108 protein-coding genes, 1 tRNA gene, 1 other RNA gene and 1 pseudogene (1 of these 111 running past the window's edge) are annotated in these 115343 nt (G+C 50.9%); 54 read left to right on the top strand and 57 right to left on the bottom strand.

The genetic code is table 11. The annotated features are described in order from the left end of the window. The coding region (locus ACJHWT_RS11960) for an integrase core domain-containing protein (RefSeq protein WP_162698398.1) at window positions 1-151 on the top strand (151 nt) is incomplete at its 5' end. A gap of 577 nt (window positions 152-728) precedes the next feature. Here the strand turns inward: ACJHWT_RS11960 and ACJHWT_RS11965 are convergent. The 8 genes from ACJHWT_RS11965 to ACJHWT_RS12000 form a co-directional block, all read right to left on the bottom strand. Further along, entirely contained in the window at window positions 729-2123 is a 1395-nt protein-coding gene (locus ACJHWT_RS11965) for a carbohydrate porin (RefSeq protein ID WP_001037798.1), read from the bottom strand. 194 nt (window positions 2124-2317) lie between these two features. Continuing rightward, window positions 2318-3748: a glycoside hydrolase family 32 protein gene (locus ACJHWT_RS11970; RefSeq protein WP_000813678.1), complete on the bottom strand. Its 1431-nt coding sequence runs from the start codon at window positions 3746-3748 to the stop codon at window positions 2318-2320. Further along, a complete protein-coding gene (locus tag ACJHWT_RS11975; protein WP_001083368.1) occupies window positions 3748-5025 on the bottom strand; it encodes an MFS transporter in 1278 nt (425 codons plus the stop codon). The genes ACJHWT_RS11970 and ACJHWT_RS11975 overlap by 1 nt, the downstream gene beginning before the upstream one ends. A 62-nt stretch (window positions 5026-5087) precedes the next feature. Continuing rightward, complete coding sequence (locus ACJHWT_RS11980) at window positions 5088-7214, bottom strand: alpha-galactosidase (protein WP_000253907.1); 2127 nt, start codon at window positions 7212-7214, stop codon at window positions 5088-5090. A 95-nt stretch (window positions 7215-7309) separates the two neighbouring features. Further along, window positions 7310-8320 carry a substrate-binding domain-containing protein gene (locus ACJHWT_RS11985; RefSeq protein WP_000053331.1) on the bottom strand — a complete coding sequence of 337 codons (1011 nt, stop codon included), beginning with the start codon at window positions 8318-8320 and terminating at the stop codon, window positions 7310-7312. Between the two features lie 149 nt (window positions 8321-8469). Next, window positions 8470-9654 carry a tyrosine-type recombinase/integrase gene (locus ACJHWT_RS11990; RefSeq protein WP_001218742.1) on the bottom strand — a complete coding sequence of 395 codons (1185 nt, stop codon included), beginning with the start codon at window positions 9652-9654 and terminating at the stop codon, window positions 8470-8472. Window positions 9655-9830: 176 nt separating this feature from the next. Beyond that, window positions 9831-9906 (bottom strand) — tRNA-Phe (locus tag ACJHWT_RS11995). Between the two features lie 105 nt (window positions 9907-10011). Continuing rightward, window positions 10012-10719 (bottom strand): DUF554 domain-containing protein, encoded by a 708-nt coding sequence (locus ACJHWT_RS12000; protein ID WP_000234526.1) that lies wholly within the window; start codon window positions 10717-10719, stop codon window positions 10012-10014. 152 nt (window positions 10720-10871) lie between these two features. On the opposite strand from ACJHWT_RS12000, the gene ACJHWT_RS12005 reads away from it, so the two are divergent. Both ACJHWT_RS12005 and speC read left to right on the top strand, forming a co-directional pair. Next, the gene (locus tag ACJHWT_RS12005) at window positions 10872-10949 is read left to right on the top strand and encodes a hypothetical protein (protein ID WP_369758763.1); all 78 of its coding nucleotides are present in this window, start codon (window positions 10872-10874) and stop codon (window positions 10947-10949) included. A gap of 161 nt (window positions 10950-11110) precedes the next feature. Next, entirely contained in the window at window positions 11111-13246 is a 2136-nt protein-coding gene (gene speC / locus ACJHWT_RS12010) for an ornithine decarboxylase (protein WP_001318032.1), read from the top strand. A gap of 45 nt (window positions 13247-13291) precedes the next feature. Here speC and nupG read toward each other — a convergent pair whose 3' ends face one another. The 4 genes from nupG to mutY form a co-directional block, all read right to left on the bottom strand. After that, window positions 13292-14548 (bottom strand): nucleoside permease NupG, encoded by a 1257-nt coding sequence (nupG, locus tag ACJHWT_RS12015; RefSeq protein WP_001298251.1) that lies wholly within the window; start codon window positions 14546-14548, stop codon window positions 13292-13294. A 201-nt stretch (window positions 14549-14749) separates the two neighbouring features. After that, window positions 14750-15829 (bottom strand): membrane-bound lytic murein transglycosylase MltC, encoded by a 1080-nt coding sequence (gene mltC / locus ACJHWT_RS12020; RefSeq protein WP_000760323.1) that lies wholly within the window; start codon window positions 15827-15829, stop codon window positions 14750-14752. A 64-nt stretch (window positions 15830-15893) separates the two neighbouring features. Next, the gene (locus tag ACJHWT_RS12025) at window positions 15894-16169 is read right to left on the bottom strand and encodes an oxidative damage protection protein (protein ID WP_000091700.1); all 276 of its coding nucleotides are present in this window, start codon (window positions 16167-16169) and stop codon (window positions 15894-15896) included. Between the two features lie 27 nt (window positions 16170-16196). Continuing rightward, window positions 16197-17249: an A/G-specific adenine glycosylase gene (gene mutY / locus ACJHWT_RS12030; protein WP_001318031.1), complete on the bottom strand. Its 1053-nt coding sequence runs from the start codon at window positions 17247-17249 to the stop codon at window positions 16197-16199. Between the two features lie 160 nt (window positions 17250-17409). On the opposite strand from mutY, the gene trmB reads away from it, so the two are divergent. The 5 genes from trmB (at window position 17410) to ACJHWT_RS12055 (ending at window position 21704) form a co-directional block, all read left to right on the top strand. Next, window positions 17410-18129, top strand: a complete 720-nt coding sequence (gene trmB, locus ACJHWT_RS12035; protein WP_000786911.1) for a tRNA (guanosine(46)-N7)-methyltransferase TrmB — start codon at window positions 17410-17412, stop codon at window positions 18127-18129. Then, complete coding sequence (locus tag ACJHWT_RS12040; protein ID WP_001107566.1) at window positions 18129-18455, top strand: YggL family protein; 327 nt, start codon at window positions 18129-18131, stop codon at window positions 18453-18455. The genes trmB and ACJHWT_RS12040 overlap by 1 nt, the downstream gene beginning before the upstream one ends. Before the next feature lie 183 nt (window positions 18456-18638). Continuing rightward, complete coding sequence (locus tag ACJHWT_RS12045; RefSeq protein WP_000984796.1) at window positions 18639-19358, top strand: DUF2884 domain-containing protein; 720 nt, start codon at window positions 18639-18641, stop codon at window positions 19356-19358. 175 nt (window positions 19359-19533) lie between these two features. After that, a complete protein-coding gene (ansB, locus tag ACJHWT_RS12050) occupies window positions 19534-20580 on the top strand; it encodes an L-asparaginase 2 (protein WP_000394103.1) in 1047 nt (348 codons plus the stop codon). A gap of 116 nt (window positions 20581-20696) precedes the next feature. After that, entirely contained in the window at window positions 20697-21704 is a 1008-nt protein-coding gene (locus tag ACJHWT_RS12055; protein ID WP_000745229.1) for a DUF1202 family protein, read from the top strand. A 55-nt stretch (window positions 21705-21759) separates the two neighbouring features. Here ACJHWT_RS12055 and ACJHWT_RS12060 read toward each other — a convergent pair whose 3' ends face one another. The 8 genes and pseudogenes from ACJHWT_RS12060 to yggS all read right to left on the bottom strand — a co-directional run bounded on the left by ACJHWT_RS12060 (window position 21760) and on the right by yggS (window position 28217). After that, window positions 21760-23061, bottom strand: coding sequence for a TRAP transporter large permease (locus ACJHWT_RS12060; protein ID WP_000378929.1), 1302 nt, complete (start codon window positions 23059-23061; stop codon window positions 21760-21762). Next, window positions 23061-23563: pseudogene (locus ACJHWT_RS12065) on the bottom strand (TRAP transporter small permease). The gene ACJHWT_RS12060 and the pseudogene ACJHWT_RS12065 overlap by 1 nt, the downstream one beginning before the upstream one ends. Before the next feature lie 44 nt (window positions 23564-23607). Beyond that, window positions 23608-24594 carry a TRAP transporter substrate-binding protein gene (locus tag ACJHWT_RS12070; protein WP_000784004.1) on the bottom strand — a complete coding sequence of 329 codons (987 nt, stop codon included), beginning with the start codon at window positions 24592-24594 and terminating at the stop codon, window positions 23608-23610. A gap of 317 nt (window positions 24595-24911) precedes the next feature. After that, a complete protein-coding gene (gene hemW, locus ACJHWT_RS12075; protein WP_000239950.1) occupies window positions 24912-26048 on the bottom strand; it encodes a radical SAM family heme chaperone HemW in 1137 nt (378 codons plus the stop codon). Continuing rightward, window positions 26041-26634 carry an XTP/dITP diphosphatase gene (locus ACJHWT_RS12080; protein ID WP_001174747.1) on the bottom strand — a complete coding sequence of 198 codons (594 nt, stop codon included), beginning with the start codon at window positions 26632-26634 and terminating at the stop codon, window positions 26041-26043. Before ACJHWT_RS12080 ends, hemW begins: the two co-directional genes overlap by 8 nt. A gap of 7 nt (window positions 26635-26641) precedes the next feature. Then, entirely contained in the window at window positions 26642-26932 is a 291-nt protein-coding gene (yggU, locus tag ACJHWT_RS12085; protein WP_001277194.1) for a DUF167 family protein YggU, read from the bottom strand. After that, a complete protein-coding gene (gene yggT, locus ACJHWT_RS12090) occupies window positions 26929-27495 on the bottom strand; it encodes an osmotic shock tolerance protein YggT (RefSeq protein WP_001094831.1) in 567 nt (188 codons plus the stop codon). Before yggT ends, yggU begins: the two co-directional genes overlap by 4 nt. Window positions 27496-27512: 17 nt before the next feature. Beyond that, the gene (gene yggS / locus ACJHWT_RS12095; RefSeq protein ID WP_000997795.1) at window positions 27513-28217 is read right to left on the bottom strand and encodes a pyridoxal phosphate homeostasis protein; all 705 of its coding nucleotides are present in this window, start codon (window positions 28215-28217) and stop codon (window positions 27513-27515) included. A gap of 17 nt (window positions 28218-28234) precedes the next feature. Here yggS and ACJHWT_RS12100 point away from each other — a divergent pair, with 17 nt between their 5' ends. Beyond that, window positions 28235-29215: a PilT/PilU family type 4a pilus ATPase gene (locus ACJHWT_RS12100; protein WP_001696140.1), complete on the top strand. Its 981-nt coding sequence runs from the start codon at window positions 28235-28237 to the stop codon at window positions 29213-29215. A 173-nt stretch (window positions 29216-29388) separates the two neighbouring features. Here ACJHWT_RS12100 and ruvX read toward each other — a convergent pair whose 3' ends face one another. The 8 genes from ruvX to metK all read right to left on the bottom strand — a co-directional run bounded on the left by ruvX (window position 29389) and on the right by metK (window position 36612). Beyond that, window positions 29389-29805, bottom strand: a complete 417-nt coding sequence (gene ruvX / locus ACJHWT_RS12105; protein WP_000017111.1) for a Holliday junction resolvase RuvX — start codon at window positions 29803-29805, stop codon at window positions 29389-29391. Then, the gene (locus tag ACJHWT_RS12110; RefSeq protein WP_001318029.1) at window positions 29805-30368 is read right to left on the bottom strand and encodes a YqgE/AlgH family protein; all 564 of its coding nucleotides are present in this window, start codon (window positions 30366-30368) and stop codon (window positions 29805-29807) included. The genes ruvX and ACJHWT_RS12110 overlap by 1 nt, the downstream gene beginning before the upstream one ends. Window positions 30369-30476: 108 nt before the next feature. Next, the gene (gshB, locus tag ACJHWT_RS12115; RefSeq protein WP_000593258.1) at window positions 30477-31427 is read right to left on the bottom strand and encodes a glutathione synthase; all 951 of its coding nucleotides are present in this window, start codon (window positions 31425-31427) and stop codon (window positions 30477-30479) included. Window positions 31428-31439: 12 nt separating this feature from the next. After that, window positions 31440-32171, bottom strand: a complete 732-nt coding sequence (gene rsmE / locus ACJHWT_RS12120; RefSeq protein WP_001300912.1) for a 16S rRNA (uracil(1498)-N(3))-methyltransferase — start codon at window positions 32169-32171, stop codon at window positions 31440-31442. A gap of 79 nt (window positions 32172-32250) precedes the next feature. Next, on the bottom strand, window positions 32251-32958 hold the full coding sequence (endA, locus tag ACJHWT_RS12125; RefSeq protein ID WP_001305312.1) for a deoxyribonuclease I: 708 nt from the start codon (window positions 32956-32958) through the stop codon (window positions 32251-32253). Between the two features lie 94 nt (window positions 32959-33052). Then, the gene (locus tag ACJHWT_RS12130) at window positions 33053-33550 is read right to left on the bottom strand and encodes a SprT family zinc-dependent metalloprotease (protein ID WP_001696137.1); all 498 of its coding nucleotides are present in this window, start codon (window positions 33548-33550) and stop codon (window positions 33053-33055) included. Window positions 33551-33626: 76 nt separating this feature from the next. Further along, window positions 33627-35021: a galactose/proton symporter gene (gene galP, locus ACJHWT_RS12135; RefSeq protein WP_001696135.1), complete on the bottom strand. Its 1395-nt coding sequence runs from the start codon at window positions 35019-35021 to the stop codon at window positions 33627-33629. A 436-nt stretch (window positions 35022-35457) separates the two neighbouring features. Then, on the bottom strand, window positions 35458-36612 hold the full coding sequence (gene metK, locus ACJHWT_RS12140; RefSeq protein WP_001062128.1) for a methionine adenosyltransferase: 1155 nt from the start codon (window positions 36610-36612) through the stop codon (window positions 35458-35460). A gap of 55 nt (window positions 36613-36667) precedes the next feature. On the opposite strand from metK, the gene yqgD reads away from it, so the two are divergent. The 6 genes from yqgD to speB all read left to right on the top strand — a co-directional run bounded on the left by yqgD (window position 36668) and on the right by speB (window position 41316). Next, complete coding sequence (yqgD, locus tag ACJHWT_RS12145; protein WP_001303651.1) at window positions 36668-36919, top strand: protein YqgD; 252 nt, start codon at window positions 36668-36670, stop codon at window positions 36917-36919. 110 nt (window positions 36920-37029) lie between these two features. Then, window positions 37030-37173 carry a protein YqgG gene (yqgG, locus tag ACJHWT_RS12150; RefSeq protein WP_001297404.1) on the top strand — a complete coding sequence of 48 codons (144 nt, stop codon included), beginning with the start codon at window positions 37030-37032 and terminating at the stop codon, window positions 37171-37173. Window positions 37174-37266: 93 nt separating this feature from the next. Then, window positions 37267-37398 (top strand): acid stress response protein YqgB, encoded by a 132-nt coding sequence (yqgB, locus tag ACJHWT_RS12155; RefSeq protein ID WP_001297406.1) that lies wholly within the window; start codon window positions 37267-37269, stop codon window positions 37396-37398. 8 nt (window positions 37399-37406) lie between these two features. Further along, on the top strand, window positions 37407-39383 hold the full coding sequence (gene speA, locus ACJHWT_RS12160; protein ID WP_001295380.1) for a biosynthetic arginine decarboxylase: 1977 nt from the start codon (window positions 37407-37409) through the stop codon (window positions 39381-39383). Window positions 39384-39528: 145 nt separating this feature from the next. Beyond that, entirely contained in the window at window positions 39529-40260 is a 732-nt protein-coding gene (locus ACJHWT_RS12165) for a hypothetical protein (protein ID WP_000715526.1), read from the top strand. 135 nt (window positions 40261-40395) lie between these two features. Next, window positions 40396-41316: an agmatinase gene (gene speB / locus ACJHWT_RS12170; protein WP_000105566.1), complete on the top strand. Its 921-nt coding sequence runs from the start codon at window positions 40396-40398 to the stop codon at window positions 41314-41316. Window positions 41317-41406: 90 nt separating this feature from the next. Here the strand turns inward: speB and loiP are convergent, their stop codons facing one another. Further along, window positions 41407-42165, bottom strand: coding sequence for a metalloprotease LoiP (gene loiP, locus ACJHWT_RS12175; protein WP_001318028.1), 759 nt, complete (start codon window positions 42163-42165; stop codon window positions 41407-41409). A gap of 277 nt (window positions 42166-42442) precedes the next feature. On the opposite strand from loiP, the gene tkt reads away from it, so the two are divergent. Continuing rightward, window positions 42443-44434, top strand: coding sequence for a transketolase (gene tkt / locus ACJHWT_RS12180; RefSeq protein ID WP_000098631.1), 1992 nt, complete (start codon window positions 42443-42445; stop codon window positions 44432-44434). A 45-nt stretch (window positions 44435-44479) separates the two neighbouring features. Here tkt and ACJHWT_RS12185 read toward each other — a convergent pair whose 3' ends face one another. After that, complete coding sequence (locus tag ACJHWT_RS12185; RefSeq protein ID WP_000646928.1) at window positions 44480-45388, bottom strand: prohibitin family protein; 909 nt, start codon at window positions 45386-45388, stop codon at window positions 44480-44482. 377 nt (window positions 45389-45765) lie between these two features. Here ACJHWT_RS12185 and cmtB point away from each other — a divergent pair, with 377 nt between their 5' ends. The 13 genes from cmtB to srsR all read left to right on the top strand — a co-directional run bounded on the left by cmtB (window position 45766) and on the right by srsR (window position 58652). Beyond that, window positions 45766-46209: a PTS mannitol transporter subunit IIA gene (gene cmtB / locus ACJHWT_RS12190; RefSeq protein WP_001236697.1), complete on the top strand. Its 444-nt coding sequence runs from the start codon at window positions 45766-45768 to the stop codon at window positions 46207-46209. Between the two features lie 27 nt (window positions 46210-46236). Continuing rightward, complete coding sequence (cmtA, locus tag ACJHWT_RS12195) at window positions 46237-47625, top strand: PTS mannitol transporter subunit IICB (protein ID WP_000428769.1); 1389 nt, start codon at window positions 46237-46239, stop codon at window positions 47623-47625. A gap of 14 nt (window positions 47626-47639) precedes the next feature. Further along, complete coding sequence (locus ACJHWT_RS12200) at window positions 47640-48917, top strand: zinc-binding dehydrogenase (protein ID WP_000853181.1); 1278 nt, start codon at window positions 47640-47642, stop codon at window positions 48915-48917. Then, complete coding sequence (gene glpX / locus ACJHWT_RS12205) at window positions 48914-49879, top strand: class II fructose-bisphosphatase (RefSeq protein WP_000987308.1); 966 nt, start codon at window positions 48914-48916, stop codon at window positions 49877-49879. The genes ACJHWT_RS12200 and glpX overlap by 4 nt, the downstream gene beginning before the upstream one ends. A gap of 21 nt (window positions 49880-49900) precedes the next feature. Then, a complete protein-coding gene (gene fumE, locus ACJHWT_RS12210) occupies window positions 49901-50410 on the top strand; it encodes a fumarase E (RefSeq protein WP_000224149.1) in 510 nt (169 codons plus the stop codon). After that, on the top strand, window positions 50407-51120 hold the full coding sequence (locus ACJHWT_RS12215) for a nucleoside/nucleotide kinase family protein (protein ID WP_000687701.1): 714 nt from the start codon (window positions 50407-50409) through the stop codon (window positions 51118-51120). Before fumE ends, ACJHWT_RS12215 begins: the two co-directional genes overlap by 4 nt. A gap of 284 nt (window positions 51121-51404) precedes the next feature. Further along, complete coding sequence (gene epd, locus ACJHWT_RS12220) at window positions 51405-52424, top strand: erythrose-4-phosphate dehydrogenase (RefSeq protein WP_000218480.1); 1020 nt, start codon at window positions 51405-51407, stop codon at window positions 52422-52424. Window positions 52425-52473: 49 nt separating this feature from the next. After that, window positions 52474-53637 carry a phosphoglycerate kinase gene (gene pgk / locus ACJHWT_RS12225; RefSeq protein WP_000111269.1) on the top strand — a complete coding sequence of 388 codons (1164 nt, stop codon included), beginning with the start codon at window positions 52474-52476 and terminating at the stop codon, window positions 53635-53637. A 213-nt stretch (window positions 53638-53850) separates the two neighbouring features. Further along, window positions 53851-54930: a class II fructose-bisphosphate aldolase gene (gene fbaA, locus ACJHWT_RS12230; RefSeq protein ID WP_000034372.1), complete on the top strand. Its 1080-nt coding sequence runs from the start codon at window positions 53851-53853 to the stop codon at window positions 54928-54930. A gap of 190 nt (window positions 54931-55120) precedes the next feature. Further along, a complete protein-coding gene (gene mscS / locus ACJHWT_RS12235; RefSeq protein ID WP_000389815.1) occupies window positions 55121-55981 on the top strand; it encodes a small-conductance mechanosensitive channel MscS in 861 nt (286 codons plus the stop codon). A 138-nt stretch (window positions 55982-56119) separates the two neighbouring features. Then, window positions 56120-56755: an arginine exporter ArgO gene (argO, locus tag ACJHWT_RS12240; RefSeq protein WP_000493348.1), complete on the top strand. Its 636-nt coding sequence runs from the start codon at window positions 56120-56122 to the stop codon at window positions 56753-56755. Between the two features lie 92 nt (window positions 56756-56847). Next, a complete protein-coding gene (locus ACJHWT_RS12245) occupies window positions 56848-57588 on the top strand; it encodes an oxidative stress defense protein (protein ID WP_000669834.1) in 741 nt (246 codons plus the stop codon). A 167-nt stretch (window positions 57589-57755) separates the two neighbouring features. Then, window positions 57756-58652, top strand: coding sequence for a LysR family transcriptional regulator SrsR (gene srsR / locus ACJHWT_RS12250; RefSeq protein WP_000350807.1), 897 nt, complete (start codon window positions 57756-57758; stop codon window positions 58650-58652). Here srsR and scpC read toward each other — a convergent pair. From scpC to argP, 5 genes are all read right to left on the bottom strand, one after another. After that, on the bottom strand, window positions 58649-60127 hold the full coding sequence (gene scpC, locus ACJHWT_RS12255; protein ID WP_000449926.1) for a propionyl-CoA:succinate CoA transferase: 1479 nt from the start codon (window positions 60125-60127) through the stop codon (window positions 58649-58651). The genes srsR and scpC overlap by 4 nt on opposite strands. 23 nt (window positions 60128-60150) lie before the next feature. Further along, window positions 60151-60936: a methylmalonyl-CoA decarboxylase gene (gene scpB / locus ACJHWT_RS12260; protein WP_000122080.1), complete on the bottom strand. Its 786-nt coding sequence runs from the start codon at window positions 60934-60936 to the stop codon at window positions 60151-60153. A 10-nt stretch (window positions 60937-60946) separates the two neighbouring features. Then, a complete protein-coding gene (gene meaB, locus ACJHWT_RS12265) occupies window positions 60947-61942 on the bottom strand; it encodes a methylmalonyl Co-A mutase-associated GTPase MeaB (protein WP_065203383.1) in 996 nt (331 codons plus the stop codon). Next, window positions 61935-64079, bottom strand: a complete 2145-nt coding sequence (scpA, locus tag ACJHWT_RS12270; RefSeq protein WP_000049098.1) for a methylmalonyl-CoA mutase — start codon at window positions 64077-64079, stop codon at window positions 61935-61937. The genes meaB and scpA overlap by 8 nt, the downstream gene beginning before the upstream one ends. Before the next feature lie 203 nt (window positions 64080-64282). Then, window positions 64283-65176 carry a DNA-binding transcriptional regulator ArgP gene (gene argP, locus ACJHWT_RS12275; RefSeq protein ID WP_000828351.1) on the bottom strand — a complete coding sequence of 298 codons (894 nt, stop codon included), beginning with the start codon at window positions 65174-65176 and terminating at the stop codon, window positions 64283-64285. A 140-nt stretch (window positions 65177-65316) separates the two neighbouring features. Here argP and ACJHWT_RS12280 point away from each other — a divergent pair, with 140 nt between their 5' ends. The 4 genes from ACJHWT_RS12280 (at window position 65317) to ibsC (ending at window position 67993) form a co-directional block, all read left to right on the top strand. Next, window positions 65317-65502, top strand: coding sequence for a hypothetical protein (locus ACJHWT_RS12280; protein WP_000545302.1), 186 nt, complete (start codon window positions 65317-65319; stop codon window positions 65500-65502). 55 nt (window positions 65503-65557) lie between these two features. After that, window positions 65558-66217: a ribose-5-phosphate isomerase RpiA gene (gene rpiA / locus ACJHWT_RS12285; RefSeq protein ID WP_000189743.1), complete on the top strand. Its 660-nt coding sequence runs from the start codon at window positions 65558-65560 to the stop codon at window positions 66215-66217. A gap of 255 nt (window positions 66218-66472) precedes the next feature. Continuing rightward, window positions 66473-67705: a phosphoglycerate dehydrogenase gene (gene serA / locus ACJHWT_RS12290; RefSeq protein ID WP_001151604.1), complete on the top strand. Its 1233-nt coding sequence runs from the start codon at window positions 66473-66475 to the stop codon at window positions 67703-67705. A 228-nt stretch (window positions 67706-67933) separates the two neighbouring features. Then, window positions 67934-67993, top strand: coding sequence for a type I toxin-antitoxin system toxin IbsC (gene ibsC / locus ACJHWT_RS12295; RefSeq protein ID WP_071525914.1), 60 nt, complete (start codon window positions 67934-67936; stop codon window positions 67991-67993). Between the two features lie 100 nt (window positions 67994-68093). Here the strand turns inward: ibsC and ACJHWT_RS12300 are convergent, their stop codons facing one another. The 3 genes from ACJHWT_RS12300 to zapA form a co-directional block, all read right to left on the bottom strand. Continuing rightward, window positions 68094-68696 carry a 5-formyltetrahydrofolate cyclo-ligase gene (locus tag ACJHWT_RS12300; RefSeq protein WP_001318026.1) on the bottom strand — a complete coding sequence of 201 codons (603 nt, stop codon included), beginning with the start codon at window positions 68694-68696 and terminating at the stop codon, window positions 68094-68096. Between the two features lie 20 nt (window positions 68697-68716). After that, a non-coding RNA gene (ssrS, locus tag ACJHWT_RS12305) (6S RNA) lies at window positions 68717-68900 on the bottom strand. Between the two features lie 41 nt (window positions 68901-68941). Further along, complete coding sequence (gene zapA, locus ACJHWT_RS12310) at window positions 68942-69271, bottom strand: cell division protein ZapA (protein ID WP_001276008.1); 330 nt, start codon at window positions 69269-69271, stop codon at window positions 68942-68944. Window positions 69272-69438: 167 nt separating this feature from the next. On the opposite strand from zapA, the gene ygfB reads away from it, so the two are divergent. The 4 genes from ygfB to ubiI are packed head-to-tail and all read left to right on the top strand — an operon-like array spanning window position 69439 to window position 73768. Then, a complete protein-coding gene (gene ygfB, locus ACJHWT_RS12315; RefSeq protein ID WP_001295378.1) occupies window positions 69439-70017 on the top strand; it encodes a UPF0149 family protein YgfB in 579 nt (192 codons plus the stop codon). Between the two features lie 25 nt (window positions 70018-70042). Continuing rightward, window positions 70043-71368: a Xaa-Pro aminopeptidase gene (pepP, locus tag ACJHWT_RS12320; protein WP_001290144.1), complete on the top strand. Its 1326-nt coding sequence runs from the start codon at window positions 70043-70045 to the stop codon at window positions 71366-71368. Further along, window positions 71365-72543 carry a 2-octaprenyl-6-methoxyphenyl hydroxylase gene (ubiH, locus tag ACJHWT_RS12325; protein WP_000111190.1) on the top strand — a complete coding sequence of 393 codons (1179 nt, stop codon included), beginning with the start codon at window positions 71365-71367 and terminating at the stop codon, window positions 72541-72543. The genes pepP and ubiH overlap by 4 nt, the downstream gene beginning before the upstream one ends. 22 nt (window positions 72544-72565) lie before the next feature. Then, the gene (gene ubiI / locus ACJHWT_RS12330) at window positions 72566-73768 is read left to right on the top strand and encodes an FAD-dependent 2-octaprenylphenol hydroxylase (protein WP_001192175.1); all 1203 of its coding nucleotides are present in this window, start codon (window positions 72566-72568) and stop codon (window positions 73766-73768) included. A 73-nt stretch (window positions 73769-73841) separates the two neighbouring features. On the opposite strand, the gene ACJHWT_RS12335 is transcribed toward ubiI, so the two are convergent. Beyond that, window positions 73842-73925 carry a hypothetical protein gene (locus ACJHWT_RS12335; protein WP_122986162.1) on the bottom strand — a complete coding sequence of 28 codons (84 nt, stop codon included), beginning with the start codon at window positions 73923-73925 and terminating at the stop codon, window positions 73842-73844. 290 nt (window positions 73926-74215) lie between these two features. Between ACJHWT_RS12335 and gcvT the strand changes: the two genes are divergently transcribed. The 3 genes from gcvT (at window position 74216) to gcvP (ending at window position 78715) form a co-directional block, all read left to right on the top strand. Then, window positions 74216-75310, top strand: a complete 1095-nt coding sequence (gcvT, locus tag ACJHWT_RS12340) for a glycine cleavage system aminomethyltransferase GcvT (protein ID WP_000068709.1) — start codon at window positions 74216-74218, stop codon at window positions 75308-75310. A 23-nt stretch (window positions 75311-75333) separates the two neighbouring features. After that, window positions 75334-75723, top strand: coding sequence for a glycine cleavage system protein GcvH (gcvH, locus tag ACJHWT_RS12345; protein WP_001295377.1), 390 nt, complete (start codon window positions 75334-75336; stop codon window positions 75721-75723). 118 nt (window positions 75724-75841) lie between these two features. Continuing rightward, on the top strand, window positions 75842-78715 hold the full coding sequence (gene gcvP, locus ACJHWT_RS12350; RefSeq protein ID WP_000195046.1) for an aminomethyl-transferring glycine dehydrogenase: 2874 nt from the start codon (window positions 75842-75844) through the stop codon (window positions 78713-78715). Window positions 78716-78878: 163 nt separating this feature from the next. Here gcvP and bglA read toward each other — a convergent pair whose 3' ends face one another. Further along, entirely contained in the window at window positions 78879-80312 is a 1434-nt protein-coding gene (bglA, locus tag ACJHWT_RS12355) for a 6-phospho-beta-glucosidase BglA (protein WP_001389468.1), read from the bottom strand. 44 nt (window positions 80313-80356) lie between these two features. On the opposite strand from bglA, the gene yqfB reads away from it, so the two are divergent. Further along, window positions 80357-80668 carry a N(4)-acetylcytidine aminohydrolase gene (gene yqfB, locus ACJHWT_RS12360; RefSeq protein WP_001182953.1) on the top strand — a complete coding sequence of 104 codons (312 nt, stop codon included), beginning with the start codon at window positions 80357-80359 and terminating at the stop codon, window positions 80666-80668. Between the two features lie 163 nt (window positions 80669-80831). After that, the gene (gene trhA, locus ACJHWT_RS12365; protein WP_000250269.1) at window positions 80832-81491 is read left to right on the top strand and encodes a PAQR family membrane homeostasis protein TrhA; all 660 of its coding nucleotides are present in this window, start codon (window positions 80832-80834) and stop codon (window positions 81489-81491) included. Between the two features lie 76 nt (window positions 81492-81567). Here the strand turns inward: trhA and ygfZ are convergent, their stop codons facing one another. Continuing rightward, window positions 81568-82548: a tRNA-modifying protein YgfZ gene (gene ygfZ / locus ACJHWT_RS12370; RefSeq protein WP_000886050.1), complete on the bottom strand. Its 981-nt coding sequence runs from the start codon at window positions 82546-82548 to the stop codon at window positions 81568-81570. Window positions 82549-82800: 252 nt separating this feature from the next. On the opposite strand from ygfZ, the gene sdhE reads away from it, so the two are divergent. Together sdhE and ACJHWT_RS12380 are read left to right on the top strand one after the other, a co-directional pair. Beyond that, on the top strand, window positions 82801-83067 hold the full coding sequence (gene sdhE, locus ACJHWT_RS12375; protein WP_000354046.1) for an FAD assembly factor SdhE: 267 nt from the start codon (window positions 82801-82803) through the stop codon (window positions 83065-83067). Next, complete coding sequence (locus ACJHWT_RS12380; protein ID WP_000244781.1) at window positions 83048-83455, top strand: protein YgfX; 408 nt, start codon at window positions 83048-83050, stop codon at window positions 83453-83455. The genes sdhE and ACJHWT_RS12380 overlap by 20 nt, the downstream gene beginning before the upstream one ends. A 39-nt stretch (window positions 83456-83494) precedes the next feature. On the opposite strand, the gene fldB is transcribed toward ACJHWT_RS12380, so the two are convergent. Next, the gene (fldB, locus tag ACJHWT_RS12385; protein ID WP_001055874.1) at window positions 83495-84016 is read right to left on the bottom strand and encodes a flavodoxin FldB; all 522 of its coding nucleotides are present in this window, start codon (window positions 84014-84016) and stop codon (window positions 83495-83497) included. Window positions 84017-84127: 111 nt separating this feature from the next. Here fldB and xerD point away from each other — a divergent pair, with 111 nt between their 5' ends. The 5 genes from xerD to lysS all read left to right on the top strand — a co-directional run bounded on the left by xerD (window position 84128) and on the right by lysS (window position 90214). Then, complete coding sequence (xerD, locus tag ACJHWT_RS12390) at window positions 84128-85024, top strand: site-specific tyrosine recombinase XerD (protein WP_000806638.1); 897 nt, start codon at window positions 84128-84130, stop codon at window positions 85022-85024. A 24-nt stretch (window positions 85025-85048) separates the two neighbouring features. Beyond that, entirely contained in the window at window positions 85049-85759 is a 711-nt protein-coding gene (gene dsbC, locus ACJHWT_RS12395) for a bifunctional protein-disulfide isomerase/oxidoreductase DsbC (protein WP_000715230.1), read from the top strand. 5 nt (window positions 85760-85764) lie between these two features. Continuing rightward, window positions 85765-87498 (top strand): single-stranded-DNA-specific exonuclease RecJ, encoded by a 1734-nt coding sequence (gene recJ, locus ACJHWT_RS12400; protein ID WP_000813191.1) that lies wholly within the window; start codon window positions 85765-85767, stop codon window positions 87496-87498. Window positions 87499-87588: 90 nt separating this feature from the next. Next, a protein-coding gene (gene prfB / locus ACJHWT_RS12405; RefSeq protein ID WP_001701073.1) for a peptide chain release factor 2 occupies window positions 87589-88687 on the top strand; the annotation gives its coding sequence in 2 pieces (ribosomal slippage) (window positions 87589-87663 and window positions 87665-88687; 1098 coding nt in all). Window positions 88688-88696: 9 nt separating this feature from the next. Then, window positions 88697-90214, top strand: a complete 1518-nt coding sequence (gene lysS / locus ACJHWT_RS12410) for a lysine--tRNA ligase (protein ID WP_000003071.1) — start codon at window positions 88697-88699, stop codon at window positions 90212-90214. A gap of 42 nt (window positions 90215-90256) precedes the next feature. Here the strand turns inward: lysS and idi are convergent, their stop codons facing one another. After that, window positions 90257-90805, bottom strand: coding sequence for an isopentenyl-diphosphate Delta-isomerase (gene idi / locus ACJHWT_RS12415; protein WP_001192808.1), 549 nt, complete (start codon window positions 90803-90805; stop codon window positions 90257-90259). Window positions 90806-90859: 54 nt separating this feature from the next. Between idi and ACJHWT_RS12420 the strand changes: the two genes are divergently transcribed. After that, a complete protein-coding gene (locus ACJHWT_RS12420; protein WP_223344823.1) occupies window positions 90860-90952 on the top strand; it encodes a hypothetical protein in 93 nt (30 codons plus the stop codon). On the opposite strand, the gene yqfG is transcribed toward ACJHWT_RS12420, so the two are convergent. Further along, window positions 90927-91052, bottom strand: coding sequence for a protein YqfG (yqfG, locus tag ACJHWT_RS12425; RefSeq protein WP_001050745.1), 126 nt, complete (start codon window positions 91050-91052; stop codon window positions 90927-90929). The two genes, ACJHWT_RS12420 and yqfG, sit on opposite strands and share 26 nt — an antisense overlap. A 1-nt stretch (window position 91053) precedes the next feature. Then, window positions 91054-92502: a urate/proton symporter UacT gene (uacT, locus tag ACJHWT_RS12430; RefSeq protein WP_001696122.1), complete on the bottom strand. Its 1449-nt coding sequence runs from the start codon at window positions 92500-92502 to the stop codon at window positions 91054-91056. A gap of 435 nt (window positions 92503-92937) precedes the next feature. Between uacT and ygfT the strand changes: the two genes are divergently transcribed. Continuing rightward, the gene (gene ygfT / locus ACJHWT_RS12435; protein WP_001696121.1) at window positions 92938-94857 is read left to right on the top strand and encodes a formate-dependent uric acid utilization protein YgfT; all 1920 of its coding nucleotides are present in this window, start codon (window positions 92938-92940) and stop codon (window positions 94855-94857) included. Next, window positions 94857-95345 (top strand): 4Fe-4S dicluster domain-containing protein, encoded by a 489-nt coding sequence (locus ACJHWT_RS12440; RefSeq protein ID WP_000838428.1) that lies wholly within the window; start codon window positions 94857-94859, stop codon window positions 95343-95345. Before ygfT ends, ACJHWT_RS12440 begins: the two co-directional genes overlap by 1 nt. Before the next feature lie 35 nt (window positions 95346-95380). Here ACJHWT_RS12440 and ghxQ read toward each other — a convergent pair whose 3' ends face one another. The 8 genes from ghxQ to mocA all read right to left on the bottom strand — a co-directional run bounded on the left by ghxQ (window position 95381) and on the right by mocA (window position 108709). Further along, complete coding sequence (gene ghxQ / locus ACJHWT_RS12445) at window positions 95381-96748, bottom strand: guanine/hypoxanthine transporter GhxQ (RefSeq protein ID WP_000012163.1); 1368 nt, start codon at window positions 96746-96748, stop codon at window positions 95381-95383. Window positions 96749-96783: 35 nt separating this feature from the next. Further along, on the bottom strand, window positions 96784-98100 hold the full coding sequence (guaD, locus tag ACJHWT_RS12450) for a guanine deaminase (protein ID WP_001295158.1): 1317 nt from the start codon (window positions 98098-98100) through the stop codon (window positions 96784-96786). A 17-nt stretch (window positions 98101-98117) separates the two neighbouring features. Then, on the bottom strand, window positions 98118-99518 hold the full coding sequence (xanQ, locus tag ACJHWT_RS12455; protein ID WP_001280192.1) for a xanthine/proton symporter XanQ: 1401 nt from the start codon (window positions 99516-99518) through the stop codon (window positions 98118-98120). A gap of 164 nt (window positions 99519-99682) precedes the next feature. Further along, complete coding sequence (locus ACJHWT_RS12460) at window positions 99683-102553, bottom strand: molybdopterin-dependent oxidoreductase Mo/Fe-S-binding subunit (protein ID WP_000583666.1); 2871 nt, start codon at window positions 102551-102553, stop codon at window positions 99683-99685. Then, complete coding sequence (gene ygfM, locus ACJHWT_RS12465) at window positions 102550-103329, bottom strand: molybdopterin-dependent oxidoreductase FAD-binding subunit (RefSeq protein WP_000572463.1); 780 nt, start codon at window positions 103327-103329, stop codon at window positions 102550-102552. Before ygfM ends, ACJHWT_RS12460 begins: the two co-directional genes overlap by 4 nt. A gap of 50 nt (window positions 103330-103379) precedes the next feature. Then, window positions 103380-104708, bottom strand: coding sequence for a putative aminohydrolase SsnA (gene ssnA / locus ACJHWT_RS12470; RefSeq protein WP_000906291.1), 1329 nt, complete (start codon window positions 104706-104708; stop codon window positions 103380-103382). Between the two features lie 2 nt (window positions 104709-104710). Further along, entirely contained in the window at window positions 104711-107809 is a 3099-nt protein-coding gene (gene ygfK / locus ACJHWT_RS12475; RefSeq protein WP_000502372.1) for a putative selenate reductase subunit YgfK, read from the bottom strand. 321 nt (window positions 107810-108130) lie between these two features. Continuing rightward, window positions 108131-108709 carry a molybdenum cofactor cytidylyltransferase gene (gene mocA, locus ACJHWT_RS12480; protein WP_001272860.1) on the bottom strand — a complete coding sequence of 193 codons (579 nt, stop codon included), beginning with the start codon at window positions 108707-108709 and terminating at the stop codon, window positions 108131-108133. A gap of 103 nt (window positions 108710-108812) precedes the next feature. Here mocA and yqeC point away from each other — a divergent pair, with 103 nt between their 5' ends. Together yqeC and yqeB are read left to right on the top strand one after the other, a co-directional pair. Next, window positions 108813-109583, top strand: coding sequence for a selenium cofactor biosynthesis protein YqeC (gene yqeC / locus ACJHWT_RS12485; protein WP_000835698.1), 771 nt, complete (start codon window positions 108813-108815; stop codon window positions 109581-109583). 47 nt (window positions 109584-109630) lie between these two features. Beyond that, entirely contained in the window at window positions 109631-111256 is a 1626-nt protein-coding gene (yqeB, locus tag ACJHWT_RS12490; protein ID WP_001020377.1) for a selenium-dependent molybdenum cofactor biosynthesis protein YqeB, read from the top strand. A 40-nt stretch (window positions 111257-111296) separates the two neighbouring features. On the opposite strand, the gene arcC is transcribed toward yqeB, so the two are convergent. The 4 genes in view from arcC to dpaL are tightly spaced (at most 57 nt apart) and all read right to left on the bottom strand, a layout consistent with a single transcriptional unit that may run on beyond the window. Further along, window positions 111297-112229, bottom strand: a complete 933-nt coding sequence (arcC, locus tag ACJHWT_RS12495) for a carbamate kinase (RefSeq protein ID WP_000037992.1) — start codon at window positions 112227-112229, stop codon at window positions 111297-111299. Window positions 112230-112276: 47 nt separating this feature from the next. Further along, window positions 112277-113662, bottom strand: coding sequence for a D-phenylhydantoinase (gene hyuA / locus ACJHWT_RS12500; protein ID WP_001264459.1), 1386 nt, complete (start codon window positions 113660-113662; stop codon window positions 112277-112279). A gap of 52 nt (window positions 113663-113714) precedes the next feature. Continuing rightward, the gene (locus tag ACJHWT_RS12505) at window positions 113715-114926 is read right to left on the bottom strand and encodes a YgeY family selenium metabolism-linked hydrolase (RefSeq protein WP_001107125.1); all 1212 of its coding nucleotides are present in this window, start codon (window positions 114924-114926) and stop codon (window positions 113715-113717) included. Between the two features lie 57 nt (window positions 114927-114983). After that, a protein-coding gene (dpaL, locus tag ACJHWT_RS12510; protein ID WP_000110489.1) for a diaminopropionate ammonia-lyase crosses the window boundary here: on the bottom strand, window positions 114984-115343 show its 3' portion. The gene runs 837 nt beyond the window's last position; 360 of the gene's 1197 nt are visible here — the last part of the coding sequence; the start codon falls outside the window, past its right edge; it ends in the stop codon at window positions 114984-114986.

A 115343-nucleotide genomic window follows, 5' to 3' on the forward strand; every position in this document is an offset into this window, starting at 1 on the left:
CGGGTTAACGGCAGCAAAGAACCTTGCAGAGGCGTTCGAGCATTATAACGAATGGCATCCGCATAGTGCACTGGGTTATCGCTCGCCACGGGAATATCTACGGCAGCGGGCCAGTAATGGGTTAAGTGATAACAGGTGTCTGGAAATATAGGGGCAAATCCACTGCATGACAAAGTCATCGGGCATTATCTGAACATAAAACACTATCAATAAGTTGGAGTCATTACCGACGAAGCGATAGCGATAATGACTGAAAGCGGAAAAATAAAAACAAATTGAATAATGTGTTTGGTAATGAATTTATCGGGGGGAATTGGGCATATCTACCGCTTACGTCGAGCCGCTCACACCCGGTCAATGACCTGACAATCTCCCGGCAAGTCCCGACGTCGGGACTTGCGCCCCTGACACCGAAAAATAGCAGGAACCCGCTCGCTACGGGTCCTCAGCTCAGTGCAAACCTGACTCAGCTCCTGCATTGCATCCCCGAAATTACCACACTCAGTACTTCATCACCTGCCACCAATACCCGTGTCAGTCCTTCGTGACCTGACGCAATTACCCGACTCAGAGCTTCAGAGTCAGCCGCCGGTACCTGCCCGGTGCTCGCCCCTGCGCAACCAAGATAAATCGACCATTGGCAGACTGCGATCATTCGTATGCATCGCTGATGACGCGCCCGAAAAACGCGTTAATGTAAGTGTGGAACAATACTTTGTTACTATGCATCAAAAAAAGTATTTGAAACGTAATCGGGCACCGTAACGATCATCGGTAATGTCACAATTACTATATCTACAGTTACTATCCAGAATTGAGTAATAAGCCCCGAGGTAAATATTAAAGTTCTCCATATCCATCACATTAGCAAACTGATAAGATGCATGAATGGTGTGAATGTTGTATATTCCTTCACCATCAATCCAGCAACCATTATTACACACGACACCACTAAATTCATCAATCTTATTATGTGCGTAGATATAACCCAGTTCGAAACGTTTCCACAGAGCATTAATACTGGCAGTGAAATCTTTCTCATTACTGGCATCCAAATAGGCGGTATTAAGAGTAACCACGATGCCATTTTCCGGATCTGTTTTCAGACCGTTCCATGTCATGCTAATACCATAACCGGAACGATTGGACTGATCGACAAAATTCCCCTTATTATCGGTATAGCCATAAGCATTTTTTACCACGTTCGCTTCCATCGCTGCGGAGACTGTGAATTCTTCCGTTGGCGACCAGGCAATTACCGGGCGCAGATAAGCGACATTTTTCTGCTGCTCCATATATCGTCCATGATAATTACCGTTATTATATAAAGATGTTCCGTCTTCAAGTAACGTGTTTAACTCAAAATACCAGTTATCGAGTTGTTTACTGATGAGGAAATTACCACCAGCGTCAGAACGACCGCGTCCCTCTTTCATCATATAGATATAACCACGGCCATCAGCATAAATATCATTAGCTGTATTACCGGAATACTCAATGAAAGTATCCTGATTTAGAGGGAACATATCGTAAGCTTCAAAACGACCGACTTTCACTTTCCACTCGTCATCTTTTCCAAAAAAGAATAATGCATCATCAATATTCACTGAACCGTGCATATCCGCCAGTGGTTGTGCTGAAAATCCAGCGAAATAACCATTATCAAGCTTACGGGTACCGTCAAAACCTAATAGAATACGGCCATTAAGGTCCCACCGTTCATTCACTGACTCACTGTTCGCCCCGGAACTTATCATTACTAACTGACCGGGTTTACTGGCAGCATCTATATTAAACTCCACATCACCATAAAACTTCAAATCATTGTAACCAGAGAGCAGAAAACCTGGAGAAGATGTTTTTTCTTTTGTTGACTCAACTACTGCATAGCTGTTAGCATCTTTTTTATTCTGCTCTGAACTAATTTGACGTATTTCAGAATGTTGTTCTATATCAAAACTCTTTAACATTCTTTCTGCTTTTTCCGCCCTTTTTTCTGCAGCTTCCAGGCGTTCTTCCAGCAATGCCATTCTTTGTTCAAGCGTTAGCCCCCCTGTTTTTGCTGCACACGCATTGTATTCCAGTAATAAAAAAAGAGATAAACCCAAAAGTAACTTATTCATTTTACCCCCTTAAATAAAAACAAATGTGGGTACTCTTATATTCTCTGTATCAACACAAAATACCATTCATATTCTTCACCAGACTGGTATATATAATCGCAACACATTACCAAAAGCACACAGCAAAGATAATTAATGTGTACTGGCAAAGTAATGACAGATAATGTCAGAAAAAATACTGATATCGATATGTCTCAGGTCAGCATCCATAAAGTGCCATCAGTTAATATCGCATCGCCATGAGCGGCATATAACGATAATTGTCTCGAGTCCGCTTGCGGATAAATACGACTTGATAAGGTTGCCTCACCATCGTTAACAAACACTTCAACAGATGAACGATCCAAGAAAATACGAAGAGTCAGATATTCTGTATCAGGAAGTTCAACACTGCGGTAACCATCCAACCCTTCCTCAGGGTAATAGCGCCACAGTACCAGTCGCCCGGCCTGATTATCCACATAAAGTCGCAGACCGTCTCCAAGGCGGACGCCATAGTGCTCCGCATGACTGTCAACCGTATGCCACGTCACCAATAATTCTGCGGCCTGTACATTTTCGGTCAGTAATTGCAAACCCTGTAACCTTACAGGGGATAATGGCTGGCATTTTTTGCGCAGAGATTCGACTTCACGCACAGGTCGCTGGCACAGCCGGCCATCGCGCTCAAAAACCTCTCTGGGCAGCGTCAGACATCCTGCCCAGGCTTCACTGCGGGTGGGCACGGGTGAATCCCACATATTCATCCATGCCATAATGATACGCCTGCCGTCCTCAGCCAGCATGGACTGTGGAGCATAAAAGTCATGACCATAATCCAGCTCTTCAAATCCCCCTTTCAGCGCAAAGACAGAACCAGGCTTCCAGCTCCCTGCCAACACACCGCTCTGAAAAAGGTTACGGAACCGATAACCGGAAGGGGGCATCCCCTGTGGTGAGAACATCAGCCAGTGAAAATTACCACACCTGAAGAAATCGGGGCATTCCCACATATAACTTTTTCCGGCTGCGGAATGAGCAAGAACATGCTCCAGATGCCAGTCCCGCAAAGATGTCCCGCGATACAACAGAACTTGCCCATTGTCAGAAGCGTCCCGGGCACCAATGACCATCCACCAGGAGCCGTCTTCGTGCCAGACTTTGGGATCACGGAAATGCATTATACCTTCCGGAGGTGTCAGCACACAGCCCTGCTTCTCAAAGTGAATACCATCATGACTTGTAGCCAGACACTGTACTTCACGGATAATGCTGTCATTACCACGATCATCGAGACAAATATGACCAGTATAAATAAGTGATAGCACGCCATCATCATCCACGGCACTCCCTGAAAAACAGCCATCACGATCATATTTATCTCCGGGTGCCAGCGCGATAGGTTCGTGTTGCCAGTGCAACATGTCGGTACTGGTGGCATGCCCCCAGTGCATTGGCCCCTGATATGCGCTTGCAGGATGATGCTGGAAGAACGCATGGTAACGCCCATTGAAGTAAATAAGGCCATTTGGATCATTCATCCAGCCGGCAGGTGGAGCCAGATGAAAAATCGGGTACCAGGCATTACCACGACGTGCGCAAAGTTTTTCAAGGGCAGACTGTGCCAAAGCAAGACGCTGTTTCATCAGTTAATCTCCGAATGCGCTGCAGGGGCTTTTTCTACAGAAGGGTGTACGCTCCCGCGGGAAGAACTCAGCGTGAAAACTGATATCACGGTAACAGTCAGAGCAATCATCCCGAGCACAAAATACGTATTCTGGAATCCCATACGATCATACAGGTGGCCGGCAAAGGTAGAGAGAAGTATTGCAGCAAGTTGTTTGGAAAACTGAAAACCTATTAAATAAACGGTCGCTGACAGTCGGGTGTCAAACACTGCCGTAATATATTTGAACGCCCCAACCAGCAAAAATGGAACTTCAAGAGCGTGAAGCATTTTCAGAATCACCACTTCTGTCGCGGTGGTGGCAAAAGCAGAACCGGTAATGCGGATGGTCATAATTCCCCCCGCAACAAGCAGGGTATTTTTGGCACCAATGCGATGAATTATCCATGGTGTACAGAACATGATAATGGCATTACAAATCTCCCCCGCAGTGGTAGCAAATCCGAATGCTTTTATTCCTGCCTGAGGAGTGTCAAAGAATGAACGAAAAAATGTGGCAAACTGCTGATCAAATACATCATAGACACAGGCCACACCAATCGTGTAGAGAACAAACATCCACATCTGACGCATGCGAAACAGGCTGAAGACCATTCTGGTCGAAATCAGGGAAGAATTGGCACCCAGTGTATTCATAACCATTGCCGTCTGGCTGGTACTGGGGCGCGCCAGAAACAACAGAAGAAGCAACAATAATGCGCTTCCTGACCCCATCCAGAAAACCAGAGAAGGATCGACATTAAAAAGCATTCCAGCCATAGCCGCACATAACGCCCAGCCCAGACACCCGAACATCCTCGCTTTACCGTATTCAAATCCACGACTGCGACTGACCCGCTCTATATAAGCTTCAATAGCTCCGGCACCTGCAGAAAACACAAAACCAATAAAGACACCGCCAGTCAGTGCGCCTGCCCAGATATTGAAGCGCAGCAGGGGCGCAAATACATATAAAAAAAAGGGGGCGAAAAATACAAGTAACAGGCTGATACTCCAGATCAGGTTTTTTTTCAGTCCCAGGCGATCTGATATGACCCCAAGCAATGGCTGGAAACTGATGGCAAACAGAGAAAGACATGAAAAGACTATACCTGTATCCGTTTTACTCAGTCCGACCACATCGGACAGCCATACAGGCAAAAACGGAAAACAGGTTGCCATGATGAAAAAGTAGAGAAAGAAGAACAGACCGAAAATCCAGAAATCGGGATTTTTATGCGTACTTGCAGAATTCATTATTCTTACCCTCACGGGATAATATTGAGAAACAGGACGGAGCTGAGGCTCCGTACCTCTCTTCACACAGCTCTTTCAAGTGCTATCAAAATCGCACTCTCCGGATCCAGTACGGGGAGCTGAATCCCTCCCTGTGCCAGCCATTCACCACTGGCCTCAAGGCTCTGATTCATCCAGACAGGTAATTTGCGCATGGTATGACCGCCTTCACCAACCACCTGGAGGTCCGGGTGATCAATAACCCGAAGCCGGTAACGCACTTCCGCCGCCAGACCGGGAAAACGAAGTATGCCTGGTAAGGTGTAATCCGGCATTGCAAGCTGGCTGATCATAAAAAGTGCCTGAGACTGATCAGGGCTGACGACTCCCTGAACCTGTATCGAAGGATCTGGCATATCCACACGCCAGAGAACTCCTGTATGAATCAGTTGTCGCCATTCTTTATAGAGCAAGGCATACCGGCGATAACCGTCAGATTCCTTCGCATCTGCGGCCACCGGATCCAGCTCCAGCCCCATATGGCCGAACAATGCCGTCAGCCCACGAAAAGCGATGCTGTGCTGCCGGAAAGTTGCATGGCAGCGGCGATGGCCAATATGCGCCCCCATCACCTCAGGAGGGAAAAAGTAACTCATGCCACGTTGTATGGTGCAGCGCTCCAGGGCATCATTATTGTCAGATGCCCAGAACCGGTGTGTGCGTTTCAGGACTTCGAAGTCAATACGCCCCCCACCGGAAGCACAGGACTCAAACTCAACATGTGGAAAACGTTCACGGAGGAGATCAAGCAATCGATAGAACTGACGGGTCTGTGCATCTGCTGCCGCACGGCCTTCATGCCCTGCCTGTACAAGCTCACGATTCATGTCCCATTTCACATAATCAACCGGATGTTCTCCCAGTAACCATAAGAAACGTTCATAAATGTAAGCAAAGGCCTCTGGAATATTCAGGTTAAGAACATACTGATATCTTCCGGTTGGCTGGGAATATCCAGGCATTGACAATACCCAGTCAGGATGAAGACGAAACAGGTCAGAATCCGGGTTAATCATTTCCGGCTCAACCCATATGCCAAATTCCATACCGAGAGATTTCACATGTTTAATAACCGGCATCAGCCCGTTCGGGTATTTCTGTTCATCGGTATACCAGTCGCCCAGAGCCGCGCGGTCATCGTTACGTCCTTTAAACCAGCCATCATCAATAATGAAACGTTCAACGCCCAGTGCTGCTGCACGCTCAGCCATCTGCATGATGTAATCAGGATTGTGATTGAAATAAATACCTTCCCAGGTATTGAGATGTACAGGGCGGGGTTTTTGCTCAGGGAAACGGATAATTTCATCACGCAAAAAACGATGGTATTGCTGACTCATTCCATTCAGGCCATCCGCAGAGTGGCAGGCATATAGCCACGGGGTGTACAGGGTTTCATTCTTCCTGAGAGCCTTCTCACCCGGCATCCACAGAGCCTCAGCCTGAACGTAACGCCTGCCGTCAGTTTTTGCCTCACATCTCATGCGGTGATTTCCACTCCACCCCAGATGCACAGCCCACACCTCTCCCTGTTGTTCCGAGAAGCCTGGCGTGCCGACAATCAGCGCCGGAAAATGCTCATGAGATGTCCGCCCTCTGCGATTTTCCAGAACAAAAGCATCATGAGTGAGACGTACCCTGTGCGGCTGAAATTCACGAGTCCAGCGTCCGTGAAAAGCCATGACTTCTTCCGCACGTTCCGCTAAAGGTAAAGTGATGGCGAAACGATTTATCTGCCAGTCCCCCTCTCTGAGGTTGGTCAGTGCATGACGAACTTTCAGAATTCCTGATGGCGTCATCACCAGCTCGCTGACCAGACGCAGGCCGGCTACCGAATCTTCACTGGTAAGTCTCAGAGTGTTTTCGGTATGTTCCACGTCAACTGTATAAAAAACAGGAGATGCATCCAGCCCATTCCTGTGTCCTTCCAGTCCCGGAGAGCTAAAAAGTCCCAGGGCATTTTCAGCCATCAGTGTTAGTGGCGTATCAATATCCAGACGACCATTCGCAACCGGTCTTTCCAGGCTGGCACAGTCATCCGGTGAGAAATGTTTCAGTGCAGAGCCCCACCAGATAATTTCTGCATGTGGACGGGTTTTAATAATTAAATCAGAGCGAGGACTGCTCAGTCTGCAGTACTTTGAAACCATAAGACATTCTCCTTTCTCAGGGATGCCTTACTGTTGATCCGAAACGTTTCGGGTATCAACCAAAACGTTTCGGATATGTGAGCTGGATAAAAAAATCAGGAGCAAGGAGGATGAATCGTCTTTCCCGGATAAAATACCGGGTTCCAGACAACCTGTAGTGGTTTTGATGATGAATCAGTAATTATCTGATATATCATCTCGGAAATCTGGCGACCAACGAGGCTTCGTGTTGACTGAATAACTGCAGCCACATCCAGCTCAATAATACTGTCCTGTGGCAAACCATCATATACAACCAGAGATACCGCATCTTTTCCTGAAAGACGACCGCTCAACTGCAGTGCCATGGCAGCACCATCTCCACTCAGGTCATTGTCAGTAATAATAGCTGTTGGTGGTATCGGTAGTGACATTAACTCCATCACGGCCTGATATCCTGCTCGCCGTGTGGGAGAAACCAGCCGCAGCCATGTATCTTCCAGTTCATGCTCATTCAGTGCATCAAGCCATCCCTGACGTCTTGCAACAACATAGCTATGTGAAGTGTCTTCACTCAACAATGCAATACGTTTATGTCCCAAAGCAATCAGTTTCTGGGTTGCCTGTCCAGTCCCGGCATGATTATCAAAGTCAAACCACGCACAGGGCAGACCAGATGGTACCCGACCAAGAGCCAGAAATGGAATACCTGCTTTATGAAGGTGTGTGATACGGGGATCGTCATCCAGAGTGTGTGCAATGATGAGAGCATCAACCCTGCGACTTTCAACAAGCCGCATATAGCTGTGGCAATCGGCATGCTCATCATCAGCTATCAGTAGTAAGTCAATATCATGGTGAGCAAGTTCCCGGCTGATGCAACTGACCATATCCATAAAAACACCACTGTTAAATGGCACATCACGTCCAGGATAAACCAGACCGACAGCATCGGTTTTACCGGTTTTGAGTCTTCTTGCCTGAGTATTAGGACGGTAACCGCGTCGACGAGCTTCAGCTTCCACCCGTGCACGGGTGGAAGCTGACACATCTGCATAGCCTCCAAGAGCCCGACTGACAGTGGTGACAGAAACTCCGAGTGCAGTGGCAATCGCCTTAAGTGACATATTATCTCCTGCTAATTATTATAGTAGACCGTCCCCCTAAATCTCCAGACAACCAATATCACTTATTGTAAGTTAACGGAATCCCTCTGATCTTACAGATCAGAGGGAAAGGTTATTGATTGTGAGAATAATTTCAGGACAAAGTGTAATTAACTCTCCTGGATGGAAAGTGAATCAATGTAGTCAGCGTACCATTGCATCATTTCACGGCGACCATCGAGATACAGGGCATGATTATAGGTACCCCTGATGGAATTTTTATCCACATGAGCTAACTGCATTTCAATCCAGGCAGAATTAAAGCCCTGTTCGTGCAGAATGGTACTCATGGTGTGACGAAAACCATGACCGGTTGCCCTGCCATCGTAACCGATACGTTTGAGCACCATATTGATGCTGGCTTCGCTCATTGGCTTGTTGATATCACAACGTCCCGGGAAAACCAGCCGGTATTGTCCGGAGAAAGTTTTGAGCTGCAGCAGAATGTCAGTGGCCTGTCGTGACAGTGGTACGACATGTTTACGTCGCATTTTCATGCGGCTTTCAGGGATTGTCCACAGGGCATTATCAAAATCAATTTCTGACCATTCAGCGGACCGTAGTTCAATCGTTCTGAGGCCTGTCAGAAGCAGCAGATTTGTCGCCATGCGGGTAACAGGACTGCCATGATATTCAGCGAGCTTCCGGAGAAAAACAGGGAGCTCATCTGCTCTCAGGTGGGGGAAATGTGCAGCTTTTGGCGCCGCCAGCGTACTGGTCAGTTCAGATGCCGGATTGACAGTGGCTCGTCCGGTGGCGATGGCATAACGAAAAATCTGATTACAGTATTGACGCACCTTACGAAGTTTTTCCAGCGAGCCACGTTTTTCTATGCGGCGCAGAATTTCCAGCATTTCCAGCGGGAGGATATCAGTAACGCTTCGTTTGCCCAGATACGGGAAAATATCTTTATCCAGAGCCTCCAGTACGCTTCTGGCGTAACTTTCAGACCATGACAAAGATTTATGCTGATGCCATTCCGTAGCAAGGGCATGGAACGTATTGGTGGCAGAGATTTTCTGAGTGAGTTTTTCCTTTCGCTTCTTTTCGCCCGGGTCGCCACCTTCGGAGATAATTTTTCGGGCATCGTCGCGTTTGATTCTGGCTTCAGCAAGGGAGACGTCGGGATAGACGCCGAGGGCCAGTTTTTTCTCTTTTCCTGCTATCCGGTATTTAAGCCGCCAGTAGCGGGCACCCGTGGTTTTTACCAGCAGATATAAACCACGTTCGTCAGAGAGTTTATAGTCTTTTTCTTTAGGTCTGGCTGTTTCGACCTGTCTGGCTGTAAGTGCCATATGGGGGCTCCTGAAACTGACTGAACACAATGAGCCCCCACCGGTGCCCCCAATGAACGCTTGATTGAGAGAGAGTTCAGTAGAGTTCGGTGGAGTTCAGGATGTTCAGATTGCTTGTAACGATGTGATTATACTTGAGTTTCGTGGAGTTCGGGAGATGAATCTGGAAGTGAAAGTGGTGCCCGGACTCGGAATCGAACCAAGGACACGGGGATTTTCAATCCCCTGCTCTACCGACTGAGCTATCCGGGCAACGGGGCGCATTAAACCTGATTCGCCTCGTCTCGTCAATCAAATTTCTTCAATTTACTGCAGACTGCACAATCTATCATCACTTTGCCGCTATTGCACGCATTGTCAGGCAAACCAGGCGGTCCAGGCGGCGGAAAGCGGCATTGCCAGAAGGAGTGCTGGAAGCATGTTGACCACCGGGAACATTTTAATGCCACAGATGCGTAATCCGGTTGCCAGCAGCAATAAACCGCCTACGGCGCTGAAGTCTGCCATCATCGACGGTGTGGTCAGCGGTAATATCAGCGCGGCAGCCCACGCCAGCGTTAACTGGATGATCAGTAATGGGATACTAATTACCGACACCGCAATACCCAACGAGCAGGCGAAGATCATCGCCGTAAAGAAATCGAGAAATGACTTGGCGATTAAAATACTCGGATCGCCGGTCATCCCTTCGTTCATCGCCCCGAAGATCCCGGTGCCGCTGGCGCAAAACAGGACAATAATCGCGACATAATTCTGAATAAAAGATTCATGCGCTGGCTTCTTACGTGAGTGGCGAAACAGATTTTGTGCTTTGGTGACCGCGGTATTGACGCCTTTTTCCAGCAGACAAATTTCGCCGATTAATGCACCGAGTAAGGTTGCTAAAACCATCGCCGGAAGGTTGGCGCATTTCACCACCAGTAAAATACCAATCCCCAGCGATGCCAGACCAAAAATAGATGTCATGGAGACGCGGATACGTTCCGGTAAACGTTGGCTGAGCAGTGCGCCGAGAACGCCACCCAGTAAGACTGCACTAGCGTTGATAAAAGGGCCGATGACCACAAGAGTTCCTGTTAACTGTATTGTCTGATTTTCTTATTATGAACTTTTTGCCTTGTTGATGGCTTGTCTGGTCGCAAAGTCCTGGCTTGCACGCTTTAGCGAAAGGTGCCATGATTGCGCGAATTTTCTCCTCTCTGTACGGAGTTTGCCCGATGCACGCCACCTCCTTACATTCTCTCGCTTATCGCCGTTTCGCGCGAAACTCCTCCCCTTTTCTGCTCATGCGGTGAAGTTAACGCACGCTCACTGCAGGACAACAGTAAAATCAGAGCGTTTCTGCTTTTACTGATGTCTGGCGGTCGGAGCTGGTGACCAGTTTGACCCATATCTCATGGGGCAGGGTTTTCCACCTTGTCCGGTATTCTTACTTCCCCGAAACGGGTTTGCGCTTATGAAATCAATGAATATTGCCGCCAGTAGTGAACTGGTATCCCGACTTTCTACTCATCGCCGCGTGGTGGCGTTGGGAGATACTGATTTTACGGACGTCGCGGCAGTCGTCATTACCGCTGCGGATAGCCGCAGTGGCATTCTTGCGTTGCTTAAGCGCACCGGTTTTCATCTACCGGTGTTTTTGTATTCCGAACATGTTGTTGAATTACCTGCGGGCGTTACGGCGGTAATCAACGGCAACGAGCAGCAGTGGCTGGAGCTGGAATCCGCAGCCTGTCAGTATGAAGAGAATTTGCTGCCACCGTTTTATGACACGCTGACGCAGTACGTTGAGATGGGCAACAGCACTTTTGCTTGCCCTGGGCATCAACATGGTGCGTTCTTTAAAAAGCATCCTGCCGGACGCCATTTTTACGATTTCTTTGGTGAGAACGTCTTTCGCGCCGATATGTGTAACGCTGACGTAAAATTGGGCGATCTGCTTATTCATGAAGGATCGGCGAAAGATGCGCAGAAATTCGCAGCCAAAGTCTTTCATGCCGATAAAACCTATTTTGTGCTGAACGGCACATCGGCAGCGAATAAAGTAGTGACGAATGCGCTGTTAACGCGTGGCGATCTGGTGCTCTTCGACCGTAACAACCATAAGTCGAATCATCACGGCGCGCTGATTCAGGCGGGGGCGACGCCGGTCTATCTGGAAGCTTCACGTAACCCGTTTGGTTTCATTGGCGGTATTGATGCGCACTGTTTTAATGAAGAGTATCTGCGCCAGCAAATTCGCGACGTTGCGCCAGAAAAAGCGGAGTTGCCGCGCCCGTTTCGCCTGGCGATTATTCAGCTGGGAACCTATGACGGCACTGTCTATAACGCCCGTCAGGTGGTCGATACCGTTGGGCATCTGTGTGATTACATTCTGTTTGATTCCGCGTGGGTCGGTTACGAACAGTTTATCCCGATGATGGCGGATAGCTCGCCGCTGCTGTTAGAACTTAACGAAAACGATCCGGGGATCTTTGTGACTCAGTCGGTGCACAAACAGCAGGCGGGATTCTCACAGACGTCGCAGATCCATAAAAAAGATAACCATATTCGCGGACAGGCGCGTTTTTGCCCGCATAAGCGGTTGAATAATGCCTTTATGCTCCATGCTTCTACCAGCCCGTTCTATCCGCTGTTTGCTGCACTGGACGTTAACGCCAAAATTCATGAAGGGGAGAGTGGGCGTCGGCTGTGGGCGGAGTGCGTTGAGATAGGGATTGAAGCGCGCAAGGCGATTCTTGCGCGCTGTAAGCTGTTCCGCCCGTTTATCCCGCCCGTTGTTGATGGCAAATTGTGGCAGGATTATCCGACATCAGTGTTAGCCAGCGACCGCCGTTTTTTCAGTTTTGAGCCGGGGGCGAAGTGGCACGGCTTTGAAGGATATGCCGCGGATCAGTATTTTGTTGATCCGTGCAAGCTGTTACTCACTACACCTGGTATCAATGCCGAAACTGGCGAATATAGCGACTTTGGCGTTCCGGCGACGATTCTGGCGCACTATCTGCGTGAGAACGGCATTGTGCCGGAGAAGTGCGATCTCAATTCCATTCTGTTCTTATTAACGCCGGCGGAAAGCCACGAGAAGCTGGCGCAACTGGTGGCGATGCTGGCGCAGTTTGAACAGCATATTGAGGATGACTCACCGCTGGCTGAGGTGTTGCCGAGCGTTTATAACAAATATCCGGTGCGCTATCGCGACTACACCCTGCGCCAGTTGTGTCAGGAGATGCACGATCTGTATGTCAGTTTCGACGTCAAAGACCTACAAAAAGCGATGTTCCGCCAGCAGAGTTTCCCGTCAGTGGTGATGAACCCCCAGGATGCACATAGTGCTTATATTCGCGGTGAAGTGGAGTTGGTGCGGATTCGTGATGCCGAAGGGCGAATTGCGGCAGAAGGGGCGTTGCCTTATCCACCAGGCGTGCTTTGCGTGGTACCCGGAGAAGTCTGGGGTGGGGCGGTTCAGCGTTATTTCCTTGCGCTGGAAGAAGGGGTGAATTTATTGCCGGGATTTTCGCCGGAGCTGCAAGGTGTCTATAGCGAAACCGATGCGGATGGCATGAAACGATTGTACGGTTATGTGTTGAAGTAAGAAAAAAACGGGTCACCTTCTGGCGACCCGTTTTTCTTTGCGTAATTAGTGGCTCACCGTCTGTGTGCCTGTCGGGACACGAACGTGTTTATATTTGAACATCGCCATGAACGCGAAGGCCAGAACCACGGAGTAACCTGCGAAAATCAGCCATACGGTCTGCCAGTCGGTAATGCCGTTTTGGGTGTACATCTCAACCACTTTACCGCTCACGATGCCGCCGAGGATACAGCCGAAGCCGTTGGTCATCATCAGGAACATCCCCTGCGCGCTGGCGCGAATTGCCGGGCTAACTTCTTTTTCGACAAACACCGAACCAGAGATGTTGAAGAAGTCGAATGCGCAACCGTAAACGATCATCGACAGTACCAGCAGTACAGTACCGAACGGAGTCGGGTCGCCGTAAGCAAACAGAGCAAAACGCAGGATCCACGCCACAATACTGATCATCATTACGTTCTTAATACCGTAGCGGCTTAAGAAGAACGGGATGGTCAGAATGAACAGGGTTTCAGAGATCTGCGAAATCGACATGATGATTGACGCATGCTGCACGATGAAGCTGCTGGCAAACATCGGATCTTTGTCGAAGCTGTGCAGGAAGGTATTACCGAACATGTTGGTAATCTGCAGTTCCGCGCCCAGCAGCATTGAGAAGATGAAGAAGATTGCCATACGCTTGTTTTTAAACAGAGCGAATGCATCGAGGCCCAGCAGGGTTGTCCAGCTCTGATTCGCTTGCTGTTTAGCAACCGGAATATGCGGCAGAGTCAGGGTAAACAGAACCAGAATGGCGGAAAGCGCTGCGCCAATATACAGCTGCATGTGGCTTAATTCGAAGCCGGACAGGCTCACCACCCACATTGCCATGATAAAGCCGATGGTGCCCCAGATACGGATTGGCGGGAAGTCAGTAACGATATCCATCCCGGCATTTTGCAGGCGATAGTAAGAGATGGTGTTGATTAACCCAAGCGTTGGCATATAAGCAAACGAGTTAATCAATATCACAAGGAACATCGCCTCCGGCGTAGTGACCTCTGCCGCCATGAACAGCGTGATAGCGCCAATGGTGTGGCAAATGGCATAGACCCATTTCGCACTTAACCATTTGTCGGCCACAATCCCCAGCAGCGCAGGCATAAAGACCGCGGCGATACCCAGTGAACTATAAACTGCGCCAATAGAAGCACCGTCAAACTTCAGGGTAACAAACATATAGGAGCCGAGGGTCGTCAGCCAACTTCCCCACAGACAGAACTGCAGAAAAGAGAGGATTTTCAGCTGCAGCTTAAGATTCATGTTAATTTCCTCACATCGTGATGCGGATGAGTGTTTGAAAAAGCACATTTGACCGTGCGAGATGATGGGATTCTATCAACTTCGCGGACTGGTTTTTTGTTACCTGTGGCAAATAATTGCAAACATTCCCAATTTGCAAAACGAAATTGTGATGTGGATAACATTTTTACCCCTGAGCATCGTCAGGGGCGGTTAGTGGAATTATCGGCGGCGGTAGGATTTTTGCGCGGTATTCACTTTATAAAGATAACGGCGAGATTCCGCAGAGGGATGGCGGGTCGTCAGCGTTTGATAAACATCGCCCGGCGTCATGGTGTTAATAATATTGGCCGCCTGAATCTTATCATTCGAAAAGACTCGCAGCACGCTGCCTGCGCCGCCGTTATAGGCGGTGATGACGGCATAACGCCGGGATGTAGGGTTATCAATTCCGCCGAGATAAACGTTGTTCAGCATCGCCAGATACGCGGTGCCGGTATCAATATTGCTGGCAGGATCAAACAAGAAACTGCGGCTCGGCGTGCCGGATTTCCCCTGCGAACGGAACACATCTTTCCCGGCAGTATGTTGTACCACCTGCATTAACCCCAGCGCATCGGAACGGCTGACCGCATACGGGTTAAAGGAAGATTCAGTCTGCATAATTGCCAGAATCAGCGACTCATCAACGCCATATTTCCGTGACGCCTGGCGGACCATGCCGAGATATTTGTGCGCACGTTTATCAAGGTGGTTCGGCACCATGTTAATGGTGACGCTGTAGATGATACGCAGCCCGTTGCTGCGGCTCTTCAGACGGTTTTTCAGCAGATAATCCGCGAAGTTGCTTGCGCGACCTTCCCAGCGAATCGGCTGCCCGGTGTTGTCCACCACCTGACCGTAAAGGAAAGGTTCTTTCGAAATCGTAATATCATCAACGTCGGAATAGAGATCGACCGAACTCGGATCGTCGCCCATCAGCAACGTTTTGATAATTGCCCGGCGCAGGTGCGCGGCAGGTTCTGTCCCGGCGATGGTTTCGATAGTAATCGTACCGTCATCGAAGTTGATGTGGCTGCGGGTCTGATATTGATCGGTGTATTTCACGTAGTCCTTAGGACCGGCGATCACTACCTCTTTGAATCCCCAGATGTTCTCAATATTGTGGGCAAATTGCCCCATCAGAATATCAAAACCGTTGGTATCTTTGACCCAGGCTTCGTTATAGGTATCGCCTTTTTTGGTCGTCGAACAGGAGATGAGCAACGGCGCAATCAAAGCCAGCGCGAGATATTTTTTCATCATTCCGGGTGCGTGTTGTGTTTGTTTTTATGCAAGTTGCCGGAGGCGTGCTCCGGCACTGTTTTTATTTTTTATCTTCCGGCGTATAGCCCTCGATATGCACCTCTTTACCCTCGAACAGGAAGTTGACCATCTCCTGCTCCAGCAGCTTGCGGTGCTCGGCATTCATCATGTTGAGTTTCTTTTCATTAATCAGCATGGTTTGTTTGTGCTGCCACTGCGCCCAGGCTTCTTTGGAGATCTCGTTATAGATGCGTTTTCCCAGTTCGCCGGGGTACAGCTGAAAATCCTGACCTTCTGCTTCACGTTGCAGGAAAGTACAAAAAATCGTTCTGCTCATAAATCATCCTCTTTATCGACTCACGCGCTAAACCGGCGCGCCAGTGCGTAACTGCTGTAACAAACGCTCCACGGGAGCCGCCAGGCCAACTGACGGCGGTTGCGCTAAGTTATACCAGAGCGCATTGTCTTCATCCATGCAGCCGGTGAATGACGACACGGGAAGCCACATAGGCACAATATCTAAGTGGAAATGGCTGAAGGTATGCCGAAACGCGGTCAGTTGCGTCAGGTTATCGGCAGCAATCTGCCGTTGCGCCAGCCATAGTCGCAAACTTTCTTCATCGGCAAACTGCGGGAAACAGTATAAACCGCCCCACAATCCACTCGGCGGGCGCTGCGCCAGCAATACCTCATCATCATGCTGTAACAGTAAAAAGTAACCCGTGCGCTCCGGTAGCGTCTGCTTTGGTTTTTTGCCCGGATAAAGCGACCAGCTATTGTTGGCGGTGGCAATACACCCGTTTTGTAGCGGACAGAGCGAGCATTTCGGCTTCGAGCGCGTGCAAATCATCGCGCCCAAATCCATCATCGCCTGATTAAACCGCTCCACGCCGAGCGCGGGCGTCACCTGCTCGCTCAAACTCCACAGTTTATTCTCGACCTCTTTTTTCCCAGGCCAGCCGCTTACAGCATAGCAGCGCGCCAGCACCCGTTTGACGTTACCGTCGAGAATCGGAAAGTGCTTACCCAGAGAAAGCGAGAGAATCGCGCCTGCGGTGGAACGCCCGACGCCCGGTAACGCCGCGACTTCTTCAAAGGTTTCCGGGAATTTACCGCCGTGTAAGGTCGCCACTTGTTGTGCCGCTTTATGCAGATTGCGCGCGCGGGCGTAATAGCCAAGCCCGGTCCACAAGTGGAGAACTTCGTCGAGCGGCGCATTGGCGAGATCGGTCACCGTTGGGAAGCGCGCCATAAAGCGTTCAAAATAGGGGATAACGGTCGCAACCTGAGTTTGTTGCAACATCACTTCTGAGAGCCATACTTTGTAGGGCGTCTTGTCAATTTGCCAGGGCAGCGTTTTCCGCCCGTATTTATCGTACCAGTCCAGAACCTGGGCTGAAAATTGCGACGCTTGCATGGTCACCGAATTCACTGTTATTGGGGGCAAGATTGCAGCACAGCGACGGCAGGGTGTAAACCGGAACTTTCCGCAGCCACGGCCTTATCATGCTTGCATCCGGCAACTAACTTTGGATAATGCCCGTTTTCAGAACACTTTCACAAGCGACTAAATCTTTATGAAAAACGACGTCATCTCACCGGAATTTGATGAAAACGGCCGCCCGCTGCGCCGTATCCGTAGTTTTGTGCGCCGCCAGGGGCGACTGACCAAAGGCCAGGAACATGCGCTGGAAAACTACTGGCCGGTGATGGGCGTTGAGTTCAGCGAAGATATGCTGGATTTCCCTGCGCTTTTTGGCCGTGAAGCGCCGGTGACGCTTGAGATTGGTTTCGGCATGGGGGCGTCGCTGGTGGCAATGGCTAAAGATCGCCCCGAGCAGGACTTCCTCGGCATTGAAGTGCATTCACCGGGCGTTGGTGCGTGCCTGGCTTCTGCGCATGAAGAGGGCTTAAGCAACCTGCGCGTGATGTGTCACGATGCGGTTGAAGTGCTGCATAAAATGATTCCTGACAATTCATTGCGCATGGTGCAGCTCTTTTTCCCTGACCCGTGGCACAAAGCGCGCCATAATAAACGCCGTATCGTTCAGGTGCCGTTTGCCGAACTGGTAAAAAGCAAACTGCAACTGGGGGGCGTATTCCATATGGCGACCGACTGGGAACCTTATGCGGAACATATGCTTGAAGTGATGTCTTCTATTGACGGTTATAAAAACCTGTCAGAGAGCAATGATTACGTACCGCGTCCGGCATCACGTCCGGTGACGAAATTTGAACAACGTGGTCATCGTCTTGGTCACGGAGTATGGGACTTAATGTTCGAGAGGGTGAAATAATGGCAAAGAACCGTAGCCGTCGTCTGCGTAAAAAAATGCACATCGACGAATTCCAGGAATTAGGATTTTCGGTGGCATGGCGATTCCCGGAAGGTACATCGGAAGAACAGATTGATAAAACCGTTGATGACTTTATTAACGAGGTTATCGAACCGAACAAACTGGCCTTTGACGGCAGCGGTTATCTGGCCTGGGAAGGTCTGATCTGCATGCAGGAAATCGGCAAATGCACCGAAGAACATCAGGCGATTGTGCGTAAGTGGCTGGAAGAGCGCAAACTGGGCGAGGTACGCACCAGCGAACTTTTCGACGTTTGGTGGGACTAAGAAAGCATACGGGCGATGACAAATGCAAAACTGCCTGATGTGCTACGCTTATCAGGCCTATAAAGATGCACGATCGAGTAGGCTGGATAAGGCGTTTACGCCGCATCCGGCATGGAAAACGCGCACTTTGTTATCAATCTGGGGCCAGCAAATGCTGGCCTGATTTGTTCTTGAGGGAAGACTATGATGCGCAAAATGCTGCTGGCGGCAGCACTTTCAGTGACGGCAATGACCGCTCACGCCGACTACCAGTGCAGCGTCACGCCGCGTGACGATGTGATTGTCAGCCCGCAAACCGTGCAGGTGAAGGGCGAAAACGGCAATCTGGTGATCACGCCAGACGGCAACGTGATGTATAACGGTAAGCAATATTCCCTGAATGCCGCCCAGCGCGAGCAGGCGAAGGATTATCAGGCTGAACTCCGTAGCACCCTGCCGTGGATTGATGAAGGCGCGAAAAGCCGCGTCGAAAAAGCCCGTATTGCGCTGGATAAAATTATCGTTCAGGAGATGGGCGAAAGCAGCAAAATGCGCAGCCGTCTGACCAAACTTGATGCGCAGCTGAAAGAGCAGATGAACCGCATTATCGAAACGCGCAGCGATGGCCTGACGTTTCACTATAAAGCCATTGATCAGGTTCGCGCCGAAGGCCAGCAATTAGTGAATCAGGCAATGGGTGGAATTTTACAGGACAGCATTAATGAAATGGGCGCGAAAGCGGTGCTGAAAAGCGGCGGTAACCCATTACAGAATGTGCTGGGAAGCCTGGGCGGTCTGCAATCCTCAATCCAAACCGAGTGGAAAAAGCAGGAAAAAGATTTCCAGCAGTTTGGCAAAGATGTTTGTAGCCGCGTTGTGACTCTGGAAGATAGCCGCAAAGCCCTGGTCGGGAATTTAAAATAATCCTCTATTTTAAGACGGCATAATACTTTTTTATGCCGTTTAATTCTTCGTTTTGTTACCTGCCTCTAACTTTGTAGATCTCCAAAATATATTCACGTTGTAAATTGTTTAACGTCAAATTTCCCATACAAAGCTAAGGGATAATGCGTAGCGTTCACGTAACTGGAGGAATGAAATGGAGTTTTTCAAAAAGACGGCACTTGCCGCACTGGTTATGGGTTTTAGTGGTGCAGCATTGGCATTACCCAATATCACCATTTTAGCAACTGGCGGGACCATTGCCGGTGGTGGTGACTCCGCAACCAAATCTAACTACACAGCGGGTAAAGTTGGCGTAGAAAATCTGGTTAATGCGGTGCCGCAACTGAAGGACATTGCGAACGTTAAAGGCGAGCAGGTAGTGAATATTGGCTCCCAGGACATGAACGATGATGTCTGGCTGACACTGGCGAAAAAAATTAACACCGACTGCGATAAAACCGACGGCTTCGTCATTACCCACGGTACCGACACGATGGAAGAAACCGCTTACTTCCTCGACCTGACGGTGAAATGCGACAAACCGGTGGTGATGGTCGGCGCAATGCGCCCGTCCACGTCCATGAGCGCAGACGGTCCATTCAACCTGTATAACGCGGTAGTGACCGCAGCTGATAAAGCCTCCGCTAATCGTGGCGTGCTGGTGGTGATGAACGACACCGTACTGGACGGTCGCGATGTCACCAAAACCAACACCACCGACGTAGCGACCTTCAAGTCTGTTAACTACGGTCCTCTGGGATACATTCACAACGGTAAGATTGACTACCAACGTACCCCGGCACGTAAGCACACCAGCGACACGCCGTTCGATGTCTCTAAGCTGAATGAACTGCCGAAAGTCGGCATTGTTTATAACTACGCTAACGCATCCGATCTTCCGGCTAAAGCACTGGTAGATGCGGGCTATGATGGCATCGTCAGCGCTGGTGTGGGTAACGGTAACCTGTATAAATCCGTGTTCGACACTCTGGCGACCGCCGCGAAAAACGGCACTGCAGTCGTGCGTTCTTCCCGCGTACCGACGGGCGCTACCACTCAGGATGCCGAAGTGGATGATGCGAAATATGGCTTCGTGGCCTCTGGCACGCTGAACCCGCAAAAAGCGCGCGTTCTGCTGCAACTGGCTCTGACGCAAACCAAAGATCCGCAGCAGATCCAGCAGATCTTCAATCAGTACTAATCACCTCGCCCCGGTATCGTGCCGGGGCTTTTTCACTTCAGACTCACGTCCATTGCCAATTTTCATCACCCTAATGATAATCACCGGAATAAATTATTCCGCGCGAGGGTTTTCGGGTGAAAAAGCAATGGATTGTTGGTACGGCGCTGCTTATGTTGATGACTGGTAATGTCCGGGCAGATGGTGAACCGCCAACTGAAAATATCTTAAAAGATCAATTCAAAAAGCAGTATCACGGCATTCTCAAGCTTGATGCCATCAGCTTAAAAAATCTTGATGCTAAGGGTAATCAGGCCACCTGGTCAGCGGAAGGCGATGTCTCTTCCAGTGACGATCTCTATACCTGGGTCGGTCAGTTGGCAGATTACGAACTGCTCGAACAGACCTGGACGAAAGATAAACCGGTAAAATTCTCGGCGATGTTAACCAGTAAAGGAACGCCCGCTTCTGGCTGGTCGGTGAACTTTTACTCTTTTCAGGCGGCAGCCAGCGATCGTGGGCGGGTGGTCGACGATATCAAAACGAATAATAAATATCTGATCGTGAATAGCGAAGATTTCAATTATCGCTTTAGTCAGCTTGAGTCTGCGTTGAATAACCAGAAGAACTCGATTCCTGCGCTGGAAAAGGAAGTGAAAGCGCTTGATAAGCAAATGGTGGCGGCGCAGAAAGCAGCGGATGCATATTGGGGAAAAGATGCAAACGGTAAGCAAATGACCCGCGAAGACGCCTTTAAAAAAATTCACCAACAGCGTGATGAGTTTAATAAACAGAATGATAGCGAGGCGTTCGCGGTTAAATATGACAAAGAGGTTTATCAACCGGCGATTGCGGCATGTCATAAACAGAGTGAAGAGTGTTATGAAGTGCCGATTCAGCAGAAGCGAGATTTCGATATCAACGAACAACGGCGACAGACTTTTCTGCAATCACAAAAACTTAGCCGTAAATTGCAGGATGACTGGATAACGCTCGAAAAAGGGCAATATCCGTTAACGATGAAAGTTTCAGAAATAAACAGTAAAAAAGTCGCGATTTTGATGAAAATTGACGATATCAATCAGGCTAATGAACGCTGGAAAAAAGACACCGAACAACTGCGGCGCAATGGGGTGATTAAGTAACTCATGTTAAGTGCCTTTGCCGGATAATATAAAAAGTTATCCGGCAAATTATTTTTTACATTAGCCCTAGTAGCTGTGGAATGAACAAGGATATTTGCGGGATGTAAGTGATCATCATCAACGCGATTAACAATGCGGCATAAAATGGCAGCAATGGTTTGATCAAATGTTGAATCTTCACACCTGAAATAGAACAACCAACAAATAGCGCACTACCCACCGGCGGTGTTAACAGCCCAATACAAAGGTTAGCCACCATCATAATACCGAAATGTACCGGATCCATTCCCAGCTCTTGTGCAATCGGCAAGAAGATTGGTGTGAAGATTAGTACAGCCGGTGTCATGTCCATAAAGATGCCGACAATTAATAAGACGATATTAATCAGCAGCAATATGATCAGTGGGTTATCAGAAATCCCCATCAATGCGTCGCTGATCATATAAGGAATATCAGCATTGGTCATTGCCCAGGACATGCCCACGGAAAAACCGATCAACAGTAATACAATCGAAGTGGTAACAACCGATTCCAGAATCAGTTTGGGTAAATCGCGCCATTTTACTTCCCGGTAAATCAGCACCGAGAGAATAAATGTGTAGACAACGGCAATTGCTGACGCTTCAGTTGCGGTAAAAATGCCGCCCAGAATGCCGCCCATTACAATGAACACCAGAAGCAAACTTGGTAAGGCATCCAGAAAAGCTTTACATGCCTGAGCAAAGGTTGCTCTTTCTGAAAGTGGGTAGCCACGGCGTTTAGCAATAATGCCGCAGACTATCATTACCGCGAGACCCATTAAGATCCCTGGCAAATATCCCGCCATAAATAACGATGCTACAGAAACGCCGCCAGCTGTCAGGGAAAACACAATTAACACGTTTGAGGGCGGTATCAGTAATCCAGTAATACAAGATGAGACGTTTACAGCGGTAGAAAATGCCGGATCATAACCTTCTTTGGTCTGAATGGGATTCAGTGTGCCACCAACGGCAGCAGCTGCCGCAACGGCTGAACCAGAAATGGAACCAAACATCATATTCGCCAGGACGTTCACATGACCAAGCGAACCAGGAACGCGGCCAACCATTACCTGGGCGAGGTTAATCAAACGTATCGCAATACCGCCGCTGTTCATCAGTGTTCCGGCAAAGATGAAAAAGGGGATTGCCAACAGGGCAAAGTTATCCAGTCCATTAGCCAATCGTTGCGAAACAGTGATTGCCGCGATATCCCAGGGAAACATCAACAGCATTGAAGCTACAGTCGCAATAGCGATTGAGAACGAAATGGGCACACCAATAAAGACCAGCACAAAAAAACAGCCAAACAGTGTAATCGCGATATAACTATCCATTAACTGGCCTCCTGCGCAGGTTGTTTCAGTTGTTGAATGCTTTGATTAATAAAACACAAGGCATAAAACATCATCACCACTCCACTTAATGGCAGAATGATATATACGTATCCCATCGGTATTTGCATTGCGGCAGATACCTGTGATGTTGCCAGTGTTTTATCAATTAATTTCAGGCCACCAGTCACAATGACCGAACCGGCAAAACCTAAAATAAGAACGTTAATGACTATACTAAGAAGTAATTGCTTGCGCTTATTCAGGGCGAGAGCAAATAAATCGATAGAGAGATGTCTCTGCGCGCCGACGGTATATGCAGCACCTAATAATCCTACCCAGATCATCAAAAAGCGTGCCAGCTCATCGGTTAATGTACTTGGCTGGTTAAGTACGTAGCGGCTAAATACTTGCCAGACTACGCATACAACCAGAGCAAGCATTACGGCGACAGAAACGCGGCAATGACGCGGTCTACCGCAAGTTTCAGGCGGTTAAATATCATTGTAAGCATCCTGGAAAATCAGGGCCAGAGACTGGCCCGAAATATTATTGAGCAGCGTTGTCGAATTTCTCTAACAAAGCAGCTTGTTTTGGATCTTTTTTGAAGTCGTCAAACAGAGGTTGAACTGCGGCACGGAATGGGGCTTTATCAACCTTAACGATTTCACCACCCATAGCTTTCGCCTGAGCACGTGTGTCAGCGTCAATTTTTTCCCACAATTTTTGTTGATAAGCTTCGGATTTCTTCGCCGCTGTTTCGAGGATTTGTTGCTGTTCTGGGGTTAATTTATTCCATGTTTTGGTGGAGATAACCAAAAAGTCAGGAATTGAGGCATGTTCATCTTCAGAAAAGACTTTGGCAATTTCGATATGTCGAGTCTGCACCCAGGAAGGCACGTTATTTTCTGCGCCATCTACTACACCTTGTTGCATCGCAGTATAAACTTCGCCAAATGAAATTGGAGTGGGTGAGCCACCCATCAGTTCAATCATTTTGATGGTGGTCGGGCTTGGCTGAACACGAATTTTCAGCCCTTTAAGATCTTCTGGCTTAGTAATCGGTTTTTTCGCATAGAAACTGCGAGTACCCGCTACATAAGCTGATAAAGCAAAAAAGCCTTTATCTTTTGTTGAATCCATAATTTCTTTACCAACTTCACCAAAAACCACTTTGTTGAAGTGCGCCTGATCTTTAAATAAGAACGGCAAATTATAGATAGCATAAATATTATCAAAAGACTCCAGATCACTGGCGGAACCTTTGGTCATATCCAGTGCACCATTTTGCAACAACTCCATAGTTTCTCGCGCATTACCCATCTGGCTGCTGGGGTAAATACGGATCACCATATTACCTTTTGACAGCTGTTTTACTTCTTTCGCCAGCTCTTCAAAACTCTGATGTACAACATGACTTCTTTCCAGGTTGTGTGCTAACTTTAACGTCACTTTTTCTGCGGCGTTTACGCCAGTGCTAACCAGAGCCAGCAAGGATGCGCAGACTAATGAGCGGGTAAATGACCTCATTTTCATAAAAAAACTCCCTGTTGAAGAATGGAAATTGGTTGATATCTAATTGTGCTTATCAGTGCTTTGTGCGACAAATTGGTTAACCTGTCTGACAACTTGTCTATGTTTATCACAACTTGAAATAAAGTCAGAAATTAAATATTAATTTTGTGCGCCAGGTTGTACATGTTTATAATCAATAAATGATGAGTAAATATTCACTAAATATATATAATAAATATCGTCGATATTTATTCTGTAAGAAATATATTTTTGCCGAAGTTAATTAACGGGGGGGGGGGTAAAAGAAGTGATTAATGCGCCCGCAGGCGCATTAATGATTACTCAGCGAGGAATAATTCAAGAAGTGAGTTTAAGAATAATTTACCATGCTCGGTTATCTGCCAGTAATCCGCACATTCTGTGAGATAACCCTGAGCGATGGCCTCGTCTAACTGAGAGCGAATAACTTCTTCAGAAAGGCCAGTATACTGGCTAAACTCCACGCGCGGCGCGGCCTCCAGCAGACGGAAGCGATTCATAAAGAACTCAAACGGCTTATCTGCGGCTTCGACATCACGCTGGCTTTCCAGATACCTTCCTTGCATAAAACCACGCGGATGACGCGTTTTGGTGGTACGCAGAATGCGCCCATCCGGGAAGGTCACTTTGCCGTGCGCGCCGCAGCCAATACCGATGTAGTCGCCAAATCGCCAGTAGTTGAGATTGTGCTGGCACTGATAACCTGGTTTGGCGTAAGCGGATGTTTCATACTGCTGATAGCCCGCTGCGGTTAATAACTGATGCCCCTGTTCGAAAATATCCCACAGCGCGTCATCGTCCGGCAGTACAGGAGGGCGCGAGCCAAACAGCGTATTAGGTTCGATGGTCAGTTGATACCAGGAAAGATGCGGCGGATTCAGTTCAATGGCCTGGCGCAGATCGCCAAGCGCCTCTTCCAGTGATTGATCCGGTAGCCCATGCATCAAATCGAGGTTAAAGCTACGTAACCCTAAACCGCTCGCCAGATTTGCCGCTCGTTTCGCTTCTTGCGGGCCATGAATGCGCCCAAGTCGTTTCAGCTTTTCTTCGCTAAAACTCTGCACGCCAATGGAGATGCGGTTCACACCAGCACGCTGATAATCAACAAAGCGATCGGCTTCTACCGTACCAGGGTTCGCTTCCATAGTAATTTCTGCATCCGCTGCCAGCGGCAAACGCGCACGCACGCCGTCCAGCAGCGTTTGCATCGCCGGGCCGGAAAGCAGGCTCGGCGTACCACCGCCAATAAAGATTGTCTTTACTTCACGGCCCTGAGCGTAAGCCACATCGTTGTCCAGATCGTTAAGCAGATGCTGAACATAATCGTCGTGCGGCACTTCTCCTTTCAACGCGTGAGAGTTGAAATCGCAGTACGGGCATTTCTGTACGCACCACGGGATGTGAATGTAGAGACTCAGCGGCGGTAATTTAACCATTACGTAAAGCGTCCAGCAGCAGTTTCAACGCCTGACCACGGTGGGAAATGGCGCTCTTTTCTTCGCGGGTCAGTTCGGCAGCGGTTTTCCCTTCGGAAGGAACGAAGAAAATTGGATCATAACCAAAGCCACCAGTACCCGCTGGTTCACGAGTAATCACACCCGGCCAGCTGCCGTGGCACACCAGCGGAGTGGGATCTTCCGCGTGACGCAGATATACCAGCACGCAGTGGAAACGTGCCTGACGTTGGTCGTCCGGTACGTCTTTCAGTGTTTCCAGCAATTTTTGCAGATTCTTTTGATCGGTCGCGTCTTCACCGGAATAACGCGCGGAGTAAATTCCCGGCGCACCGCCAAGTACATCTACCGCCAGACCGGAGTCGTCGGCAATTGCCGGTAAACCGGTCACTTTTGCCGCATGGCGCGCTTTCAGAATCGCGTTTTCGATAAAGGTCAGGCCGGTTTCTTCAGCGGAATCTACGCCGAGGTCTGTTTGGGCCACGATATCAAGACCGAAGTCGCTAAGCAGCGACGCCAGCTCACGCACTTTACCGGCATTGCCGGTTGCGAGGACAACTTTTTGCATAGGATACCTAATTAAGTAACGCCGCGATTTCTGGCGGGATTTGTTGCGGATTAATGATTTTAATTTGTTTGTGGCGGCCAAGTTCGCCTTTTTCAATCACCACCTGGCTTTTGGCAACCCGGAATTGCTTACCGAGAAACTTCACCAGATGGCTGTTGGCCTGGCCGTCAACCGGCGGCGCGGTTATGGCGACTTTTACCTCGTCGCCATGTAAACCGACAATAGAATCACGGCTGGCTTTCGGCTGAATATAGAGCCGTAAAACCAGACCGTCATCATTAATTGTTACGGCACTCATAACGCCATCCACAGCCCCGGCAGCAGCATGTTTCCGGTTGCCTGTAATACTTCTGCGACACCCATATTGATGACATACAACAGCAGAACGAGGATCATCGGCGAGAAATCAATCCCACCCATTGCCGGTAGCAGGCGGCGAATCGGGCGCAGCAGCGGATCGGCCAGCTGAATCAGCACGTATTCAATCGGGCTACGCCCCTGGCTTACCCAGCTCATAATCGCCATCACCAGCAGGACCCAGAAAATCAGCAGGCCGATGGTTTTCAGCAGAATCAGTAAACCGGCAATCCAAATGATTGGCAGAAAGGTCACCACTTTAAACAGCACGATGGCTTTGATGAAACTGAGAATGTACGCAACCAGCAGTGAGGCGCTGTCAATGGGCCCCATTGCCGGAATAACGCGGCGCAGTGGCCCGATAATTGGCTGCGTTACCTTCACTACAAACTGTGAGAAGGGGTTGTAAAAATCACAATGAGCCCACTGCATCCAGATGCGTAATAACAGCACCATGGTATACAGCTCAATGACCGTTGAAAGCAGGAAAGTCAACGTATTCATGGCGTTCCTTTAATTCCTTATTTTTTAGAGTAATCACGCGCACCAAAAATTGCAGTGCCGATACGAACCATCGTGCTACCTGCCGCAATGGCGGCTTCCATATCGTCCGACATTCCCAGAGAGAGCGTGTCGATATGCGGGTAGCGTGTTTTCAGTCCGGCAAATGCTACAGCCATTTGGCGTGCAACTTCAAACTGCCTTACATATTCTGACTCAGGTGCAGGGATTGCCATCAGCCCGCGCAGACGTAAACGCGGTAGTTCAGCGACCGCAGCTGCCAGCTCGTCCAGTTCAGCCAGTTGAATCCCGGACTTACTGTTTTCATCACTAATATTAATTTGAATCAGTACGTTAAGAGGGGGAAGTTCTGCCGGGCGCTGATCGTTGAGGCGGGTAGCAATGCGCAAACGGTCGATGGTATGACACCAGTCGAAATGCTCTGCCACCAGGCGGCTTTTATTAGACTGCAACGGGCCAATAAAATGCCATTCTAATCCTGTTACGCCCAGTTCCTGAAAGTGGCGAATTTTATCTACCCCTTCCTGAACGTAGTTTTCACCAAATTGACGCTGCCCGGCATCAATGGCTTCTGCGATGGCGCTCGCAGGTTTTGTTTTACTGACTGCAAGCAGCGTAATTTCTTCTGGAGAACGGCCGCAACGCGTTGCAGCCGCTGAGATTTTGTCCCGGACCTGTGCCAGGTTATGCGCAATATCGTTCATTTTCCGAGGATCTTAGTATGAATATGGAAGAAATTGTGGCCCTTAGTGTAAAGCATAACGTCTCGGATCTACACCTGTGCAGCGCCTGGCCCGCACGATGGCGTATTCGCGGGCGAATGGAAGCTGCGCCGTTTGATGCGCCGGACGTCGAAGAGCTACTGCGGGAGTGGCTGGATGACGATCAGCGGGCAATATTGCTGGAGAATGGTCAGCTGGATTTTGCCGTGTCGCTGGCGGAAAACCAGCGATTGCGTGGCAGTGCGTTCGCGCAACGGCAAGGCATTTCGCTGGCGTTACGGCTGTTACCTTCGCACTGCCCGCAGCTCGAACAGCTTGGCGCACCAGCGGTATTGCCGGAATTACTCAAGAGCGAGAATGGCCTGATTCTGGTGACGGGGGCGACGGGGAGTGGCAAATCTACCACGCTGGCGGCGATGGTTGGCTATCTCAATCAACATGCCGATGCGCATATTCTGACGCTGGAAGATCCTGTCGAATATCTCTATGCAAGCCAGCGATGTTTGATCCAGCAGCGGGAAATCGGTTTGCATTGTATGACGTTCGCATCGGGATTGCGGGCTGCATTGCGGGAAGATCCTGATGTGATTTTGCTCGGAGAGCTGCGTGACAGCGAGACAATCCGTCTGGCGCTGACGGCGGCAGAAACCGGGCATTTGGTGCTGGCAACATTACATACGCGTGGTGCGGCGCAGGCAGTTGAGCGACTGGTAGATTCATTTCCGGCGCAGGAAAAAGATCCCGTGCGTAATCAACTGGCAGGTAGTTTACGGGCGGTGTTGTCACAAAAGCTGGAAGTGGATAAACAGGAAGGACGCGTGGCGTTGTTTGAATTGCTGATTAACACACCCGCGGTGGGGAATTTGATTCGTGAAGGGAAAACCCACCAGTTACCGCATGTTATTCAAACCGGGCAGCAGGTGGGGATGATAACGTTTCAGCAGAGTTATCAGCAGCGGGTGAAAGAAGGGCGCTTGTGACGTTGCTGTGTCTGATACGAATTGTAAATATGCCCGATGCGCAAGCTTATCGGGCCTACAAGGGAAGCGTAACTTTGAATTCGCACTCACTGTAGGTTGGATAAGGCGTTTACGCCGCATCCAACATGAAACAACGAGCACATTGTCAGAAATCTGTGCGCTAGTAAATCGCCTTAATATCCCTGCTCGAAATAACTTTCGAGAATGATAACCGCAGAGGCAGAGTCAACTTTGCCTTTGTTGAGCGCCCGATAGCCGCCCTGTTCAAACAGACCGGAACGTGCTTCTACGGTGCTAAGACGTTCGTCATGGAGCTTTACTTCAACACCGAAACGGCCATGAATACGGTTGGCAAATTTACGCGCTCTGGCAGTCAATGGTTGCTCGGTGCCGTCCATATTCAGCGGCAAACCGACGATGATTTCGTCCGGCTGCCACTCTTTCAGTAAACGTTCGATGAGGTTCCAGTCCGGCGTACCGTCCTGTGCTTTAATTGCAGGCAAAGGGCGAGCGGTGCCGGTAATGCGTTGGCCGACCGCTACGCCAATGCTTTTGGTGCCGAAGTCGAAGGCGAGTAAGGTTCCACTCATCAGGCGTGCCCTGCCACACCAGGCATGGTGAGAATATCCACACCAATCAGTTTTGCCGCCTCGCGCCAGCGGTCGGCAATCGGCGTTTTGAACAGAATATTCAGATCTGCCGGGGCCGTTAGCCATGCGTTATCGAGAATTTCTTGTTCCAGTTGGCCTTTCTCCCAGGAGGAGTAACCCAGCGCGACCAGAACATCGGCTGGCTGCTTAGGAGTTCCTATCGTTTCCAGGACATCGCGGGAAGTGGTCACCACAGTGTTATCAGAAATACGGATGCTGGAGGCAAAGCGTGACGGCGGGGTATGCAAAATAAACCCACGATCTTCTGCCAGCGGGCCACCAAGCATAACGGGCTTATCCAGACGAATGGCAGGATCGCGCGGTTCTGGCGTAATTTTTAACTTTTCCAGAATTCCTTCGACCTGCAGATTTTCCAGCGGCTTATTAATAATCAGCCCCATTGCGCCATCGGGATTATGCTCGCAAATGTAAACAACTGAGCGGCGGAAAAGCGGATCCTGGAGAGCAGGCATGGCAATAAGAAAGTGATGCTGTAAATTCATTGTCAGAGGTTCTGTTTCCTGGTTCAAAAAAGCAACAGCGCCCAGTATGCGGGGAAAGATGGGCGCTGTCACTCTTAGTCTTTATGGGCTCCGTCCCGCGGAGGTTATTTAAGATTTCTGCAAACGTGCTTCGATGGCATCCATTAACATTCCGGTGATCGATACCGGAAATTCCGCCTCGATCTCACGAACGCAGGTTGGGCTGGTAACATTAATTTCGGTCAGACGATCACCAATGATATCCAGCCCCACAAAGATTAGCCCTTTGGCTTTTAGCGTAGGGCCAACACGGCGGGCAATTTCCCAGTCGCTTTCCGTCAGTGGACGTGGTTCCCCACGACCACCGGCAGCCAGGTTACCACGGGTTTCGCCCCCCTGCGGAATACGCGCCAGGCAATACGGCACCGGCTCGCCATCCACTACCAGCACGCGTTTGTCGCCATCTTTAATGGCTGGCAGGTAATTTTGCGCCATGCAGTAGCGAGTGCCATGCTCAGTCAGGGTTTCGGCAATCACGCCGAGGTTTGGATCACCTTCTTTCACGCGGAAAATCGACGCGCCGCCCATACCGTCCAGCGGCTTAAGAATGATGTCGCTGTGTTTTTCCCAGAAAGCTTTTAGCTGCGCTTTATTGCGTGTGACCAGCGTTTCTGGTGTTAAGTCAGAGAACCAGGCAGTGAACAGTTTTTCGTTACAATCGCGCAGGCTCTGCGGCTTGTTAACGATCAGCGTCCCTTTATCTTCGGCACGTTCCAGAATATAGGTCGCGTAGATAAACTCGGTATCAAACGGCGGGTCTTTACGCATCAGGATCACATCGAGATCGGCCAGCGGCAGATCCTGCTCACCCGTGAACTCGTACCATTTATCGTAGTTCTGTTCGACGCTCAAAGTACGGGTACGAGCGCGAGCCTCACCATTGATCAAATAGAGATCGGCCATCTCCATATAGTGAAGTTCGTAACCACGACGCTGTGCTTCCAGCAACATAGCGAAACTGGAATCTTTCTTGATGTTGATGTTTGCGATGGGGTCCATCACGATGCCGAGCTTGATCATTATTCTTCTCCGTTAGCCCAAATCGCCAAAACGCACTTGTAGCGCGGTAATGGCGGTGAGCGCAGTTGTCTCAGTACGCAAAACGCGAGGTCCCAACAGGATATCAGTAAATTGATAGCGGGCAGTCATGGCAATTTCATCTGCCGATAAACCGCCTTCCGGGCCAATCAGCAGGCGGACGCGTTCGACCGGTAACGGCAACGTATTGATGCTGTTACTGGCGCGCGGGTGAAGATTCAGTTTCAGTCCTTCATCCTGCTCTGCACACCAGGCTTCCAGATCCATCGCTGGACGGATTTCCGGCACCCGGTTACGGCCACACTGCTCACAGGCAGCAATTGCAATCTTCTGCCACTGCTGGAGCTTCTTGTTCAGACGTTCACTATCCAGTTTAACGCCGCAGCGCTCAGAAAAAAGTGGCGTAATGAGGCTTACACCGAGTTCGATCGATTTCTGGATAGTAAATTCCATTTTTTCACCACGCGACATCACCTGACCGAGGTGAATATGCAGCGGAGATTCACGATCGTCGAGTTGGCCTTCCAGCACTTTCACTTCCACGCTTTTTTTACTGGCGCTGGTAATTTCGGCGTCAAAGACCTGGTTGCTGCCGTCAAACAATTGCAACGCCTGTCCCGGCCCCATGCGCAGTACGCGCCCGATATGGTTGGCGGCATCTTCGCAAAGCGCGATGTGAGAATGGCTGGTTAGTGGTTCAGGATGATAAATGCGGGGGATACGCATAGTTAAAAATCCGCGTCGTCTCCCCACGCGGTTGTACGCGTGGGGTAGGGGTTAACAAAAAGAATCCCGCTAGTGTAGGTTAGCTCTTTCGCGCCTGGCAAGCGCGTTGCACATACGGGTTATGATTGCCCTGCACCTTCGCGATGCGTTCATCACGCTCGCACTCCCAGTCGGTAACTGGATACATCTTGTCCCATGCGTTGAACAGCTGCGTTTGCTGACGAGAGAGTGTCAGGTTGTATTGGTCACGCATATAGAAGTAGGTGCGCGCAATGGCACCGCGTGCACGCGCTGGTGGCTCGGCAACTTTTTCTTTGAAATCGACCTTCATGGCGCATTGACCGTACTGGCCTTCACCGCCATTCCACTGGCTGTACATAAAGTTGCCGCGATCGCCATTCACCTCACCGACTGACGGCTGCAGGTTATGCATATCGCTTTCCATCTTGCGATAGACCGGATCTTTGGCGCAATTTTTACGTCCACCGTCCTGCCAGCACTGGCGCTGGTGACCGAATTGCCAGGCAGGAACGACGTGTTCCCACTCTACGCGGCTGGCACGGTTTTCATTTTTTCGCACCTGATAGCCGCACGATTGCAGATCAACAACGCCTTTTTTGCCCTGCCAGTTAATTTTACATCCGCAATAAAACGTACCGGGCGCGTCAGCGTGGACTTTTACCGCTGCGGCTTTCGCCTGAGAAAAACTATTGATACCTTCGGCCAACGCCGGGCCGGAAAATGCTGCGCTCAGTACCACCGCAGCAATAGACAAATAACGGTACATCACTTACTCCGTGTTAAAACGAGCCAGCAACGTAGCGAAAGTTGTTTTGGTATGCAATCAGCCAGATCAGGAAAGTTCCTGATAGTTCAGGTGGTTATTTCGCAACCAGCTGTTCGCCGCAGTGAACACAGCGATAGACGGCTTCGCCACGAACTACGCGATTATGGCGGCGTACGGTAAGCTGATGTTCCTGGCACTTACAGCGGTAGGGGAAGGTGTTGCGGCGCACGGATTGCAGTTCAAACTGATGCGTACGACGGGCGGGAACGCCCAGCACGCTTTCCATCATCCACTTCCACTCTTTGCCATGTGGTGCTACGCGGCCGAAATGTTTCCATACCAGCAAATGTGCCAGTTCGTGCGGCACCACTTCTTCAATAAAGGCTTCACTGTTTTCCAACAGCAAAACGGGATTGAGGCGAATTTCATAGCTTTCCAGCCAGGCTGTTCCGGCAGAGGTTCCGCGCTGGGTGTAAGAGAGTTTTGGCTCCGGGTAGTTACGCCCTAGCTTCAGGTTCGCCTGGGCGAGTTTTTCCCGCAGGCGACGCATAACGGCCTGTTGGAGGGCGATAGGGAGACGGGATGTTTTCATAGCGGCAGAGGATAGAGCGAAGAAAAGATGACTGCAAGAGGTGGCTTCCTCCACGACGGGAGGAAGCCTGAGGAGATTAATCGTGAGCGCCGATTTCGCGCAGTTTACGACCTTTCATCAGATTACGTTCAATATGTTCCAGCGAAACATGTTTGGTTTCCGGCACCAGCCACAATGTCAGCAGGATAAACAGTACGTTCAGAGCCGCATACACCCAGAAGGTGTTGGCGTTACCCAGCGTGTTGAGCATGGTCAGGAACGTTGCGCCAACGATCATGTTGGCAATCCAGTTGGTGGCGGTGGAGCAGGTGATGCCAAAATCGCGGCCTTTCAGCGGCTGAATTTCGGAGCACAGTACCCAAATCAGCGGACCGGCACTCATGGCAAAGCCAACAATAAACATCAGCAGCATGGCGATGGCGAAATACTGCGCCGACGGAGAGTGGATACCGATATGCATCATTGTACCGAGTACGCCCATGCCAGCAGCCATCACCAGGAAGCCCAGCGTTAGCGTTGGTTTACGTCCCCAGCGGTCAACAAGGCCGATTGCGATAAAGGTGGCAAGTACGTTGGTCAGGCCGACAATCACTGTCCCCCACATTTGCTCGGTAGTGTTGGTATAACCCGCCAGTTCGAAGATTTTCGGCGCGTAATACATGATGACGTTCATCCCGGTGAATTGCTGCATTACCTGCAACAGTACGCCAAGGAACACCGCGCGGCGGAAGTTGCTGTTCTCTTTAAACAGCGCCCAGCCACTCTGTTTAACCTGCAAACTTTCACGGATTTCATCCAGTTCGTGTTTCGCTTCCGCGCTGGTGTCACGCAGGCGTAGCAGCACGCGTTCGGCATCAACAAAACGGCGTTTGGCGGCAAACCAACGTGGGCTGTCTGGCAGGAAGAAGACACCAATCAGCAGCAAAATTGCCGGGATGATAATCACACCCAGCATCCAGCGCCATGCACCGGTGTAGCTGAAGGCGGTATCAGAAAGATAAGCGCCGAGGATCCCGATAGTGATCATCAACTGATACATCGAGATCATACTGCCGCGAATTTTTTCCGGCGCAATTTCAGAGAGGTACAGCGGTGCGGTATAAGAGGCCACACCCACCGCCAGCCCCAGCAGAACGCGCGAAAGAATCAGTACTTCAACGTTTGGCGCAGCCGCAGAGAACAGTGAACCGGCAACAAACAGGATTGCGCCGATCATCAGGCTCTTTTTGCGCCCGAGTTTAAAGGAGAGCCAGCCGCTGCCCACCGCACCGACTGCCGCACCGAACATCATGGAGCTTACGACCCATTCTTGCGTGTGCGAAGTAATCTGGAATTCATCTGCAATAAACGGCAGTGCGCCAGCAATTACACCGATATCCAGGCCAAAGAGTAATCCCGCCAGAGCAGCAAGGAAGCAGACGAAAAACGTCATTGCCTTGTTTGACCGCCCCTGTTTTTTAGCGTCAGGCATGATGCCCTCCAATATGGTTATTTTTTATTGTGAATTAAGATAGGTGAGTACGACGTAAAAAGATGTGAAGCAAATCACATCAGTGTAATCGCTTACACTAACATTTATCTTGGTTATGATTTAAGTGCATGAAAATAATTGAGTTATATCATCATAGATTAAACGCTGTTATCTGCAATTAAGACTTTACTGAAAAGAAATGTAACAACTGTGAAAACTGAATAATAATATGAAAATATTACAAATATTTGGCTGGTGTGGTTGGTGTAATCGGTTTCAGTAATGATGATAATTTGCGGTAAAACGTGTTGAGGAAGAATGATGTTATTGTGCGGGCGGTTTTTTTGCCGGATGCGGCGTGAATGTCTATCCACCGCGGTGAGGTAAAAGAAAAAGGCCAGCGCGAGGCTGGCCTTTGAAAGCAGGTGAAGAAAGATTACTTCAGACCGGCAGCATCGCGCAGCAGCTGCGCTTTGTCGGTTTTTTCCCACGGGAAATGTTCGCGACCAAAGTGACCGTATGCTGCGGTTTCTTTGTAGATCGGGTGCAGCAGATCCAGCATCTGAATCAGACCGTATGGACGCAGGTCAAAGAACTCACGTACCAGCAGAGTCAGTTGTTCAGAAGGCACTTTCTCGGTACCGAAAGTTTCCACCATGATGGAAGTCGGTTCAGCCACGCCAATTGCGTAGGAAACCTGAATTTCACAACGATCGGCCAGGCCAGCAGCAACGATGTTTTTCGCGACATAACGTGCTGCGTACGCTGCGGAACGGTCCACTTTTGATGGATCTTTACCAGAGAATGCACCACCACCGTGACGTGCCATGCCGCCGTAGGTATCAACGATAATTTTACGACCAGTCAGACCGCAGTCACCCATCGGGCCACCGATAACAAAACGACCGGTCGGGTTGATGAAGAATTTGGTGGCAGAAGTCAGCCATTCAGCGGGCAGAATCGGCTTGATGATCTCTTCCATTACCGCTTCTTGCAGCGATTTCTGGTCGATCTCTTCAGAGTGCTGAGTGGAAAGCACGACAGCATCAATGCCAACGATTTTGCCGTCGTCATACTGGAAAGTCACCTGGCTTTTCGCGTCCGGGCGCAGCCACGGCAGAGTGCCGTTTTTACGCACTTCAGCCTGACGCTGTACCAGACGGTGTGCATAGGTGATAGGCGCTGGCATCAGCACGTCGGTTTCATTGGTTGCGTAGCCAAACATCAGACCCTGGTCACCCGCGCCCTGTTCCAGCGGATCGGCACGGTCAACGCCCTGGTTGATGTCAGGAGACTGTTTGCCGATAGCGCTCAGAACCGCACAGGAGTTAGCGTCAAAGCCCATGTCGGAATGCACATAGCCAATTTCGCGAACGGTGTTACGGGTGATCTCTTCGATGTCTACCCAGGCGCTGGTGGTGATTTCGCCGCCAACTAAAACCATGCCGGTTTTTACGTAGGTTTCGCAAGCAACGCGTGCTTTCGGATCCTGTTCGAGGATCGCGTCTAAAACGGCATCAGAGATTTGGTCAGCAATTTTGTCAGGATGCCCTTCAGAGACGGACTCGGACGTAAAAAGGTGTTTTGCCATATTTAATATCACCTAAAGAGAATTTGGTTAGCTCAAACTGTTGTGTGGATTTTCTGTGGTAGCGGATCCTACCACGACTCTGCAGGTTAAAAACACTGGCAGTCTGAGTGTTAATCGGTATGGATGGATTAACATCTGGATGGCTATTTTAGGTCAATTCTTCACCCGATTTCCACTTTTTTTTGAATCGTGTCTCATTCTGTTAAAAACGTGGCTGGAAATTTTTCCTGACAATGCTGGCATTCTGCGTATTTATCTTTTGCAATTTTCTGCCATTGTGGGGTATAAAACGCGGCGCGCGGCTTAAATAAAAAGCACACGACGTTTCTTTCGTGTTGCCACTTCCAGCCGGGTTGAAAACAGAGTTTTGGCTTGTGGGTTCGTCTTAACAGGCGGCCGTGGAGGTGATACGAAATAATGAACCGTTGTCTGCTGCTTAACCTGTCTCACCGTTCTGGTGAAGATTCGTTCCCCGCACTCTGCATCTCTGCTTTGCATACCTGCCGATGTTATACCCATCTCGGCGCTTCTCAGGATTCAAGAGCTGGTTACAGCTACTGAGGACTGAACAAGGGCGCTCTTGTAAAAACAAGAGTTTTCTCGTGGTTTCGCCGAACTGTCACACTTACGTTCGGTTATGTGCTTAATAATGTTATGAAAAAGAAACCGGTTGCGCAGTTGGAGCGTCAGCATTCACTGCTGGAAAATCCATGTGCTTATGGGTTGTTATCGCAGTTCCAGGCTGCGATAGTCGTTAACTGTTTTACACTTAATAAAATAATTTGAGGTTCGCTATGTCTGACGACATGTCTATGGGTTTGCCTTCGTCAGCGGGCGAACACGGTGTACTACGCTCCATGCAGGAGGTTGCAATGAGCTCCCAGGAAGCCAGCAAGATGCTGCGTACTTACAATATTGCCTGGTGGGGCAATAACTACTATGACGTTAACGAGCTGGGCCACATTAGCGTGTGCCCGGACCCGGACGTCCCGGAAGCTCGCGTCGATCTCGCGCAGTTAGTGAAAACTCGTGAAGCACAGGGCCAGCGTCTGCCTGCACTGTTCTGTTTCCCACAGATCCTGCAGCACCGTTTGCGTTCTATTAACGCCGCGTTCAAACGTGCGCGGGAATCCTACGGCTATAACGGCGATTACTTCCTCGTTTATCCGATCAAAGTTAACCAGCACCGCCGCGTGATTGAGTCCCTGATTCATTCGGGCGAACCGCTGGGCCTGGAAGCCGGTTCCAAAGCGGAGTTGATGGCGGTGCTGGCACATGCTGGCATGACCCGTAGCGTCATCGTCTGCAACGGTTATAAGGACCGCGAATATATCCGCCTGGCATTAATTGGCGAGAAGATGGGCCACAAGGTCTATCTGGTCATTGAGAAGATGTCAGAAATTGCCATTGTGCTGGATGAAGCAGAACGTCTGAATGTCGTTCCTCGTCTGGGCGTGCGTGCACGTCTGGCTTCGCAGGGCTCGGGTAAATGGCAGTCCTCCGGCGGGGAAAAATCGAAGTTCGGCCTGGCGGCGACTCAGGTACTGCAACTGGTTGAAACCCTGCGTGAAGCCGGGCGTCTCGACAGCCTGCAACTGCTGCACTTCCACCTCGGTTCGCAGATGGCTAATATTCGCGATATCGCGACAGGCGTTCGTGAATCCGCGCGTTTCTATGTGGAACTGCACAAGCTGGGCGTCAATATTCAGTGCTTCGACGTTGGCGGCGGTCTGGGCGTGGACTATGAAGGCACCCGTTCGCAGTCCGACTGTTCGGTGAACTACGGCCTCAATGAATACGCCAACAACATCATCTGGGCGATTGGTGATGCGTGTGAAGAAAATGGTCTGCCACATCCGACGGTAATCACCGAGTCGGGTCGTGCGGTGACTGCGCATCACACCGTGCTGGTGTCGAATATCATCGGCGTGGAACGTAACGAATACACGGTGCCGACCGCGCCTGCAGAAGACGCACCGCGCGCCCTGCAAAGCATGTGGGAAACCTGGCAGGAGATGCACGAACCGGGAACTCGTCGTTCTCTGCGTGAATGGTTACACGACAGCCAGATGGATCTGCACGATATTCATATCGGCTACTCTTCCGGCACCTTTAGCCTGCAAGAACGTGCATGGGCAGAACAACTCTATCTGAGCATGTGCCATGAAGTGCAGAAGCAACTGGATCCGCAAAACCGTGCGCATCGTCCGATTATCGACGAGCTGCAGGAACGTATGGCTGACAAAATGTACGTCAACTTCTCGCTGTTCCAGTCGATGCCGGACGCATGGGGGATCGACCAGTTGTTCCCGGTTCTGCCGCTGGAAGGGTTGGATCAAGTGCCGGAGCGCCGCGCTGTGCTGCTGGATATTACCTGTGATTCTGACGGTGCTATTGATCACTACATCGATGGTGATGGTATTGCCACGACAATGCCAATGCCGGAGTACGATCCAGAGAATCCGCCGATGCTCGGTTTCTTCATGGTCGGCGCATATCAGGAGATCCTCGGCAACATGCACAACCTGTTCGGTGATACCGAAGCGGTTGACGTGTTCGTCTTCCCTGACGGCAGCGTAGAAGTAGAACTGTCTGACGAAGGCGATACCGTGGCGGATATGCTGCAATATGTACAGCTCGATCCGAAAACGTTGTTAACCCAGTTCCGTGATCAAGTGAAGAAAACCGATCTTGATGCTGAACTGCAACAACAGTTCCTTGAAGAGTTCGAGGCAGGTTTGTACGGTTATACCTATCTTGAAGATGAATAATTAAGATTATTCCGCTGGCGGGTCGATTTATTTACGTAAATCGGCCCGCTTTCTTTTTATATATTCTTAAAAATAATTTAGCTGCTTTTCTTATTAAATAATCTCCCTACAATCGCTGCATTAATTAAATGCAGAGGGAACGGTTATGAAAAAAGGGAAAGTACGTAGCGCGTTGATAGCATTAGCCGTGCTGCTGGCCGGTTGTTCCAGTAATGCGCAGTATAATAGCAGTGCATCAGGCAATGTCGGCACCGCCTGGGGTGGGGATGTGCACTCAACGGTTCAGGGCGTATCTGCTGAGCGAGCTTGGCGCGATCCGGCAGAGATGATCGTTATTAGTTATTCGACGACTGTTCCTTCGGGCTACGACCGCGTTTATAGCATTCGTATTAACGAACTTGAATATGCTATTCGCGATGGTAATTTTAATTCTCTACCTATTACGCGGGTTTATGATTCGTCAAATAATGAACCACGCTATATTGTCCATGCCAGAGTAGGAATGAATTATCAATTATATGTCCGCAATTACAGTCGTAACACCAACTACGAGATCGTTGCTACGGTTGATGGCCTGGATGTGCTGAACGGCAAGCAAGGTTCGCTGAATAACAACGGCTATATTGTGAATGCCGGAGATTCGTTAGCGATTAAAGGATTCCGCAAAGATAAACATACCGAAGCGGCTTTTCAGTTCGCCAACGTTGCTGATTCCTACGCAGCCAATTCGGCGCAAGGCGATGTGCGTAATACCGGTGTAATCGGCTTTGCCGCCTTTGAATTACAAGGCCCGGCGCAAAACGCGCTGCCGCCGTGCTCTGGACAAGCCTTTCCGGCAGATAACAATGGCTATGCGCCGCCACCGTGTCGGAAATAGCAACCTCGCTTGATGCCTCGCCCATTTAAGGCGATAATTAGCACAAAATTGTGTTTCGCAAATCCAACCCTTCCTCGTCGGGCCTAACGACGCGGAAGGGTTTTTTTATATCGACTTTGTAATAGGAGTCCATCCATGAGCACCTTAGGTCATCAATACGATAACTCACTGGTTTCCAACGCCTTTGGTTTTTTACGCCTGCCGATGAACTTCCAGCCGTATGACAGCGATGCTGACTGGGTGATTACTGGCGTGCCGTTCGATATGGCCACTTCTGGCCGTGCGGGGGGGCGCCACGGTCCGGCAGCGATCCGTCAGGTTTCGACGAATCTGGCCTGGGAACACAACCGCTTCCCGTGGAATTTCGACATGCGTGAGCGCCTGAACGTGGTGGACTGCGGTGATCTGGTATATGCCTTCGGCGATGCCCGTGAGATGAGCGAGAAGCTGCAGGCACACGCCGAGAAGCTGCTGGCTGCCGGTAAGCGTATGCTCTCCTTCGGTGGTGACCACTTTGTTACGCTGCCGCTGCTGCGTGCTCATGCGAAGCATTTCGGCAAAATGGCGCTGGTACACTTTGACGCCCACACCGATACCTATGCGAACGGTTGTGAATTTGACCACGGCACCATGTTCTATACCGCGCCGAAAGAAGGTCTGATCGACCCGAATCATTCCGTGCAGATTGGTATTCGTACCGAGTTTGATAAAGACAACGGCTTTACCGTGCTGGACGCCTGCCAGGTGAACGATCGCAGCGTGGATGACGTTATCGCCCAGGTGAAACAGATTGTGGGTGATATGCCGGTTTACCTGACCTTTGATATCGATTGCCTGGACCCTGCATTTGCACCAGGCACCGGTACGCCGGTAATTGGCGGCCTGACCTCCGATCGCGCCATTAAACTGGTACGCGGCCTGAAAGATCTCAACATCGTTGGGATGGACGTAGTGGAGGTGGCTCCGGCATACGATCAGTCGGAAATCACCGCTCTGGCAGCGGCGACGCTGGCGCTGGAGATGCTGTATATTCAGGCGGCGAAAAAGGGCGAGTAAGCGCCAGATAAGAGGCGCACGGGTGATGTGCCATTAATGTCGGATGCGGCGTGAACGCCTTATCCGACCTACGTTCGGCACTACCTGGCTTTACTTAACTCCATCCGCGCTCATACGATCGCGAATATGCTGGGCGCGTTCGGCGGATGCAGGATGGTCGTCAAACATTGAGCTTTGGCGGCCTTCTTCCAGTTTCGCCAGTTTTTCAAAGCTGGTGGCAAGACCTGCCGGGCTGATACCGCGTTGGCGCAGCAAATCGTAGGAGTAATCATCGGCCTCTGATTCCTGACGTTGGGTAAATTGCGAATTGACTAGCTTTTCGCCCAGGTCTCCCAGTTGTGATTGTGACAAACTGCCGACAATTCCGCCTGCAGAGGCCGCCGCAACGCGAATTGCGTTTGTACCAAGTGCTACCTGCATTCCTTTCTTCACATGGCCTAATGCCACGTGCCCCATTTCGTGACCGAGCACCGCTTCGACTTCGTTATCCGTCATCATATCCATCAGCCCGCTATAGACGCGGATACAGCCGTTAGCCATTGCAAAGGCGTTCACATCCTTCGCCATATACACTTTGTAATTCACCGGCTGACCGTTGATATTGTTGCCTAGCGCATTGGCAATAGTTGTCAGACGTTTAGCGTATTCGCTATTGGCTGGCGCAATCGTCGCCTTGCTGTCCATCTCCTGACATGCCTGATCGCTCAGGGTTTTCACCTGCGCATCACTCAAACTGTAAGCCTGAAAAGCTTCCGCTCCTGATGAGAGCAGTCCGTTGGAGTCCATATTCTGGCAACCGGTCAGTACCGTTGCCACGCTCATTGCTACCAATAAGGCGCGAATTTTCATGTTTTCTCTTCCGCACAAGGTCAGGATTATTCTAAAAATGCGCCGTTTGCAGGTGAATCGACGCTCAGTCTCAGTATAAGGAAAAGCGCAGCGGACGGGCGAGCAGATTGCGCAACATGCGAGCATGATCCAGAGATTTCTGAAGCGGCAAAAGGATGTTCCATGTACATGACGCGCGGCTTGCGGTAAATTGTTGGCAAATTTTCCGGCGTAGCCCAAAACGCGCTGTCGTCAAGTCGTTAAGGGCGTGCCCTTCATCATCCGATCTGGAGTCAAAATGTCCTCACGTAAAGAGCTTGCCAATGCTATTCGTGCGCTGAGCATGGACGCAGTACAGAAAGCCAAATCCGGTCACCCGGGTGCCCCTATGGGTATGGCTGACATTGCCGAAGTCCTGTGGCGTGATTTCCTGAAACACAACCCGCAGAATCCGTCCTGGGCTGACCGTGACCGCTTCGTGCTGTCCAACGGCCACGGCTCCATGCTGATCTACAGCCTGCTGCACCTCACCGGTTACGATCTGCCGATGGAAGAACTGAAAAACTTCCGTCAGCTGCACTCTAAAACTCCGGGCCACCCGGAAGTGGGTTACACCGCTGGCGTGGAAACCACTACAGGTCCGCTGGGTCAGGGTATTGCCAACGCAGTCGGTATGGCGATTGCAGAAAAAACGCTGGCGGCGCAGTTTAACCGTCCGGGCCACGACATCGTCGACCACTACACCTACGCCTTCATGGGCGACGGCTGCATGATGGAAGGCATCTCCCACGAAGTTTGTTCTCTGGCGGGTACGCTGAAGCTGGGTAAACTGATTGCGTTCTACGATGACAACGGTATCTCTATCGATGGTCACGTTGAAGGCTGGTTCACCGACGACACCGCAATGCGTTTCGAAGCTTACGGCTGGCACGTTATTCGCGGCATCGACGGTCATGACGCGGCATCCATCAAACGCGCAGTAGAAGAAGCGCGCGCAGTGACTGACAAACCGTCCCTGCTGATGTGCAAAACCATCATCGGTTTCGGTTCCCCGAACAAAGCCGGTACGCACGACTCCCACGGTGCGCCGCTGGGCGACGCTGAAATTGCCCTGACCCGCGAACAGCTGGGCTGGAAATATGCACCGTTCGAAATCCCGTCTGAAATCTATGCTCAGTGGGATGCGAAAGAAGCAGGCCAGGCGAAAGAATCCGCATGGAACGAGAAATTCGCTGCTTACGCGAAAGCTTATCCGCAGGAAGCCGCTGAATTTACCCGCCGTATGAAAGGCGAAATGCCGTCTGACTTCGACGCCAAAGCGAAAGAGTTCATCGCTAAACTGCAGGCTAACCCGGCGAAAATCGCCAGCCGTAAAGCGTCTCAGAATGCGATTGAAGCGTTCGGCCCGCTGTTGCCGGAATTCCTCGGCGGCTCTGCTGACCTGGCACCGTCTAACCTGACCCTGTGGTCTGGTTCTAAAGCAATCAACGAAGATGCTGCGGGTAACTACATCCACTACGGTGTTCGCGAGTTCGGTATGACCGCGATTGCTAACGGTATCTCCCTGCACGGTGGCTTCCTGCCGTACACCTCCACCTTCCTGATGTTCGTGGAATACGCACGTAACGCCGTACGTATGGCTGCGCTGATGAAACAGCGTCAGGTGATGGTTTACACCCACGACTCCATCGGTCTGGGCGAAGATGGCCCGACTCACCAGCCGGTTGAGCAGGTCGCTTCACTGCGCGTGACCCCGAACATGTCCACATGGCGTCCGTGTGACCAGGTTGAATCCGCGGTCGCGTGGAAATACGGCGTTGAGCGTCAGGACGGCCCGACTGCGCTTATCCTCTCCCGTCAGAACCTGGCGCAGCAGGAACGTACTGAAGAGCAGCTGGCAAACATCGCGCGCGGTGGTTATGTGCTGAAAGACTGTGCCGGTCAGCCGGAACTGATCTTCATCGCGACCGGTTCTGAAGTTGAACTGGCGGTTGCTGCCTACGAAAAACTGACTGCTGAAGGCGTGAAAGCGCGCGTGGTTTCCATGCCGTCTACCGACGCGTTCGACAAGCAGGATGCGGCTTACCGTGAGTCTGTACTGCCGAAAGCGGTTACTGCACGCGTTGCGGTGGAAGCGGGTATTGCTGACTACTGGTACAAGTATGTTGGCCTGAACGGTGCTATCGTCGGCATGACCACCTTCGGTGAATCTGCTCCGGCAGAGCTGCTGTTTGAAGAGTTCGGCTTCACCGTTGACAACGTTGTTGCGAAAGCGAAAGCGCTGCTGTAATCGGTAAGATGCTTTGTGAGAAGGGCCGCGAAAGCGGCCCTTTTTTTACTTAGTAGAGATAAACGGAACTGTACTGCCGGGGATCATGGTATCGGGTAGCTTACCGTCCCAACGCTCAGCAGTGGTGAGGGCAACAAGTCCGGGATTATCCCGCAGAGCTTCACCGCGCAGGCGGATCGCTTCTGCTTCAGCCGCACTTTTTAAACGAATAGTTTCAGCCTCTGCCGCGCCTCTTACGCGAATAGTCTCAGCTTCTGCTTTGGCTGCCGCCAGTTTACTGTCTGCTTCAGCCTGGGCCTGAGTTACTGCTATTTGCGCCTGGATTTTCTCTGTTTCCAGATTTTGCTTACGTGTGGCAATGGCGACTTCTGCTTTCATTCGATCTTCAATCGATTTTTCATAAGCGTCAGAAAAATCAATATTTTCAATCTGGACACCATCAATCACCACCGGGCCAACAACGGCTTTACGCATTGCATTTTGCAGATCCTGAACCAGTTTTGTACGATCCTGTACCGCGCTGATGGCGGTATATTGGCCGAAAACGTTCTCCAGTTGAGTTGGCAGCTGGCGGACGATCAGACGCTCTTTTAAAGATTCAATGGTGTTGTAGGTTGTATAAACTGCGCCAGCTTCTGAAGGTTTAATGTGGAAGCTGACTGATACTGTCATTTGTGCCGGTTGCTGGTCGCGGCTGTAGGCCTGTAATCCCTGATAAACCACAGCCTGATTACGCGTGGAAATTTTCTCCACGCTTTCCATAAAAGGGATCTTAAAACCCAGACCCGGCTCGGCAACTTTTACGATTTTTCCGTAGCGCAGCAAAATGCCGCGTTCACCTTCATTAACGGTGTAATACGAGAGAAATGGCAGCACAACCACGGCAAGCACGCCAATGACGATAGCAATAGATTTTTGTGGGCGAAATGAGGTTATTGAAACAGGTGCTTTCATGACAATCTTCCTTGAGTAAAGTGTGGGAATATGTCACATGAGGTGAGGAGAAAACAGCCTACAGGTGAGAATTCAGAATCTATAAAGGGGTATAGCGAAAAAACATTGCATTAAAAAAGTATGTTTTCGGACATTCAATAAATAAATGGCGATATGTATCACAAATACAACAACAATCAAAATGTTGATTTTGTGATAAACATAACAAATACAAAGTTGACTTTAAAAATATCAATTTCATTTTGTTGTTATTTAAAGTTTTATTATTTTTGTTCATGGGGTTTTTCTTCTCGCGTACCCAATTGCTTTCATTAAACCGCACGAGTATTTTATTTTTACCGCCGGACGGTACCCTAAAAATAAAATAAGGATAATTTATGCGGCTTATTGATTATTTTCCAGAATCATCAATCTCAGTTATACATTCAGCAAAAGATTGGCAGGAAGCTATCGATTTCTCGATGGCATCATTGCTGGATAAAAACTATATCAGCGAGAATTACATTCAGGCAATTAAAGATTCCACCATTAACAATGGCCCTTATTATATTCTCGCACCAGGCGTGGCAATGCCTCATGCGCGACCGGAATGTGGGGCGCTTAAAACCGGGATGTCTTTGACATTACTTGAACAAGGTGTTTATTTTCCGGGGAATGACGAACCAATTAAATTACTCATCGGACTCTCTGCTGCCGATGCCGATTCGCACATTGGCGCTATTCAGGCGTTAAGTGAATTACTGTGCGAAGAAGAAATACTCGAACAACTCTTAACAGCATCATCAGAAAAACAATTAGCGGACATTATCAGCCGCGGATAATTACTCTCTCCTCTACAGGATAATATTATGGAAAACAAGTCTGCTCGTGCAAAGGTCCAGGCTTTTGGGGGCTTTTTGACGGCAATGGTCATCCCCAATATTGGTGCTTTTATTGCCTGGGGTTTTATTACTGCGTTATTTATTCCCACCGGTTGGCTGCCTAACGAACATTTCGCCAAAATTGTCGGCCCGATGATTACCTATTTATTGCCCGTGATGATTGGTTCTACCGGTGGTCATCTGGCCGGCGGTAAACGCGGCGCGGTCATGGGCGGAATAGGTACTATTGGTGTGATCGTCGGCGCAGAGATCCCGATGTTCCTTGGCTCAATGATTATGGGGCCGCTCGGTGGTCTGGTGATTAAATATATCGACAAGGCGCTGGAAAAGCGGATCCCTGCTGGTTTTGAGATGGTTATCAATAACTTCTCATTAGGTATCGCGGGGATGCTCCTTTGTCTGCTGGGTTTTGAAGTGATCGGCCCTGCGGTGTTAATTGCCAATACTTTCGTCAAAGAGTGTATTGAGGCGCTGGTACATGCGGGTTATCTGCCTTTGCTGTCAGTCATCAATGAACCGGCGAAAGTGCTTTTCCTTAATAATGCGATCGATCAGGGCGTCTATTACCCGTTGGGGATGCAACAGGCTTCAGTTAACGGTAAATCCATCTTCTTTATGGTGGCGTCCAACCCTGGGCCTGGCTTAGGACTGTTGCTGGCGTTTACTTTGTTTGGTAAAGGGATGAGTAAACGTTCTGCGCCCGGGGCGATGATTATTCACTTCCTCGGTGGGATCCACGAACTGTATTTCCCGTATGTGCTGATGAAGCCGCTGACCATTATTGCCATGATTGCGGGCGGTATGTCTGGCACCTGGATGTTTAACTTACTGGACGGTGGTCTGGTGGCTGGTCCAAGTCCGGGGTCTATCTTTGCTTACCTGGCACTGACGCCGAAAGGCTCGTTCCTGGCGACAATTGCCGGTGTTACGGTAGGTACCCTGGTGTCCTTTGCTATCACTTCCGTAATACTGAAGATGGAAAAAACGGTGGAAACGGAGAGCGAAGATGAGTTTGCTCAGTCAGCCAATGCGGTTAAGGCGATGAAACAAGAGGGTGCATTCTCGTTAAGCCGGGTTAAGCGAATCGCCTTTGTTTGCGATGCGGGGATGGGCTCCAGCGCGATGGGCGCAACCACCTTCCGTAAACGTCTGGAAAAAGCGGGGCTGGCAATTGAAGTAAAACATTACGCGATAGAAAACGTGCCTGCGGATGCGGATATCGTCGTTACTCACGCCAGTCTGGAAGGGCGCGTGAAACGTGTGACGGATAAACCACTGATATTGATTAATAACTATATTGGCGATCCAAAACTCGACACTTTATTTAATCAATTAACCGCTGAACATAAACACTGATTACAGAGGTAAAAATGAAAACCAAAGTTGCTGCTATTTATGGCAAGCGGGATGTCCGTCTGCGCGAATTTGAGCTGCCAGAAATTACCGATAATGAACTGTTAGTGAATGTAATTTCTGACAGCGTTTGTTTATCCACCTGGAAAGCGGCGTTACTCGGTAGTGAACATAAACGCGTACCCGACGATTTAGAAAATCATCCGGTCATTACCGGGCATGAATGTGCCGGGGTTATTGTTGAAGTGGGTAAAAATCTCACCGACAAATATAAAAAAGGCCAGCGTTTTGTATTGCAACCGGCGATGGGGTTACCAAGCGGATATTCAGCGGGCTACAGCTACGAATATTTTGGCGGTAACGCCACCTATATGATTATTCCCGAAATCGTCATTAATTTGGGCTGCGTATTACCGTATCACGGCTCTTATTTTGCTGCGGCGTCACTGGCAGAGCCTATGTGCTGCATTATTGGCGCTTATCATGCCAATTATCACACCACGCAATATGTTTATGAGCATCGCATGGGCGTTAAACCTGGCGGCAATATTGCGCTGCTGGCATGTGCTGGTCCGATGGGCATTGGCGCTATCGATTATGCTATTAACGGCGGCATACAACCGTCGCGGGTGGTGGTGGTCGATATCGACGACAAACGCCTGGCGCAGGTACAAAAGCTGCTGCCGGTGGAACTGGCGGCCAGTAAAGGCATTGAGCTGGTGTATATGAATACCAAAGGGATGAGCGATCCGGTCCAGACGCTGCGGGCGCTGACGGATGATGCCGGATTTGATGACGTATTTGTCTATGCAGCGGTGCCTTCAGTCGTCGAGATGGCTGATGAATTACTGGCGGAAGATGGCTGCCTGAACTTCTTTGCCGGGCCGACGGATAAAAACTTCAAAGTGCCGTTTAATTTCTACAACGTCCATTACAACAGAACGCATGTCGTCGGTACGTCCGGCGGTTCAACGGACGACATGAAAGAGGCGATTGCGCTTAGCGCCACAGGGCAGTTGCAGCCGTCGTTTATGGTGACCCATATCGGTGGGCTGGATGCGGTGCCAGAAACCGTGCTCAATCTGCCGGATATCCCAGGCGGTAAAAAACTCATTTATAACGGCGTGACCATGCCGCTCACTGCCATTGCCGATTTTGCCGAAAAAGGCAAAACCGATCCGCTGTTTAAAGAGTTGGCGCGGCTGGTTGAGGAAACGCACGGCATCTGGAATGAACAGGCCGAGAAATATCTGCTGGCACAATTTGGCGTTGATAGCGGGGAGGCCGCGCAATGATGTCCCTGGCGTGGCCATTATTTCGCGTTACGGAACAGGCAGCGTTGGCTGCCTGGCCGCAAACCGGATGTGGCGACAAAAATAAAATTGATGGCCTGGCGGTCACCGCGATGCGCCAGGCATTAAACGACGTCGCTTTTCGTGGACGAGTGGTTATCGGCGAGGGAGAGATTGACCATGCGCCGATGCTGTGGATTGGCGAAGAGGTGGGCAAAGGCGATGGGCCAGAAGTCGATATCGCGGTTGACCCGATTGAAGGCACGCGGATGGTGGTGATGGGGCAGAGCAATGCGCTGGCGGTCATGGCTTTCGCCCCACGGGGCAGCCTGTTACATGCGCCCGATATGTATATGAAAAAGCTGGTTGTTAATCGACTGGCTGCCGGGGCGATAGATCTGTCTTTGCCTCTGGCGGACAACTTGCGTAACGTGGCGCGGGCGTTAGGTAAACCGCTGGACAAGCTGCGTATGGTTACGCTGGATAAACCGCGCCTGAGTGCCGCAATTGAGGAAGCAACACAGCTGGGCGTGAAGGTTTTTGCCCTGCCGGATGGCGATGTCGCCGCCAGCGTGCTGACCTGCTGGCAGGATAATCCTTACGATGTGATGTACACCATCGGCGGTGCGCCAGAAGGCGTGATTTCTGCCTGTGCCGTTAAAGCATTAGGCGGGGATATGCAGGCCGAGCTGATTGACTTTTGTCAGGCTAAAGGGGATTACACGGAAAATCGGCAGATTGCAGAGCAGGAGCGCAAGCGTTGCAAGGAAATGGGCGTTGACGTTAACCGTGTGTACTCGCTCGATGAACTGGTGAGGGGGAACGATATCCTCTTTAGCGCTACGGGCGTGACGGGCGGCGAGTTGGTGAACGGAATCCAACAGACGGCGAATGGGGTGCGGACGCAGACATTACTGATCGGCGGCGCGGACCAAACGTGTAATATAATAGACTCCCTGCATTGATGGTGATCTATCGGAAGACCAATGGCGACGCTGACAGAAGATGATGTGCTTGAGCAACTGGATGCACAGGACAATTTATTTTCATTTATGAAAACTACGCATTCTATTTTGCTCCAGGGGATACGCCAGTTTCTGCCGTCGCTGTTTGTCGATAATGATGAAGAGATCGTCGAATATGCAGTGAAGCCGTTACTCGCCCAAAGCGGCCCGCTTGACGATATTGATGTTGCACTGCGTTTGATTTATGCGCTGGGGAAAATGGATAAATGGCTGTACGCCGATATCACGCATTTTTCCCAGTTCTGGCATTACCTGAACGAACAGGATGAAATGCCCGGATTTGCCGATGACATGACCTGGGATTTTATCAGCAACGTCAATAGCATAACCCGCAATGCGACGCTCTATGACGCGTTGAAAGCGATGAAGTTCGCCGATTTCGCCGTCTGGTCAGAGGCGCGTTTTAGCAGGATGGTCAAAACGGCGCTGACGCTGGCAGTAACGACCACCTTAAAGGAATTAACGCCGTGAAAATTGAATTAACGGTGAATGGGCTGAAGATACAGGCACAGTACCAGAACGAAGAGATTGAAAATGTACATAAACCGTTGCTGCACATGTTGGCGGCCTTACAGACGGTAAATCCGCAGCGGCGTACGGTGGTTTTTCTTTGCGCTCCGCCGGGGACGGGTAAATCTACCCTAACCACCTTCTGGGAATATCTCGCGCAACAAGACCCGGAGCTGCCCGCTATTCAGACGCTGCCGATGGATGGTTTTCATCATTACAATAGCTGGCTGGATGCGCATCAATTGCGCCCCTTCAAAGGCGCACCAGAGACATTTGACGTTGCGAAACTGGCGGAAAATCTGCGCCAGGTAATGGAAGGGGATTGTACGTGGCCGCAGTACGATCGACAAAAGCATGATCCTGTTGAAGATGCGTTGCACGTTACCGCACCACTCGTCATCGTCGAAGGAAACTGGCTATTATTGGATGATGAAAAGTGGCAGGAGTTGGCATCTTTCTGCGATTTTTCTATTTTTATTCATGCACCTGCTCAAATTCTGCGGGAGCGCTTGATTAGTCGTAAAATTGCGGGAGGATTATCGCGGCAAGAAGCCGAAGCTTTTTATGCCCGAACCGATGGTCCCAATGTCGAGCGTGTGCTGGTGAATAGTCGTCAGGCCAATCTGATATTAGAGATGACCGAAGAAGGCAGATATCACTTCAAAAGCTGACAATTTATTCCAGTTATTGCAGGGGTATTATTACGCCAGCCTGGAATAAAGCTCCCTACAAAAGGGGATAAAAGTGTGATGTAAGTCAGATAAATGTCTTCTTCGGCTGGACAATCATTCCTTTTATTCCACGTTTCGCTTATCCTAGCTGAAGCGTTTCAGTCGATTAAATGTTCGACAATTAACCAATCAGTCGCAGTTTGCGACAGGTAAGGTTTCCCCGGACGATTTGCTGGATTACTCTGTCTGGCAAATTTGCTCAGGGAAAACCTTGCAGGAGATCTATGACCGTACGCGTAGCGATAAATGGCTTCGGTCGCATCGGGCGTAATGTGGTTCGTGCTTTGTATGAATCCGGACGCCGGGCGGAAATTACCGTGGTGGCAATCAACGAACTGGCGGATGCTGCGGGCATGGCGCATTTGTTGAAATATGACACCAGCCATGGCCGTTTTGCATGGGAAGTACGACAGGAACGCGATCAACTTTTTGTTGGTGATGACGCCATCCGTGTATTGCATGAACGTTCACTGCAATCGCTCCCCTGGCGTGAACTTGGCGTTGATGTAGTCCTCGACTGCACCGGCGTATATGGCTCCCGCGAGCATGGCGAAGCGCATATTGCCGCCGGGGCCAAAAAAGTGCTCTTTTCACATCCTGGCAGTAACGATCTCGACGCGACCGTTGTTTACGGCGTCAATCAGGATCAACTTCGTGCGGAACACCGCATCGTTTCTAACGCTTCCTGTACCACGAATTGCATAATTCCCGTCATCAAATTGTTAGATGATGCGTACGGTATTGAGTCCGGCACTGTGACCACAATTCACTCCGCCATGCACGATCAACAGGTTATTGATGCATACCATCCTGACCTGCGTCGCACCCGGGCAGCCAGCCAGTCGATCATTCCGGTCGATACTAAACTGGCCGCCGGTATCACACGATTTTTTCCGCAATTTAACGATCGCTTTGAAGCGATTGCGGTACGTGTGCCAACCATAAATGTGACGGCAATCGATTTAAGCGTGACGGTGAAGAAACCTGTAAAAGCCAATGAAGTCAACCTGTTGCTGCAAAAAGCAGCACAAGGTGCATTTCATGGTATAGTTGACTATACGGAATTGCCGTTGGTCTCTGTAGATTTTAACCACGATCCGCACAGTGCCATTGTCGATGGCACCCAAACCCGGGTTAGTGGCGCACACCTGATCAAAACGTTGGTCTGGTGCGATAACGAATGGGGCTTTGCTAACCGAATGCTCGACACGACGTTAGCTATGGCTACTGTTGCTTTCAGGTAAGACGCAAGCAGCGTCTGCAAAACTTTTAGAATCAACGAGAGGATTCACCATGTCTGTAATTAAGATGACCGATCTGGATCTTGCTGGGAAACGTGTATTTATCCGTGCGGATCTGAACGTACCAGTAAAAGACGGGAAAGTAACCAGCGACGCGCGTATCCGTGCTTCTCTGCCGACCATCGAACTTGCCCTGAAACAAGGCGCAAAAGTGATGGTAACTTCCCACCTGGGTCGTCCTACCGAAGGCGAGTACAACGAAGAATTCTCTCTGCTGCCGGTTGTTAACTACCTGAAAGACAAACTGTCTAACCCGGTTCGTCTGGTTAAAGATTACCTCGACGGCGTTGACGTTGCTGAAGGTGAACTGGTTGTTCTGGAAAACGTTCGCTTCAACAAAGGCGAGAAGAAAGACGACGAAACCCTGTCCAAAAAATACGCTGCACTGTGTGACGTGTTCGTAATGGACGCATTCGGTACTGCTCACCGCGCGCAGGCTTCTACTCACGGTATCGGTAAATTCGCTGACGTTGCGTGCGCAGGCCCGCTGCTGGCAGCTGAACTGGACGCGCTGGGTAAAGCACTGAAAGAACCTGCTCGCCCGATGGTGGCTATCGTTGGTGGTTCTAAAGTATCTACCAAACTGACCGTTCTGGACTCCCTGTCTAAAATCGCTGACCAGCTGATTGTTGGTGGTGGTATCGCTAACACCTTTATCGCGGCACAAGGCCACGATGTGGGTAAATCCCTGTACGAAGCTGATCTGGTTGACGAAGCAAAACGTCTGCTGACCACCTGCAACATCCCGGTTCCGTCTGATGTTCGTGTAGCAACTGAGTTCTCTGAAACTGCACCGGCTACCCTGAAATCTGTTAACGATGTGAAAGCTGACGAGCAGATCCTGGATATCGGTGATGCTTCCGCTCAGGAACTGGCTGAAATCCTGAAGAATGCGAAAACCATTTTGTGGAACGGTCCGGTTGGCGTGTTCGAATTCCCGAACTTCCGCAAAGGTACTGAAATCGTGGCTAACGCTATCGCAGACAGCGAAGCGTTCTCCATCGCTGGCGGCGGCGACACTCTGGCAGCAATCGACCTGTTCGGCATTGCTGACAAAATCTCCTACATCTCCACTGGCGGCGGCGCATTCCTCGAATTCGTGGAAGGTAAAGTACTGCCTGCAGTAGCGATGCTCGAAGAGCGCGCTAAGAAGTAAAAAATCACAGGGCAGGGAAACCTGCCCTTGTTGCAGCGCGCTTTTAAAGCACGCACTTTTTCATACTCTAAATAATTCGAGTTGCAGGAAGGCGACAAGAGAGTGAATCCCATGAGCTTACATAAGTAAGTGACTGGGGTGAGCGAACGCAGACGCAGCACATGCAACTTGAAGTATGACGAGTATAAGGCCCGACGATACAGGACAAGAGACATGTCTAAGATTTTTGATTTCGTAAAACCTGGCGTAATCACTGGTGATGACGTACAGAAAGTTTTCCAGGTAGCAAAAGAAAACAACTTCGCACTGCCAGCAGTAAACTGCGTCGGTACTGACTCCATCAACGCCGTGCTGGAAACCGCTGCTAAAGTTAAAGCGCCGGTTATCGTTCAGTTCTCCAACGGTGGTGCTTCCTTTATCGCTGGTAAAGGCGTGAAATCTGACGTTCCGCAGGGTGCTGCTATCCTGGGCGCGATCTCTGGTGCGCATCACGTTCACCAGATGGCTGAACATTATGGTGTTCCGGTTATCCTGCACACCGACCACTGCGCGAAGAAACTGCTGCCGTGGATCGACGGTCTGCTGGACGCGGGTGAAAAACACTTCGCAGCTACCGGCAAGCCGCTGTTCTCTTCTCACATGATCGACCTGTCAGAAGAATCTCTGCAAGAGAACATCGAAATCTGCTCTAAATACCTGGAGCGCATGTCCAAAATCGGCATGACTCTGGAAATCGAACTGGGTTGCACCGGTGGTGAAGAAGACGGCGTGGACAACAGCCACATGGACGCTTCTGCACTGTACACCCAGCCGGAAGACGTTGATTATGCGTATACCGAGCTGAGCAAAATCAGCCCGCGTTTCACCATCGCAGCGTCCTTCGGTAACGTACACGGTGTTTACAAGCCGGGTAACGTTGTTCTGACTCCGACTATCCTGCGCGACTCTCAGGAATATGTTTCTAAGAAACACAACCTGCCGCACAACAGCCTGAACTTCGTATTCCACGGTGGTTCCGGTTCTACTGCTCAGGAAATCAAAGACTCCGTAAGCTACGGCGTAGTGAAAATGAACATTGATACCGATACCCAATGGGCAACCTGGGAAGGCGTTCTGAACTACTACAAAGCGAACGAAGCTTACCTGCAGGGTCAGCTGGGTAACCCGAAAGGCGAAGATCAGCCGAACAAGAAATACTACGATCCGCGCGTATGGCTGCGTGCAGGTCAGACTTCTATGATCGCTCGTCTGGAAAAAGCATTCCAGGAACTGAACGCGATCGACGTTCTGTAAGTCATTCCTTTCTGCTTATCTCAAGGCCCGCTCTGCGGGTCTTTTTTTCGCCAAAAGCAAGGTGATGCAGATGAGAAATCTGTGATCTATTTGGCAAAATTATGCTTTATTGTTTACCCTTGTCAGACTGCCCGTCATAAGGCGGCGGAGTGTATTTCTCCATTTTGAGTCAGTTGAAAAGGAATATTGAATGGAAGATTTGAATGTTGTCGATAGCATAAACGGCGCGGGAAGCTGGCTGGTGGCTAACCAGGCGCTGCTGCTAAGTTATGCAGTAAACATCGTGGCGGCACTCGCGATCATCATCGTTGGTTTGATTATCGCGCGGATGATTTCCAACGCGGTGAATCGCCTGATGATCTCCCGTAAAATCGATGCCACTGTTGCTGATTTTCTCTCTGCATTAGTCCGTTACGGTATTATCGCCTTTACGCTAATCGCTGCACTGGGGCGCGTGGGCGTACAAACAGCGTCAGTCATTGCTGTACTCGGTGCCGCAGGCTTAGCGGTTGGTCTGGCTTTGCAGGGGTCACTGTCTAACCTGGCCGCTGGCGTGTTACTTGTTATGTTCCGCCCGTTCCGTGCCGGAGAATATGTTGATCTCGGCGGCGTAGCCGGTACTGTGCTGAGTGTGCAGATTTTCTCCACCACCATGCGTACTGCAGACGGTAAAATTATCGTTATTCCGAACGGTAAAATTATTGCCGGAAATATTATTAACTTCTCTCGCGAGCCAGTTCGCCGTAACGAATTTATTATTGGCGTGGCGTATGATTCCGATATCGATCAGGTTAAGCAGATCCTGACCGATATTATCCAGTCTGAAGATCGCATTTTGAAAGATCGCGAAATGACTGTGCGCCTGAACGAACTTGGTGCATCGTCGATTAATTTCGTGGTCCGCGTCTGGAGCAACAGCGGCGATCTGCAAAACGTGTACTGGGATGTGCTGGAGCGTATTAAACGTGAATTTGATGCCGCCGGTATCAGCTTCCCGTACCCGCAAATGGATGTGAACTTTAAGCGGGTGAAAGAAGACAAAGCTGCGTAATCAACGCTGAGGCCAGATAATACTCTCTGGCCTCTCTCTTATTAGTTTTTCTGATTGCCAATTAATATTATCAATTTCCGCTAATAACAATCCCGCGATATAGTCTCTGCATCAGATACTTAATTCGGAATATCCAACGTGTTTTCTTATTACTTTCAAGGTCTTGCACTTGGGGCGGCTATGATCCTACCGCTCGGTCCACAAAATGCTTTTGTGATGAATCAGGGCATTCGTCGTCAGTACCACATTATGATTGCCTTACTTTGCGCTATCAGCGATTTGGTCCTGATTTGCGCCGGGATTTTTGGTGGCAGCGCGTTATTGATGCAGTCGCCGTGGTTGCTGGCGCTGGTCACCTGGGGCGGCGTAGCCTTCTTGCTGTGGTATGGTTTTGGCGCTTTTAAAACAGCGATGAGCAGTAATATTGAGTTAGCCAGTGCCGAAGTCCTGAAGCAAGGCAGATGGAAAATTATCGCCACCATGCTGGCAGTGACCTGGCTGAATCCGCATGTTTACCTGGATACTTTTGTTGTACTGGGCAGTCTTGGCGGGCAACTTGATGTGGAACCAAAACGTTGGTTTGCGCTCGGGACAATTAGCGCCTCTTTCCTGTGGTTCTTTGGTCTGGCTATTCTCGCAGCCTGGCTGGCACCGCGCCTGCGCACGGCAAAATCACAGCGCATTATCAATCTGGTAGTGGGATGTGTTATGTGGTTTATTGCCTTGCAGCTGGCGAGAGACGGTATTGTTCATGCACAAGCCTTGCTCAGTTAGGCGCTATCTGATGGAAAAATAAAACAGAGGCGCTAAGCTTGCCTCCAGAGGTCCTGAATTTTAGGCAAGTCAATTAACACGGAGAGACTAACGTGAAGTTCAAAGTTATCGCCCTGGCGGCATTAATGGGTATTAGCGGGATGGCAGCGCAGGCTAACGAATTGCCGGATGGACCGCATATTGTCACCTCCGGTACGGCAAGCGTGGATGCGGTGCCAGACATTGCCACTCTTGCGATTGAAGTCAACGTGGCCGCGAAGGATGCCGCTACTGCCAAGAAACAGGCGGATGAGCGCGTCGCACAATACATTTCCTTCCTTGAACTCAATCAGATCGCGAAAAAAGATATCAGCTCAGCGAACTTACGCACCCAGCCAGATTATGATTATCAGGATGGTAAAAGTATCCTGAAAGGCTACCGTGCAGTGAGAACGGTGGAAGTCACGCTCCGTCAGTTAGACAAACTGAATTCCTTGCTGGATGGCGCGCTGAAGGCGGGTCTTAACGAAATTCGTTCTGTATCGCTGGGCGTGGCGCAGCCGGATGCCTATAAAGACAAAGCGCGTAAGGCAGCGATTGATAACGCGATTCATCAGGCGCAGGAACTGGCGAACGGCTTTCATCGTAAACTGGGGCCGGTATATAGTGTGCGCTACCATGTTTCCAACTATCAGCCCAGCCCAATGGTGCGGATGATGAAAGCCGATGCCGCGCCGGTGTCCGCCCAGGAAACTTACGAGCAGGCCGCTATTCAGTTTGATGATCAGGTCGATGTGGTCTTCCAGTTAGAACCTGTGGATCAACAACCCGCTAAAACACCTGCAGCACAATAATATTTGTAGCCCGACGTATTCGTCGGGCTAATGCCTTTACCCGATATTGCCTCCTTTTTCTGTAATTTTCTGTAAAACCATGACGTAATCACCTATCTTTGCTCGCGGTTTCATCAAGGATAGGCTGACTGAAACGGTTAAGCGGACAAGGATGCGGGGGAGGGGGTATGGACATTTTTATTTCGAAAAAGATGCGCAATTTCATTTTATTAGCGCAAACCAATAATATTGCCCGGGCGGCAGAAAAAATCCATATGACAGCTTCGCCATTTGGTAAAAGCATTGCCGCGCTGGAAGAACAAATTGGCTATACGCTATTTACCCGCAAAGATAATAATATCAGCCTCAATAAAGCCGGACAGGAACTGTATCAAAAACTGTTCCCGGTTTATCAACGGCTTTCTGCGATTGATAATGAAATCCATAACTCAGGGCGTCGTTCACGAGAAATTGTGATTGGCATAGATAATACTTATCCGACAATTATTTTCGATCAGTTGATTAGTCTCGGAGATAAGTATGAAGGCGTGACCGCCCAGCCAGTTGAGTTCAGCGAAAATGGCGTTATCGATAATCTTTTTGACCGTCAGTTAGATTTTATTATCTCCCCACAGCATGTATCTGCACGAGTTCAGGAACTGGAAAACCTGACTATCAGTGAACTACCGCCGCTGCGATTGGGCTTTCTCGTTTCTCGTCGTTATGAAGAGCGACAAGAGCAAGAGTTGCTTCAGGAGCTACCCTGGCTACAAATGCGCTTTCAGAACCGGGCTAACTTCGAAGCAATGATTGATGCGAATATGCGTCCTTGTGGGATCAATCCCACCATTATTTATCGTCCCTACAGTTTTATGGCCAAAATCAGCGCCGTGGAGCGCGGACATTTTCTGACGGTGATCCCGCATTTTGCCTGGCGACTGGTGAATCCGGCAACGCTGAAATATTTTGATGCGCCGCACAGGCCGATGTATATGCAGGAATATCTTTATTCAATCAGAAATCATCGTTATACCGCCACGATGCTTCAGCATATTGCTGAAGATCGTGACGGGACGAGTCATTAACCCAGCATCGAGCCGGTTGCAATTAAATTACGGTGTAAGTCGAAGACGTGGCTAAGATCGTGGTGAATATGTCCGCCGGGCGCATTTTCCAGATAGCGATGCAGATAATCCCGATACATAGGATGTGCACAATTATCAATGATAGTGCGGGCGCGTTGAAGCGGGGAAAGACCACGCAGATCGGCGATGCCTTGTTCGGTGATGATCACTTTGACGCTGTGTTCGCTGTGATCAACATGGCTGCACATTGGCACGACGGTTGAGATCTTGCCTTCTTTAGCAATCGACGGGGCCATAAAGATCGACAGATACGCGTTGCGTTCAAAATCACCGCTGCCACCGATGCCGTTCATCAGATCGACCCCGGCTACGTGCGTTGAGTTGGCATGCCCGTAAATATCAAACTCCAGGCCGACGTTCAGAGCGATGACGCCCAGACGACGGATGATTTCCGGGTTATTGGAAATCTCCTGCGGACGCAACACAATGCGGCTGGCAAAGTAATCCATATTGTCGTAAATCTTGCGCAGGGAATCGGCCGAGATAGTCAGGCTGGAGGCGCTGGCCCCGCTGATTTTGCCCGTTTCCAGTAAATGCACCACCGATTCCTGTAGCACTTCCGAATACATCATAAACGGAGGAATTTCCGGATTTTCCCCCAGACGCGCCATTACCGCATTATTGATGTTGCCTACGCCACTTTGCAGCGGCAGAAATTCCGGCGGAATACGCCCATGCGCCATTTCCTGCAACAAGAACGTGACCACGTTATCGGCAATCTGCTGGCACATGGGATTTTGCTTATCCAGCATATTACCGGCGTCAGGCAAGTTGGTTTCCACGACGGCGACAATCTTTTTCGGATCGATTTGCACATAGCGGGTACCGACGCGATCCATTGCATGGAAGATCGACACGCTATTGCGCCGCGGTGGCGCGCCAGGAATCACAATATCTGCCAGTTCTGCAACGCGCGGATCGTGATAGTGATTGAGTTCAATGATCACTTTCTTCGCCCGCAGCAGCCAGGTCGGCGCATTACCGATCCCGCTGGTTAACCAGACTCGACCATCCGGTGCCAGTGCCGATGCTTCAATGACGGCAACATCAATGTCGCCGAAGAAACCGTAATTGACCATTTGCGCCACTTCGCTCAAATGCAGGTCAACGAAACTCACCGCGCCCTGATTGATCTTTTTACGTAAACCGGACGATGTTTGATATGGCGCACGCCAGGAAACAGCATCGGCGTCAGAAAGTACATCGTCAGCGGCGGCGCTGATTGACGCCCCCGTCAGCAGGCGAATTTGATACGGCTTTTTGGCCTCATGCTGTTCGTTAGCTCTGCGGGCAATCGCGTTGGGTAAGGCTTTCGGCGAACCCGCTGGGGTAAAGCCGCTAAATGCCACCATGTCGTTATGCTGGATAATTTCTGCCGCTTCATCGGCGGTCATCCTTGTCCACTGAGTTTCCATTTTAACTCCTTCGTTCGCAGGGATTAATGACCAACGAAATTAGGTTTACGTTTTTCGAGGAAAGCGTTCATCCCTTCCTGGTAATCTTCGCTGTCATAAACCGCGCGGCGCATCCCCTGAATACGTTCAAATTCATCGGAGTTCATGGTGTGCGCTTCGCCCAGTACACGCAGCTCTTCTTTGATAACGGCAATGGCTAACGGCGCTTTCTCAGAGATGTGGTGCGCCATTTGTAAGGTGAAATCTTCCAGTTCTTCCACTTCCACAACATGGTTGAGGATGCCGACAGCCAGCGCGCGCTGGGCTGTGATTGGCGAAGCGGTAAAAATCAGCTCTTTGACAATGTGGAAGCCCGCGTCGCGGGTCAGGTTGTGAATGCCGACCAGGTTATACGGGACGCCGAGGTTTACAGGTGTCATTGAGAAGGTTGAGGTACTGGCGGCGATGATCAGATCGGAACTCATGATCATTTCAAATGCGCCACCCCAGACACTACCTTCCACCATCGAAATGATCGGTTTCGGGAATTTTTGGATCATGCGGGTGATTTGACGCAACGGATCATCATAGGAGAGCGGATCGCGACCGCCAGACGGCAGTTCGTGAATATCGTGACCTGCGGAGAAGACTTTGGAACCACTCGGCGCGCGCAAAATGATACAGCGAATTTCCGGCCGGTTGAGATCGCTTAATGCCTGCATAAGATCATCAATAAAGACTTTACTTAAGGCATTAAGTTTGCGGCCATAGTTAAACTCAATGACCGCCACTTTGTTGATAGTGACAACGTTCACATACTGATAAGACATAAAAATTCCTTTAATCAAAATATTGCGTCTGGATAAATTCACTGAGCTGCCGCAGGCCGGTGCGCGGTGAGAGCGTATTGTTTTTGACTGCTAAAAGCGTCTGGCGGTAATAGCGATCGAAATCTTCATTCGCGAACAGGCGATTCAGTACTTCTTCTTCGGTCTGCTTACGCAGCCATTCCACCGATTGTTGTTGCCGCACTTGTTGTAATCGACCACTGGCAGTTAGCGCGGTTTTGAAGTCGATGATGGCGTGCCAGATCTCATCGATTCCACGTTTTTCCAGTGCGCTACAAGTCAGAACCCGTGGCTGCCATTCGTCGTATTTACGTCGCAGAATATGCAGGGCACTCTCGTACATATGCCGGGCAATGGCGACATTGGTATGGTTATCGCCATCGTCTTTGTTGATAACGATCAGATCTGCCACTTCCATCTGCCCCTTTTTAATGCCCTGCAGATCATCGCCGCCACCGGCAATTTGCAACGAGATAAAACAGTCCACCATGCGGGCGACTTCCGTTTCTGACTGCCCGACGCCAACCGTTTCGACAATCACTACGTCATAACCCGCCGCTTCGCATAACAGCATTAATTCCCGCGCTCGCTGACTGGCACCGCCCAGATGGCCGGAGGAGGGTACCGGGCGAATAAACGCCGCCTCGGCACGCGCCAGGTCATTCATGCGGGTTTTATCCCCGAGAATGCTACCGCCAGTGACCGGGCTGCTGGGATCGACCGCAATAACAGCAACCTTTAATCCCTCACGAATCAACAACATGCCAAAGGCTTCAAGAAAGGTACTTTTCCCCGCGCCGGGTGTGCCGGTAACGCCCAGTCGCAGGGCGTTACCACAGAACGGCATAATGGCGTCAAGCAGCTGAGTACTTAGCGCCTGATGACGCGGGTGACGGCTTTCCACCAACGTCATGGCCTGGGCGAGCGTGGCACGCTCACCATGACGTAAGCGGCGAATACTTTCTGCCAGCGTGGCTTCATTAATCATGATGCTGGCTTATCAGATTCAGTACGTCGCGCACGCTATCGAGCATAGGTGTACCTGGACCATAAATCGCCGCCACGCCGCGCTCTTGCAGGAAGGCGTAATCCTGCGGCGGAATGACGCCACCCGCGACCACGCAGATATCTTTGCGTCCCCATTTTTTCAGCGCTTCGACCAGTTCTGGGATCAGCGTTTTATGACCGGCAGCCAGTGAGGATGCGCCCACTACGTGAACGTCGTTTTCTACGGCCAGGCGGGCGATCTCTTCAGGTGTAGAGAACATCGGGCTTAAATCTACGTCGAAACCGAGATCGGAATAGGCGCTGGCGATCACTTTCGCGCCGCGATCGTGCCCATCCTGGCCCATTTTGGCGATCAGAATGCGCGGGCGACGACCATTGTCGGCAAGGAACTGCTCCGTTTGCGCAACAATGGCATCGAACTCGGCGGCCGATTTCTCAGACTGATGATAGCTTTGCGCAATCACGCCGGTAACACACTGGCTTGGCACCAGATAACGGTCGAAAGCGGCTTCCAGCGCATCGGAAATTTCACCCAGGGTGGCGCGAACGCGAGCAGCATTAACAGCGGCAGCCAGCAGGTTTTCGTTATGCTGTGCGGCGTGAGTCAGGGCGTTCAACGCGGCGGTTACGGCGGCATCATCACGGGTGGCGCGAATGCGTTCCAGCGAAGCAATTTGCTCGTTACGCACCATCACGTTGTCGATCTCAAGTACATCGGTTTCGTCTTCGTGATCCAGTTTGTACTTGTTGACACCAACGATGACACGCTTGCCCTGGTCGATCAGCGACTGTTCGCGCGCTGAGGCCTCTTCGATCATTCGTTTTGGCAGACCTGCTTCGATCGCTTTCGCCATGCCACCGGCTTCGTCGATCTGTTGGATAATAGCTCTGGCTTGTTTGACGATTTGATCGGTCAGCGACTCAATGTAATAGGATCCGGCCAGTGGATCGACGGTGCGGCAGAGTTCTGATTCTTCCTGAATGATGATCTGGGTATTGCGGGCAATGCGTGCTGAGAAATCGGTAGGCAAACCAAGCGCTTCATCAAAGGCGTTGGTATGCAGTGACTGAGTACCGCCCAGCGTTGCAGCCAGTGCTTCAATGGTGGTGCGGATAACGTTGTTATACGGATCCTGTTCAGTCAGGCTCCAGCCTGAGGTCTGGCAGTGGGTACGCAGCGCCAGTGATTTCGGATCCTGTGCGCCAAATCCACTGACCGCTTCGCTCCATAAATAACGTGCCGCACGCAACATGGCGACGTTCATAAACAGATCCATGCCAATGCCGAAGAAGAACGACAGGCGAGGAGCGAAGTCATCAATTTTCAGCCCGGCGGAGATTGCTGCTTTGATGTACTCAATCCCATCAGCGAGCGTAAATGCTACCTGCTGCACGCAGTTGGCACCCGCTTCACCCATATGGTAACCGCTGATACTGATGGTATTAAATCGCGGCATGTTGCCGGAACACCAGGCGATGATGTCGGCGATAATACGCATTGACGGTTTTGGCGGGTAAATATAGGTGTTGCGGCAAAGATACTCTTTGAGGATATCGTTTTGAATGGTGCCGGTCAGTTTATCGGGTGTAACGCCTTGCTCTTCTGCGGCGACAATATAAAACGCCAGTACTGGTAGCACTGCGCCATTCATGGTCATCGAAACCGACATTTTATCCAGCGGGATCTGGTCGAACAGAACTTTCATATCTTCCACGGTGTCGATAGCGACGCCCGCTTTGCCGACGTCGCCCGCCACGCGTGGGTTATCGGAGTCGTAGCCACGGTGGGTGGCAAGGTCAAACGCAACGGAAAGACCTTTTTGCCCGGCGGCCAGGTTACGGCGATAAAAAGCGTTGGACTCTTTTGCTGTTGAAAAACCAGCATACTGACGGATGGTCCACGGTTGGGCGGTATACATAGTGGCACGCGGGCCACGAACGTAGGGCGGCAAACCAGGAAGGGTACCTGTCACCTCCAGATTATCGAGATCGGCTTCGGTATACAGCGGCTTGATGGCGATCCCTTCCGCGGTTTGCTGAACCAGCGAGTCGACAGTTTTCTCCCGACGGCTCAATTCCTTGTTGGCAAGCTGTTGCCACTCCTGCACCTTAGACATTATTTGCTCCGTAAAACGCAATCAAAATGAGGGTATTTGCGCTTACGGTGAGCTTTTTACGTGGGTTTGTCGCCAGCAAAAAAAATGCATTCAGACGTCGTTTTTTGCCGCCTGAGATTTGTCTATTTTGTGATGTGATTCAAGGAATACAAAAAGAAGTGAGGATAACGCCTGATATGTGCTATCAGGCATTATTTGATGGATTAATCCTGACGAAGGACTTTGTGACCATAATCAAGCAACGCATCAGTGACTTTACGCATCATGCGGCTTTCAGGAGCAAAGCGGTGCCAGTAGAGCATCCGTCGTTGAAATAGCCCAGGCGTTAAGTCAATCAGTTCACCGCTGGCCAGCTCTTTCTCGATTTGCAGGTGCGGGATCATACAGCAGGTGGTGCCCTGGCGAGCAAGTTGCACGAACGCTTCTGAAGAATTAACGATATGGCAGGGTACGCTGCCAGGAGGCAGATCGAAGTTTTGCTGCAAAAAGGCCTGGTGCATATCGTCAAGATGGTCAAAGGCGACCACAGGTGCTTTCAATAATGCCGAACGCGTTACGCCGTTAGGGAAATATTTTTCGGCAAACGGTTTTGAGCTGACGAACAGATAGTCGAGCGCACCGAGCTTATCGACAAGACAGCTCGGCAGCGCCTGATGTTGAATACTCACCGCGCCGACCACTTCGCCGCGGCGCAGACGTTCCTGAGTGCGGGTTTCATCTTCTACCTGCAAGTTGAGGCGGATAGGCGAATCAGCTAACACAGGAGCCAGCGCCGGAAGCAACCACGTCGCCAGACTGTCAGCGTTGACCGCCAGTGAAAGCAGCAGCGGAGTTGAACCGGTTTGTTCATCGCCCAGCCACTCTTCTTCCAGTAACTCCACCTGGCGTAGCAGTGCCAGCAGTTTTTGCCCTTGTTCTGTCGGGCGCGGTGGTACGGTACGCACCAACAGCGGCTGCCCGAACATATTTTCCAGTTGCTTAATGCGCTGTGAGACGGCTGATTGTGTAATGCACAGCTTTTGTGCCGCGCGCTCAAATCCTCGTTCACGTATCACCGCATCCAGTGCCTGTAATGTTCTGTAGTCCGGGCGTTTCATTGCTGTTGTCTGCTCCTGGTAAATGCTTTTTCCTGCACTATGACACAATTTTGTGTCAGGTTGCATATACCGAAGTCGTTGGCGGGTAACATTTGTATCAGTGGTTAACGCGCAGCTTAAAAGATCAGGGATTTGCGCTAATGCATTTCGCTCAGCGAGTTCGCGCCCTGGTTGTGTTGAATGGCGTGGCGTTATTGCCTCTGTTCGCATCGTGGAGCGGCATACCCAGACCGTTGTATGCTTTATTTGCGGGGCGAAAGGGGATGCCCGCCATTGCGCGATATTTTATGGATGAGTTAACCACCCGGCTTGCCAACGGGGTCTGAATCGCTTTTTTTGTATATAATGCGTGTGAAATTTCATACCACAGGCGAAACGATCATGACGCAGGATGAATTGAAAAAAGCAGTAGGATGGGCGGCACTTCAGTATGTTCAGCCCGGCACCATTGTTGGTGTAGGTACAGGTTCCACCGCCGCACACTTTATTGACGCGCTCGGCACGATGAAAGGCCAGATTGAAGGGGCCGTTTCCAGTTCAGATGCTTCCACTGAAAAACTGAAAAGCCTCGGCATTCACGTTTTTGATCTCAACGAAGTCGACAGCCTTGGCATCTACGTTGATGGCGCAGATGAAATCAACGGCCACATGCAGATGATCAAAGGCGGCGGCGCGGCGCTGACCCGTGAAAAAATCATTGCCTCGGTTGCGGAAAAATTTATCTGTATTGCAGACGCATCCAAGCAGGTTGATATTCTGGGCAAATTCCCGCTGCCAGTAGAAGTTATCCCGATGGCACGTAGTGCAGTGGCGCGCCAGCTGGTGAAACTGGGCGGTCGTCCGGAATACCGCCAGGGCGTGGTGACCGATAACGGCAACGTGATCCTCGACGTCCACGGCATGGAAATCCTTGACCCGATAGCGATGGAAAACGCCATAAATGCGATTCCTGGCGTGGTGACTGTTGGCTTGTTTGCTAACCGTGGCGCGGACGTTGCGCTGATTGGCACACCTGACGGTGTCAAAACAATTGTGAAATGATCTGACGGGGGAACCTCCCCCGTTAAAAAAATTCTCTTCATTAAATTTGGTGACATGTGTCACGTTTTTACCTGGCTATTGTCGATTGCTCTAAATAAACCCTCTAAACCAGCATATTCATCCAAGAAATACCTTTGCGTGATATTTCCTCAACATCGCGACGCAAACGTTCATATTGCCGCAATATTATTTTTTGATATGTTGAAAGGCGGATGCAAATCCGCACACAACATTTCAAAAGACAGGATTGGGTAAATGGCAAAGGTATCGCTGGAGAAAGACAAGATTAAGTTTCTGCTGGTAGAAGGCGTGCACCAAAAGGCGCTGGAAAGCCTTCGTGCAGCGGGTTACACCAACATCGAATTTCACAAAGGCGCGCTGGATGATGAACAATTAAAAGAATCCATCCGCGATGCCCACTTCATCGGCCTGCGATCCCGTACCCATCTGACTGAAGACGTGATCAACGCCGCAGAAAAACTGGTCGCTATTGGCTGTTTCTGTATCGGAACAAACCAGGTTGATCTGGATGCGGCGGCAAAACGCGGGATCCCGGTATTTAACGCACCGTTCTCAAATACGCGCTCTGTTGCGGAGCTGGTGATTGGCGAACTGCTGCTGCTATTGCGCGGCGTGCCGGAAGCCAATGCTAAAGCGCATCGTGGCGTGTGGAACAAACTGGCGGCGGGTTCTTTTGAAGCGCGCGGCAAAAAGCTGGGTATCATCGGCTACGGTCATATTGGTACGCAATTGGGCATTCTGGCTGAATCGCTGGGAATGTATGTTTACTTTTATGATATTGAAAACAAACTGCCGCTGGGCAACGCCACTCAGGTACAGCATCTTTCTGACCTGCTGAATATGAGCGATGTGGTGAGTCTGCATGTACCAGAGAATCCGTCCACCAAAAATATGATGGGCGCGAAAGAGATTTCGCTAATGAAACCCGGCTCGCTGCTGATTAATGCTTCGCGCGGTACTGTGGTGGATATTCCAGCGCTGTGTGACGCGCTGGCGAGCAAACATCTGGCGGGGGCGGCAATCGACGTATTCCCGACTGAACCGGCGACCAATAGCGATCCATTTACCTCTCCGCTGTGTGAATTTGACAACGTCCTTCTGACGCCACACATTGGCGGTTCGACTCAGGAAGCGCAGGAGAATATCGGCTTGGAAGTTGCGGGTAAATTGATCAAGTATTCTGACAATGGCTCAACGCTCTCTGCGGTGAACTTCCCGGAAGTCTCGCTGCCACTGCACGGTGGGCGTCGTCTGATGCACATCCACGAAAACCGTCCGGGCGTGCTAACTGCGCTCAACAAAATTTTTGCCGAGCAGGGCGTCAACATCGCCGCGCAATATCTACAAACTTCCGCCCAGATGGGTTATGTAGTTATTGATATTGAAGCCGACGAAGACGTTGCCGAAAAAGCGCTGCAGGCAATGAAAGCTATTCCGGGTACCATTCGCGCCCGTCTGCTGTACTAATTCCCCTTCTCTGAAAATTAACGGGCAGGTCACTGACTTGCCCGTTTTTTTATCCCTTCTCCACACCGTTGCCGCATTGCGCATTCTACTTTGCGAGTCTGCTCCAGAAAATAAATCAAAGTCAGATCAATGCGTTGTGTTTATTTAATGGGGATTTACGATGGCAGGGCAGCATGGGGCTGTAACGGTAAAGCCCTCACCGAAGCGAGGGCTTGAAGGAGAAGGGTTATGATGCGACTTGTCATCATACTGATTGTACTGTTACTCATAAGTTTCCCAGCTTATTAACAGTCAGTCTCAGGGGAGGAGTCATCCTCCCTTACCCTTACTCACTAAATTAGGTTAAAGAATCAACGATGTCAATCAGGGCGATGCAGGTGTGTCGCCCTCACCACTCCCAGACTTTCGACGGTGTAACCACCGCAGGAAGAGGGATATCCCACTCTTCAACGGGGAGTTTTTCCACTAACTGACAATCATGCGCATAACCCACCGGTTGCATTTTATAGTGCTGCCAGTTTTGTAAGGTCCGATCATAAAAACCACCGCCCATTCCCAGGCGCTGACCGTACTCATCAAAGGCGACCAGCGGTGTGATCAACACGTCTAATCGGGAAAGGGGTAGCACGTCACGCACATCCAGTTTTGGCTCATGGATCTTCAACCTGTTCATCACCAGTTCGCTTTGCGGATGGTAATTCAGGAACAGCAAATTACCGGCACTGAAGGGATGCAAAACTGGAAGATATACGCGCTTACCGGCGCGCCAGAGTTGTTCTATGAGTGGCAGGGTGTCGAGTTCGCCATCAAAAGAGAGGAATACAGCGACCGTATGTGCCATCACCACCGGGGGATAAGTCATCATCCGGGTAGCGGCTTGTTGACCCATTTCCTGCTGTTGTTCCGGCGTTAACGCACGACGACGTTGCCGAATCATTTTGCGGATTTCTTGTCGGGATAATGTCAGTGGGAGTTCTGGTAGTTGCGTCATGGCTGGTGCCAGATAAGAAGGGAATCTCCGAGATGCCGCCGCAGGCTGTAACCCTTGAACCCTTGGTTCAAGGTGAATGTGTCGTCGCAGTTTTAAGGCTTCTCGGACGGACCGAGCATGCTCACCAACCGCGGAGCGCCACATTCTTGTGGTATGAAATATCGGCTCAGGGGACTGGCCCGCTTGCGAACATCTCAGAGAAATTTTGTCTTCACGGTTACTCTACCACAGTAAACCGAAAAGTGTCATTCAAAGTTTTGGTTAGTTTTTTCGGTGATGCGACCTTGTTCAAGTAACGCTTGTTCTATGGTCTGCTGCAGCATCCGAATACGCTGTTCCATACTTGCCGCGTAGTCACGAGTCTTCGCTTTTTCTTGCGCTAACTCATAGCTGATATTCAATGCGGCAATGAAGACCAACTGTTCAGTATTTGTGACTCTAGTGCGTTCTTTCAGATCTTGCAACCGTTGGTTCAGATCGTCCGCTGCCTGATTCAACGCATCCCTTTGGTCAGGCGGGCAGTTCACACGCAGTGAACGGCCAAAAATTTGGATATCGACGGGTTGTGCAGACATGCCACCTTCCTGCTGATTGACTGCGCTGCCTTCGTCTTTAGACCCATGGTCTGCGAAGGGGCGACACTATAGCTACCCTGATGAGAAGAGACAAGCCCTTTTCTGGTCCACCAGGGCCCAAAGTGGTAGCATATCATGAATATTCCTCCCTTTGACGACGAATGCTTATGTCTATACAGAACGAAATGCCTGGTTACAACGAAATGAACCAGTATCTGAACCAACAAGGGACGGGTCTGACCCCTGCTGAGATGCATGGTTTAATCAGCGGGATGATATGTGGCGGTAACGATGACAGCTCATGGCTGCCGCTACTTCACGACCTGACGAACGAAGGCATGGCTTTCGGTCATGAGCTGGCACAGGCACTGCGTAAAATGCACTCTGCCACCAGCGATGCCCTGCAGGATGACGGCTTCCTTTTTCAGCTTTATCTGCCTGATGGCGATGATGTCAGCGTTTTCGATCGGGCTGATGCGCTGGCAGGTTGGGTCAATCACTTCCTGCTTGGTCTTGGCGTTACGCAACCGAAGCTGGACAAAGTGACCGGAGAAACCGGTGAAGCCATCGACGATCTGCGTAACATCGCGCAGCTGGGCTACGACGAAGACGAAGATCAGGAAGAGCTTGAAATGTCGCTTGAAGAGATCATCGAATACGTTCGTGTTGCCGCGCTGTTATGCCACGACACCTTTACTCATCCGCAACCGACCGCGCCAGAAGTACAAAAACCGACTCTACACTAAAAACAAAAAACGTAAGGAGAGTGTTATGAGTGAGATATCCCGGCAAGAGTTTCAGCGTCGCCGTCAGGCCCTGGTGGAGCAAATGCAACCCGGCAGCGCCGCGCTGATTTTTGCTGCACCAGAAGTAACACGTAGCGCCGACAGCGAATACCCCTATCGTCAGAACAGTGACTTCTGGTACTTCACCGGCTTTAACGAACCGGAAGCGGTGCTGGTGCTGATTAAAAGCGACGACACTCATAACCACAGCGTTTTGTTTAACCGCGTTCGCGACCTGACGGCAGAGATCTGGTTTGGTCGTCGCTTAGGCCAGGATGCCGCGCCAGAGAAACTGGGCGTTGACCGCGCACTGGCATTCAGCGAAATCAATCAGCAACTTTATCAACTGCTTAATGGTCTGGATGTGGTTTATCACGCTCAGGGCGAATATACCTATGCTGATGAAATCGTGAACAGCGCGCTGGAAAAGCTGCGTAAAGGCTCGCGACAGAATCTCACTGCCCCGGCTACGATGATCGACTGGCGTCCTGTTGTTCATGAAATGCGCCTGTTCAAATCACCAGAAGAGATTGCCGTACTTCGCCGCGCGGGTGAAATCACCGCACTGGCGCATACCCGGGCGATGGAAAAATGCCGTCCGGGGATGTTCGAGTACCATCTGGAAGGCGAAATTCACCACGAGTTTAACCGCCACGGTGCGCGTTACCCTTCCTATAACACCATTGTTGGCAGCGGTGAAAACGGCTGCATTTTGCACTACACCGAAAACGAGTGTGAACTGCGTGACGGTGATCTGGTGTTGATTGACGCGGGTTGTGAATACAAAGGTTACGCTGGCGACATTACCCGCACCTTCCCGGTCAACGGCAAATTCACTCAGGCTCAGCGTGAAATCTATGACATTGTGCTGGAGTCTCTTGAAACCAGCCTGCGCCTGTATCGTCCGGGAACTTCCATGCAGGAAGTCACTGGTGAAGTGGTGCGTATCATGGTTAGCGGCCTGGTAAAACTCGGCATCCTGAAGGGTGATGTTGATGAACTGATCGCTCAGAACGCCCATCGTCCTTTCTTTATGCATGGCCTTAGCCACTGGTTAGGACTGGATGTCCATGACGTTGGCGTTTATGGTCAGGATCGCTCGCGCATTCTGGAACCGGGGATGGTACTGACCGTAGAGCCTGGTCTGTATATCGCGCCGGATGCGGATGTGCCAGAACAATATCGCGGTATCGGCATTCGTATTGAAGACGACATTGTGATTACCGAAACCGGCAACGAAAACCTCACCGCCAGCGTGGTGAAAAAGCCGGAAGAAATCGAAGCGTTGATGGCTGCTGCGAGAAAGCAATGAGCGTAATCATCGTCGGTGGCGGCATGGCGGGCGCGACGCTGGCGCTGGCTATTTCCCGGTTAAGTCACGGGGCGCTGCCGGTACATTTGATTGAAGCGACTGCGCCAGAGTCACATGCTCATCCGGGCTTTGATGGACGAGCGATAGCGCTGGCGGCGGGTACCTGTCAGCAACTGGCGCGCATCGGCGTCTGGCAATCTCTGGCTGATTGCGCAACCGCCATCACTACCGTGCATGTCAGCGATCGTGGTCATGCCGGATTCGTCACCCTCGCCGCAGAAGATTACCAACTGGCGGCGCTGGGGCAGGTTGTCGAATTGCATAATGTCGGGCAACGGCTGTTTGCATTGCTGCGCAAAGCACCTGGCGTAACGCTGCATTGTCCTGATCGCGTGGCTAACGTTGCCCGTACTCAGAGTCACGTTGAAGTGACGCTGGAGAGTGGCGAGACGCTGACGGGCTGCGTGCTGGTAGCCGCTGATGGCACCCATTCAGCGTTAGCCACCGTGTGCGGCGTTGACTGGCAGCAGGAGCCTTACGAACAACTGGCTGTGATTGCCAACGTTGCGACTTCCGTTGCGCATGAAGGGCGCGCTTTTGAACGCTTTACACAATATGGCCCGCTGGCGATGTTGCCGATGTCTGACGGACGCTGTTCGCTGGTCTGGTGTCATCCACTGGAACGGCGCGAAGAGGTACTGTCTTGGAGCGACGAGAAGTTTTGCCGTGAACTCCAGTCGGCCTTTGGTTGGCGACTTGGGAAAATTACCCACGCTGGTAAACGCAGTGCTTATCCGCTGGCGTTAACCCGCGCCGCCAGACCTATTACCCATCGTACCGTGCTGGTGGGCAATGCGGCGCAAACTCTGCACCCGATTGCCGGGCAAGGGTTCAACCTCGGTATGCGAGATGTCATGAGCCTTGCGGAAACCCTGACTCAGGCGCAGGAGCGCGGAGAAGACATGGGTGATTACGGCGTATTGTGCCGTTATCAGCAGCGTCGACAGCGCGATCGCGAAGCAACCATCGGCGTCACGGACAGCCTTGTACATCTTTTTGCCAACCGTTGGGGGCCGCTGGTTGTCGGGCGCAACATCGGGCTGATGGCAATGGAATTATTCACCCCAGCACGCGATGTGCTGGCGCAGCGCACCCTCGGGTGGGTGGCGCGTTGAAGGCGGTTTTAAGGAATAAACAATGCAAAGTGTTGATGTAGCCATTGTTGGCGGCGGCATGGTGGGGCTGGCGGTTGCCTGCGGCTTGCAGGGTAGCGGCTTACGCGTTGCCGTACTGGAGCAGCGCGTACCGGAACCTCTGGCGGCGGATGCACCACCACAACTGCGCGTTTCGGCTATCAATGCCGCCAGCGAAAAATTACTCACCCGTCTTGGCGTCTGGCAGGACATTCTCTCTCGTAGGGCCAGTTGTTATCACGGTATGGAAGTGTGGGACAAAGACAGTTTTGGTCACATTTCGTTTGACGATCAAAGCATGGGCTATAGCCATCTTGGGCATATCGTTGAAAACTCGGTGATTCACTACGCGCTGTGGAACAAAGCGCAGCAGTCGTCAGATATCACTCTGTTGGCCCCCGCAGAATTACAGCAGGTCGCCTGGGGAGAAAATGAAACCTTCCTGACGTTGAAAGATGGCAGTATGTTAACGGCGCGTCTGGTGATTGGCGCGGACGGCGCTAATTCCTGGTTGCGCAACAAAGCCGATATTCCGCTGACTTTCTGGGATTATCAGCATCACGCGCTGGTAGCGACCATTCGCACGGAAGAACCGCATGATGCGGTGGCGCGGCAGGTTTTTCATGGCGAAGGCATTCTGGCCTTTTTGCCGCTTAGCGATCCGCATCTTTGCTCGATTGTCTGGTCACTGTCGCCAGAGGAAGCGCAGCGGATGCAGCAGGCAGGCGAAGACGAATTTAATCGCGCGTTAAATATCGCTTTTGATAATCGCCTGGGCTTATGCAAGGTTGAAAGTGAGCGCCTGGTGTTCCCGCTAACGGGGCGTTATGCGCGCCAGTTTGCCGCACACCGTCTGGCGCTGGTGGGCGACGCCGCGCATACTATTCACCCGCTGGCGGGGCAGGGGGTAAATCTCGGCTTTATGGATGCTGCAGAGCTGATTGCTGAACTGAAACGGTTGCATCGTCAGGGTAAAGACATCGGGCAGTACATTTACCTGCGTCGCTATGAGCGTAGCCGTAAGCACAGTGCGGCGCTGATGCTGGCTGGTATGCAGGGATTCCGCGATCTGTTTTCCGGTACCAATCCGGCGAAAAAATTGCTGCGTGATATTGGTTTAAAACTGGCCGACACGCTTCCTGGCGTTAAACCACAACTTATCCGCCAGGCAATGGGATTAAACGATTTGCCTGAATGGCTGCGTTAAAAATTTCTCCTCTGTTGTTTATTTGATACCCATCACACTTTCATCTCCCGGTTTTTTCGCCGGGAGATTTTCCTCATTTGAAATAAACTAATTTCACCTCCGTTTTCGCATTATATTTTCTAATGTCATGATTTTTTGATTTAGTGTTTTTTGACATTTTTTTAGTTCTTAATATTGCATTAATCAAATTAACTTTCTCATCTGTTTATCTTTATATAGAGATTTGTTCATTTTTTGGTTTTTTATTCTGTTGCGATTTTTGCATTTTTTAACCATAAGCTAATGTGATGATCAATTTTACCTTATGGTTAACAGTCTGTTTCGGTGGTAAGTTCAGGCAAAAGAGAACGATTGCGTTGGGGACCGGGAGTGGCTCCGATGCTGGGTTTCGTGGTGATAATTTCGCCATGGAAAAGTTGTCAGCCCCGCTTATTCAATGAGGACAAGATGGCACAACAGACTCCTTTGTACGAACAACACACGCTTTGCGGCGCTCGCATGGTGGATTTCCACGGCTGGATGATGCCGCTGCATTACGGTTCGCAAATCGACGAACATCATGCGGTACGTACCGATGCCGGAATGTTTGATGTGTCACATATGACCATCGTCGATCTTCGCGGCAGCCGCACTCGGGAGTTTCTGCGTTATCTGCTGGCGAACGATGTGGCGAAACTCACCAAAAGCGGCAAAGCCCTTTACTCGGGGATGTTGAATGCCTCTGGCGGTGTGATAGATGACCTCATCGTCTACTACTTTACTGAAGATTTCTTCCGCCTCGTTGTTAACTCCGCCACCCGCGAAAAAGACCTCTCCTGGATTACCCAACACGCTGAACCTTTCGGCATCGAAATTACCGTTCGTGATGACCTTTCCATGATCGCCGTACAAGGGCCGAATGCGCAGGCAAAAGCTGCCACACTGTTTAATGACGCCCAGCGTCAGGCGGTGGAAGGGATGAAACCGTTCTTTGGCGTGCAGGCGGGCGATCTGTTTATTGCCACCACTGGTTATACCGGTGAAGCGGGCTATGAAATTGCGCTGCCCAATGAAAAAGCGGCGGATTTCTGGCGCGCGCTGGTGGAAGCGGGCGTTAAGCCATGCGGCCTGGGCGCGCGTGACACGCTGCGTCTGGAAGCGGGTATGAATCTTTATAGTCAGGAGATGGACGAAACCATCTCTCCTTTAGCCGCCAATATGGGCTGGACTATCGCCTGGGAACCGGCAGATCGTGACTTCATCGGTCGTGAAGCCCTGGAAGTGCAGCGTGAGCATGGCACAGAAAAACTGGTTGGTCTGGTGATGACCGAAAAAGGCGTGCTGCGTAATGAACTGCCGGTACGCTTTACCGATGCGCAGGGCAACCAGCATGAAGGCATTATCACCAGCGGTACTTTCTCCCCGACGCTGGGTTACAGCATTGCGCTGGCGCGCGTGCCGGAAGGTATTGGTGAAACAGCGATTGTACAAATTCGCAACCGTGAAATGCCGGTTAAAGTGACGAAACCTGTTTTTGTGCGTAACGGTAAAGCCGTCGCGTGATTTACTTTTTTGGAGATTGATTGATGAGCAACGTACCAGCAGAACTGAAATACAGCAAAGAACACGAATGGCTGCGTAAAGAAGCCGACGGCACTTACACCGTTGGTATCACCGAACATGCCCAGGAGCTGTTAGGCGATATGGTGTTTGTTGACCTGCCGGAAGTGGGCGCAACGGTTAGCGCGGGCGATGACTGCGCGGTTGCCGAATCAGTAAAAGCGGCGTCAGACATTTATGCGCCAGTAAGCGGTGAAATCGTGGCGGTAAACGACGCACTGAGCGATTCCCCGGAACTGGTGAACAGCGAACCGTATGCAGGCGGCTGGATCTTTAAAATCAAAGCCAGCGATGAAAGCGAACTGGAATCACTGCTGGATGCGACCGCATACGAAGCATTGTTAGAAGACGAGTAACGGCTTTATTCCTCTTCTGCGGGAGAGGATCAGGGTGAGGAACTTTTACGCCTCACCCTCACTCTCTTCGCAAGGAGAGAGGTTCACAATTCACTGCACGTTTCAGGAACCATCGCTCATGACACAGACGTTAAGCCAGCTTGAAAACAGCGGCGCTTTTATTGAACGCCATATCGGACCGGACGCCGCGCAACAGCAAGAAATGCTGAATGCCGTTGGCGCACAATCGTTAAACGCGCTGACCGGCCAGATTGTGCCGAAAGATATTCAGCTTGCGACCCCGCCGCAGGTTGGCGCACCGGCGACCGAATACGCCGCGCTGGCGGAACTCAAGGCTATTGCCAGTCGCAATAAACGCTTCACGTCTTACATCGGCATGGGTTACACCGCCGTGCAGCTACCGCCGGTTATTCTGCGTAACATGCTGGAAAATCCGGGCTGGTATACCGCGTATACTCCGTATCAACCTGAAGTCTCCCAGGGCCGCCTTGAAGCACTGCTCAACTTCCAGCAGGTAACGCTGGATTTGACCGGGCTGGATATGGCCTCTGCCTCTCTTCTGGACGAGGCCACTGCTGCCGCCGAAGCAATGGCGATGGCGAAACGCGTCAGCAAACTGAAAAATGCCAACCGCTTCTTCGTTGCTTCTGACGTTCATCCGCAAACGCTCGATGTGGTCCGTACTCGTGCTGAAACCTTTGGTTTTGAAGTGATTGTCGATGACGCGCAAAAAGTGCTCGACCATCAGGACGTCTTCGGCGTGCTGTTACAGCAGGTTGGCACAACCGGTGAAATCCACGACTACACTGCGCTCATCAGCGAACTGAAATCACGCAAAATTGTGGTCAGTGTCGCCGCCGATATTATGGCGCTGGTGCTGTTAACTGCGCCGGGTAAACAGGGCGCGGATATTGTCTTTGGTTCGGCGCAACGCTTCGGTGTGCCGATGGGCTACGGTGGCCCACACGCAGCATTCTTTGCGGCGAAAGATGAATACAAACGCTCAATGCCGGGCCGTATTATCGGTGTATCGAAAGATGCAGCTGGCAATACCGCTCTGCGCATGGCGATGCAGACTCGCGAGCAACATATTCGCCGTGAGAAAGCGAACTCCAACATTTGTACTTCCCAGGTACTGCTGGCAAACATCGCCAGCCTGTATGCCGTTTATCACGGCCCGGTTGGCCTGAAACGTATCGCTAACCGCATCCACCGTCTGACCGATATCCTGGCGGCGGGCCTGCAACAAAAAGGTCTGAAACTGCGTCATGCGCACTATTTCGACACTTTGTGTGTGGAAGTGGCAGACAAGGCGGGCGTACTGGCGCGTGCCGAAGCGGCTGAAATCAACCTGCGTAGCGATATCCTGAACGCGGTTGGGATCACCCTTGATGAAACCACCACGCGTGAAAACGTGATGCAGCTTTTCAGCGTACTGCTGGGGGATAACCACGGCCTGGACATCGACACGCTGGACAAAGACGTGGCTCACGACAGCCGCTCTATTCAGCCTGCGATGCTGCGCGACGACGAAATCCTCACCCATCCGGTGTTTAATCGCTACCACAGCGAAACCGAAATGATGCGCTATATGCACTCGCTGGAGCGTAAAGATCTGGCGCTGAATCAGGCGATGATCCCGCTGGGTTCCTGCACCATGAAACTGAACGCCGCCGCCGAGATGCTCCCAATCACCTGGCCGGAATTTGCCGAACTGCACCCGTTCTGCCCGCCGGAGCAGGCCGAAGGTTATCAGCAGATGATTGCGCAGCTGGCTGACTGGCTGGTGAAACTGACCGGTTACGACGCCGTTTGTATGCAGCCGAACTCTGGCGCACAGGGCGAATACGCGGGCCTGCTGGCGATTCGTCATTATCATGAAAGCCGCAACGAAGGGCATCGTGATATCTGCCTGATCCCGGCTTCTGCGCACGGAACTAACCCCGCTTCTGCACATATGGCAGGAATGCAGGTGGTGGTTGTGGCGTGTGATAAAAACGGCAACATCGATCTGACTGATCTGCGCGCGAAAGCGGAACAGGCGGGCGATAACCTCTCCTGTATCATGGTGACCTATCCTTCCACCCACGGCGTGTATGAAGAAACGATCCGTGAAGTGTGTGAAGTCGTGCATCAGTTCGGCGGTCAGGTTTACCTTGATGGCGCGAACATGAACGCCCAGGTCGGCATCACCTCACCGGGCTTTATTGGCGCGGACGTCTCGCACCTTAACCTGCATAAAACTTTCTGCATTCCGCACGGTGGCGGCGGCCCTGGTATGGGACCGATCGGCGTGAAAGCGCATCTGGCACCGTTTGTGCCAGGTCATAGCGTGGTACAAATTGAAGGCATGTTAACCCGTCAGGGCGCGGTTTCTGCGGCACCGTTCGGTAGCGCATCCATTCTGCCAATCAGCTGGATGTACATCCGCATGATGGGCGCAGAAGGGCTGAAAAAAGCAAGCCAGGTGGCAATTCTTAACGCCAACTATATTGCCAGCCGCCTGCAGGATGCCTTCCCGGTGCTGTATACCGGTCGCGACGGTCGCGTGGCGCACGAATGTATTCTCGATATTCGCCCGCTGAAAGAAGAAACCGGCATCAGCGAACTGGATATTGCCAAGCGTCTGATCGACTACGGTTTCCACGCGCCGACCATGTCGTTCCCGGTGGCGGGTACGCTGATGGTTGAACCGACTGAATCTGAAAGCAAAGTGGAACTGGATCGCTTTATCGACGCGATGCTGGCTATCCGCGCAGAAATTGACCAGGTGAAAGCCGGTGTCTGGCCGCTGGAAGATAACCCGCTGGTGAACGCGCCGCACATTCAGAGCGAACTGGTCGCCGAGTGGGCGCATCCGTACAGCCGTGAAGTTGCGGTATTCCCGGCAGGCGTGGCAGACAAATACTGGCCGACAGTGAAACGTCTGGATGATGTTTACGGCGACCGTAACCTGTTCTGCTCCTGCGTACCGATTAGCGAATACCAGTAATTCACTGATTCGACTATCTTCTAAAGGCGCTTCGGCGCCTTTTTAGCTTGTTAATAAAGTGCGCTTTGTGTGTCGGATGAAGCGTAAATATAAACTCCTGGAGTTCAATATATGACAGGAGCGCCAGGCCTGATGAGCGGGGCGCATCAGGCACATCGGGTAATTAAAGATTCTCGCCGTTGCTGGCAATCACCTCTTTGTACCAGTCAAAGCTCTTCTTACGTGAACGCGACATATCGCCAGTACCGTCGTCATGTTTATTCACATAGATAAAGCCGTAGCGTTTGCTGTACTGCCCGGTGGTAAACGACACGCAGTCGATGCAGCCCCACGGTGTGTAGCCCATCAGATCCACGCCATCGTAAGTCACCGCTTTTTTCATCTCTTCAATATGGGCGCGCAGGTAGTCAATGCGGTAGTCGTCGTTGATGCTGCCATCTTCTTCCACTTTGTCATAAGCGCCAAAACCGTTTTCGACAATAAACAGCGGCTTCTGATAACGCTCATACAGTTCGCAAAGTGCGTAACGCAGACCCACAGGATCAATCTGCCAGCCCCAGTCAGACGCTTTAACATACGGGTTTGGTACGCTGCCTTCAAAACCAGAGATCGCATCGCCGGTGCCGCCTTCGGCCTTCACCGCGTTGGTCATGTAATAGCTGAAACCGAGATAATCGCAGGTGCCTTCGCGCAGCACATCGAGATCGCCGTCTTCCATTTTGATGTTAAATCCGCGACGCTCCCACTCGTTCAACACATAGGACGGGTAATAGCCACGCAGTTGCACATCGGTAAAGACGTAGCGTTCGCGCATCGACTCCTGGGCGAACATCACATCGTCCGGATTACAGGAGTAAGGGTAGAGCGGCACCATCGCCAGCATACAGCCGACTTTCATTTCCGGGTTAATGCGACGCGCGGCTTTCACCGCCAGGGCGCTGGCGACAAACTGGTGATGCAGCACCTGGTACATCGTCTCTTCCGGGTTTTCATGCTCGGTATACACCACGCCGGAGCAGCAGTAACCGAACAGCGGTGCACGCCAGTTACGCTGGTTGTTAATTTCGTTGAAGGTCATCCAGTATTTGACTTTATGCTTATAGCGTTCAAATACCACTTCTGCGAAACGGACAAAGAAATCAACCACTTTACGGTTGGTCCAGCTACCGTATTGCTGCACCAGATGCAGCGGCATTTCAAAGTGGGAGAGGGTGATCACCGGTTCGATGTTGTATTTCAGCAGTTCATCGAACATATCATCGTAGAACTTCAGCCCTTCTTCGTTTGGCTGAGCTTCATCGCCTTTTGGAAAAATGCGCGTCCAGGCGATGGATGTACGAAAACATTTGAAGCCCATTTCGGCAAATAGCTTGATGTCTTCCTTGTAATGACCATAAAAATCAACGGCTTCATGGTTCGGATAGTATTTTCCTGGCAACACTTCTTTGGTGATTTCGCGCGGCACGCCGTGTGCGCCACCGGTCAGAACGTCACAAATGCTCGGCCCTTTGCCGCCTTTGTTCCAGCCGCCTTCGACCTGATGAGCGGCAACTGCGCCGCCCCATAAGAAATCTTTCGGTAAGGTGAGTTTTTTCACTATCATAGGCTCCAGATGAGTCAATTCTTACAGGAAATAGTACCATGCAGCCAAACGACATCACTTTTTTTCAACGTTTCCAGGATGACATTCTGGCTGGGCGTAAAACCATCACCATCCGCGACGAGTCTGAATCGCACTTCAAAACGGGTGATGTGCTTCGTGTCGGGCGTTTTGAAGATGACGGTTATTTTTGCACGATTGAAGTCACCGCAACCTCAACCGTAACGCTGGATACACTGACGGAAAAACATGCAGAGCAGGAAAATATGACCCTGACTGATCTGAAAAAGGTCATTACCGATATCTATCCCGGTCAGACACAGTTTTATGTGATTGAATTTAAATGCCTTTAAATTGAACTCACGCCTGTTAGTTGAAATTTCGCATTTAATTTCATGATTTTTCGGAGATTAGTCTCAAATCAGAATTTATTTTAGCTAACAGGTGTTCACTGGAACTATTCTCAGTTACGCTGGAGAGGTATACATGTGCGTGTACGTTTCTCCGGAGTAAGTTATGGTTCAGAAGCCCCTCATTAAGCAGGGATATTCGCTGGCAGAGGAAATTGCCAACAGCGTCAGTCACGGCATTGGGTTGGTGTTTGGTATCGTTGGGCTGGTGTTGCTACTGGTTCAAGCGGTGGATCTCAATGCCAGCGCCACAGCGATAACCAGTTACAGCCTCTATGGCGGCAGTATGATCCTGCTGTTCCTCGCTTCGACGCTCTATCACGCCATTCCTCATCAACGGGCAAAAATGTGGCTGAAGAAATTTGACCATTGCGCTATTTACCTATTGATTGCCGGAACCTACACGCCGTTTTTGCTGGTGGGGCTGGATTCTCCGTTAGCGCGCGGGTTGATGATTGTTATCTGGAGCCTGGCATTGCTGGGGATTCTGTTCAAACTGACCATCGCGCACCGATTCAAAATTTTATCTCTGGTGACCTATCTGGCGATGGGCTGGCTGTCGCTGGTGGTGATTTATGAAATGGCAATTAAGCTTGCGGCGGGCAGCGTTACCTTACTGGCTGTAGGCGGCGTGGTTTACTCGCTCGGGGTGATTTTCTACGTCTGCAAACGCATTCCCTACAACCATGCCATCTGGCACGGCTTTGTGCTCGGCGGCAGCGTGTGCCACTTTCTGGCGATCTATTTATATATTGGGCAGGCGTAATGGGTGTGCCTTTGTAGGCCTGAAAAGACACACCCTTGTCGCATCAGGCGATAAATGCATGATGCGACACAGAGATTTACTCTTCGAGTGAATACGGCAGCGGCTCGATATGCAATGTATTCGCATCGTCACGCACGCGGAAGATGCTGTCCGGTTCCATATCGTTATTCATGACGACCTGTACCACGACCTGACCATCTTCCAGTTTTACCGCAGCCAGCACGGTTCCGGTACGACGCCAGTTCTCGCCCATTTTCAGCTCTAAGTCTTCACCGGCTTCCGGCAGTCGGCTGGCGCTACCCGTCAGCAACCAGAGCGCGCGTTTGTTGGCACCACGGAATTTAGCTCGCGCCACCATCTCTTGTCCGGTATAGCAGCCTTTTTTAAAGCTAATGCCGCCCAGCGCCTGGAGGTTGGTCGCCTGTGGGATAAACTGCCCGCTGTTGGCGGCATCAATCACCGGGAAACCCGCTTCAATGTTTAATGCCAGCCACTGTTGGCTATTGTTCAGTTCCGCTTCACCGCGCAGTTTATCGGTCAGCATATTGGCAGTGGCTTCATCGGTTACGATCAGGAAACGTTCTGCAGGGTGTTCAAACCATAGCAAAGTGGTCGCGCCTTCTTTAACTACCTGTTTTTCTTTCGAAGGCAGTTCACTAAAGATATTTGCCAGCGCGGCGCGCGCCTGAAAACCGGCAACACCAAGCAGCACACGCTCATCGTCCGGCGCGATGGTCACTTTAGAGAACACCGCATATTTTTTCAGTTCAGTCAGCTGCGGTTCACGCACACTGCGCCGTTCAATCCATGCAAAGCCATCGCCGTCGCGGAACAGACGTAAATTGCTCCACATTTTACCTTTGGCGTCGCAATGGGCGGCGAGCAGATGCTGATTTTCTGTCATCTGGCTGACATCTGCTGTCACCTGACCCTGCATATATTTTTCGCTGTCCGCGCCAGTAATGGTGGCAAGCGCCCAGTCATCAAGCGTTATCAGCGTCAGCGGTAAACGGGCAGACGCCGTAGGCTGACGGGGAGGAAAAGGTGTAAAAGCCATAATAGAGTCCTGAGTTGCTTAACGGCGTATTAATGACTAATGGTAAAAGAGCTATGAGGCAATGCAAGTGCTTTCACTACGCGATCTGTGCCTTCTGATATGCTTTGCGAGGCGACTTCCAAAAAAATGAAGCCCTTGAATTGTTGTGAATTAATTTCGCGATCGCGATTGTGTTTACTGATATTCCCGTAAAAGAAGTCGAAAAACACGTTACAATAGCCGGGTACTGGATTTTCGTGAGACAGGAAGAAGATGGACATTAACAACAAAGCCCGCATTCATTGGGCATGCCGCCGTGGTATGCGCGAACTCGATATTTCAATCATGCCGTTTTTCGAACATGAGTACGACAGCTTAAGCGATGACGAAAAACGCATCTTTATTCGTCTGCTGGAATGTGACGATCCGGACCTGTTTAACTGGCTGATGAATCACGGTAAACCAGCCGATGCAGAACTGGAAATGATGGTCCGACTCATCCAGACACGGAACCGGGAACGTGGTCCTGTGGCAATCTGATTTGCGCGTCTCCTGGCGCGCACAGTGGCTTTCCTTGCTGATTCATGGGCTGGTTGCCGCTGTTATTTTACTCATGCCCTGGCCGCTCAGTTACACCCCGTTATGGATGGTGTTACTTTCGCTGGTGGTGTTTGATTGCGTTCGCAGCCAGCGGCGCATTAATGCTCGCCAGGGGGAAATTCGCTTGTTGATGGACGGGCGTTTGCGTTGGCAAGGGCAGGAGTGGAGCATCGTCAAAGCGCCGTGGATGATTAAGAGCGGCATGATGCTGCGTTTACGTTCTGACAGCGGAAAACGGCAACATTTATGGCTGGCAGCTGACAGCATGGACGAAGCCGAATGGCGGGATTTACGGCGGATATTGTTACAACAAGAGACGCAAAGATAAAGATGACGGCAAAGCATATGTGCTAAGCCGTCAGTGACATCAGGCGTAATGCTCTGCCATTTCGTTGAGGATTTGCTCGCACCAGCTCTGAATACGCTCGTCGCTAAGGTCATACTGGTTAGTTTCATCCAGCGCCAGACCCACGAACAGTTGCCCGTCAGCAATCACCGGTTTCGGGCTGGTAAATTCATATCCTTCCGTTGGCCAGTAGCCGACGAACTTCACGCCTTTGGTCGAGAGTTTGTCATGCAGCATACCGAGCGCATCGAGGAACCACTCGCCGTATCCCAGTTGATCGCCAAGCCCATACAGCGCAACAATTTTACCTTCGAGGTTCAGGTCGTCGAGCTGATCCCAGACGGCTTCCCAGTCTTCCTGGATTTCGCCAAAATCCCAGGTCGGGATACCCAGAATGAGCACATCGTACTGCTCCATTAATTTCGGGGAGTCGTCCTTGAGGTTATGTAAGGTCACCAGTTCTGGGCCGATAATATCGCGGATTTTTTCTGCCGCCATTTCGGTGTAACAGGTGCTGGAACCGTAAAAAAGACCCATATTCATAACGTAAGCTTCTCGATTCTGCTGTGGCTTTTGCGGCTAGTGTATCAGAATCGCTTTAGTCACGGCACAATAAGGCATAATGGATCAAATGAGTGACCATAAGGGGCGCAAGTGAAACAGGATCTGGCACGCATCGAGCAGTTTCTTGATGCTCTGTGGCTGGAAAAAAATCTGGCTGAAAATACGTTGAACGCTTACCGTCGCGATCTGTCAATGATGGTGGAGTGGTTGCATCACCGCGGGTTGACGCTGGCGACGGCGCAAAGTGACGATTTGCAGGCATTACTGGCAGAACGGCTGGAGGGCGGGTATAAAGCCACCAGCTCAGCGCGTTTGCTGAGTGCAGTGCGCCGATTGTTCCAGTATCTTTATCGCGAAAAGTTTCGTGAAGATGATCCCAGTGCGCATCTCGCTTCACCGAAATTGCCCCAGCGTTTGCCAAAAGATTTAAGCGAAGCGCAGGTCGAACGTTTATTACAGGCACCATTAATTGATCAGCCACTGGAGCTACGCGATAAAGCCATGCTTGAAGTGTTGTATGCTACCGGACTGCGTGTCTCTGAACTGGTCGGGCTGACAATGAGTGATATCAGCCTGCGTCAGGGCGTGGTGCGGGTCATTGGTAAAGGCAACAAAGAGCGCCTGGTGCCGTTAGGTGAAGAGGCGGTTTACTGGCTGGAAACCTATCTGGAACATGGGCGTCCGTGGCTGTTGAATGGTGTGTCAATTGACGTGTTGTTTCCCAGCCAGCGTGCGCAGCAGATGACGCGACAGACCTTCTGGCACCGCATTAAACATTATGCCGTGCTGGCGGGTATCGACAGCGAAAAGCTGTCACCGCATGTGTTGCGTCACGCTTTTGCCACTCACTTATTAAATCATGGTGCGGATTTGCGCGTGGTGCAGATGCTACTGGGCCACAGCGATCTCTCCACCACGCAAATTTATACGCATGTCGCTACCGAGCGTCTGCGGCAACTTCATCAACAGCATCACCCGCGGGCGTGATGTCTGAAAAGAACAGGAAAATTTATGAAGAAAGGTTTTATGTTATTTACCTTGTTGGCAGCGTTTTCAGGCTTTGTTCAGGCTGATGACGCGGCAATTCAACAAACGTTAGCCAAAATGGGCATCAAAAGCAGCGATATTCAGCCCGCGCCCGTAGCTGGCATGAAGACAGTTCTGACTAACAGCGGTGTGTTGTACATCACCGATGATGGTAAACATATCATTCAGGGGCCAATGTATGACGTTAGTGGCACGGCTCCGGTCAATGTCACCAATAAGATGCTGTTAAAGCAGTTGAATGCGCTTGAAAAAGAGATGATCGTTTATAAAGCGCCGCAGGAAAAACACGTCATCACCGTGTTTACTGATATTACCTGTGGTTACTGCCACAAACTGCATGAGCAAATGGCAGACTATAACGCGCTGGGGATCACCGTGCGTTATCTTGCTTTCCCGCGCCAGGGGCTGGACAGCGATGCAGAGAAAGAAATGAAAGCTATCTGGTGTGCGAAAGATAAAAACAAAGCGTTTGATGATGTGATGGCAGGTAAAAGCGTCGCACCAGCCAGCTGCGACGTGGATATTGCCGACCATTACGCACTTGGCGTCCAGCTTGGCGTTAGCGGTACTCCGGCAGTTGTGCTGAGCAATGGCACACTTGTTCCGGGTTACCAGCCGCCGAAAGACATGAAAGAATTCCTCGACGAACACCAAAAAATGACCAGCGGTAAATAATTCGCGTGAAACAACAGATACAACTTCGTCGCCGAGAAGTCGATGAAACGGCCGACTTGCCCGCTGAATTGCCTCCCTTGCTGCGCCGTTTATATGCCAGCCGGGGTGTGCGTAGCGCGCAGGAACTGGAACGCAGTGTTAAAGGCATGCTGCCCTGGCAGCAACTGAGCGGCGTCGAAAAGGCCGTTGAGATCCTTTACAACGCTTTTCGCGAAGGAACGCGGATTATTGTGGTCGGTGATTTCGACGCCGACGGTGCGACCAGCACGGCTCTAAGCGTGCTGGCGATGCGCTCGCTTGGTTGCAGCAATATCGACTACCTGGTTCCAAACCGTTTCGAAGACGGTTACGGCTTAAGTCCGGAAGTAGTCGATCAGGCTCATGCCCGTGGCGCGCAGTTAATTGTCACGGTGGATAACGGTATTTCCTCCCATGCGGGGGTTGAACACGCTCGTTCGTTGGGCATTCCGGTTATTGTTACCGATCACCATTTGCCAGGCGACACATTACCCGCAGCGGAAGCGATCATTAACCCTAACTTGCGCGACTGTAATTTCCCGTCGAAATCACTGGCAGGCGTGGGTGTGGCGTTTTATCTGATGCTGGCGCTGCGCACCTTTTTGCGCGATCAGGGCTGGTTTGATGAGCGCGGTATTGCAATCCCTAATCTGGCGGAGCTGCTGGATCTGGTGGCGCTGGGGACGGTGGCGGATGTAGTGCCACTGGACGCCAATAACCGCATTCTGACCTGGCAGGGGATGAGTCGCATCCGTGCCGGAAAGTGCCGTCCGGGGATTAAAGCGCTGCTGGAAGTGGCCAATCGCGATCCACAAAAACTCGCCGCCAGCGATTTAGGTTTTGCGCTGGGGCCACGTCTCAATGCTGCCGGGCGACTGGACGATATGTCCGTTGGCGTGGCGCTGTTGCTGTGCGACAACATCGGCGAAGCGCGCGTGCTGGCAAATGAACTCGATGCGCTAAACCAGACGCGAAAAGAGATCGAACAGGGAATGCAAGTTGAAGCCCTGACCTTGTGCGAGAAACTGGAGCGCAGCCGCGACACACTACCCGGCGGGCTGGCAATGTATCACCCCGAATGGCATCAGGGCGTTGTCGGTATTCTGGCTTCGCGCATCAAAGAGCGTTTTCATCGTCCGGTTATCGCCTTTGCGCCAGCTGGTGATGGTACGCTGAAAGGTTCCGGTCGCTCCATTCAGGGGCTGCATATGCGTGATGCGCTGGAGCGATTAGACACACTCTACCCCGGCATGATGCTCAAGTTTGGCGGTCATGCGATGGCGGCGGGTTTGTCGCTGGAAGAGGATAAATTCGAACTCTTTCAACAACGGTTTGGCGAACTGGTTACGGAGTGGTTGGACCCTTCGCTATTGCAAGGCGAAGTGGTGTCGGACGGTCCGTTAAGTCCGGCCGAAATGACCATGGAAGTGGCGCAGCTGTTGCGCGATGCTGGCCCGTGGGGGCAGATGTTCCCGGAGCCGCTGTTTGATGGTCATTTTCGTCTGCTGCAACAGCGGCTGGTGGGCGAACGTCATTTGAAAGTCATGGTCGAACCGGTCGGCGGCGGTCCACTGCTGGACGGGATTGCTTTTAATGTCGATACCGCCCTCTGGCCGGATAACGGCGTGCGCGAAGTGCAACTGGCTTACAGGCTCGATATCAACGAGTTTCGCGGCAACCGCAGCCTGCAAATTATCATCGACAATATCTGGCCAATTTAGCGTCATCTTCTCTATAAAAAAGAGCGTGGATTGGGTACAATCCCGCTCTTATCACCGCATTTTGACTAGCTCAATAAAAGAAATCAGACCATGTTTGAAATTAATCCGGTAAATAATCGCATTCAGGACCTCACGGAACGCTCCGACGTTCTTAGGGGGTATCTTTGACTACGACGCCAAGAAAGAGCGTCTGGAAGAAGTAAACGCCGAGCTGGAACAGCCGGATGTCTGGAACGAACCCGAACGCGCACAGGCGCTGGGTAAAGAGCGTTCCTCCCTCGAAGCCGTTGTCGACACCCTCGACCAAATGAAACAGGGGCTGGAAGATGTTTCTGGTCTGCTGGAACTGGCTGTAGAAGCTGACGACGAAGAAACCTTTAACGAAGCCGTTGCTGAACTCGACGCTCTGGAAGAAAAACTGGCGCAGCTTGAGTTCCGCCGTATGTTCTCTGGCGAATATGACAGCGCCGACTGCTACCTCGATATTCAGGCGGGGTCTGGCGGTACGGAAGCACAGGACTGGGCGAGCATGCTTGAGCGTATGTATCTGCGCTGGGCAGAATCGCGTGGTTTCAAAACTGAAATCATCGAAGAGTCGGAAGGTGAAGTGGCGGGTATTAAATCCGTAACGATCAAAATCTCCGGCGATTACGCTTATGGCTGGCTGCGTACAGAAACCGGCGTTCACCGCCTGGTGCGTAAGAGCCCGTTTGACTCCGGCGGTCGTCGCCACACGTCGTTCAGCTCCGCGTTTGTTTACCCGGAAGTTGATGATGATATCGATATCGAAATCAATCCGGCGGATCTGCGCATCGACGTTTATCGCGCATCTGGCGCGGGCGGTCAGCACGTTAACCGTACCGAATCTGCGGTGCGTATTACTCACATCCCAACCGGGATCGTGACCCAATGCCAGAACGACCGTTCCCAGCACAAGAACAAAGACCAGGCCATGAAGCAGATGAAAGCGAAGCTTTATGAACTGGAGATGCAGAAGAAAAATGCCGAGAAACAGGCGATGGAAGATAATAAATCCGACATCGGCTGGGGCAGCCAGATTCGTTCTTATGTCCTTGATGACTCCCGCATTAAAGATCTGCGTACCGGGGTAGAAACCCGCAACACGCAGGCCGTGCTGGACGGCAGCCTGGATCAATTTATCGAAGCAAGTTTGAAAGCAGGGTTATGAGGAACCAACATGTCTGAACAACACGCACAGGGCGCTGACGCGGTAGTCGATCTTAACAATGAACTGAAAACGCGTCGTGAGAAGCTGGCGAACCTGCGCGAGCAGGGGATTGCCTTCCCGAACGATTTCCGTCGCGATCATACCTCTGACCAATTGCACGCAGAATTCGACGGTAAAGAGAACGAAGAACTGGAAGCGCTGAACATCGAAGTCGCCGTTGCTGGCCGCATGATGACCCGCCGTATTATGGGTAAAGCGTCTTTCGTTACCCTGCAGGATGTGGGTGGCCGCATTCAGCTGTACGTTGCCCGTGACGATCTGCCGGAAGGCGTTTACAACGAGCAGTTCAAAAAATGGGACCTCGGCGATATCCTCGGCGCGAAAGGTAAACTGTTCAAAACCAAAACTGGCGAACTGTCTATCCACTGTACCGAGCTGCGTCTGCTGACCAAAGCACTGCGTCCGCTGCCGGATAAATTCCACGGCTTGCAGGACCAGGAAGCGCGCTATCGTCAGCGTTATCTGGATCTCATCTCTAACGATGAATCCCGCAACACCTTTAAAGTGCGCTCGCAGATCCTCTCTGGTATTCGCCAGTTCATGGTGAACCGCGGCTTTATGGAAGTTGAAACGCCGATGATGCAGGTGATCCCTGGCGGTGCCGCTGCGCGTCCGTTTATCACTCACCATAACGCGCTGGATCTCGACATGTACCTGCGTATCGCGCCGGAACTGTACCTCAAGCGTCTGGTGGTCGGTGGCTTCGAGCGTGTATTCGAAATCAACCGTAACTTCCGTAACGAAGGTATTTCCGTACGTCATAACCCAGAGTTCACCATGATGGAACTCTATATGGCTTACGCAGATTACAAAGATCTGATCGAGCTGACCGAATCGCTGTTCCGTACTCTGGCACAGGATATTCTCGGTAAGACGGAAGTGACCTACGGCGACGTGACGCTGGACTTCGGTAAACCGTTCGAAAAACTGACCATGCGTGAAGCGATCAAGAAATATCGCCCGGAAACCGACATGGCGGATCTGGACAACTTCGACTCTGCGAAAGCGATTGCTGAATCTATCGGCATCCACGTTGAGAAGAGCTGGGGTCTGGGCCGTATCGTTACCGAGATCTTCGAAGAAGTGGCAGAAGCTCATCTGATCCAGCCGACCTTCATTACTGAATATCCGGCAGAAGTTTCTCCGCTGGCGCGTCGTAACGACGTTAACCCGGAAATCACAGACCGCTTTGAGTTCTTCATTGGTGGTCGTGAAATCGGTAACGGCTTTAGCGAGCTGAATGACGCGGAAGATCAGGCGCAGCGCTTCCTGGATCAGGTTGCCGCGAAAGACGCAGGCGACGACGAAGCGATGTTCTACGACGAAGATTATGTCACCGCACTGGAACACGGCTTACCGCCGACAGCAGGTCTGGGAATTGGTATCGACCGTATGGTAATGCTGTTCACCAACAGCCATACCATCCGCGACGTTATTCTGTTCCCGGCGATGCGTCCGGTAAAATAAGCATTACGTTATGCTCACAACCCCGGCAAATGTCGGGGTTTTTTATTTAAGATGGGTAAATGCAGATAATCGTTTTCTGGCTTCGCGATTTGTCGCCTGCATCACCATCCACGGACTGAACGCCCACGGTGTGGCATCAATACCGTGTAATACATCTGCTAAATCACACCATTGATAATCCATCACTTCATCATCGTTGATCTGTAACGCACTGGTCGTGCGTGCGGCAAATACCGGACACACTTCATTTTCCACAATGCCATTCGGATCGGTGGCGCGGTAGCGAAAGTCAGGATAGATAGATTCAGGAGGCGTAATTTCCACGCCAAGCTCATAACGGCAACGGCGGATCACTGCGTCTTCGTTGCTTTCTCCCTGTTGTGGGTGCCCACAAACCGAGTTAGTCCACACGCCAGGCCATGCTTTTTTGCTCAGTGCGCGGCGGGTAACTAATAATTGCCCCTTGGCATTAAACAGCCAACTGGAGAACGCGAGATGTAAGAGGGTGTCTGCCGTGTGTGCGGCATACTTTTCCAGCGTACCCGTGGGAACTCCCTGTGCATTCAATAAAATGACGTGTTCCGTTTGCATAATTTCTCACATGTAATTCTAATCACTCATCATTATAGATAATTGAAGAGTGAAATGATTAACCAAGTGAGCGTTTATCGACAACCGCCCGTTTTGAGCGGATGTCGACAGGTAAAACCATTTAAAAAAGCAGCATCATATATTTGAAGCGACTTTCAATGGCCATTGCAACACAGTCAGAAATGACAGGAATAGAGAGAGTAAAAAGCAACAACAGACTGAATATAGCGCGCATTAAAAGATTCATATTATTCTCCATGCTCATTTTTCTTCAGCTTGCGCATCAGAAGCCACATACGTACTGTCCTGACTTTTAAATCTTTATCAGAGACGGATTCCTTCACCAGATCAGCATGATGCTGATAGCCATTAAAGAAGACGTTCAGCACAACGGCGCTAAGGGTTGCGAGCATAATGCCGCTATGCAGCAACGGTTGCAGTACGGCCGGTAACTTAGAAAAGAAATCGTGAGAGAGCGTCGGAGTCATGCCAACGCCGAGACTGATCGCCACAATATAGAGGTTGTAACGGTTAGTGGTGTAGTTACAGCGCGACAGAATTCGAATCCCTGTCGCCAGTACCATGCCGAACATCACCAGCCCAGCACCGCCCAGCACAAATTGCGGAATGGAGGCGACCAGCACCGCCATTTTTGGCACCATGCCAAACATGATTAATATAATTCCCGAAGAAATACACACCCAGCGGCTATGAACGCGCGTCACGCTAACCAGGCCAACGTTTTGAGAAAATGACGTGTGGGGGAAGCTGTTAAACGTTCCGCCTATCATTGTCCCTACACCATCGACACGCAGCCCGCGAATAATATCGTGTGAAGAGAGTTTACGACCGACTATTTCACCCAGTGCCAGGAACATCCCCATCGACTCGATAAACACGATGATTAACACGGCAGTCATGGTCAGAATGGAAACGGGATCGAAAATCGGCATACCAAATGACATCGGCGTGACAATCGCAAACCATGAAGCATCATGTAGCCCGGATAAATTGACTTCATTCATCATCCACGAAAGTAAAAAGCCAAATACAATCCCCAGTAATACGGCGACGTTGGACATAAATCCTTTCGCATAGCGAGTAATGAGCAAGATAAAAATTAAGACGGCAAAGGAGATCCCCAAATAAACGGGATTACCATATTGCGGATTCCCTTTACCTCCGGCGGCCCAGTCAATACCCACCTGAATGATGCTAAGTCCGATAGAAGTAATAACCACACCGGTAACCAGTGGCGGGAATAAAGGCATCAAGCGACCGATAAGTGGCGCTAATAATGTGGTGATAAAACCCGCGGCGATAGTGGCACCGAATATCCCCAGCAGGCCGATATCCGGGTTCATACCAATGGCTATCATTGGTGTTACAGCGGCGAAGGTCACCGACATAATCACCGGCAGGCGGATCCCCATAAAGCGGCCGATACCGATACATTGCAATAATGTGACGATCCCGCAGCAAAAGAGATCCGAGCTAATGAGCATCGCAATAGCTTCTTTTGATAGGCCGAGTCGGTCACCAATCATAAGAGGAACAGCGACTGCACCTGCGTACATGACAAGGACGTGTTGCAGACCGAGTATGATCAGCTTTCCTGGTGATAATATGCGGTCAACCTCATCAGTTGGGCGGTCTTGCCCAGAAGATGAGGGAAGTTGGGAATCTATGGCGCTCATCAGTGTTTCTCCTTTCGCCCGCCAGAGTAAAAAGCAACCGTTTATGTTCATGAAACTGTCTAAACACATGCTCGTGGAGTGCCAGTTTTTGCGAGGAAGGGGAGTTAGAGACAGGAATTGCGGAGGCAATCACATAATCGTGGTTAAACCACGAAAATGAGAAGAGAACCTGACAATGGAATTATCTGTAATTTTCTCATATTGATATTTCATTAATCATTCTGGCATGTCGCACTCTCGCATTTAATCGTTTTTATCTGGATAGCATTCTTTTGATCGGCAATGTTGAAATAATGAAAGCGGCATAGATTGAGGGGCAATAATTTGAACTCAGTTGCAAAATTATAATTAAAACGGTCATGCTACCTAATATATGCCCGTTTATTGCATCGCGAAATTTGAGAAGACATAACTCATTAAATGAAAGGGATGCAAATGAATAAGTTTATCGCTGCTGAAGCTGCGGAATGTATAGGCTGCCATGCTTGTGAAATTGCCTGTGCGGTGGCACATAATCAAGAAAACTGGCCGCTGAGTCACAGTGACTTTCGACCGCGTATCCACGTTGTAGGGAAAGGCCAGGCTGCGAATCCGGTGGCCTGCCATCACTGCAACAATGCCCCTTGCGTTACGGCTTGTCCGGTTAATGCTCTGACTTTCCAGTCCGATAGCGTACAACTGGACGAGCAAAAATGTATTGGTTGTAAAAGATGCGCAATCGCTTGCCCCTTTGGCGTCGTTGAGATGGTCGATACGATTGCACAGAAATGCGACCTTTGTAACCAGCGCAGTTCCGGCACGCAAGCCTGTATTGACGTCTGCCCAACACAGGCGTTACGGCTGATGGACGATAAAGGGTTGCAGCAGATAAAGGTGGCCCGCCAGCGCAAAACGGCAGCAGGAAAAGCGTCATCAGACGCTCAGCCATCTCGCAGTGCAGCGTTGCTCCCCGTTAACTCGCGTAAAGGCGCAGATAAAATTTCAGCGAGTGAACGGAAAACCCACTTTGGCGAAATCTATTACGGGCTGGATCCACAACAAGCGACTTATGAGAGTGACCGCTGTGTTTATTGCGCCGAAAAAGCTAACTGCAACTGGCATTGCCCGCTGCATAACGCTATTCCGGATTACATCCGTCTGGTGCAGGAAGGAAAGATTATTGAAGCGGCAGAACTTTGCCACCAGACCAGTTCCTTACCCGAAATCTGCGGCAGGGTATGTCCACAGGACCGTCTTTGTGAAGGCGCATGTACTTTGAAAGATCACTCTGGCGCAGTCTCTATCGGGAATCTGGAACGCTACATTACCGATACCGCGCTGGCGATGGGCTGGCGTCCCGATGTCAGCAAAGTTGTTCCCCGTAGCGAAAAAGTGGCGGTGATTGGCGCAGGGCCTGCAGGGTTAGGGTGTGCTGATATTCTGGCGCGCGCGGGAGTTCAGGTTGATGTCTTTGATCGCCATCCAGAAATTGGCGGTATGCTGACTTTTGGCATACCTCCTTTCAAACTCGATAAAACGGTATTAAGCCAGCGGCGAGAGATATTCACCGCAATGGGAATCGACTTTCATCTTAACTGTGAAATTGGCCGCGATATTACCTTTAGCGATTTAACTTCTGAATATGATGCAGTTTTCATCGGCGTGGGGACTTACGGGATGATGCGAGCAGATCTGCCGCATGAAGATGCGCCCGGTGTCATTCAGGCGTTACCGTTCCTGACTGCCCATACCCGCCAGCTCATGGGGTTGCCGGAGTCTGAAGAGTATCCGCTGACGGATGTGGAAGGTAAGCGAGTCGTGGTATTGGGCGGTGGCGATACGACCATGGATTGTTTGCGGACTTCCATCCGCCTCAATGCCGCCAGCGTGACCTGCGCGTATCGTCGTGATGAAGTCAGTATGCCGGGCTCGCGCAAAGAGGTGGTCAATGCGCGCGAGGAAGGTGTCGAGTTTCAGTTCAATGTTCAGCCGCAATATATCGCTTGTGATGAAGATGGACGCTTAACGGCGGTGGGCCTGATTCGTACCGCTATGGGTGAGCCGGGGCCGGATGGTCGCCGTCGTCCTCGTCCGGTTGCGGGTTCAGAGTTTGAATTGCCCGCCGATGTTCTCATTATGGCCTTTGGTTTCCAGGCACATACCATGCCGTGGTTGCAGGGCAGCGGAATTAAACTCGATAAATGGGGCCTGATTCAAACCGGTGACGTCGGGTATTTACCTACCCAGACGCATCTGAAAAAAGTCTTTGCTGGTGGTGATGCAGTTCATGGCGCGGATCTGGTTGTCACTGCAATGGCCGCAGGAAGGCAGGCGGCGCGCGATATGTTAACTCTGTTTAATACGAAGGCATCGTGATGAAATCGTTAATTATCGTTAATCCGGCTGACTGTATTGGCTGCCGTACTTGTGAAGTAGCCTGTGTGGTCGCTCACCCTTCAGAACAGGAGTTGAATGCCGATGTCTTTTTACCCCGGCTGAAGGTACAGCGACTGGACAGCATCAGTGCGCCGGTGATGTGCCATCAGTGTGAAAACGCCCCTTGTGTTGGCGCTTGCCCCGTGGGGGCGCTGACGATGGGCGAGCAGGTGGTGCAGACCAATTCTGCCCGTTGTATTGGCTGTCAGAGTTGCGTCAGTGCGTGCCCGTTTGGAATGATCACCATTCAGTCGTTGCCGGGGGATACCCGACAACAAATTGTGAAATGCGATCTCTGTGAACAGCGGGAAGAGGGGCCAGCCTGTGTTGAATCTTGCCCGACACAGGCGCTGCAGTTGCTTACTGAAAGAGAACTCAGGCGAGTCCGCCAGCAGCGTATTGTTGCCAGCGGTGAGAATCCTCTGTGAAAGAAATCTCCGCGCTGAAAGGCGCGGAGAATCTATTAGATTGCCCAACCACCCGCGTAAAATGCGACCAGTGCGGCAGTAATGATCACCGTACCAATATTCAACTTTTGCCATTCGCGAGCAAAGACACGGCCTACGACCAGTGTCACAAAGCCCAGCATAATACCGGTAACGATATTACAAGTCAGAACGATGAACACGGCACACACCAGGCCAGCCATTGCGTCAATAAAATCGTTGAAATCCAGCTTCGAGACGTTACTTAACATCAGCAAACCCACGTACATCAGAGCGGGTGCAGTGGCGTAACCAGGGATCAAAAATGACAGCGGTGATAAGAACAGAATCAGCAGGAATAACGCCCCCACTACGGTTGCGGTCAACCCTGTTTTACCCCCGGCGGCGGTTCCTGCCGCTGATTCGATATAAACCGCTGCGGGCGCTGCGCCCACCAGACCGGAGAATATTGAACTTACTGAGTCACTGGTCAGGGCTTTGCCGCCATTGATGATCTGGTTGTCTTTATCCAACAAATTCGCCTGACCGGCGACGGCACGGATGGTGCCAGTGGCGTCGAACACTGCGGTCATCACCAATGCCAGTACACTCGGAAGTACGGTTGGCTGGAGTGCGCCCATAATATCGAGGCTGAAAATCAGAGACTTACCATCTTCGCCAGTCAGACTTGGCATCGCCACCAGACCGTGGTATTTCACCGCTGGGTCAAAGATTAAGCCGATAATCGAAATTGCGATAATCACCAACAAGATCCCGCCGGGTACGCGGCACTTCTCCAGACCGAAGATGACCGCCAGCCCCAGCAAGCTCATCATCACCGGGAAGGAGGTAAACGCACCGAGCGCCACTGGCAAGCCTTCAATCGGGTTTTTGATAACCATACCCACACCGTTAGCAGCAATCAGCAGCAGAAACAGGCCGATACCGATACCTGTACCGTGAGCGATACCCATCGGTAAATTACGTAAGATCCAGGTACGCACACCGGTTACGGAAATAGCGGTGAAGATGACGCCCATCAGAAAGACCGCGCCCAGTGCGACAGGAACGCTAATTTGTTGCCCGAGAACCAGACTGAATGCGGTAAACGCCGTCAAGGAAATCGCGCAACCAATCGCCATTGGCAAATTGGCCCATAATCCCATCAGCAACGAGCCGAAGCCCGCGACCAGACAGGTGGCAACAAACACAGCTGCGGGAGGAAAACCTGCTTTGCCCAGCATTCCCGGAACGACGATAACGGAATAAACCATGGCCAGAAAGGTCGTTAAGCCAGCCAGTACTTCCTGACGAACGGTACTGCCACGAGCGGTAATTTTAAAATAATTATCCAGCGCGCCCTGTGGCTTTGGTGCGTCCGGTGTTTGTAGGATGTCTCCAGACATAATGATGTCCTCACGAGGATGTTAAAGTTTTATTATTAGTTGCGTTCGTACACCAGACGACCATCAACGTAGGTGCGGTAGATCGAACGGTCATCGCCCAACGTCATCATCACGAACAATTTGTCGACTAAAGAAACAGAGTTGTCATAGCGCAGCTGCTGTAGCGGAGTGGCAGTGGGTTCCATCACCACGAAATCAGCCTCTTTGCCAGGTAAAAAGTTGCCAATCAAATCGTCAAGGCCCAGAGATTTCGCTCCGCCGAGCGTGGCCAGGTAAAACGCTTCATATGCCGAGAGGCGATAGCCTTGTAATTGCAATACCTTGTAGGCTTCGTTCAGCGTTTGCAGCATGTTAAAAGTTGTTCCGGCACCGATATCCGTTCCCATGCCCACTTTGACTTTCTTCTGCCATGCTTTTTTCAAGTTGAATAAGCCGCTGCCGAGGTAAAGGTTGGAGGTCGGACAGAAAGCAATGCTGGATTTGGTTTCGCTGAGACGATCCCACTCTTTTTCTTCGAGATGGACGCAGTGAGCAAAGACACAGTTTTTACCGGTCAGACCGTACTGATGGTAAACATCCAGATAACCATCATGGTCAGGATAAAGCGATTTGACCCAGGCAATTTCATCTTTGTTTTCACAGAGATGGGTATGTACCCACGTATCCGGATATTCTTCTTTCAGGCGTTGCGCCATCGCCATCTGTTCAGGAGATGAGGTAGGGGCGAAGCGTGGCGTAATCGCATACAACAGACGACCATTTTTGTGCCAGCGTTCAATCAGTTCTTTGCTTTGGTGATAGCTGCTTTCGGCAGTGTCGAGCAGATAATCCGGTGCGTTTCGGTCCATCATCACCTTACCGGCAATCATACGCATATTGATATGACTGGCGGCTTCAAACAGCGCATCAACGGATTGTGGATGAACAGTGCCAAACACCAGCGCCGTGGTGGTTCCGTTACGTAAAAGCTGCTTGATGAAGAACGCCGACATCTCGCGGGCGTACTCTAAATCCTCATAACGACGTTCAGTAGGGAAGGTGTGTTTATTCAACCACTCCAGCAATTGTTCACCATAGGCCCCCACCATTTCACTTTGCGGATAATGGATATGTGTATCGACAAAGCCCGGTACTATCAGTTTGCCGCGATAGTCGCGCACGCGAATGGTGTCAGGAATTTGATGCTTTCCGTCTTCCCATTCGCCAAACCATTCCACTTTTCCCTGTTTAATGAGTAATAAACCATCCTCAATAAACCGCAGCGCAGAGGCAATTTCTTCCGGGTTATCGACCGTACGGGTGACATCAATAAAACTGCCTCGTACCGCTTTTAACGTGTGTTCTCCTGACATCATTGACTCCTTTACTGTTAATCCATCTCTTCCGCTGAGGTAATACCAGGCAGAACGTTTTCCTGTCGGTAGCCACCAGGGAGGATAATATTTAATAAAATCGCAGTTAACCCGCCAGCACAAATAGGGTTTTCAACTAATACATAAATAGAGGCTGGCAATATTTTAAAAATTTCGGGATCGTAGGAGACGCCAAGCCCTAAACCTAAAGACGTGGCGACAATAAGTGTTTCTCGGCGCTTTAAACCGTTGGTGATGATGATGCGAATCCCTGCGATGGCAATCATGGAAAACATCAACGTCATTGCGCCTCCCAGAACTGCCGAGGGTATGGTTGTGAAGAAGCCGCCAATCATCGGAAACAAGCCGAGGATAACCAGCATTACCGCGATGGTTCGCCCGACATAACGTGAAGCGACGCCAGTCATCTGAATAACCCCATTATTTTGCGCAAACGTGGTTAATGGTAATGATCCGACAGCGGAGGCGATAACAGAAACCAGACCATCTGCCAGCACGCCGCCTTTCAGTCGGGACTGATACTCTTCCCCCTGAATGGGGCGGCGGGAAACCATTGCCGTGGCGGTGATATCGCCGACTGCTTCCAGCACGCTAAGCAGATAAATCGTGCCAACCACCAGGAACTGATGGAAGCTAAAACTAAAGCCGTATTTGAACGGATGCGGGATGGTGATTAACGGCAAATTGCGCATACTGCTGAAATCCACCATGCCCAGGCATAACGATGCGATATAGCCGACACATAGCCCAATGGCGATCCCTCCCATGCGTAGCAACGGACTGCGGCAGCAGTTAAAGCCGATCACCACAATCAAAACCAATAAACCAACGCCGAGATGTTCGTAATTGCCGAACGTACCGCTGCTTTTGGCTGCAAATCCTCCACCAAAATCAATAATGCCGACTTTAATCAGGCTTAAGCCGATCATCAGCACCACAATGCCGCTGACGGTAGGCGTAATAACCCGACGTAAATAGGGCAGGATAAAAGAAGAGCCGACAACCAGAAATGCGCCAACGAAGGAGACGCCGAGGAGCGACGACATGATTAACTCTTCGTGAAAACCGTCGCTTTTCATGCTGCTGCCCAGCGCAATCATGACCGTAACAAATGAAAAATTGACTGACTGAATTGAAAGTAAACCAGAACCGACGATGCCGTAGCGGTTTACTTGTAACCAGGTACCAATACCAGAGGCGATCATCGCCATAGAAACAAGATAGGCAGTTGTTTCAGCGGAAAGCTGTAAGGCCGCACCTACGATTAACGCGGGGGTTACCATCGGAACGAAAATTGCCAACAGATGGGTAATGGCACCTACGAGAGCCTGATGAAAGGGAGGACGATCCTCCAGTTCAAATATAAGGTCAGAACCTGCATGGTTTATATCAGACATCCCTTCACTCCTTTTAAAGTAAATTTGATCATCTGAATTAGTAAAATAAATTCCCACGAATTTGGGGCGCAGGACGCCTTGAGAACGGCTTATCTCATTTTCGCAGTCACTATTTAGTCATCGTTCAAACAGAGAAACAGGCCGCCGAAGCGGCCATTTATTACTTATATTTTTTCCAGCGCGGTGAGTATTTTCTCCGGTGTGAAATGCCATTCGCGTAACCAGATGCCGCAGGCATCGTGAATTGCGGTAGCAATCGCCGGAGCGGCGCCATTTACACCGATTTCCGAGATCGATTTCGCCCCGAATGGGCCGACTTTATCGTCGCTCGGCACCAGCACAGCGCGGAAATCACGCGGAATGTCACCAATTTTCGGTGCGCCGTAACTGCGTAAATCACGCGTTAACGGGTGACCTTCGGCGTCATAAATGATCTCTTCGCTCATACTGTGGCCGATAGCACGCAGGGTGGCACCGTAGATTTGTCCCAGCGCTAACTCTGGATTGACCGGTGTACCGCAGTCCAGCAAGGCGTAGAATTTATCCAGGCGGATTTCACCCGTACGCGTGTTGACGGCAACTTCAGCGAAGTTTGCGCCATACGGGAAGGCGAAATCAGGCGTGATATAACTGCCAGTTCCCACCAGTGAACCAAAGCCGGTGCCGGTTTCGCCTTTATGGGCTATCTCTCCGAAACTAACTTCGCCTTTCTTGCCGCGAACGACGCCCGGCGTTGCTAGTTGAACATCTGCCACTGGCTCACCCAACATTTGCGCGCCGTGGAACAGGATTTTCTCCCGCAGATTTTCCGCTGCCAAACGCGCAGCGTTACCCGAGAAGCAAGTACCGGACGAGGCATATGCGCCTTTATCAAACAACGCATGATCGGTATCACCGGAGATAACATGCACGTCCTGCGGGGGGCAGTGCAGCACTTCTGCTGCCAGTTTCGTCACCACAGTATCCAAACCAGTACCAATATCCGCACCGCCAGAATGAACGATAAAGGTACCGTCTGATTCCAGTTTGATCATGCAGTTAGCCTGATCGATATCCGGGATACCCGATTTCTGCATGATAATGGCGACGCCACGACCGATGTGCCAGTCACCGTTTTGCGGTTTCGGTGAAGACCATTGGATCATCTCGCGACCCTGACGCAGGATCTCTTCCAGTGCGCAGCTGGCGGCGGAAGGAACGGATGTCGGCGCTTTACCTTCACCGATTGCACCGAGAATTTTCAGCTCTTGCCCTTCGTGTACCCGGTTACGTTCGATAATTTCCAGTTGGTCGATCTGTAACTGTTCAGCCAGTTCCGCTAATGCCATGGTGATAGCGAAGTTACCTTTCGGCGCGCCATAACCCTGATAAGCACCATTTGGGCAAATGTTGCTGTAGTAGGTGGTGACCTGAAAATCGACGTTATCGCATGGATATAACGGCAGCGACAGCGCCGGTCCGTTACACGGTACGGTGAGTGAGTGGTTACCGTAAGGACCCGTGTTGGCGCGGAAATCCATCTTCACTGCCGTCAGGCGACCATCTTTTTTCGCGCCCAGTTTGACGGTGACTTTCGCGACGTGACGAGAGGTGTTAGCAATAAACTCTTCTTCACGGGTGTAGCGGAAAAGTACCGGACGCCCGGTCACGCAAGTTGCCCAGGCGCACACTTCTTCCAGCAGGATGTCCTGTTTAGAGCCAAAACCGCCGCCTACACGTTCTTTAATGACATGAACTTTATGTTGTTTCATGCCCACGAGGCGCGCGACCTGGCGGCGTAAGTGCCATGGTACCTGGGTGGAGGCGTGGATCACCAGACGATCGCCGTCCATACGGGTAAAGCAGATATGTGTTTCAGTCGGGCACTGCTGTGCCTGCGTTGAGTTATAGGTTCGCTCAATGATCACATCGGCATCGGCAAAGCCTTTGTCCATATCACCAATATGACCATGAATACTGGCAGCGATATTTTTGCGTGGGCGAGAACCGATCGGGAAGTTGATGATCATATGCTCGCCGCGCTGGGCTGCATGACGGTTATCTTCCTCCAGAGTATCTGGTGCACCAGCAACATACACCACCGGTTCATCGTGCACGACAGGCGCATCTTCCGCCATTGCCTCGTCAATCGACATTACCGGCTTAAGCACTTCATATTCAACGTCGATGAGCTTCAGTGCTTCGAGCGCAATGTCTTCACTTTCAGCGACGACCGCAGCAACGCGATCGCCGACGTGACGCATTTTCTTGCCGAACATTCGGCGGTCAAGCGGTGACGGTTCCGGTGCGCTCTGACCACCCGGGGTATAGTAAATATCCGGGCAATTCAGGTGAGTAATAACGTGAACGACGCCCGGTAAGGCTTCAGCTTTGCTGACATCCAGATGAGTAATCAGTGCGTGAGCGTGTGGGCTACGTAACATTTTAATGACGCAGGCGTCAGCCGTTACGCGATCTTCAACATAGCAGGGTTTCGCCTGCACCATTTTCGCGGCATCAGTTTTAGGATAATGCTTGCCAATGACTTCAAGGTCGTCACGGAAAGTCGGAGCGATATCAATGGTGGCCTGCGGATTATTTTTACGTGCAACCGCCAGTTCAATGACCTGATAGTATTGCTGCCAGCCAGCATCGCGGCTAAACAGACCTGAGAGCGCGTCGTCGATCTCTTCGCGGGTAGGTGCGTCGATGCGATCGAGAAGATCGGTGATAATCAGAGCCGCAGCTGGATCGTTATAACCAGACTGCACCACGCCAACATCAACCATGGCCTGTTGAACCAGACTTAACTCATTCCATTTGCCCAGAGATTCTGCGGTACGAATATCTGCCTTCTCTAACTGTGCGGCGATAAGCAAGGACGCGTTAACGATATTACCGTTAAAGATAATTGCGTCAGAACCGGCAAACCCAAAACCATCATCACTGTTGCGTACAGAGTGCATTCCCATGTTAAACAACAGCTTTTGCACGTTTTCGCTTGGATTAACGGTTAGCTCCTGAGGCGCGCCATTTAAAGTAAAGTGGATGATCATACGGCTTCCTCCCCAGCCTGTTGGCAGTCGGCATACAGGTCGGCTACCAGAACTCCCGTGATATAGCGTTTATAGGCCACGCTGCCCCGCAAATCTTCCTGCGGGAAAATGGCGTTGGCGACAGCCTGTTCAAGTGCATTGCCTTCCAGATTTTGAGTTTCAACATCATGCAGACGCAGTGCTTTACTGGCTACGCCATCCAGCGCAATTCGCATACCGTCGTGGTCTGTCATTGCAACGGCTGCCGTCACGACGGTTAAACCTGCCTGAGAACGGCTAATTTTGCGGGTCGCACAGGTGCGATACGGATCTTTAATGATAATTTCGGTTAACAGGCGATCGCATGGGCAGGCCAGGTAGTCCTCGATTGACAGCGTTTCGCCGTTGCCAAAAACCAGTTCAGCATCCAGTGCCAGCAGGACGGGAAGCAGCACCGACTCTTCCTGCCGGGCGGCGATTTCACCACCAATGGTCGACTGATTACGAACATGGCGTGAGTAAACAAAACCGAGGGCTTCACGCAGTGCTGCAGGAATAAATCGCGCATCACGCAGTGGCTGCAAGCGAGACATTGCACCAATCCGCAGTGCACCGTTATCCCAGTCAACCCAGTCCAGTTCCAGATCCTGTAAGGAAATGGCAATCTTTTTATCGGTACGGGTTGGTGTAGCATTGAGTTTGCTGCCCCCGGCGAACCAGACGGCTTCATCCTGGTAGCGGCGCTTCAGTTCCAGCGCCTGTTCGACAGAGTCGGGCCTGAAAAATTGTTCAATCATCTTCTTTCCTTATTTAACCCTCTTCCCTGCGGGAAGAGGGTATCTGTCATTTATGCCAGCGCATCCATCCGACGCCACATACTGGCAGCGGCTTTTCTGGCTTGCGCATAAATGGAATCGCAATCGAAGTTAAACTGACGGTCTTCATAGACCATCACACCATTGACCATCACGCTGTGAACGCTGCCTGAGCCCATACCGAAAGCGATATGCCCGGCGATATTGTCTGCCAACAGCGGCGTCGGCGAGTTGTAATCGCAAATGGTTAAATCAGCTTTGTAACCGGCTTCCAGAAGCCCAAATTTCGCGCCAAAGTTGCGGCTCATCAGTTCGTTACCGTTAGTCAGGGCTTTGGCAAAACTGCCAGGCCACAGCGGACCACCCGCATCGCGATGTTTAAAGAAGGCAAATTTCATCTCTTCAAACATGTCCGAACCAATGCCGTCCGTTCCCAACGCCAGATTGCGGATGTCGCTAAGGTGATGGTTGTAGCCGACATGGTTGTTCATGTTTGAACGGGCGTTATGCACCAGGAACGCATCGCGCTGATTGAGTAGGGCGATGTCATCTTTCGACAAGTACAGCCCATGAGCGACCAGCGTTTTGCTGTCGATGAGATCGAATTGCGCCAGTCGTGCCAGCAGGTCTTTGCCGTACCAGTGGTGACTGTAGGAAACGTCATAAAGATCTTCCGCAGCGTGAATGTGCAAACCACGACCTGTGGCTTTCACGGCTTCACGCAGCATCTCCAGACCGGCATCCGGCACGGTAAACGGCGCGTGAGCGCCGATATGAGCTTCCACCAGATACGGCTCGGTTGCTGCTTTCTTCGCCTCATCAATCTGACGGGCGAAGCGGATGTTTTCTTCTACACCTTCCTGCAACTCTTTGATGCCGTTGTTACGGTCAGTAGTTTCAAAACAGGTCATCGCGCGCAGGCCAACTTTTAAAAATGCGTTGCGCAATGTGGAGAGCGACCCGCCGATATACGCCGGAGAGGCATGGTGATCGATAACTGATGTACATCCGCTCTTAATCGCTTCCAGGGAACAAATCAGTCCGCTGTAATAGAGCGACTCTTCATCAAGGGCGCGATCGAGCCGCCACCAGAGATTTTTCAGCGTTGAGATGAAATCCGGGCAGGGGGCGATGTTTGCCATAATTCCGCGGGAAAGTCCCGAGTAAAAATGGTTATGCGAGCAGACAATTCCCGGCATCACAATCCGACCATGCATCTCTTTGTAGCTGGCATCGGGGTAGCGTTGTGTCAGGGCATCGCCGATAGCGACAATCACATCATTTTCGATAGCGATATCAACGCCTTCCTGCACTTTCGCCGGGTGTAACTGCACTGCGGTGACATTCTTCAGAATCAACATGATTACACCTCCACGCGGCCCAGCAGATAATGATGATGCTGGTGGACATGGCTAATAATGCGGCACATATCGTTCAGCTCCGGTGGTACGTTGTTGAACTGACCTTCGCTGTCGATGTTTAACACCCAGCTTTGGTTATTCAGACGTACTCGTACCCGGCAATCTTCCACAAGGAAGCCAGGGTTGCTGCTGTTATCAAAGTCTTGCGACAGGCTGAAGACGGTGATTTTGTCTTTGTATGGTTTACCGTTCCACGGGCAGAACTGAGCGCAGTTGCCGCATTCGTTACAGTAAGCGTCGAGGTGCAGCGTCTGGAAACGGTTCTGGAAGCCTGGGACCGCAATGGAGACGTTGGCGCGGTTCGGGCAGACATCCACACACTTGCTGCAAACGTAGTTACATTCAAGGCAGCGTGCGGCTTCCTGGGCGACAAACGCGTCACGATCGTCGCTATCCACCAGGGTGACAGAGATATCGCCTTTGCGTTGATAGATTTCCGCCGGATTAACGTTGTTCCAGTATTTATCGTTCTGGTGGGAACGGATATTTTCCCGACTAAGGATGGCATCGGTCGCCCGACGCGCGGTTCCGACAGCAGCGACAATGGAGGATGGTCCGCGCTGTACGTCGCCGATCATAAAGACGTCAGTCAGACGAGTTTCGCCATTATGGTCGACGTCTGGCCAGCCGTTTTTGTCCAGCGGCACGCCCATTGCATTCAGGGCTTCAGTATCCTGCTGTTCACCAATGGCGGTGATCAGGCTGTCTACATGCAGCGTTACTGTTTCGTTGGTTTCAACCGGACGGCGACGACCTTTCTCATCAGGTTCGCCAAGCGACATAACGCGCAAGGTTAAGGTGCCATCAGCATCGAAACGTTCCGGATTATTCAGAAAACGGAACTCCACGCCGTCGTGCAACGCTTCTTCATACTCTTCGCGCCATGCGGGCATTTCTTGCAGTGAACGACGGTAAACGACCGTTGCTTTTTCTACGCCTGGAACGCGTAACGCCGCACGAGCGCAGTCCATTGCGGTGTTACCCGCCCCGACAACGACCACATGTTTGCCCAGCTTGAGCGCGGTGCCCTTGTTGTATTCACGCAGGAAAGGGAGTGATTTCCAGACATTTGGGTTGTCGCCCGCCAGTTTCACACCGCTATTTTTATCAGTGCCGGTGGCAATCAGAACATAGTGGAAGCCCTGATTTTTTAACTGTTCAATGGTCAAATCGGGTGAGCAACCGTACTCAAATTTCACGCCGTGATCGGCAACAAAATCGATATCGTGCTGAATTAACTCTGCAGGAATACGGAACTGAGGAATGATATTTTTCACCACGCCGCCCGCATTGGCTTCGCGTTCAAACAGCGTAACCGGATGGCCCGCTCTGGCAAGGAAGTAACCTGCCGCCAGACCTGCCGGACCTGCACCAATCACGGCTACCGGATGGCGTGAACCGGAACCGGCTGGTTTGTGCCAGCGTTGCTTATATTCATCCCAACCTTTTTCCAGGGCGACTTTTTTCAGTTCGCGGATATTCAGCGCACTGTCGTAATCCAGGCGGGTACAGTTGTATTGGCACTGGTGATCGCAAATATGACCGGTAATGGCGGGCAGGGCGTTGCGTTGATAGATGAGTTCCAGCGCGTCGGCATAGCGGTGTTCGCCAAGCAGACGGATGTATTCCGGAATATCTTGCTTGATAGCGCAGGCAGTAACACAGGGGGCAACGTAGCAATCGGTCAGCGGCAGGTCTTCAGCCACTTCAATACGCTCTTCTGGCTTCCAGTGTTTCTGGGTGTATTCCATGGTTAACGCGTCTGCTGCCAGTCTGTTCAGTCGTTCGACGTCAACGTGGTTAAGCTCCCAGGCATCTGAGCCTTCCAGCTCGCGCATGCAGGCACTTAAGCGCAGATAGCCGCCAGGTTTCAGCAGGTCGGTTGCCATAGTAATAGGGCGAATACCAGTATCAAAAATATCGCGGATAGTCAGCTGACTGGCACCACCGGAATAAGAAATGGGCAGTTTGCCGTCAAAGGCGCGAGAGAGAACTGCTGCAACGTTGATGGAGAGCGGGAACAGCGCACGGCCTGACATATACATCTCTTCACCGGGCAGTGCGCCTTTATTGTTGATGGTGCCGAGAGTGTTAGTCAGTTTTACGCCAAAGCCGAGTGATTTTTCTTTTGCCAGTGCCATCAGGCGTTCCAGCATTTCCAGTGCTTGCGTCAGCTTGAGGTCGTGATCAAATGACTCTTCTTTTAAGCCGATGTAACCGAAACCGCAGACATCGAGGATCTCACGAACACGCGCGTACCCCAGTAAGGTCGGGTTGAGTTTCACAAAGGTGTTGAGCCCTTTTTCTTCCAGCATGTAGCGGCAAATGGCTTCGATTTCATGCGGAGGACAGCCGTGCATGGTGGAGAGGGTAACCCCTTGTACCATGCTGGTGGGGATGCGAGCGGGTAAGGCTTGCAAGCTTTCGCGTTTTTCCTGCAATCCGTGGCGGGCTAAAAATGCCTCATCCTGGAGTAGCTTATTAAGTGCATCGCGGTATTGAGCGAATTTCGGATGGTCAGATGCGTCCATCATATTGTCGATGAACTGCTGCATCGGCGGTTGCTTAATACCTTCGAGGTTGTAACCGACGCTCATATTAAAGATGAACGATTTACCGGAATCAGAAGGCTGGAACATCGCTTCGAGAAGGTGCAGGGCAAACCAGGCTTTGAGGTATTCATCCCAGGCTTTAAGCAGGGTAAATTCGGTAGACCATTCGGTGTTAAAGCACTCGTCTTCGGCATCGATACAGGGCTTTTCCAGCTCCAGGCGGTCAAGAATTTGGACGGTTTTTAGTTCGATGAAGCGTCCGCCAGTCAGCCAGGAGGTGACGATGTTTTGCGCAAGTTGCGTGTGCGGGCCAGCGGCAGGGCCGACGGGAGTGGCACAGGTTTCACCGAAGACGCTAACAGTTTTACCTTTTACGGGTGAGTAAAACTGTTGCTCGGGAATACCAAAGATTGAGCGTTGTTGTTGGTATTCATCAAATATGCGCGTCAAAAGTTCCTCAAACGGAATGGGACGCATAATATCCCCCATAACCCTCTCCTTAGCTTATACAGATATCATTGAGTGACCGGTGTTGAGAAATCCGGTGGTTTAGGGGGATAGAGCAACAATCGCACCACTCTTGCCAGGTTTGGCGGGAAATATAAAAAAATGTGAGGCGGCTCGAAACTTAATGGCTTTTTGTGAATGAACTCACAGGTGCCAAATGAGAATTAAAATCACTCCTGAAAATTATTATTGCCAGCCCATTTATCACTTTTTCTCTTTTCTCAAAATCAGTGATTCCTTATCATTATGATAAAGAGTGCTGGAGGGATTAGATATTTGAACGCAATCGTTTAACTACGTTTTCTAAATTTCAGTATACCTTTTCTTCGCTGTAATAAAGTCGTCAGGAGTATCAATATCTAAAATTATTTCTGCATTTTCTATTTCGACGGAATAATGTTCTCCCATAAGGAGTGCCTGACGCATATTGGTGACATTGGGTCGCTGGATTGCCTGCATCAGGCATGGTTTTGACACTAAAATCGGATGGCCGGGGATGCCATTATGGAGTGGCAGTATTGCGCCATCATTTCGTAACGACCAGATTTTTCTAAAAATATCGATGGTGAGGGTTGGCATATCTCCGTGGGTGAGAAAACAATGTTCTGTTTGCACCGCGGGTACTGCGGCCTTTACTGATGTCAGTAAACCCTGCGCATAATCTGGGTTGTGGATAATAGTGATATTGCTCTGGTTCGCATAACGTTCGTGCAGTTCATTACCACGATAGCCGGTGACTAAAATAATTCGGCTACAAAACTGCAACGCATTTTTGATACTTGTATCAAGAATTGTTCCCTGTTGCCAGGGTAACATCATTTTCCATTGCCCCATTCTTGATGATAATCCGGCAGCGGTAATTATACAGTCGATGGCTGACATAGTGATTCCATTATTTACAGGAGCTAATAACGCCTGATAATTGCGTTACTTCCTGATGCATTAAGTTGGGGATAATTTATCCCAGAGAGGTCCATAAAGACGCGTGAAAAGTATAATTGACCCATCGGCATTATTCATTGATTTAGGCGCGCAGAAACGTCCCACTGTGATTTCTATTGTTGGTGCTGGGGGGAAAACCAGCTTGCTTTTTTGGCTGGCAGAACTGCTCCAGGCTAGCGGCAGGCGTGTGTTAATCACTACGACGACACATATGTTTATGCCAACGTCTCACTGGCCCGTGGTTTTCTGTCGTGATCCCGCCATGCTTCCTCATGCGTCTCTTACATCCCCCATTTCATTTTGTTTTCACAGCTGGAAAGCGAACCAGGGAAAAGTGCAGGGATTTACGCCAGAAGCGATTGATGCACTGGTGCAACGACCAGAGTGTGACGTAATTCTCATTGAGGCAGATGGCTCGCGTGGAATGCCGTTAAAAGCGCCTGATGAGCACGAACCTTGCATACCCAAAAGCAGTTGCTGCGTGATTGCTGTGATGGGAGGACATATTTTGGGCGCGAAAGTGAGCACAGAAAATGTCCATCGCTGGTCGCAGTTTGCTGATATTACCGGGTTAACACCTGATGCAACCTTGCAACTGAGCGATCTCGTTGCGCTGGTTCGCCACCCTCAGGGCGCATTTAAAAACGTACCGCAAGGTTGTCGGCGAGTCTGGTTCATTAACCGTTTTTCTCAATGTGAGAATGCGATTGCGCAAAGCGAGCTCCTTCAACCGCTGCAACAACACGACGTAGAGGCAATCTGGCTGGGCGATATACAAGAACATCCTGCAATCGCGCGCAGATTTGTGAATTAGCGGCCCGGGTATTCCGGGTTACTGAAAGGATATCCATTGAGGTTGGTATGAATATTTTCACAGAGGCTGCAAAACTTGAAGAGCAAAATTGTCCGTTTGCGATGGCGCAAATTGTTGATAGCCGAGGTTCGACTCCTCGCCATTCTGCACAAATGTTAGTGCGCGCCGATGGTTCTATCGTCGGTACAATTGGTGGTGGAATGGTTGAACGGAAGGTGATTGAAGAGTCGCTTCAGGCATTGCAGGAACGTAAGCCGCGATTATTCCATGGACGTATGGCTCGTAACGGTGCGGATGCTGTCGGGTCAGATTGTGGAGGTGCAATGTCAGTATTTATCAGCGTCCATGGTATGCGTCCACGTCTGGTGTTGATTGGTGCGGGGCATGTCAACCGGGCGATAGCCCAGAGTGCGGCGCTATTAGGATTTGATATCGCCGTTGCTGATATTTATCGCGAAAGCCTCAATCCTGAACTATTCCCACCATCAACCACGCTTCTCCATGCTGAGTCGTTTGGTGCGGCAGTGGAAGCACTGGATATTCGCCCTGATAATTTTGTCCTGATTGCCACGAATAATCAGGATCGTGAAGCCCTCGACAAACTCATTGAACAACCCATTGCATGGCTGGGGTTGCTGGCAAGTCGCCGCAAGGTTCAGCTTTTCCTGCGCCAATTGCGTGAGAAAGGCGTGGCTGAAGAACATATTGCCCGTTTACATGCGCCCGTTGGTTACAACATAGGTGCGGAAACGCCGCAGGAGATCGCCATTAGCGTGCTGGCAGAAATATTACAGGTGAAAAATAACGCGCCGGGTGGGCTGATGATGAAGCCTTCTCATCCTTCCGGACACCAGCTGGTGGTGATTCGCGGTGCGGGGGATATCGCCAGTGGTGTAGCGCTACGTCTGTATCATGCGGGTTTTAAAGTGATCATGTTGGAAGTGGAAAAACCGACAGTGATTCGTTGTACCGTGGCGTTTGCCCAGGCCGTGTTCGATGGCGAAATGACGGTCGAAGGCGTCACTGCCCGCCTGGCAACCAGCTCTGCGGAAGCGATGAAACTTACCGAACGCGGATTCATCCCTGTGATGGTAGATCCCGCCTGTTCATTGCTTGATGAACTGAAACCGCTTTGCGTGGTGGACGCTATTCTGGCGAAACAGAATTTGGGGACGCGGGCAGATATGGCACCAGTAACAATCGCGCTTGGGCCGGGCTTTATTGCAGGGAAGGATTGTCATGCGGTAATTGAAACAAATCGCGGGCACTGGCTCGGTCAGGTGATTTACTCTGGTTGTGCGCAGGAGAATACCGGTGTTCCTGGCAATATTATGGGGCATACCACCCGACGGGTGATCCGTGCTCCTGCTGCAGGCATTATGCGATCCAACGTGAAATTAGGCGATCTGGTGAAAGAGGGCGATGTGATTGCCTGGATTGGTGAGCATGAAATTAAAGCACCGTTGACGGGGATGGTGCGTGGCTTGTTGAACGACGGACTAGCAGTGGTCGGTGGTTTTAAAATTGGTGATATCGATCCTCGTGGTGAAACGGCTGATTTCACCAGCGTTTCTGATAAAGCCCGGGCGATTGGCGGCGGCGTACTTGAGGCGTTAATGATGTTGATGCATCAGGGCGTGAAAGCGACAAAAGAAGTGCTGGAAGTGGCTTAAATGAAAATGGCCGGATGGTATTACCCACCCGGCCTTTAAATTACTGACAAATCACCGTTCCGGTTTTGCCTTCAATCCCTTCTTTCGCTTTGCTCAATACGGTAATCAGTGCTTCACGACCTGCGCGAGAGCGAGCAAACGAGGCGGCAGCTTCCACTTTAGGCAGCATAGAACCTTTCGCAAAATGACCTTCTTCGATAAAGCGTTCAGCATCACTTAATGACAGGCGATCGAGCCACTGTTCATTCTCTTTACCGAAGTTAATGGCCACTTTTTCTACCGCAGTCAGAATGATCAGCATATCGGCATCAATCATTTCTGCTAAACGGGCGCTGGCCCAGTCTTTATCGATAACCGCACTGGCACCACGCAGATGGTTACCTTCACGAATAACAGGAATACCACCACCGCCAACGGTGATCACCACCTGACCTGCATCTACCAGAGCTTTAACCGTTTCTTTTTCAATGATATCAACCGGTTTTGGCGAGGCAACAACACGGCGATAGCCGCGACCAGCATCTTCTTTCAGAGTGTAACCCTGTTTTGTCAGTTGCTCTGCTTCCTGCTCGGTAAAGAACGAACCGATCGGCTTGGTCGGGTTGAGGAATGCCGGATCGTTAGCATCGACTTCGACCTGGGTAACCAGCGTTGCTACAGGTTTATTAATGCCACGAGAAAGCAGTTCTTCTCTTAAGGCGTTTTGTAGATCGTAACCAATATAGCCCTGGCTTAAGGCAACACAGACAGACATCGGCAGCATTGGCGAGTGCGCTTCAGTTTTTGCGGCAGCTTCAAAGGCCTGGTTAATCATGCCCACCTGTGGCCCGTTACCGTGAGTGACGATAACTTCATGTCCCTGGGCAATTAAATCAACAATTGCCTGAGAAGTAATTTTTACCGCTTTCATTTGTCCGGCCAGGTCATCGCCCAGCGCATTCCCGCCCAGGGCGAGAACAATTTTCTTACTCATTTTTCCTCACTCATCATTCTTGATTGTGTATAGATCCCTGGCAGTGGTTAGAGCACGGGAGGGACAAACGGTTTGCGTCGCAGGAAACGACCTCGCCCGGCTTTGCCTGTAAAGGTGCCGTCACAGAAAATCGTTTCACCACGGGATAATGTTCTGACAATTGCGCCCTGACAGGTAAACCCCTCCCAGGGCGAGTAGTCGGCGTTGTCGTGGAGATGGCGATGCTGAATTTGTTGGCTCTGACGTGGGTCGATAATCACCACGTCACCATCGGAACCGGGCGCTAATATCCCTTTTTGCGGCCACAGGCCAAACAGCCTGGCGGGCATTGCGCTGGTTAGTTCAACAAAACGTTCCGGTGTTATACGTCCCGTCATCACGCCACTGGAAAACAGTAACTGCATGCGGTTTTCCACACCGGGTAAGCCATTTGGGCAGCGACTGAAATCGCCTTTAGAAATTTGCAGGCGCTGGGCCATCGAGAAGGTGCAGTGATCGGTCGCCACCACGTCAATCGCACCATCGCTGATGCCACACCACAGTTTGTCCTGCTCGCGTACGTTACGCAGCGGTGGGCTAAGAATGAACTTCATGCCATCTTCTGTATCGTAACTGCGTTCGTCCAACAGGAGATATTGTGGGCAGGTTTCAACCCAGACTGGCTGGTGATTCGCACGGGCAAGACGCAGATAATCCAGACCTAAGCCGTTAGACAGATGCACGATATAGAGCGGGGCGTTACCGGCAATTTGTGCCAGGTTAATCATGCGGGCGATGGCTTCCGCTTCGCATTCCAGAGGGCGACTCAAGGCGTGATAGCGCGGCGCGGTTAACCCTGCGGCGATAAATTCCGCCCGCTTGCTGGCGATAGCCGCATCATTTTCCGGGTGCACGGTGGTCAGCGCGCCGGATTCATGCAGACGGCGTAATGCCTGCAAAACCTCGTCATCGTTGAGTTTGTATTGATAGGTTAAATAGAGTTTAAAACTGCTCAGTCCTTCTTCGACCATCATCGGAATTTCGTCGAGGATGGCGTGATTAATGTGCTGGATCACACCATGAAAGCTGTAGTCGATGACCGCCTTATGGGCGGCATAGCCACGATAAACCTCCAGTTGATGGCGTAACCGGCAGCCATTCGGGCCAAATCCCATATGGTCAATAATGGTTGTTGTACCGCCACACGCAGCTGCGCGGGTACCGGTAAAAAAATCATCACAACTGCGCGCGATGCCGACATCTATATTGAAATGCGTATGGACATCCACGCCGCCAGGGAAAACGTAACAGCCAGTGGCATCAATTTCTTCATACGGGAGCTGCGGCGAAATATTGCTGCCCAATTGGCGAACAATCCCGCTCTCAATCAGCAAATCTTGTTTGGCTTGTCCATCTGCGTTAACGACAGTGCCGTTTTTGATCAATACGCGCATAGCAAACTCCAAAAACCCTCCGGCGAACCGGAGGGGAATAAGTGAAGAGTAATTATTCGGTTGCCAGCCAGCTTAACGGGATTGCAGCGTACATCGCGGCACAGGTCACCAGGTGAGATTTCCAGGTTTTTTCGTTAGGTGCATGCGCTTCAGGTTCTTTACCCGGGCCAAAGCCGATCACCGGAATGCCGTGACGGCCCATGATAGATACGCCGTTAGTTGAGAAGGTCCACTTATCAACAACCGGCGCTTTGCCAAACAGACCTTCGTAGGCATTCACCAGTGCTTTAACAGTGAAGTGATCTTCTTCCACTTTCCAGGTCGGGAAGTAGCATTCGGTTGGGTAAACCAGGCCAGTCCAGGACGGACGGTCGTAGTTGTACATAGAAACAACCGCGTTAGCTTTCTGTACCGCAGGCAGGGCGCGGATTTCGTCCAGCGCGCCTTCCCAGGTTTCGCCCCAGGTCAGACGGCGGTCGATTGAAACTGCGCAGCTATCTGCTACAGCGCAACGGCTTGGGGATGTGAAGAAGATTTCAGAAACGGTGAGGGTGCCTTTGCCGAGGAATTCATCATAGCCCAGGCGCTGGGAGAGTTCTTGTAATTCGCCAAGAATCGGACCCATTTTGAAAATGGCGTTGTCACCGCGTTCTGGTGCAGAACCGTGGCAGCTAACACCCTGAACATCAATGCGAATTTCCATACGACCGCGTTGACCACGGTATACCTGGCAATCAGTCGGTTCAGTACTGACCACAAATTCCGGGCGAATGCCGGATTGTTCAATAATGTACTGCCAGCACAGACCGTCGCAGTCTTCTTCCTGCACCGTACCGGTAACCAGCAGGGTATATTCATCTTCCAGACCGAGGTCTTTAATGATTTTACCGGCATAAACCATAGATGCCATGCCGCCTTCCTGGTCGGAAGTACCGCGACCACCGATCAGCTCATCAGTTTCCATGCCTTCGTACGGATCGAAGTCCCAGTTTTTGATGTTGCCAATGCCGACGGTATCAATATGAGCGTCCATTGCCACCAGACGCGGGCCGTGGCCGATATAACCGAGAACGTTGCCCATCGGGTCGATTTCAACTTTATCGAAGCCGACTTTTTCCATCTCTTCTTTAATACGATGTACTACGCGTTTTTCGTCGCAGCTTTCACTGGGAATAGCAACCATATCGCGCAGGAAGCGAGTCATGTCTGCCTGGTAATCTTTTGCTTTTTCAAGAATCAGTTTGAATGGAATATTCTTAGCCATTATTTTTCTCCAGATTTTTTACTCCCCGTTTTGCGGGGGGCAGTTCCAATAGGGTGATTAAGGTGCTACAGCGTGTTTGCCTTCCCAGACAACTTCGCGGTAGTGCTTCACATCGGTGTCGCCTTCAGTGCTGATAACCAGCACCACGGCATCTTTGTTCAGCGCCAGTTTTTCCATCAGGCTTTGACGTTGCGGGTGATAATGAACCGCTGCGAGAACGCCCAAACCGACAGCGCCGGATTCACCGGAGATGATGCGTGGATCGTTGCCGTACGGATTACCCAGTACGCGCATACCTAATGCGGCAACGCTGTCCTGGCAGGAGATGAATTGGGTGGCGCAGTTACGTAGGATTTCCCAGCCCAGCGGGTTAGGTTCGCCACAGGCCAGGCCTGCCATGATGGTGGCCATATCACC

Origin of the sequence: Escherichia sp. WS338, assembly GCF_046486405.1 — a bacterium.
Taxonomy (GTDB): domain Bacteria; phylum Pseudomonadota; class Gammaproteobacteria; order Enterobacterales; family Enterobacteriaceae; genus Escherichia; species Escherichia coli.

Excerpts from the sequence above, each read along its gene's own strand:
- ACJHWT_RS11965 (WP_001037798.1), bottom strand. The coding sequence starts at position 2,123 with ATGAATAAGTTACTTTTGGGTTTATCTCTTTTTTTATTACTGGAATAC.
- ACJHWT_RS11970 (WP_000813678.1), bottom strand. The coding sequence starts at position 3,748 with ATGAAACAGCGTCTTGCTTTGGCACAGTCTGCCCTTGAAAAACTTTGC.
- ACJHWT_RS11975 (WP_001083368.1), bottom strand. The coding sequence starts at position 5,025 with ATGAATTCTGCAAGTACGCATAAAAATCCCGATTTCTGGATTTTCGGT.
- ACJHWT_RS11980 (WP_000253907.1), bottom strand. The coding sequence starts at position 7,214 with ATGGTTTCAAAGTACTGCAGACTGAGCAGTCCTCGCTCTGATTTAATT.
- ACJHWT_RS11985 (WP_000053331.1), bottom strand. The coding sequence starts at position 8,320 with ATGTCACTTAAGGCGATTGCCACTGCACTCGGAGTTTCTGTCACCACT.
- ACJHWT_RS11990 (WP_001218742.1), bottom strand. The coding sequence starts at position 9,654 with ATGGCACTTACAGCCAGACAGGTCGAAACAGCCAGACCTAAAGAAAAA.
- ACJHWT_RS12005 (WP_369758763.1), top strand. The coding sequence starts at position 10,872 with ATGCACGCCACCTCCTTACATTCTCTCGCTTATCGCCGTTTCGCGCGA.
- speC (WP_001318032.1), top strand. The coding sequence starts at position 11,111 with ATGAAATCAATGAATATTGCCGCCAGTAGTGAACTGGTATCCCGACTT.
- nupG (WP_001298251.1), bottom strand. The coding sequence starts at position 14,548 with ATGAATCTTAAGCTGCAGCTGAAAATCCTCTCTTTTCTGCAGTTCTGT.
- mltC (WP_000760323.1), bottom strand. The coding sequence starts at position 15,829 with ATGAAAAAATATCTCGCGCTGGCTTTGATTGCGCCGTTGCTCATCTCC.
- ACJHWT_RS12025 (WP_000091700.1), bottom strand. The coding sequence starts at position 16,169 with ATGAGCAGAACGATTTTTTGTACTTTCCTGCAACGTGAAGCAGAAGGT.
- mutY (WP_001318031.1), bottom strand. The coding sequence starts at position 17,249 with ATGCAAGCGTCGCAATTTTCAGCCCAGGTTCTGGACTGGTACGATAAA.
- trmB (WP_000786911.1), top strand. The coding sequence starts at position 17,410 with ATGAAAAACGACGTCATCTCACCGGAATTTGATGAAAACGGCCGCCCG.
- ACJHWT_RS12040 (WP_001107566.1), top strand. The coding sequence starts at position 18,129 with ATGGCAAAGAACCGTAGCCGTCGTCTGCGTAAAAAAATGCACATCGAC.
- ACJHWT_RS12045 (WP_000984796.1), top strand. The coding sequence starts at position 18,639 with ATGATGCGCAAAATGCTGCTGGCGGCAGCACTTTCAGTGACGGCAATG.
- ansB (WP_000394103.1), top strand. The coding sequence starts at position 19,534 with ATGGAGTTTTTCAAAAAGACGGCACTTGCCGCACTGGTTATGGGTTTT.
- ACJHWT_RS12060 (WP_000378929.1), bottom strand. The coding sequence starts at position 23,061 with ATGGATAGTTATATCGCGATTACACTGTTTGGCTGTTTTTTTGTGCTG.
- ACJHWT_RS12070 (WP_000784004.1), bottom strand. The coding sequence starts at position 24,594 with ATGAAAATGAGGTCATTTACCCGCTCATTAGTCTGCGCATCCTTGCTG.
- hemW (WP_000239950.1), bottom strand. The coding sequence starts at position 26,048 with ATGGTTAAATTACCGCCGCTGAGTCTCTACATTCACATCCCGTGGTGC.
- ACJHWT_RS12080 (WP_001174747.1), bottom strand. The coding sequence starts at position 26,634 with ATGCAAAAAGTTGTCCTCGCAACCGGCAATGCCGGTAAAGTGCGTGAG.
- yggU (WP_001277194.1), bottom strand. The coding sequence starts at position 26,932 with ATGAGTGCCGTAACAATTAATGATGACGGTCTGGTTTTACGGCTCTAT.
- yggT (WP_001094831.1), bottom strand. The coding sequence starts at position 27,495 with ATGAATACGTTGACTTTCCTGCTTTCAACGGTCATTGAGCTGTATACC.
- yggS (WP_000997795.1), bottom strand. The coding sequence starts at position 28,217 with ATGAACGATATTGCGCATAACCTGGCACAGGTCCGGGACAAAATCTCA.
- ACJHWT_RS12100 (WP_001696140.1), top strand. The coding sequence starts at position 28,235 with ATGAATATGGAAGAAATTGTGGCCCTTAGTGTAAAGCATAACGTCTCG.
- ruvX (WP_000017111.1), bottom strand. The coding sequence starts at position 29,805 with ATGAGTGGAACCTTACTCGCCTTCGACTTCGGCACCAAAAGCATTGGC.
- ACJHWT_RS12110 (WP_001318029.1), bottom strand. The coding sequence starts at position 30,368 with ATGAATTTACAGCATCACTTTCTTATTGCCATGCCTGCTCTCCAGGAT.
- gshB (WP_000593258.1), bottom strand. The coding sequence starts at position 31,427 with ATGATCAAGCTCGGCATCGTGATGGACCCCATCGCAAACATCAACATC.
- rsmE (WP_001300912.1), bottom strand. The coding sequence starts at position 32,171 with ATGCGTATCCCCCGCATTTATCATCCTGAACCACTAACCAGCCATTCT.
- endA (WP_001305312.1), bottom strand. The coding sequence starts at position 32,958 with ATGTACCGTTATTTGTCTATTGCTGCGGTGGTACTGAGCGCAGCATTT.
- ACJHWT_RS12130 (WP_001696137.1), bottom strand. The coding sequence starts at position 33,550 with ATGAAAACATCCCGTCTCCCTATCGCCCTCCAACAGGCCGTTATGCGT.
- galP (WP_001696135.1), bottom strand. The coding sequence starts at position 35,021 with ATGCCTGACGCTAAAAAACAGGGGCGGTCAAACAAGGCAATGACGTTT.
- metK (WP_001062128.1), bottom strand. The coding sequence starts at position 36,612 with ATGGCAAAACACCTTTTTACGTCCGAGTCCGTCTCTGAAGGGCATCCT.
- yqgG (WP_001297404.1), top strand. The coding sequence starts at position 37,030 with ATGAACCGTTGTCTGCTGCTTAACCTGTCTCACCGTTCTGGTGAAGAT.
- yqgB (WP_001297406.1), top strand. The coding sequence starts at position 37,267 with ATGAAAAAGAAACCGGTTGCGCAGTTGGAGCGTCAGCATTCACTGCTG.
- speA (WP_001295380.1), top strand. The coding sequence starts at position 37,407 with ATGTCTGACGACATGTCTATGGGTTTGCCTTCGTCAGCGGGCGAACAC.
- ACJHWT_RS12165 (WP_000715526.1), top strand. The coding sequence starts at position 39,529 with ATGAAAAAAGGGAAAGTACGTAGCGCGTTGATAGCATTAGCCGTGCTG.
- speB (WP_000105566.1), top strand. The coding sequence starts at position 40,396 with ATGAGCACCTTAGGTCATCAATACGATAACTCACTGGTTTCCAACGCC.
- loiP (WP_001318028.1), bottom strand. The coding sequence starts at position 42,165 with ATGAAAATTCGCGCCTTATTGGTAGCAATGAGCGTGGCAACGGTACTG.
- tkt (WP_000098631.1), top strand. The coding sequence starts at position 42,443 with ATGTCCTCACGTAAAGAGCTTGCCAATGCTATTCGTGCGCTGAGCATG.
- ACJHWT_RS12185 (WP_000646928.1), bottom strand. The coding sequence starts at position 45,388 with ATGAAAGCACCTGTTTCAATAACCTCATTTCGCCCACAAAAATCTATT.
- cmtB (WP_001236697.1), top strand. The coding sequence starts at position 45,766 with ATGCGGCTTATTGATTATTTTCCAGAATCATCAATCTCAGTTATACAT.
- cmtA (WP_000428769.1), top strand. The coding sequence starts at position 46,237 with ATGGAAAACAAGTCTGCTCGTGCAAAGGTCCAGGCTTTTGGGGGCTTT.
- ACJHWT_RS12200 (WP_000853181.1), top strand. The coding sequence starts at position 47,640 with ATGAAAACCAAAGTTGCTGCTATTTATGGCAAGCGGGATGTCCGTCTG.
- glpX (WP_000987308.1), top strand. The coding sequence starts at position 48,914 with ATGATGTCCCTGGCGTGGCCATTATTTCGCGTTACGGAACAGGCAGCG.
- fumE (WP_000224149.1), top strand. The coding sequence starts at position 49,901 with ATGGCGACGCTGACAGAAGATGATGTGCTTGAGCAACTGGATGCACAG.
- epd (WP_000218480.1), top strand. The coding sequence starts at position 51,405 with ATGACCGTACGCGTAGCGATAAATGGCTTCGGTCGCATCGGGCGTAAT.
- pgk (WP_000111269.1), top strand. The coding sequence starts at position 52,474 with ATGTCTGTAATTAAGATGACCGATCTGGATCTTGCTGGGAAACGTGTA.
- fbaA (WP_000034372.1), top strand. The coding sequence starts at position 53,851 with ATGTCTAAGATTTTTGATTTCGTAAAACCTGGCGTAATCACTGGTGAT.
- mscS (WP_000389815.1), top strand. The coding sequence starts at position 55,121 with ATGGAAGATTTGAATGTTGTCGATAGCATAAACGGCGCGGGAAGCTGG.
- srsR (WP_000350807.1), top strand. The coding sequence starts at position 57,756 with ATGGACATTTTTATTTCGAAAAAGATGCGCAATTTCATTTTATTAGCG.
- scpC (WP_000449926.1), bottom strand. The coding sequence starts at position 60,127 with ATGGAAACTCAGTGGACAAGGATGACCGCCGATGAAGCGGCAGAAATT.
- scpB (WP_000122080.1), bottom strand. The coding sequence starts at position 60,936 with ATGTCTTATCAGTATGTGAACGTTGTCACTATCAACAAAGTGGCGGTC.
- meaB (WP_065203383.1), bottom strand. The coding sequence starts at position 61,942 with ATGATTAATGAAGCCACGCTGGCAGAAAGTATTCGCCGCTTACGTCAT.
- scpA (WP_000049098.1), bottom strand. The coding sequence starts at position 64,079 with ATGTCTAAGGTGCAGGAGTGGCAACAGCTTGCCAACAAGGAATTGAGC.
- argP (WP_000828351.1), bottom strand. The coding sequence starts at position 65,176 with ATGAAACGCCCGGACTACAGAACATTACAGGCACTGGATGCGGTGATA.
- ACJHWT_RS12280 (WP_000545302.1), top strand. The coding sequence starts at position 65,317 with ATGCATTTCGCTCAGCGAGTTCGCGCCCTGGTTGTGTTGAATGGCGTG.
- rpiA (WP_000189743.1), top strand. The coding sequence starts at position 65,558 with ATGACGCAGGATGAATTGAAAAAAGCAGTAGGATGGGCGGCACTTCAG.
- serA (WP_001151604.1), top strand. The coding sequence starts at position 66,473 with ATGGCAAAGGTATCGCTGGAGAAAGACAAGATTAAGTTTCTGCTGGTA.
- ACJHWT_RS12300 (WP_001318026.1), bottom strand. The coding sequence starts at position 68,696 with ATGACGCAACTACCAGAACTCCCACTGACATTATCCCGACAAGAAATC.
- zapA (WP_001276008.1), bottom strand. The coding sequence starts at position 69,271 with ATGTCTGCACAACCCGTCGATATCCAAATTTTTGGCCGTTCACTGCGT.
- ygfB (WP_001295378.1), top strand. The coding sequence starts at position 69,439 with ATGTCTATACAGAACGAAATGCCTGGTTACAACGAAATGAACCAGTAT.
- pepP (WP_001290144.1), top strand. The coding sequence starts at position 70,043 with ATGAGTGAGATATCCCGGCAAGAGTTTCAGCGTCGCCGTCAGGCCCTG.
- ubiH (WP_000111190.1), top strand. The coding sequence starts at position 71,365 with ATGAGCGTAATCATCGTCGGTGGCGGCATGGCGGGCGCGACGCTGGCG.
- ubiI (WP_001192175.1), top strand. The coding sequence starts at position 72,566 with ATGCAAAGTGTTGATGTAGCCATTGTTGGCGGCGGCATGGTGGGGCTG.
- ACJHWT_RS12335 (WP_122986162.1), bottom strand. The coding sequence starts at position 73,925 with ATGTCAAAAAACACTAAATCAAAAAATCATGACATTAGAAAATATAAT.
- gcvT (WP_000068709.1), top strand. The coding sequence starts at position 74,216 with ATGGCACAACAGACTCCTTTGTACGAACAACACACGCTTTGCGGCGCT.
- gcvH (WP_001295377.1), top strand. The coding sequence starts at position 75,334 with ATGAGCAACGTACCAGCAGAACTGAAATACAGCAAAGAACACGAATGG.
- gcvP (WP_000195046.1), top strand. The coding sequence starts at position 75,842 with ATGACACAGACGTTAAGCCAGCTTGAAAACAGCGGCGCTTTTATTGAA.
- yqfB (WP_001182953.1), top strand. The coding sequence starts at position 80,357 with ATGCAGCCAAACGACATCACTTTTTTTCAACGTTTCCAGGATGACATT.
- trhA (WP_000250269.1), top strand. The coding sequence starts at position 80,832 with ATGGTTCAGAAGCCCCTCATTAAGCAGGGATATTCGCTGGCAGAGGAA.
- ygfZ (WP_000886050.1), bottom strand. The coding sequence starts at position 82,548 with ATGGCTTTTACACCTTTTCCTCCCCGTCAGCCTACGGCGTCTGCCCGT.
- sdhE (WP_000354046.1), top strand. The coding sequence starts at position 82,801 with ATGGACATTAACAACAAAGCCCGCATTCATTGGGCATGCCGCCGTGGT.
- fldB (WP_001055874.1), bottom strand. The coding sequence starts at position 84,016 with ATGAATATGGGTCTTTTTTACGGTTCCAGCACCTGTTACACCGAAATG.
- dsbC (WP_000715230.1), top strand. The coding sequence starts at position 85,049 with ATGAAGAAAGGTTTTATGTTATTTACCTTGTTGGCAGCGTTTTCAGGC.
- lysS (WP_000003071.1), top strand. The coding sequence starts at position 88,697 with ATGTCTGAACAACACGCACAGGGCGCTGACGCGGTAGTCGATCTTAAC.
- idi (WP_001192808.1), bottom strand. The coding sequence starts at position 90,805 with ATGCAAACGGAACACGTCATTTTATTGAATGCACAGGGAGTTCCCACG.
- ACJHWT_RS12420 (WP_223344823.1), top strand. The coding sequence starts at position 90,860 with ATGATTAACCAAGTGAGCGTTTATCGACAACCGCCCGTTTTGAGCGGA.
- yqfG (WP_001050745.1), bottom strand. The coding sequence starts at position 91,052 with ATGAATCTTTTAATGCGCGCTATATTCAGTCTGTTGTTGCTTTTTACT.
- uacT (WP_001696122.1), bottom strand. The coding sequence starts at position 92,502 with ATGAGCGCCATAGATTCCCAACTTCCCTCATCTTCTGGGCAAGACCGC.
- ygfT (WP_001696121.1), top strand. The coding sequence starts at position 92,938 with ATGAATAAGTTTATCGCTGCTGAAGCTGCGGAATGTATAGGCTGCCAT.
- ACJHWT_RS12440 (WP_000838428.1), top strand. The coding sequence starts at position 94,857 with ATGAAATCGTTAATTATCGTTAATCCGGCTGACTGTATTGGCTGCCGT.
- ghxQ (WP_000012163.1), bottom strand. The coding sequence starts at position 96,748 with ATGTCTGGAGACATCCTACAAACACCGGACGCACCAAAGCCACAGGGC.
- guaD (WP_001295158.1), bottom strand. The coding sequence starts at position 98,100 with ATGTCAGGAGAACACACGTTAAAAGCGGTACGAGGCAGTTTTATTGAT.
- xanQ (WP_001280192.1), bottom strand. The coding sequence starts at position 99,518 with ATGTCTGATATAAACCATGCAGGTTCTGACCTTATATTTGAACTGGAG.
- ACJHWT_RS12460 (WP_000583666.1), bottom strand. The coding sequence starts at position 102,553 with ATGATCATCCACTTTACTTTAAATGGCGCGCCTCAGGAGCTAACCGTT.
- ygfM (WP_000572463.1), bottom strand. The coding sequence starts at position 103,329 with ATGATTGAACAATTTTTCAGGCCCGACTCTGTCGAACAGGCGCTGGAA.
- ssnA (WP_000906291.1), bottom strand. The coding sequence starts at position 104,708 with ATGTTGATTCTGAAGAATGTCACCGCAGTGCAGTTACACCCGGCGAAA.
- ygfK (WP_000502372.1), bottom strand. The coding sequence starts at position 107,809 with ATGGGGGATATTATGCGTCCCATTCCGTTTGAGGAACTTTTGACGCGC.
- mocA (WP_001272860.1), bottom strand. The coding sequence starts at position 108,709 with ATGTCAGCCATCGACTGTATAATTACCGCTGCCGGATTATCATCAAGA.
- yqeB (WP_001020377.1), top strand. The coding sequence starts at position 109,631 with ATGAATATTTTCACAGAGGCTGCAAAACTTGAAGAGCAAAATTGTCCG.
- arcC (WP_000037992.1), bottom strand. The coding sequence starts at position 112,229 with ATGAGTAAGAAAATTGTTCTCGCCCTGGGCGGGAATGCGCTGGGCGAT.
- hyuA (WP_001264459.1), bottom strand. The coding sequence starts at position 113,662 with ATGCGCGTATTGATCAAAAACGGCACTGTCGTTAACGCAGATGGACAA.
- ACJHWT_RS12505 (WP_001107125.1), bottom strand. The coding sequence starts at position 114,926 with ATGGCTAAGAATATTCCATTCAAACTGATTCTTGAAAAAGCAAAAGAT.